Here is a 114356-nt window from a genome sequence, read left to right on the forward strand (position 1 = left end):
TGCCGGTGGGGGCGCGTTTTGGGTATCGAGCTTATCCGGTTGATGGGGGGCTGCTGCTGGCCCCTTCCGCCCTTACGGCGGGTCACTTTTTTTCTTGGAAAAAAGTAACCAAAAACCGCTTGCTCCTGCATCCGGCCCTTCGCTGCGCTACGGGTTCCCTCACTCCGGTCTTGCTCCCGCGAGGACCGGGCTGTACGGGCCAGGAAGGCCCGTACAGCCCGGTCCTCGCGGGAGCAAGGCCGGAGTGAGGGAACCCGTAGCGCAGCGAAGGGCCGGATGTAGGAGCAAGCGGTTTTTGGTTACTTTTTTCCAAGAAAAAAAGTGACCCGCCGTAAGGGCGGAAGGGGCCGGCAGCCTCGCCACAACGAACGGATATGCTCACCAACCCCAGCCCCCCCCCAAAAAAACCCGACTCATCAGCAACCACCCCGACCAACGCACCTACTTGAGGACTTCGACCTCCATCCCCAAGGCAATCTCCCCACTCCCATCCACCGCCAGGTTCTGCCCAAACAACACATCCCCGTCCCGCTCACGAAACGTCTTCAACGTCGCCAAAGGCTCCCGATCAGCACTGCGCTCACCGGTCCGCGGATCCAGGGTCGTAAGAATGCAGCGCACACTAGGCTTGAGCACCCTGAACGTCATCTCACCAATGCGAATCCGCTTCCAGCCATCCTCGGCGAACGGCTCAGCCCCGTGCACCACCAGGTTCGGCCTGAACCGCAACATCTCCAGCTCACGACCCACCCGCCGATTCAGCTCATCCAGCGAACCCTGCCCAATCAGCAACAACGGAAACCCATCCGGAAACGCCGCCCGATCACTGTTCAAACCATACCCACTGGGCAGGTAACGCGCCCGCTGCTCAGGGCAATACACCAAGCGCACCGGCTTGCCGAGCAACTCGCTGAGCCACCCCGCCGCCTCATCGCCAGCGTCCGGCACCCGCAGCGTGTCACGCCAGATGGTCACACCGCGCAAATCTTCGTCATCAGCAGGCACCGCCACCTCGAGCGGCGTCTGCCCTGGCGCCTCCAGCAGCAGCCGCCCTGCCTCGCCCAGGCTCGCCTTGAGCTGGGTCAGCCGCGGCCAGGCGCGCTGGGTGAGGAAGCGCCCATTCGACGCCTCCACCACCAACCAGCGCCGATCACCGCGCAACCCCAACAGGTCCACAGCCGAAGCCTCCAGGCTTTGCGCCTGGCACGACTTCACCGGATACCGATACAACCCACTCAGAAACATCCCTGCCTCACCTGCCGCCAGCTGAAAACGCCTAGCTTATACCCGGCAGGCCAGGGGCAGGTATCACGCAGGCGCGTGGTCGAGCATCAAGCGCTGGCGCACCACGTCCACCAGGCGGTCCGGCTGGAACTTGGAGAGGAAGTTGTCGCACCCGACCTTCTTCACCATCGACTCGTTGAAGCTGCCCGACAACGAGGTATGCAGCACCACGTAGAGCCCGCGCAGGCGCGGATCGGAACGGATCTCGGTGGTCAGCCGGTAGCCGTCCATCTCGGGCATCTCGGCATCGGTGAAGATCATCAGCAGTTTTTCACACAGGTCCTCGCCGGCATCCGCCCAGCCCTTGAGCATGCGCAGGGCCTTGAGACCGTCGCTGGCGACATGCAGCTTGACCCCCAGCTGGGACAGCGTGTCGCGCAACTGCGCCAGGGCCACGCTGGAGTCATCCACCAGCAGCACCTCGCGGCCACGGGCACGGGCCAGGACCGGATCGGCGAGCTTGTCGTTGGAGACCTTGGCGTTGTACGGCACGATCTCGGCCAACACCTTCTCGACATCGATGATCTCCACCAACTGCTCCTCGACCTTGGTGATCGCGGTCAGGTAGTGCTGGCGGCCGGCGCTGGTCGGCGGCGGCATGATCGCCTCCCAGTTCATGTTGACGATGCGGTCGACCCCGCCGACCAGGAAGGCCTGCACCGAACGGTTGTACTCGGTGACGATGATGGTGCTGTCTGGGCCCGGCTGCAGCGGGCGCATGCCGATCGCCTGGGACAGGTCGATGACCGGCAGGGTCTGGCCGCGCAGGTTGACCACCCCACAGACAAAGGCGTGGCGCTGCGGCATCAGGGTCAGCTTGGGCAGCTGCAGGACTTCCTGGACCTTGAACACGTTGATCGCGAACAACTGGCGACCGGCCAGGCGGAACATCAGGATTTCCAGCCGGTTCTCACCTACCAGTTGCGTACGTTGGTCTACAGTGTCGAGAATACCAGCCATTGCAAAACCCCCAGGCATGAGTCGGGAAAAGTAGGATCATCCGTCCTGTATCGGCGGACAGTCGCCCAGCTTGACCCCTTCAGGAAAAAGCCTCGCGGGCAATTGATATCACTTTACCATCATGATTTACTGCTGCCACTTCCCCGCCTCGCAGCCCCTGCGACACCTGGCCGCAGCTGACGCGCCATCAGGGTTTCCCCTAGACGGCAATCGGGCACAACCTGATGTTCGCGCTATCCATTAGCCATTAATGTGACGCCATTCTCATTGCATGAACGGAGTCAGGCTTTTGCTAGCACGTGTCCCGGTGTGCCCCAGCCTTGCTGCCGTCCTGTGTGCAGGAGGGTCATGATGCAAAGCACCCCGCTGCCCCCCAGTGCGCTGCAGGACTTTCTGCTGGATGCCCAGGTTTCGCTGAGCCAGGCCCAGGAATGCCTGCAGCACCTGCAGATGATCGATAACGATCCCGATGCCTGCCTCTGCCTGGACGACACCCTGGGCAGCCTCGCCGTGCGCGCCGAAACCCTCGGCCTCGAGCAGGTGGCCGAGTACACGTCGGCCCTGCGCGACCTGCTCGCGCCCGCCTGCGGCGATCAGCACCTGCAGACCGCAGCGCTGCCGTCGGTGCAGGCGTGCCTCGACCTGCTCGCTTGGCAACTGGAGCTGCTCGATGCCCACACCGGACGCCTCGACCTCGACCCCAGCGAACAGCACCTGCTGCTCGTGCAACTGGCCAGTGCGCTCGATCAACCGCACGCGCAAACGTGTGCGTCAGGGAAGGCAAAGCACCCCGCACGCCATTCCGCCGATCCAGAAAAATAACAATTGTTACGTGTTCGCAACTAAGCGCATGTAAGCAAGCGTGTTCAAAAGTTGACTAAGTTACACAAGATATTCCCAAGCGCGCCGCTGCTTAGTTGCAGTCGGCACACCCCCCTGCAGCGCCATAATGGCATTCTGCTAGTTGACGGACTTCGCCAGACTGCCTCATCACCCCGCAAAACCGGAGGTTTCGCCGCATTGGGCAATCGCGACCAATCACACTTGAAGTGATACCATGCGCGCAAATGAATGCAGGCAGCGCCGATAGCCGTCAATTGAATACACGCTGGACGATTGATTGAAAGCAGGACGCCAAAGCCTCTGGTCAGACACGTGCACGGCCTCCAACAGCATTAACTCAGTGGCTTCCCTATCTATGCTTCCACGCTTGAAGATTCCCCTGCGTCGCTGCTCGCGCACCGCCGTGCTGCGCTGGGTCACCGCAGCGCTCTGTGTGGCATCACTGACCGCCAACCTGGCGCTGCACTACCAAACCTTGCCACTGCCACTCAGCGTGATCCTGCTGCAACTGGCCGCCGTGCTCGGCGTCGCCTGGCAACTGGGCCAATGGGCACGCTCGGTCAACCTGCGCCCGGCCGAGCTGGCTGATCGCATGCTCAAGGTCCAGGAGAGCGAGCGCCAACGCCTGAGCCGCGAACTGCACGACGACATCGGCCAACTGCTCACCGCCGCCAAGCTGCAACTCGACTGGCTGCAGCGGCGGATGCCGAGCGACCTGCACGGGCACTGCGCGACGTTGCGCAGCACCCTCGACGAGACCCTGGGCAACGTGCGCAACGTCTCCGCGCTGCTCAATCCGCGGCAACTGGCCAGCCTTGGCCTCGAGGCCAGCCTGCGCGCGCACCTGCTGCGCACCCTGGCCAACAGCGACCTGCAGTGGAGCCTGGAGTGCCAGCAACGGCTGGGCGGCATCAGTGACGCTGCCAGCATGGCCGCCTTTCGGATTACCCAGGAAGCCGTGACCAACGTGCTCCGCCACGCCCAGGCGCGCAACCTGAACATTCAGCTGCGGCGCGCCCCTGAAGGCCTGGCCCTGTCGATCCAGGACGACGGCCGCGGGTTCGTCCCGGCCGACAGCCCGGCCGAGGCAGGCCAGCGCGGCATGGCCGGCATGCATGAACGGGTCAGCGCATTGCAAGGACGCCTGACCGTCACCAGCCAGCCCGGCCAAGGCACGCGCATCGACGCGCTGTTCCCGTGGCCACCCCGTACTCATGAACGCGCCAGGACCCCCGCTACCCATGACCTGTAGATTATTGCTGGTGGATGACCACTCGCTCATCCGCGCCGGCGTTCGCGCCCTGGTTGCAGACATTCCTGGCTACACGGTGGTAGGCGAAGCCGACGACGGCGGGCAATTGCTGGAACTGGTCCGGCGACTCACCCCCGACATCGTCCTGCTGGACATTTCGATGCGTTCGACCAGTGGCCTGGACGCCCTCACCCACCTGCGCGCCCACGGCGATGCCTGCAAGGTCCTGATCCTGTCGATGCACACCGACCCGGAGCTGATCATGCGCGCGCTCGAAAGCGGCGCCCATGGCTACCTGCTCAAGGACACCACCGCCACCGAGCTGGAGCAGGCCCTGGCGGCGCTGCGCGCCGACGAACGCTACCTGAGCCCGGCGATCGCCCACACGGTGATCAACCAGGCGCTGCAGCAGGCACACAACGGCAAGCAGAGCACCAGCGAGCGGCACAACCTGACCGAGCGCCAGCTGGAAATCCTCCGGCTGATCGTGCGCGGCAAGTCCACGCGGGAAATCGCCCACGGCCTGGGGCTGTCGATCAAGACCGTGGAAAGCCACCGCTCGCAGGTCATGAAGCGCCTGCAAATCTACGACGTCGCCGGCCTGGTGCTGTTCGCGGTCCGCGAGAAGATCATCAGCCTGGACGACTGAGCAGCGCCGAGTGCGCCGGCAAATGCACGCGCAACGCCGCCGGCATCGCCTCGAAGCGCAGGCTGTCGGCCTGCAACGGCTCGCCGTCGAGGTTGATGTCCAAGCCCTGCGAGCTCTTGATCTCTACCCACGGCAGGCGCGCCCGGACGAACAAGCCCTCCCCCGCGAGCAGGTCACGCAACGCCCCGACCATTTCCTGCGGCGCCGGCAGGATGCCGATGTCGAGCAGGCCATCATCGGCCAGCGCCTCAGGGCAAAGCACGTGCCCGCCGCCGGCCTGGCGGCCGTTGCCGATACCCAGCGCCAACAGATCACCCTGCCAGTGGAAATCCGGCCCCTGCAGCTCGACCGAGGCGGCCTGCAGCTCACTGAAGCGCGACAGCCCGGTGAACAGGTAGGCGGCGGCGCCGATGACCTTTTTCAGGTCTTCCGAAGTGTTGGCCGTGACCTGGCTGCCGAAGCCACCGGTGGCCATGTTCAGGAACAGCTGATCACCCACCCGCCCGAGGTCGATCGGACACGGCGGCTGATCGAGCAGTGCCAGTGCCTCGGCCGGCTCCAGCGGCACGCCGGCGGCCTTGGCAAAATCATTCGCCGTGCCCAGCGGCAGCAGCACCAGGCTGGCCTCGGTGCGGGCGAAACCCATGGCCTCGGCGACATCGCGCAGGGTGCCGTCGCCGCCACCGGCGACGATATGGCTGTAGCCGGCCTGCAGCGCTTCGCCGACCAATCGCTGGGCATCGCCCGCCTCCCAGGTCAGCCGCACATCGAGGTGCCAACCGCGCTCGCGTACAGCAGTCACTGCCGCCCGCACGTCCTCATTCAAGGCCTGCTTGCCATGCAGGACCAACATTGCCTTGCGCTCGCCCATCACGTCCCCCTCCCAGAAAAGAATCCAACTTCAATCTCGACCATGGCCAAAGGCGAATTGCTGCACTCGCCGGACAATTGCCCGCGCAATGACCGAATCCGATTGAAAGCCGGGAGCCACAGGCGCATGATCGACAGATATTTGGCAAGCCGTGTGAGCGCGCTCAACGGATGGCCATTTTATTGACGCACATCTTCGCCAACCGCCTGACCCCGGTCTACACGACCTGCTTGGCGGTTGCACTGCAGGGCTGCGAGTGGCTGGGCGAAGCGCACCGCGTACGCTTTACTGATACCTATGGACGCGCCGCGACAGCCCACGCTGGCTGACAGTTCGCAGCTCGCCTTGCCATCCATTGCCCGGCCGCCCGCGAGGATTGGGACGATGCGCATACTGTGGACACTGCCCTACCTGCCCTGGCCTACCACCAGCGGCAGCAAGACGCGGCAATATCACCTGCTGCGCGAACTCGCCCAGCACGGCCACCGGATCACCTTGCTGGTGCAGTCCAAAGTCCCCCTCGGCGACAGCGCCCGCGAAGCCCTGGAGCCATTGGTAGAGCGCTTGATCGTGCTGCCCAGGCGGCCGTTGCACAGCCCACTCAACCTGCTCGCCTCGCCCATCATCGACTACCCCATGCGGGCGATCATTCACGGCCTGGCGCCTTGCCTGCGCCACCAGTTCGAACAGTTGCTGGACGAGCCCTGGGACGTGATCCAGATCGAGCACAGCTACAGCTTCCAGCCCTTCGAAAAGGCCCTGCAGGCGCGCGGCCTGCCGTACATGCTCAGCGAGCACACCCTCGAATCGGTGATGGGCGCCGCCTGCCACGACCGCCTGCCGCTGTGGCTCAGACCACTCAATGCATTCGACCGCTGGCGCTACCGGCGCTGGGAGCAACGGGTCCTGCGCCAACCCAGCGAAGTGGTGGCGGTCAGCGCCCATGATGCCGAACTGATCAGCCAGATCAGCGGCAGGCCGGTCAACGTCGTGGTCAATGGTGTGGATTGCGATCACTACCAGGACGTGCGCCCCGCCGCGCACAGCCAACGCCTGCTGTTCGTGGGCAATTTCGAGTACGGGGCCAACCTCGAGGCGATCGAGTGGGCGCTGGAAGAGATCCTGCCGCAGGTGTGGATGAGCAACCCGGCGGTACGCCTGGCGATCGCCGGGCATGCGCTGCCAGCGAGCTGGAAACTGCACTGGAACGACCCGCGTATCGAATGGATCGGCTACCGCCCCGACCTGCGTGAACTGCAGCGGCGCTCGGCGCTGTTCTTCGCCCCGCTACGCTACGCCGGGGGCTCCAAGGTGAAGATACTCGAGGCGATGGCCGCCGGCCTGCCGGTGATCAGCACCAGCAAGGGCGTCTCGGGGCTGGCCCTGAACAATGGCGAACATTACCTGGGCAGCGATGACAGCGGCCAGTTGGCCCTGCAGATCAACCAACTGCTCAACCAGCCGTGGCGCATGGCCCAACTGGGCGAAACCGGTCGCCAGTTCGTCCGCCAGCGGCACGACTGGAGCGTCGCCGCACAGCAACTGGAAACCGTGCACATGCGCCTGACCCAGGCGGCGCCGGCGCCCCAGCCAAGCGCCAGCGCAGTGTTGCTCGGGCGCTCAGCCAAGTAGCTCGCTGAGCGGAATGAACCACACCCGGTCACCTTGCTGCGGCGTGCTGCCTTCGCGCACCTCGACCAGGCCTTCGGCCCAGGCGGCGCTGCGCAGTACACCGGAGCTCTGGTTCTTGTAGATGCGCACCCGACCGTCTTCGATACGCGCCCGCAGGTACTCGCGACGGGTCCCGGCCTTGGGCCAGTCGAAGCCCGCCTCGACGCTGAAACGCAACGGCTCGACCTTGGCCACGCCTTGGCGGCGCAGCAGGTAGGGCCGCGTCAGCAAGCCGAAGGTGACCAGGGTCGAGGCCGGATTACCCGGCAGGCCGATCACCGGCACGCCGCGATAATGACCAAAGGTCAGCGGCTTGCCCGGTTTGATCGCCAGCTTCCACAGCGCCAGCTCCCCGGCTTCGCGCAGGGCGATGCCGAGGTAGTCGGCTTCACCCACCGATACCCCGCCGGTAGACAGGATCAGGTCGACATCGCCCAGGCCTGCCAGGCAGTCACGGGTACGTTGCAGGTCATCGGCAATGATTCCGACATCCACCACCTCGCAGCCCAGCCGCTGCAGCCAGCTGGCCAGCAGACGGCGGTTGCTGTTGTAGATCTGCCCAGGGCCCAGCGGCAGGCCGGGCTCGACCAGCTCGTCACCGGTCGACAACACCGCCACGCGGACCCTGCGCACCACCTCGAGACGGGCATGCCCGAGCGTGGCGGCCAGGCCCAGTTCGATCGGCCCCAGGCGTGTGCCGGCGCTCATCACCTGCTCGCCAACACGGGTTTCCTGGCCTTGCGGACGGACGTTCTGCTCGGGCCGCAGCGGCTCGAGGAAGCGCACCCGGCCATCGTCCAGCACCTCGGCGTTCTCCTGCATCTCGACGCAGTCGGCGCCCGCGGGCAACGGCGCGCCGGTGAAAATCCGCGCACAGGTGCCGGGCTGCAAGGCTGGCGGCGCATGGCCGGCGAAGATCCGCTGGCTCACCGGCAACGCGTCACCGTGCCAGTCGGCCAGGCGCAGGGCGTAGCCGTCCATGGCGCTGTTGGGCCACGGCGGCAGGTCGAGCTCGGCGACCAGGTCGACCGCCAGCACCCGGCCCTCGGCCTCGGCCAGGCTGACCGTCTCGGTGTCGCCGATCGGCGCCGATTCGGCCAGCGCCAGCAAACGTTGCAGGGCTTCTTCGACCGGCATCAACGGCCGCTGCTGCGCGCCTTCAACCACGGCTGGCACAGGCCGCTGCCTGCTTCAGGTGAGGAACGAAATTGCACGGCCGATGGCGGGCGTCGAGCTGCTCGGCGAGGATCCCGTCCCACCCGGTGCGCACCGCATTGGTCGAGCCCGGCAGGCAGCAGACCAGGGTGCCGTTGGCAAGCCCGGCCAGCGCGCGCGACTGCACGGTCGAGGTGCCGATATCGGCGACCGAGATCTGCCGGAACAGCTCACCAAAGCCGTCCACCTGTTTGTCCAGCAGGCAGGCAACGGCCTCCGGAGTGCTGTCACGACCGGTGAAGCCGGTGCCGCCGGTGATCAGCACCACCTGCACCTGCTCGTCGGCGATCCAGGTCGCGACCTGGGCGCGGATCTTGTAGAGGTCGTCCTTGAGCAGCACGCGGTCCGCCAACTGATGACCCGCGCCGGTGAGGCGGTCGACGAACAGCTGGCCGGAGGTGTCGGTGTCGAAGGTGCGGGTATCGCTGACCGTCAGCACGGCGATGTTCAGCGGCACGAAAGGGGTATCTGCCTTGGCTTTCATGGGGGTCCGTCACAGGGGAAGAGATGCCTGTGTTTATATCACAGGGTACCGCGGGCTCGAGCGCAGGCGTTGCTGTCGATCAATGCCTGGGCATTGGCGCTATGCTGCACTGTGCAAGGAACTTGGATGGACGCGCTGCGTCTTAATGTCATCAAGCACCCTCGACTGGAGAAACATGATGATTCAACGGACCCTTCCCGCCTTTCTGCTTGCCCTGGGCCTGGGCGCCCTCGCCGGCTGCGCATCGCCGGCCGTCATCACCTTGAACGATGGCCGTGAGATCCAGACGGTGGACTCGCCACAGTACGACGAAGACGCCGGCTTCTACGAATTCGAGCAACTCGATGGCAAGCGTACGCGCATCAACAAAGACCAGATCCGCACCGTGAAAGAGCTCTGATTCAGGCCGGTTTTTTGGCAAACAGTCTTTTTACAACAAGGGCTTGCGTCGAAAAATGGCTTGCAGTAGGATTTCGTTCATCGGAGTGTAGCGCAGCCAGGTAGCGCGTCTCGTTCGGGACGAGAAGGCCGCAGGTTCGAATCCTGTCTCTCCGACCAAATCCTGTTCACATCAAGCCCGCCCTGCGCGGGCTTTTTGTTGCCTGCGGGAAACCATCCCGCATCTGTGTCGCCCTTTTCGCGGGCAAGCCCGCTCCCACAGGGTCCGGGCAATTCATGCTATCTGTGATCAACACGAAAACCTGTGGGAGCGGGCTTGCCCGCGAAAAGGGCGACACCGATCCGCGGGTAAAAAAACGCCTCCCGAAGGAGGCGCCGTGATGCAAGCGACGGGTTACTGCGTAGCGGTCGCCTGGACCAGTGCCTGCTCAGCCTGCACCGGCACGTACAGCAGTTGCAGACGCTCACTGCTCCACTCGCGGGTGCTGTTGGTCAGCTCAAGGTCGTTGTTCAGCTTCTGGCCATAAGTCGGCACGATCTGCTTGAGCTTGGCCTGCCACTCGGGGCTCTTGACGCGGTCCTTGAAGGTCTTTTCCAGCACCGTCAGCATGATCGGCGCAGCGGTCGAGGCACCCGGCGATGCGCCCAGCAGCGCGGCAATGCTGCCGTCCTGGGAGGCCACCACTTCAGTACCGAACTGCAAGACGCCACCCAGTTGCGGGTCCTTCTTGATCACCTGCACGCGCTGGCCTGCCTGGAGCAGCTTCCAGTCTTCGTTCTTGGCGTTCGGGAAGTACTCGCGCAGGTTGTCCATGCGGTCGTCGAAGCTGAGCATCAGCTGGCCCATCAGGTAGGTGCTGAGGTCGATGTTGTCGATCCCGGCATGCACCATCGGGCTGATGTTGTGGCTGGTCAGCGAGGCGAACATGTCCAGCAGCGAGCCATTTTTCAGGTACTTGGTGGAGAAGGTCGCGAACGGGCCGAACAGCAGCACTTCCTTGCCATCGATCACCCGCGTGTCGAGGTGCGGCACGGACATCGGCGGCGCACCGACCGAGGCCTTGCCGTACAGCTTGGCTTTGTGGCGGGCAACGATGTCCGGGTTGTCGGTCATCAGGAACTGGCCACCGACCGGGAAGCCGGCATAGCCTTCGGCTTCCGGGATCGCCGATTTCTGCAGCAGCTTGAGCGCGCCACCCCCGGCACCGATGAAGACGAACTTGGCGTTGACGCTGGTTTCCTTGCCGCCGTTGGCGAGGTCGGCGACCACGACATTCCAGCTGCCGTTTTCAGCGCGAACGATGTCCCGCACTTCGTGGCGCAGGTGCAGCTGGACATTCGGGTTGCGGCTCATCGAGGCGAACAGCTGACGGGTGATCTCGCCGAAGTTGACGTCGGTACCGATCGCCATGCGGGTGGCCGCGACCTTCTGCTCAGGCGCCCGGCCTTCCATCACCAGCGGCACCCACTGGCGGATCTGCTCGTGGTCTTCGCTGATCTCCATGCCGCGGAACAGCGAGCTGTGCTGCAGCGCAGCGACGCGCTTGTGGAGGAAGGCGATGTTCTCCTCACCCCAGACAAAGCTCATGTGCGGCACGTTGTTGATGAACGACTTCGGGTTGCTCAGCACGCCCTGCTCGACCTGGTAGGCCCAGAACTGCTTGGAGATCTCGAACTGCTCGTTGACCCCGACCGCCTTGCTGATGTCGATCGTGCCGTCCTTGCCTTCGCTGGTGTAGTTCAGCTCACAGAAGGCCGAGTGGCCGGTACCGGCGTTGTTCCAGGCGTTGGAGCTTTCTTCGGCAACCTGGTCCATGCGCTCGTAGACGTCGACCTTCCAGTCCGGTTGCAGCTCGGTGAGGTAGGTCCCCAGGCTGGCGCTCATGATGCCGCCGCCGATCAGCAGGACGTCGACGGATTTCTGCGGCTCGCTGGGCTTGGAGCAGCCGATGACGCTCAGGCAGAGGAGCGTCAGCAGTATTTTTTTCATTGTTCAATCCAATTGAGGTGAAGTGACTGGCAGACCGCTCCCCCCGCATATGCACGCCCGGATTGTTGTTCTGGCCGGGCTGATCCTGGTGTCAGCCATGGCCTGGGGTATCGATGAATCGGAGACGACCGCCGTGGGCCCCTTAAGCAGGGTCCGTGCCAGATTCATCAAGACCAATGGCTAATGGCTGGGGCGCTTCGTCGCACCCCAGACTGAGCAGTTTGCATGGCGACAATCCGCCACACCCAAGCGCCAAACAGCCGCGATGTGGCGGATTTCCCCACCGCGCTTTCGACGCGGCGTGGCGCACTCAGGCGGTCAGCCGCGAGGTGACTTCACCCAGTTGCCCAGACAACCCGTGCAGGCGCTGCCCTGCTTGCTCGGTGTGCTCCACGGCCTGCTGGTTGGCGGTGGCGATGCGGGTGATCTCGATCAGGTTGCGGGAAATGTCCTCGGCCACGCTGGTCTGCTCCTCGGCCGCCGTGGCGATCTGCCGGTTCATGTCGCGAATCGCCTCGACCGCCGTGGTGATCCGTTGCAGCATCTGGCCCGCCTGCTGCACCTGCTCGCCGCCCTCCTCGCTGCGCTGCTGGCCGCTCTCGATGGCCTTGACCGCTTCCAGCGCGCCGGACTGCACCGCCTCGATGATCTGATGAATCTCGGCGATCGACGCCGCCGTGCGCTGGGCCAGGCTGCGCACTTCGTCGGCGACCACGGCAAAGCCGCGCCCGGCCTCGCCAGCGCGGGCGGCTTCGATCGCCGCATTGAGCGCCAGCAGGTTGGTCTGCTCGGCAATCCCGCGGATCACTTCGAGGACCTTGCCGATCCGCGTGCTGTCGTGCTCCAGGTCACGGATCACCGCGGCCGTGCCGGCGATCTCGCGGTTGACGTTGGCAATGGTGGCGATGGTCGCCTGCATCACCTGCTCGCCCGCCTGGGCACTGTGATCGGCGTCGTCGGCCGCGCGTGCGGCTTCGGCGGCATGGCGCGCCACCTCCTGGGCGGTCGCCGACATCTGGTGCATCGCCGTGGCCACCTGATCGGTGCGCTGGAACTGATCCTGTGTACCCCGCGCCATGTCGCCGGCCAAGCTACGCAACTGACCACTGGCGCCCTCCAGTTCGTCGGCGTTGTCCTTGAGCCGGCCGATGGTCTCGGCGAGAAAATCGCGCAGGGTGTTGGCCGCCCGCGCCAAGCGGCCCAGTTCGTCCTCGCGGCGCGCATCGACGTGCGCGGCAAAGCGCCCTTGGCTGAGCTGCGCGACATAGTCGATGAGCTGGCGGATCGGTTCGATCAGGCTGCGGTTGACTCGCCACAGGCTGAACAAGCCCACCAGCAGCGCCGAGCCGAGCATCACCAGCAGGCCAATCCAGACCGTGCGCTGGGCGCTGTCATTGATCTCGGCGGCGCGTTCGCGGGCCGCGCCGCGCAACTGCTCGACCAGCGCACTCATCTGCTCGCTGGCCGCGCGGTCGACGCCCTTGACGGCCTGATCGCCGACCACCGGATCGCCGCCCGCGGCAAGAAACGCCTGGCGCCCCTGCGCATAGGCCTGGCCCAACTGCTGGTGGCTGTCACGCAGCTGCTGCACAGACGCCCTGAGGCCGCCCTCGCTGCTCTCGGTCAACTGCCCCAGCAACTGCTGCACCTGCTGTTCACGGCCCTGGAACTGCTGCCAGTACTTGTCCAGCTCGGCCGGCTGACGACCGCGCAGGAGCACGTTTTTCCATTCCTGCACCTGGACCTTGAACTGCAGGTTCGCTTCGTCGATCAGTTGCGAGGCGCGCAGCGGGCCATCGACCAGCTCGGCGTAGCCATGCACGCTGGATGAGAGGAACTGGAAGCACACCAGGGCGATCAGCAACATCGCCGCCAGGCTGCCACCGAGCAGCGAAAGAATTTGCACGCGGAGGGATTTACGCAACATTGCGGATCTCGGGAACAAGGAGGGAAGAAAACGACGCCGACTCGCAGCGCCGCGACAGACATCCATGTCCTCGTTCGCAGGGCAAAAAAAAGCTGCCATCGGGTGATAGCAGCCAAATCGAGCACACATAACAGCTGAGCCAGATACTCTCAGGCCATTGCTACAAAAATGTTACAGAGGCGTGTCAGGCACGCCGCCTGCAGCCCTTCAGATGGAGGTGAATTGCAGCTCGGCGAGCCGCGCATACAGCGGGCTTTGTTCGATCAGCTGCCGGTGGCTGCCCACGGCGACGATGCGCCCCTTGTCGATCACGGCGATCCGCTCGGCATGCTGCACGGTGGCCAGGCGGTGGGCGATCACCAGCGTCGTGCGCCCCGCCATCAGGCTCGGCAGGGCCTGCTGGATGAGGTGTTCGCTCTGCGCATCGAGGGCGCTGGTGGCCTCGTCGAGGAGCAGGATCGGCGCATCCACCAGCAACGCCCGGGCGATCGCCAGGCGCTGGCGCTGACCGCCGGACAGGCCGATCCCGCCCTCGCCGAGCAACGTTTGATACCCCTGCGGCAACTGCTGGATGAACTCATGCGCATGCGCACCGCGCGCGGCCGCCTCGACCTCGGCGAAGCTGGCCTCGGGGCGGCCATACCCGATGTTGGCCGCCACCGTGCCACGAAACAACGCGGGGTTCTGCGCGACCAGGGCGAACTGACGGCGCAAGGCAACCGGGTCGAGCGCGGTGAGCGGCTGACCGTCGAGCAGGATGGCGCCCTGCTGAGGGTCGTAGAAGCGCAGCAACAGGTCGAACAGGGTCGACTTGCCCGCCCCGGATGGCCCCACCAAGGCCAGCGTCTGGCCCGGCTCGACCAACAGGCTCAAGCCGTCCAGCGCGGCAACCGTGGGCCGCGACGGGTAGGCAAAGCGCACCTCGCGTAGCTCGATGCGGCCACCGGCGCGTTGCCCGGCCAGCTCGAGCGTGTCGGCCGGCGCAAGGATCGCGCTTTGCGCGGCGAGCAATTCGGCAACCCGCTCTGCGGCGCCCGCAGCACGCTGCAACTCACCGATCACCTCGCTGAGGGTGCCAAAGGCGCTGCCGACGATCAGGCTGTAGAAGACGAACGCGGCCAGCTCACCGCTGGAAATGCGCCCGGCGATCACGTCCATGCCACCGACCCAGAGCATCACGCCGACGGCGCCCAGCACCAGCACGATCACCAGGGTGATCAACCAGGACCGCTGGGCGATCCGCCGCACGGCGACGCTGAACGCCGCCTCGACCGTCTCGGCAAAGCGTTCGCGGTCCAGCGCCTGGTGGTTGTAGGCCTGCACGGTCTTGATCTGCCCCAGCGTCTCGGCCACGTAGCTGCCGACATCGGCGACCCGGTCCTGGCTCTGGCGTGACAGGCTGCGCACGCGCCGGCCGAACAGCAGAATCGGCGCCAGCACCAGGGGCAGCGCCAGCACCACGATGCTGGTGAGCTTGGGGTTGGTGATGAACAGCAGCACCACGCCGCCGATCACCATCAATGCGTTGCGCAGGAACATCGACAGCGACGAGCCGATCACCGACTGCAGCAAGGTGGTGTCGGCGGTCAGCCGCGACTGGATCTCGGAGCTGCGGTTGTCCTCGAAAAAGCCTGGGTGCAGGCCGATCAGGTGGTCGAACACCGCGCGGCGGATATCGGCCACGCAACGCTCGCCAATCCACGACACCAGGTAGAAGCGGCTGAAGGTGCCGATCGCCAGGGCCAGCACCAGCCCCATGAACAGCCCGAGGGTCTGGTTGAGCTGGTGGGCGGAGCCGGTCATGAAGCCTTGGTCGACCAACAGGCGGATGCCTTGGCCCATCGACAGGGTAATGCCGGCGGTGAGCACCAGGGCGAGCAAGGCCAGCAGGGTCTGTTTGCGGTAGGGCCGCAGGAACTGCCAGCCCAGACGCAGGGCGCGACGCTGGCGGGGGGAAACCGGATCGGGCATGACTCAGATCATTCTGCCGAGGGAGGGCCCAGCCTACCATTCATCCGCCTAGGCGGAACCTTGCGATCGTTCGGCGGATCGCACCCAGGGAGCGGACACGTCCTGCGGCGGGCTTGCCCCAGTGCCTATAGCTTATCGTTCTAAACGGGGTCTGGAGCTTTGCCGCCGTTTCTGATGGACTGTCATTGCCGTGATGCCCGTGCAGCTGTCACCGGCCAGTCACGGCAAGGGGATACCCTGGGCTTGAACCTGATGAGGAGACAGGATATGAGCTTGCAGCACACCAGCGATACGCCGAAGACCACGAACCCGGCGCACAGCCACGACTGCGGTTCGATCATCGATGCCAAGGGCCACGAGGTGCCGATCACCGATGAGATGATCAAGAAGGCTTGTGAAGACCTGGAAAAAAGCCGGGTTGAGCGGGTAAAAAAAGACTGATCCACCGAATTGACTCAACCCGGCCCTTGCGCCGGGTTTTTATTGGGGGTTGGCCTGGTGGATCGAGCCTCAGACCACCACACCGCCCAAGGCACTGACCATCTGCGCCAGTTGCGCCGACTCGCCGCGCACCCGCACCGCCAGCCCCTCGATCTCGCGCCGCTGTGGGTAGTGCTTGCGCAGCAGGTCGAAGGTCGCCCGTTGTGCGACCGGATCCTCACTCAGGCTGCGCCGAAAATCCGCATCGTCACGCCGCGGGTCGTACACCGCCCGGCACACCGTGGCCAGCGCCCAGGCAGGGTCGCTGCTGGCGTTCAAGTCGATCTGCGCCAACGCCGGCCCCGGCAGCAGGTCAGCCAGCTGCACCTGCGCCTCCTCACCCCGCCAGTCGCAGAACGCCTGGTAGATCTGCGCGGTACCGCGCTGCTTGCCGTCCAGGCTGTAACCGGCGATATGCGGCGTCGCCAGGGTGCACAGGTCGGCCAGTTCGAGGTCCACCTCCGGCTCGCGCTCCCAGACATCCAGCACCGCATGCACATCCTGACGCGCCAGCAGCAGGTCACGCAGGGCCAGGTTGTCCACCACCGGCCCACGGCTGGCATTGATCAGCCAGGCGCCGGGGCGCAACCGCGCCAGTTGCTCGCTGCCGAGCAGGTGCCAGGTCGCGTGCGCGCCCTGACGCTGCAACGGGGTGTGCAGGCTGATCACGTCGCACTGTTCGAGCAGCGTCTCGAGGCTGACGAAGTCACCGCCTTCGGCGGCCTGGCGCGGCGGGTCGCAGACCAGCACCTTCCAGCCCAGGCCATGCAGCACGCGCACCAGGCGCTCACCGACCTGCCCCGCGCCGACCACGCCATAGACCCGCTCGGCGAGGTTCTCGCCGTCCAGCTCGGCCAGGGTCAGCAGGCTGCCCAGCACATAGTCGACCACCCCACGGGCATTGCAGCCCGGGGCGCTGCTCCAGTGGATGCCGGCTTCGGCGAAGTAGTCCAGGGCCAGGTGATCGGTGCCGATGGTGCAGGTGCCGACGAAGCGCACCCGGCTGCCTTCGAGCAGCTGGCGGTCGACCTGAGTCACCGAGCGCACCAGCAGGACGTCGGCATCCTTGACGCACTCAGCATCGATGCTGCGGCCAGGATAGCGGCGGATCTCGCCGAATCCGGCAAAGAAGGCATCGAGCAGCGGGATATTCTCGTCGGCAACTATCAGCATGGCGCTCTCCTCTCAGGGGAGCGCAGTGTAGGCGCTACGACGGGCTCGATCCAGCGCGGCTCAGTCGGCCTTCTTGCGGATCCAGTACAGGTAGGTGCCCGCCTGCTCCTGTTGCTCGACCAGTTCATGGCCGAGAAACGTGCAGAACTTGGGGATGTCACGGCGGGTCGACGGGTCGGTGGCGATGACCTTGAGCAGGCCGCCGGCGGCCAGGTTGCGCACCTGTTGGTGCAGCATCATTACCGGTTCCGGGCAGTTCAGGCCAGTGGCGTCGAGGACGGCGTCAGGGGTGAATTCGGTCATGGGTTCCTCCGCGAATGGGCGCTTATTGTCGCTCAAGCGCGAACCGAGAGCCATCCTCACCGGCATGCGCCTCACTGCGCCGAGCGCGCCGGCACCTGCAGCCACACCCGCAAGCCATCGCTGCGGCTGTCGAAGCGCAAGCTCCCCGCGCAGCGCTGGACGATCGCCTGGACGATCGCCAGGCCCAAGCCGCAGCCACCACTCTGGCCATTGCGCCAGAAGCGCTCGGTCAGGTGCTGCAGGTCGCCTTCACTGATCCCCGGCCCATGGTCGCGGACCATGAAGCCGACCTGGCCGTCGGCCATCTGCAGCTCCAGCTCCACCGCCGCGTCGCCGCCATGGCGCAGGGCGTTGTCGAGCAGGTTGCGCAGCGCCGCCACCGCCAGGGGTGCGGGCATGCCCAGGTAGATCCGCGTGGCATCCTCGGGCAGGCGCACGAGGATGCGGCGTTTGTCGCCGCCCCCGGCATCCTCCACCGCCTGGCGCGCGACCTGCTCGGCGCTGCACTGCACGCCGTCGTCGAACGACAGGCTGCCCTCCACCCGGGCCAGCAACAGCAACTGCTCGAGCGTGCGGTGCATGCGGTCGGTGCCCTGCTCGGCATGCGCCAGGGACTGCTCGCGCACGGCGCCGTCGGTCATCCGCGCCACCTGCAGGTGGGTCTTGATCGCGGTCAGCGGGCTGCGCAGTTCATGCGCGGCGTCGTCGGTCAGGCGGCGTTCACGCTCCAGAGTCTGGGCGATCCGCAGGAACAGCTGGTTCTGGGTCTCGAGCAAGGGCTGCAGTTCGCTCGGCATGCCGGCCACCTGCAGCGGCTCGACACTGTCGGCGCGGCGCCTGCGCAACGCGTCGCGCATCCGGTTGAGCGGCTCCAGGCCCTTGCCCAGGCCAATCCACAGCAACCCCAGGCTGCCGAGCAGGGCCATCAGCACCGGCGCCGAGGCGGCCAGCAGGATCGACTGGTTGAGCGCCTCGCGCTCCTGGTGGCGGTCGGCGGTGGTGATGCGGATATCACCATGGTTGTAGGTAAACGTGCGCCAGCGCGCATCGTCGATGGTCTGGTCGCGAAAGCCGCTGCGCTGGTCGTCCATCGCGCCATCGTGCTTGTGGTTGCTGGCGAGGATCTCGCCGCGCAACGAACTCACCTGGCAGGCCATGCCATCCGGCACACTCAGTTGATCGGCAGAAAAATGCGCATCCTCGCCCTTGGCCGCCAGCGGTTGCGGCAACTGGTCGACCAGCCCGGCGACCATGCGCGCCGAGGCCACCAGGCGCTGATCGAGGGAGAACATCATCTGCTGGCGCAGGTCGCGCAGCATCCAGGCGGCGGCCAGCGCCCAGATGACGATGAAGGCGCTGCCGAGAATCAACGACAGCCGGACGCGCAGGCTCATGGTGCGATCTCTTCGGGGGCCTGCGCCGGGCCGAGGCGATAACCCAGGCCGCGCACGGTCTCGACGATACCGTTGCCGAGCTTGCGCCGCAGGTGATGGATATGGACGTTGAGGGCGTTGCTTTCGACTTCGTCGCTGAAGCCGTACACGCAGTCCTTGAGTTGCTCGCTGGAGAGCACTCGCCCGGGGTTTTGCAACAAGGCCTGGAGCAGCGCCTGCTCGCGCCGCGACAGGTCCACCGGCTGGTCGGCCAGGAATGCCTCGCAACTGCTCGGGTCGTAGCGCAATGGCCCGTGCTCGATGAGGTTGACCGCGCGCCCGGCCATGCGCCGCAGCAACGTGTGCAACCGCGCCGCCAGCTCGCGCAGGTCGAACGGCTTGAGCAGGTAATCGTCGGCCCCGGCCTCGAGCCCCGCGACCCGGTCGGTGATCGCATCACGCGCGGTCAGCACCAGCACCGGCAGGCTTTCGCCTTGCTGGCGCAGGCGCCGCAGCAGCTTCAGGCCGTCTTCGTCGGGCAGGCCGAGGTCGAGGATCATCACGTCGAACTGCGCGGCCTGGAGCAGCGCCCGCGCGGCCGAAGCGCTGGCCACTCGATCCACGGTCAGGCCCTGGGCGGTGAGGCCGGCGCAGATGCCGCTGGCGATCAGGTCGTCGTCCTCGCAGAGCAGTACGTGCATGAGATGGGTCTCCAGTGGGGAGTGGATATTGCGACAGGCGATGATTAAGTGAGGATTATGTACTACCCCCTCGAATGATGTAGTCCTGTTCCCGATTCGCCGGGTTAACTTTCGGTTAATCAAGTCAGGCCAGCATGGCCACTCACCTGCATTGCCAAGGCCCAGACATGCGCGTTTTCCTGATCTTGTTGACCCTCTTCCTGGCTGGCCCGCTCCAGGCCAACCCGTTTGCGGTCAAACCAGACTTCCTGCCCGTCAATCAGGCCTTCGTGCTCAGCCACGACCGCCTGGCGTCGGGCGAAACGCGCGTGCATTTCCAGATAAAAGACGGCTACTACCTCTATCAGAAGCGCCTGAAGTTCGACGGCCTGACGCCGGCGCAGCAGCCCGCCCTGCCCGCCGCCCTCAACCACCACGACGAATTTTTCGGTGACAGTGCAATCTACCGCGGCGAGCTTGAACTGTTGCTGCCGGCTGACGCCAGCGGGCAACTGCGCCTGGGCTGGCAAGGCTGCGCCGATGCCGGCCTGTGCTACCCGCCACAAACCAGCGTCATCGACCTCGGCGGCAACCCCGCGGGCAGCACCGAGCAAGCCAGTGACCAGGCGCTGGCCAGTGACCTGCAACAGGCCAACCTGGCCTGGGGCCTGCTGGCCTTCTTCGGCCTCGGCCTGCTGCTGGCCTTCACCCCGTGCTCGCTGCCGATGCTGCCGATCCTCGCCGGGCTGGTGCTGGGCAACGGCGCCAGTGCCCGGCGCGGCTGGCTGCTGGCGGGCGTCTACGTGCTGAGCATGGCCCTGGTGTATGCGGGGCTGGGCGTGGTCGCCGCGCTGCTCGGCGCCAGCCTGCAGGCCTGGTTGCAACAACCCTGGCTGCTGGGCAGCCTGGCCGCGCTGTTCGTGCTGCTGGCGCTGCCAATGTTCGGCGCCTTCGAACTGCAACTGCCGATGGCCCTGCGCGACCGGCTCGACCGCGCCGGCCAAGCTACCCGCGGCGGCAACCTGTATGGTGCGGCGCTGCTCGGGGCGTTGTCCGGCCTGCTGATGGGCCCGTGCATGACCGCGCCGCTGGCCGGCGCGCTGCTGTACATCGCCCAGAGCGGCGATGTGCTGCATGGCGCGCTGGTGCTGTTCAGCCTGGGCCTGGGCATGGGCGTGCCGCTGCTGTTGCTGGTGACCCTGGGCAACCGCTACCTGCCACGCCCAGGCGCGTGGATGAACCGGGTCAAGGGCCTGTTCGGCTTCGTCTTCCTGGCCATGGCCTTGTATACCGTGCGCGGCCTGCTGCCCGCGCCGCTGCTGCTGGCCCTCAGCGGCAGCTGGCTGATTGCCCTGGCGTGGGCGGCCTGGCCGGCCCTGCAACGCGTGCCCGCCCTGCGCGCGGTGCCGCTGCTCGGGGCGCTGTGGGGCGGCCTGCTGCTGGTCGGCGCCGCCGCCGGCAGCGCCGACCTGTGGCAACCCCTGCACCCCTTCACCGGGCCCAGGCCGGCCGCAGCCTTGGCGGCCCATGCCGACGATTCGTTCACCACGGTCAAGCGCCCCGAAGACCTGCAACATGAGCTGCAAGCGGCCAAGGCGCGGGGTCAATGGGTGCTGGTCGACTACTATGCCGACTGGTGCGTGTCGTGCAAGGTGATGGAAGCCAAGGTGTTTGCCCGCAGCGACGTGCAGGCCAGCCTGGCGGGTGTGCACCTGTTGCGCCTGGACGTCACCGCCGACTCGGCGGCCAGCCGTGAGCTGCTGCAGCGCTACCAGGTCCCCGGCCCGCCCAGCCTGATCTGGATCGGCCCGGAGGGCGAAGAACGCCGCGCCCGGCGCATCACCGGTGAAGTGGATGCGGCGCAATTCCTCCAACACTGGGCACAGACCAGGAGCCAAGGCTGATGCTGACCGTGACCCTCGGCCCCCTGACCATGGCCCTCAACCACCTGCTGTTGCTCGCCGCACTGGGCATTGCCTGCGGGGTGGGCTGGTGGGTCGCAAGGCGCGGAGGTGAAAGCCCGGAGTCGGCCTTGTTCAACCTGTTCCTGCTGGGTGTGCTGGGTGCCCGCCTGGGCTTCGTCCTGGCCTACTGGCCGATGTACCGCGACGAGCCGCTGCAGATCATCGACATCCGAGATGGCGGCTTTCTGCTCTGGGGCGGCCTGCTGGCGATCGTGCTGGGCACGCTGTGGCAGGGCTGGCGTCAGCCCGGGCTGCGGCGGCCGCTGGGTTGGGCGTTGGCCAGTGGCGCGCTGTTCTGGATCCTCGCCAGCCTGGGCAGCCACCTGTACAGCAAGGGCACCGAGCTGCCGGACCTGACCCTGCGCACCGCCAGCGGTCAATCCATGGCCCTGCACGACTACCGGGGCAAACCGCTGGTGATCAATATCTGGGCGACCTGGTGCCCGCCGTGCCGCCGCGAGATGCCGGTGCTGCAACAGGCGCAGCACGACTATCCCCACGTCACCTTCCTGTTCGTCAACCAGGGCGAGACCCCGGAGAACGTCAGCACCTTTCTCGCCACCACCGGCCTGAGCCTGACCCACGTGCTGTTCGACGGCGCAGGCCAACTGGCCCAGCGGGTCGGCTCCATGGCGCTACCCACCACCCTGTTCTACAACGCCGAGGGGCGCCTGGTCGGCAGCCACCTGGGCGAACTGTCGCGCGCCAGCCTGCGCCACGCCCTGGAACCCTTCGATCGGGCAGCCGCGCCCGCCTCCGCCGCACAAGGAAACTGACATGCGCTTGAATGCACTCGTGCCCCTGACCCTTGCCCTGCTGGCCGCTCCCCCGCTGCAGGCAGAAACGCTGCCCAAGGCGATCCAGCAGCTGCAAGCCAAAGGTGCTGTGATCAAGGGTAGTTTCGATGCCCCCAACGGCCTGCGCGGCTATGCCGCCGAGTACCAGAACAACGGCCTCGCCCTGTACCTGACCGCCGATGGCAAGCATGTGCTGGTCGGCAGCCTGTTCGACGAACAGGGCCAGGACCTCAGCGCCGAGCCATTGGAGAAGCTGGTGTATGCGCCGATGAGCAAAGCGGTCTGGGCGAAGCTCGACAACAGCGCGTTCATCAGCGACGGCAAGGCCGACGCCCCGCGCACGCTGTACGTGTTCAGCGACCCCAACTGCCCGTACTGCAACCTGTTCTGGCAGCAGGCGCGGCCGTGGGTCGAGTCGGGCAAGGTGCAGTTGCGCCATATCATGGTCGGCATCATTCGCGAGGACAGCCCCGGCAAATCCGCCGCCCTGCTCGCCGCCAAGGACCCAGCCAAGGCCCTCCAGCAACACGAGCAGGCGGGCAAGGCGAGCACGCTCAAGGCGCTCGACACGATCCCTGCGCAGGTCCAGCAAAAGCTCGACAGCAACATGGCGCTGATGGAGGAACTGGGCCTGGCGGCGACGCCGGCGATCTTCTACCTGGACGAGCAAGGCCGCCTGCAGAACCAGCAAGGCGCGCCGCAGCCCGAAATGCTCGGCAAGATTCTCGGCAAGCGCTGACGGCACCTGGGCTGCCGGGCAGCCCCGTCCAGGCTCAGCCGTTACGCGGCTTGAGGTCCAGCCGGCGCAGGTGGCAGGTCACTTCCTCACGGTCGTGGTAGAGCTGCTTGCAGGCAATCGACACCTTGATCTTGCGCGCCTTGAACCCGGCCTCGATGCGGTCGAGCAGACGGCGCACTTCGGCGTAGCGCTGCTTCATCGGCAACTTCAGGTTGACCACCGCCTCGCGGCACAGGCCTTCGCCCAGCCAGGTCTCGATCAGCGCCGCACTGCGCGCCGGCTTCTCGACGATGTCGCAGACCATCCAGTCGACGGTCTGTTTCGGCTGCCAGGTAAAGCCATCGGCCATCAGGTGCTGGACCAGGCCGGTGTCCATCAGGCTTTCGGCCATCGGGCCGTTGTCGATGGCGGTGACCAGCATGCCGCGCTTGACCAGCTGGTAGGTCCAGCCGCCCGGCGATGCACCGAGGTCGACGCCGGTCATGTCGTCGTGCAGGCGCTGCTCCCATTGATCACGCGGGATGAACTGGTGCCAGGCTTCTTCCAGCTTGAGGGTCGAACGGCTCGGCGCCTCACGGGGGAATTTCAGGCGCGGAATGCCCATCGGCCACAACGCCGAGTTGTGCGCCTCGGCGAAGCCGACAAACACCCGCCGGCCACTGATGAAGCTCAGCAGCAGGCGCGGCCGAGTGGCGTCCTCGACCAGCCGCCCGGCCTTTTCCAGGGCCTTGCGCAGGGGCACTTCGAACTTGCGGCAAAAAGTCGAGAGCTCCTTGCCGTCGTTGCTGTCGAGCACTTCCAGCCAGAGGCTGCCCGCCACCGGGGCATCGGCCAGGTAGTCGAGCAGCACGCTGATGCGGTCTGTCTCCGGCAGTTCGACATAGGCCCCGCGCGCCCATTGGCGCGGGAAGATCAACTGGGCGAAGCGCAGTTCACGCATCAGGCGCGCGGCACCGTCCGGCTCACTGCAGACGAATTCGGCGCTGGCGCTCTGCGGCTTGCCTTTGGCGTAGCCGGCAACATTCAGGCGGGCGGCGTGTTCGCTGATTTCGGCGCAGACCTCGCCCTCGAAACCGGGCCGGCAATGCATGAACAGGGTATTCATTGTTTACTCCACATCGCTGGCGCGGACCGCCAGCCTTGATCCAGCGCACGTCACGCGCCGGCAGGGCGGGGATGATAAAGGAAGATCGGAACCAGCGACACGCCCCGCCTGTCCAGTACTGGGTCAGGGCCGGCAAATCGGTTCTAACCTGACCACTCAGCCAAGGTCCGTACCGTGCGGACCCCACAGAGCGGTGACACCGGCATTCACGAGAGGCCGGGCACCGGCGCAGAAGGAGTTGGCAATGCCCTCGCTCGATAGCCTGAAGACCCTCAAGACGCTGCACGTGGCCGACCGCGTCTACCACTATTACAGCCTGACCGAGGCCGCCCGCCAGTTGGGTGACCTGCAGCGCCTGCCGATGTCGCTCAAGGTGCTGCTAGAAAACCTCCTGCGCTGGGAGGATGGCAAGACCGTCACCGGCGATGACCTGCGCGCGCTGGCCCAGTGGCTCGAGGACCGCCGCTCCGATCGCGAGATCCAGTACCGCCCGGCGCGGGTCTTGATGCAAGACTTTACCGGGGTGCCCGCCGTGGTCGACCTGGCGGCCATGCGTGCGGCCATGGCCAAGGCCGGCGGTGACCCGCAGCGGATCAACCCGCTGTCGCCGGTGGACCTGGTGATCGACCATTCGGTGATGGTCGACCGCTACGCCAGCGCCGCTGCGTTCGCCGAGAACGTCGACATCGAGATGCAGCGCAACGGTGAGCGCTATGCCTTCCTGCGCTGGGGCCAGAGCGCCTTCGACAACTTCAGCGTGGTGCCGCCGGGCACCGGCATCTGCCACCAGGTCAACCTCGAATACCTCGGCCGCACCGTCTGGACCCGCGAAGAAGACGGCCGCACCTATGCCTTCCCGGACACCCTGGTCGGCACCGATTCGCACACCACCATGATCAACGGCCTCGGCGTGCTCGGCTGGGGCGTGGGCGGCATCGAGGCGGAGGCCGCCATGCTCGGCCAGCCGGTGTCGATGCTGATCCCCGAAGTGATCGGCTTCAAGCTCACCGGCAAGCTCGGCGAAGGCATCACCGCCACCGACCTGGTGCTCACCGTCACGCAGATGCTGCGCAAGAAGGGCGTGGTCGGCAAGTTCGTCGAGTTCTACGGCGACGGCCTCGCCGAGCTGCCGCTGGCCGACCGCGCCACGCTGGCCAACATGGCCCCGGAATACGGCGCCACCTGTGGCTTCTTCCCGGTCGACCAGGTGACCCTGGACTACCTGCGCCTGACGGGCCGCCCGCAAGCGACCGTGGACCTGGTCGAAGCCTACTGCAAGGCACAAGGCCTGTGGCGCCTGCCCGGCCAGGAGCCGCTGTTCAGCGACAGCCTGGCGCTGGACATGCACGAAGTCGAAGCCAGCCTGGCCGGGCCCAAGCGCCCGCAGGACCGGGTCGCCCTGTCTGCGGTCAGCCAGGCCTTCAACGGCTTCATCGAGCTGCAGCCCAAGCCGCAAGCCAAGGAAGTCGGTCGCCTGGAAAGCGAGGGCGGCGGTGGCGTGGCCGTGGGCAATGCCGACCAGGCGGGCGAAATCGACTACAGCTACGACGGCCAGACCCATACCTTGCGCGATGGCGCGGTGGTGATCGCCGCGATCACGTCCTGCACCAACACCTCCAACCCCAGCGTGATGATGGCCGCCGGGCTGGTGGCGAAAAAGGCCGTGGAAAAGGGCCTGAGCCGCAAACCCTGGGTCAAGACGTCGCTGGCGCCCGGGTCCAAGGTGGTCACCGATTACTACAACGCGGCGGGCCTCACGCCCTACCTGAACCAGCTCGGCTTTGACCTGGTCGGCTATGGCTGCACCACCTGCATCGGCAACTCCGGGCCACTGGATGAAGCGATCGAGCAGGCGATCGGCACGGCCGACCTCACCGTCGCCTCGGTGCTCTCCGGTAACCGCAACTTCGAGGGCCGGGTCCACCCGCTGGTGAAGACCAACTGGCTGGCGTCACCGCCGCTGGTAGTCGCCTACGCCCTGGCCGGCAGCGTGCGCGTCGACCTCACCCGCGAACCGCTGGGTACCGGCAAAGACGGCGCGCCGGTGTACCTGCGCGACATCTGGCCGAGCCAGCAGGAAATCGCCGACGCCGTGGCCAAGGTCGATACGGCGATGTTCCACAAGGAATACGCCGAGGTGTTCGCCGGTGACGCACAGTGGCAAGCCATCGAGGTGCCCCAGGCGGCCACCTATGTCTGGCAGGACGATTCGACCTACATCCAGCACCCGCCGTTCTTCGACGATATCGGCGGCCCGCTGCCGCAGATCGCCGACATCCACGGCGCGCGGGTGCTGGCCCTGCTCGGCGACTCGGTGACCACCGACCACATCTCCCCGGCCGGCAACATCAAGGCCGACAGCCCCGCCGGGCGCTACCTGCGTGGCAAGGGCGTGGAGCCACGCGACTTCAACTCCTACGGCTCACGGCGCGGTAACCATGAGGTGATGATGCGCGGCACCTTTGCCAACATCCGCATCCGCAACGAGATGCTCGGCGGCGAGGAAGGCGGCAACACCGTGCATGTGCCCAGCGGCGAGAAGCTGTCGATCTACGACGCGGCGATGCGCTACCAGGCCGAGGGCACGCCGCTGGTGGTGATCGCCGGCCAGGAATACGGCACCGGCTCCAGCCGCGACTGGGCGGCCAAGGGCACCAACCTGCTTGGGGTCAAGGCGGTGCTGGCGGAAAGTTTCGAGCGTATTCACCGCTCTAACCTGATCGGCATGGGCGTGCTGGCGCTGCAGTTCAAGCCCGGTGACAGCCGCAAGCACCTGGGCCTGACCGGCAAGGAACGGATCGATGTGCTGGGCTTGAGCGACGCGCAGATCCGCCCCGGCATGAGCCTGACGCTGCGCATCACCGCTGAAGATGGCCAGCAGCAACAGATCGAGGTGCTGTGCCGGATCGACACGCTCAACGAAGTCGAGTACTTCAAGTCCGGGGGCATTCTGCACTATGTGTTGCGCCAGCTGATTGCCGGCTGATCATCAGCCGATAGCCCTGGTGTCCTGCGCCTTGCGGGATGAGTCCAAGCCTGCATCGGATTCATCCTGCACAGGTTTACCATGTTCAAGCACCGCTGGACCCTTCTCCTCGCCGCCGGCTATTGCCTGGCCCTGGCCTATGGCAAGCTCACCCTGCCGGCACTGCCGACCTTTATCGCGCTGGGCGGCGCGGCGCTGCTGGCAACCCGGATCAAGCGCTGGCAGCGCATCAGCGGCCATTTGCTGTTCGCCCTCCTGGCCGTGCCTCTGGCGTCGCACTGGCTGCCTGGGTTCCACAACGCCAAGGTGATCGAGCAGGCGGTGTTCAGCGCAGGCGCCCTGCCCTTCACGATGTCACTGAACCTGGACAAACCGCTGATCGGCTTCTGGCTGCTGGGGGCCTGCCCGTGGATCATTGCCCAGCGCAGCGCCAAGCGCGCCTCGCTGCTGCTGCTGATCGTGCCGTTGACCCTGGCGACCTGCCTCGGCGGCGCCTGGTCGCTGGGCCTGATCGGCTGGGCGGCGAAATGGCCAGAGCAGGCCTGGCTGTGGCTGGCCAACAACCTGCTGCTGGTGAGCCTGACCGAAGAGCTGCTGTTCCGTGGTTACCTGCAGGGCGGCCTGCAGCGGCTGTTCGGCCATGACAGCCTGGCCCTGCTGGGCGCCGCGCTGCTGTTCGGCCTGGCGCACCTGGGTGGCGGCTGGCAGTGGGCGCTAGTGGCCGGCCTGGCCGGGATTGGCTACGGCCTGGCTTACCGGTACGGCGGGCTGGGGGCGGCGGTGTCGTGCCATTTCGGGATCAACCTGGTGCATTTTGCCGGCTTCAGCTACCCGATGCTGGCTGTCACCTGAACAATCCGTCATGATCCGACTCGTGCGTCACTTAACGGTAATTAAACGGAAACATTGCTGCCATCTGCGGCGAAACGCCGGGCCCACTAGCCTAATTGAGTCGGGCCAGCCTTGCCCCCGATCAAGCAACTTAAATAATCATTCAATATAACCAGAGGCTTGCCGATACCCATCGAAAGCCTTGCGGATCTGACGAGCCATGCGTAACAACCAACCGATTACCCAGAGAGAACGGACTTTCCCTGCACAACAGCGGTTGATCTCCACCACCAACGCCAAGGGTGTGATCACTTACTGCAACGATGCGTTCATCGAAATCAGTGGTTTCTCGCGCGAGGAACTGACGGGCGTCGCGCACAACCTGGTGCGTCACCCCGATGTGCCGCCTGCGGTGTTCGCCCACATGTGGCAGACCCTCAAGCAAGGCCTGCCATGGATGGGCATCGTCAAGAACCGTTGCAAGAACGGCGATCACTACTGGGTCAACGCCTATGTAACGCCGGTCTTCGATAACAATCAGGTGGTGGGCTACGAGTCGGTGCGGGTCAAGCCGACCGCCGAGCAGATCCGCCGCGCCGAAGCCTTGTACCAGCGCCTCAACCAGGGCAAGACGGCCGTGCCGCGTCGCGACCAGTGGCTGCCGGTGCTGCAGGACTGGCTGCCGTTCATCCTGATCAGCCAGGTGGGTTTCCTGATCGGCAACTGGCTGGGCCATTCGTGGGGCTTCGCCTTGGCTGCGGGCCTGTCGGTGCCGCTTGGCCTGCTCGGCCTGAGCTGGCAGCAGCGCGGGCTCAAGCGCCTGCTGCGCCTGGCTGAACAGACCACCTCCGACCCGTTGATCGCGCAGATGTACACCGACAGCCGGGGTGTCCAGGCGCGCCTGGAAATGGCCATGCTCAGCCAGGACGCGCGGATGAAGACCTGCCTGACGCGCCTGCAGGACAGCGCCGAACACCTCAGTGACCAGGCGCGTCAGTCCGACACCCTGGCCCACCAGAGCTCTTCGGGCCTGGAGCGTCAGCGGGTGGAGACCGAACAGGTGGCTGCGGCCGTCAACCAGATGGCCGCCACCACCCAGGAAGTCGCCAACCACGTGCAGCGCACCGCCGATGCCACCCAGGAAGCCAACCGCCTGACCAGCCAGGGGCGGCAGATCGCCGGTGAAACCCGCGATGCCATCGCGCGCCTGTCGACGGCGGTGGGTGAGACGGGCCTGACCGTGACCCAATTGGCCAAGGACAGTGACGAGATCGGTGGTGTGGTCGATGTGATCAAGGGGATCGCCGACCAGACCAACCTGCTGGCGCTGAACGCCGCGATCGAGGCGGCCCGCGCGGGTGAGATGGGCCGTGGTTTCGCGGTGGTGGCCGATGAAGTGCGGCAGTTGGCCCAGCGCACTGCCGAGTCGACGGGGCAGATCCACACGCTGATCGCCAAGCTGCAGCAAACCGCGAGCAATGCCGTGCTGACCATGGAGAGTGGCCGGCGCCAGGCTCAGGAAGGTGTCGAGCGGGTCATGGAGGCCGACCAGGCGTTGGTGGGGATCAGCGAAGCGGTGGCCAACATCACCGACATGACCACGCAGATCGCGGCGGCCACTGAAGAGCAGACAGCGGTGGCGGACGAGATCAGCCGTAACATCAGTACCATCGCCGATTTGGCGGATCAGACGGCGGAGCAGGCGCAACATTCGGCGTTGCTCAGCGAGGAGCTGACGAGTACGGCTGGGACGCAATATGCGTTGGTTGAGCGGTTTAACCGCTGAAGCTGAAACGGCGCCCTTCGAGGCGCCGTTTTTTTTGGGCTTGGGCTTGGGCTTGCAGATCGTGGGCTTATCCATTGGATGCAGTGGCGCTAATGGCCCCTTCCGCCCTTACGGCGGGTCACTTTTTTTCTTGGAAAAAAGTAACCAAAAACCGCCGGCTCCCACATACGGCCCTCCGCTGCGCTGCGGGTTCCCTCACTCCGGCCTTGCTCCCGCGTGGACCGGGCTGCAGGGGCCTTCCTGGCCCGCAGCCCTTGCCGGCCTTCCTGGCCGTCACCCCGCTCCGCAAGACCTCCGTTCGGCCTCCTGAGGTCGCCAAGTTACGGGTGGCGCCTGGGCTGGCGTTATCTTCGACAGTGGCAATTGTGGTGGATAGCTTGGCCTCTTCGCGGGTAAACCCGCTCCCACAGGGACCGCAGTGGCCTTACAGTCAGCAGAGAACCTGTGGGAGCGGGTTTACCCGCGAAGAGGCCGGAACTGCCAATGCACATTCTGGCGCTGACGCGCTGTACCGCCCTTATAAAGCAGCGAGAGCGCAGCGATTCGCCAGCCGTTGACCTGGCCCTTGATCTGGCCGTTGATCTTGATCTGGCTTGTGATCTTGATCTACTGCGACTTCAGGAGGCCGAACGGAGGTCTTGCGGAGTGAGGTGACGGCCATGGATGGCCGGCAAGCGCCGCGGGCCAGGAAGGCCCGTCCGGCGCGGTCCTCACGGGAGCAAGACCGGAGTGAGGGAACCCGTAGCGAAGCGAAGGGCCGGATGCAGGAGCCAAGACCTTTTGGTTACTTTTGGCTGGGCCGGCACACCGGGCGTTTGCCAAAAGTGACCCGTCGTAAGGGCGGAAGGGGCCAGTGGCCACACCACACCCAACGGATAAGCCCAACAATCGAAACGACACAAACTAAGCGAGCTTGCTCCCCGAAGGCGCCAGCACAGACATTCGACGATGTCTAAAGCCGCAACTCCCCAGGAGTAAACCCGAACAGCTGCTTGAACGCCGCAATATAGGCCGAGGTGGAATCATAGCCACAGCCCAATGCCGCCTCGGTCACATTCTCCCCCGCCTCGAGTAACGCCAGCGACGACAACAGGCGCATGCGTTGTCGCCAGCTGCGAAAACTCAAACCCGTCTCACGCTGAAACAAGCGCATCAGGGTCTTCTCCGAACACCCCAGTTGCAGCGCCCATTGCTGCAGGGTCTGCACCTGATCGGGGGCGACTATCAGGCTGTTGCACAGCCGCAACAACCCAGGATGACGCGGCAACGGCAGCGAAAACGCCACCTCCGGCAGTGCCCGCAACTGATCGAGCAACACCGCCACCAGCCGCGCCTCGGCGGTGTCGCCCTGCGCGTACTCCACCGGCAGCAGGCAGAACTGCTTGATCAGCTCGCGCGCGAGCGGTGTGACTTCCAGCACCCGGCACTGGTCCGCCGCCCACGGGCAGGCGTCGCGACGCACATACAGGCTGCGCATCTCGGCGCGCATCGAACTGGCGACGTCGTGCTCGAGGTCAGCGGGGATCCACACGCCCCATTGCGGCGGGGCGAAGTAGCTGCCATCACTGGTGTAGACGCTGAGTACACCGCTGATGGCGTAGGAGAACTGCACCCAGTCATGCCGATGGCGGGTGGTCCAGGAGCCGGCGCCGAGGCTTTCGGCGCGGGCGTAGAGGGGCCTGGGCAGGTGGTCCAGCGCTGGGATGGCGCGGGGCGCAGAAAGGTGTCCGATGCTCGCCATGGTCTGATCTTGTAGTTCTGGTCAGACCAGCCTAACAGGTTTGCTCAGCGCTCAACGATCACCGTCACCCCCTGCCCGCCCGCCGCGCAAATCGAGATCAACCCGCGTCCCTTGCCGGCTGTGGCCAACAGCTTGGCCATGTTGGCCAGCACCCGCCCACCGGTCGCGGCAAACGGATGCCCCGCCGCCAGCGAGCTGCCCTTCACATTCAGCTTGGTCCGGTCGATCGCCCCCAGCGGTGCCTCCAGCCCCAAGCGGGTGCGGCAGTAGTCGGCATCCTCCCAGGCCTTGAGCGTGCACAGCACTTGGGCGGCGAACGCCTCGTGGATCTCGTAGTAGTCGAAGTCCTGCAAGCTCAGGCCATTGCGCGCCAGCAAACGCGGCACGGCATACACCGGGGCCATCAATAGCCCCTCCTGGCCGTTGACGAAGTCGACCGCCGCCGTCTCGCCATCGACCAGGTACGCCAGCACCGACAGGCCCTGCGCCTGGGCCCAGGCTTCACTGCCCAGCAACACCACCGAGGCACCATCGGTCAATGGGGTCGAATTGCCCGCAGTCAGGGTGCCCAGGCCACTGCGGTCGAACGCCGGCTTGAGCTTGGCCAACTGCTCCAGGGTGAGGTCAGGGCGCAGGTTGTTATCGCGGTTCAGGCCCAGGTAAGGCGTCAGCAAGTCGTCATGCCAGCCCTCGCTGAACGCTTGTGTCAGGTGCCGATGGCTAAGCAGGGCCAACTCATCCTGGGCTGCGCGTTCGATCTGCCAGGTCTGCGCCATACGCTCGCAATGCTCGCCCATCGACAGCCCGGTACGCGGCTCACCGTTGCGCGGCAGTTCCGGCTTGAGATGGCCAGGGCGCAGCTTCAGCAGCGGTTTGAGCCGTTCACCGAGGGTCTTGCCGCGATTGACCTCGAGCAAGATCCGCCGCAAGCCCTCGCTGACCCCAATGGGGGCATCCGAGGTGGTGTCGACGCCACCGGCAATGGCACTGTCGATCTGCCCCAGGGCGATCTTGTTGGCCACCAGCAAGGCCGCTTCCAGGCCGGTGCCGCAGGCCTGCTGGATGTCGTACGCCGGGGTTTGCGCCGACAGCCGCGAGCCGAGCACGCACTCGCGGGTCAGGTTCATGTCCCGCGAGTGCTTGAGCACCGCCCCGGCCACCACCTCTCCCAAGCGCAGGCCATGCAGGCGATGGCGCTCGATCAGGCCTTCTAGGGCGGCGGTAAGCATCGCCTGGTTGCTGGCGTTGGCGTAGGCACCGTTGGAACGGGCAAAGGGGATTCGGTTGCCACCCAGGATCGCGACCCGGCGAGTTGAAGGCATGCGTTATTTCCTCCTGAAACAATTTGATCCGTACAGCCTAGGTGTTTTTCGCCCATTCGAACGACCACCCGGCAAAGTTGGTCCACACTTCATTGCTTGCCTTCAGGGAGACCCGCACATGAGTGATCGCTACCTCGGCTTCGCCAACTCCAACCTCGGCCGCCGCCTGGTGGACGCCTTCGGCCTGCCCAGCCCGGCACCGCTGGAGCGCTGGCAGGCCGGGCGTCTGCGCCCGGTCGAAGGTGCCCTGGTGCTGGGTGGCGGGCCCTTGGCGAACCAGGTCGAGGCGATTGCCGCGCGGCTCACCGACGAACTTTACAGCTTCGCCGGCACTGACCTGCAGGCGCCGGCGTGGGTGGCCGGCCTTGGACCCAAGCTCAAGGCCGTGGTGTTCGATGCCAGCCACCTGTCCGACAGCGACCAGCTCAGCCAGTTGCGTGAATTCTTCCAACCTTTGGTGCGCAGCCTGGCGCCGAGTGCCCATGTGGTGATCCTCGGCCGCCCGCCAGAAGCCCTCGACGCGCCACTGGCCAGCGTCGCCCAGCGCGCCCTCGAAGGCTTCAGCCGCTCGCTCGGCAAGGAGCTGCGCAACGGCGCCACCGCCCAACTGCTGTATGTCGCTGAAGACGCCCACGATCAGCTCGAAGGGGCCCTGCGCTTCTTCCTCTCGCCGAAAAGCGCGTTCATCTCCGGCCAGGTGCTGCGCCTCCAAGCGTGCGCCAGCCAGGTGCAGGACTGGACCCGGCCGCTGGCCGGGCGCCGCGCGCTGGTGACCGGCGCCGCCCGTGGCATCGGCGCGGCGATCGCCGAAACCCTGGCCCGGGACGGCGCCGAGGTGGTGCTGCTCGACGTGCCACAGGCGCAGCAGGACCTCGACGCCCTCGCCGGCCGGCTGGGTGGCCGCGCGCTGGCGCTGGACATCTGCGCCAATGATGCCGCCGCCAAGCTGCTCGAAGGCTTGCCTGAGGGCATCGATATCGTCGTGCACAACGCTGGCATCACCCGCGACAAGACCCTCGCCAACATGACCCCGGAGTACTGGGACGCGGTCATGGCGGTCAACCTCAAGGCGCCGCAGGTACTCACCCAGGCGCTGTTCGACGCCGGCGCGCTCGGCGCCGACGCACGCATTACCTTGCTGGCGTCGGTCAGCGGCATCGCCGGCAACCGCGGCCAGGCCAACTACGCCGCCAGCAAGGCCGGCCTGATCGGCCTGGCCCAGGCCTGGGCGCCGACACTGGCCGAGCGCGGCGGCAGTATCAACGCAGTCGCCCCGGGCTTTATCGAAACCCACATGACCGCCGCCATGCCCATGGCCCTGCGCGAGGCCGGCCGGCGCCTGAGTTCGCTGGGCCAGGGTGGCCAGCCACAAGATGTCGCCGAGGCCGTGGCATGGCTCAGCCAGCCCGGCTCCGGGGCGGTCAACGGCCAGGCCCTGCGGGTCTGCGGCCAGGCGTTGATGGGGGCATGAGCATGAACCGCCAATGGCACGACCTGCACAGCCCCGATTCCAGCGCCAGCCTGTACCTGCGTGCGCTGGGCAAACGCAAGATCAGCGGCGATCGCTTGCCCGAGGCCGGCCTGCGCTGCCTGCTCCGGGTCCAGCCCGAGCACCTTGCCGCCTACCGCCGGCTGTGCCACTTCGCCGACGACGGCCGCCTGCCCGGCACCTACCCGCATGTGATGGCGTTCACCTTGCAACTGCAGTTGCTGACGGCGCCAGACTTCCCCTTTCCGCTGCTCGGTCTGGTCCACCTGCACAACAGCATTCAAGTCCTGCGGCCACTGGGCGGCATCGGCGGGCTGCGCTTTGCGGTGTACGCCGACAACCTGCAGGCGCATGCCAAGGGCGGCACGTTCGATCTGATCAGCGAAGCCGAGGACGGCCTGGGCCTGCTCTGGCGCGAAACCAGCCGCATGCTGGTGCGCGGCCTCAAGCTCGCAACGCAGGGCACTGAACAGGCAGAGGTCGAGCCCGGCGCGCTGGCCGAAGCCACACGCTGGTACGCCGACAGCGATATCGGCCGGCGTTATGCCAAGGTCTGTGGCGACTACAACCCGATTCACCTGAGTGCGCCGACGGCGCGGCTGTTCGGCTTCCCCAGGGCGATCGCCCACGGCATGTGGAGCAAGGCCATGAGCCTGGCCGCGCTGGGCGGCCACCTGCCTGCGGCAGGCTTCGAGTTTGCCGTGGATTTCCGCAAGCCGGTGCGTTTGCCGTCGGAGGTCGTCCTCAGTGCCAGTGCGGCAGGCCCGGCAGGTGAACTGCGACTGGACGGCCACGGTGACCTGCTGCACATGGTCGGGCGCTGGCAGACCTTGTGATCGCCCCCGACGACGCTTGCTTTACATCAGGGCTAGCCGGAAGCTATGCGCCATAGGAGAGCCCTGATGAACCTGCAAGAACTGACCGAACGCCTGCACCAGATCCGCGACAACAACGATTGGCGCGGATTTCACAGCCCGAAGAACCTGGCCATGGCCGCCAGCGTCGAGATGTCCGAGCTGGTGGAAATCTTCCAGTGGCTAACTGAAGACCAGTCGCGCCAACTGCCCCCCGAGCAACTCGCCCACGCCGGCCAGGAAGTCGGCGACATCGTCCTCTACCTGCTGCTGTTGTGCAGCGAGCTGGGCCTGGACATGGACCAGGTGGTACGGGCCAAACTGGCCGACAGCGAAAGGCGCTTCGCCCGATGAACGACCGTCACTTCGACCAACTGGCCACCCGCTTCGCCGAGAAGATCTACGGCGGGGCCAAGGGTGCGATTCGCCTTGCGGTGCTCCAGGCCGACCTGGCCGAGGCCCTGCCCGATCGCCCGCTGCGCATCCTCGACATCGGTGCTGGCCTGGGCCACATGGCCTTGTGGCTGGCCCAGCGGGGGCATCAGGTGACCCTCGCCGAGCCGGCCGCGCCGATGCTCGACGGGGCCAAGGCACGCTTCGCCGAAGCCGGCCAGAGCGCCACGTTCATCCAGGCGCCCTGGCAGGACCTGCTCGGCCAACTCACTGAACCGTACGACCTGGTGCTGTGCCACGCCGTGCTGGAATGGCTCGCCGAACCCGAGAGCATCCTGCCCGTGCTGCACCAGCTGACTGCCGCTGACGGCTGGTTGTCGCTGGCGTTCTACAACCGTGATGCGCTGGTGTACCGCAACCTGCTCAAGGGTCATTTCCGCAAGTTGCGCAGTAATCACCTGGCCGGCGAGAAGCAGAGCCTGACCCCGCAAAAACCGCTTGATCCGCGTGAGCTGCGGGCGCAACTTGAACCGATCTGGGCGGTCGAAAGCGAGAGTGGTGTGCGGGTGTTCCACGACTATATGCCCAGGGAGTTCCAGGCCAAGGCCGAGTTGCTCGACCTGCTGGAAATGGAGCTGGCCCACCGCCGTCATCCAAGCTTCGCCGGGCTGGGCCGCTACCTGCACTGGATCTGCCGACCGCGTTGACCCCACCCGCCGGGAGAACCGCATGCCCTACCGTCTGCTGTGCCTGGCCCTGCTGCCGTTGGCGTTGGCCGCCTGCCAGGGCAGCAACCCCTACGTCGCGGCGGGTTCGATCCCGCCCGCACCAGCCCAGGCTGCAAACACCTTCGACGCCAGCGCCTACCCGGCGCCGCCGCGCGACTATGGCCGCTACCGCAGCTGGAGCTGGCGTAACGGCCAGTTGCCCAGTGGCAGCGCCAGTGCCGACCCGGCGCAGTTGGCCGATGCGGTCAGCGGCGCCCTCGACCAACATGGCCTGCGGCCGGCCCGCGCGGGCAACGCCGACCTGCTGGTAAGCGCCGACCTGCGCCTGGAGCGGCGCCTGCGCCAGGTGCGTGATTACGATTACGACCCTTACTACGGCGGTGGCTACCCCTATGGCGGTGTCGGTTATGGCGGCTACCGCAATGGCTATGGCGGTTACGCCAGCGTGCCGATCGTACGCACCTACGAGGTCGAGGTGATGGTGGTGCGCATCGACCTGTTCGACGCCCGCAACGGCCAGCCGGTGTGGAGCGCCAGCGCCGAAAGCGGCAGTGGCAAGGACTCGCCCCGGGATCGCGAGAGTGCCCTACGCGACTCCATAGACAAGGCACTCAGCGGCTATCCTCCCAGTTAACGCTTAACGGAGAATCATCATGTTGCGTCGTCTCGTTGTGCTGTCCATCGTGCTGTTGCTGGGCGCCTGCTCGAGCAACAACGTCCAGCAGGATTTCGACGCCAGTCGTGATTTTGCCGGTTACCGCAGCTGGGCCTGGCAGGACCCCGGCTTGCAGTACCGCCCGGACGATCCGCGGATCAAGAGTGACCTGACCGAACAGCGTATCCGCCAGGCGATCGCCGACCAGCTCGACCAGCGCGGCCTGCGCCCGGTGCAAGGCGCTGCACAGGCAGACCTGAAGGTGCGCAGCTACCTGATCGTGGAACAGCGCCAGCAGCAGATCACCACCAATTATGGCGGTGGCTGGGGAGGCTATTGGGGCGGCTACTGGGGTGGGCCGATGTACAACGAAACCCGCAGCGTCGACTACAAGGTGGCGACCATCCAGGTCGACCTGTTCGATGGCCGCGACGGCAAGCTGGTCTGGCGTGGCAGTGCCGAGCAGATCATGAACAACTACCCGCCCAGCCCGCAGGAGCGCAATGCCGCGATCCAGAAGACCGTGGCGCAGGTGTTGAGCCAGTACCCGCCGCATTGAGCCACGCGGCCGGCAGAGCAGGCAACTTGCCATTAGCTTGACTACACTCCAGGCACCGCCGCCACGCTGCATGGCTAATGGTCGGCAAAGGAGTGCCCGTGGTTACCCGTTCCGCTGTGCGCCAACGGGGTGCGATCGGCTTGATGGCCGCGATCACCCTTGGCCTGGCCCTGCTGTTCATGCTGTTGGTGGTCGACAGCGGCAGGCTCTACCTGGAACAACGCAAGCTCCAGCGCATCGCCGACATGGCGGCGCTGGAAGCCGCCGGGCAATATGCCGTATGTACCGGCACCGGCCCGCAGGCCACCGCCATCGCCCGCACGGCGGCCACGCGCAACGGCCATCTACCGGGCGACCCGCTGCAAGCCAGCTGCGGCTACATGCAGACGGGCGCCAACAGCACACGGGCGTTTACCAGCGACAACGCGCGCAACGAAGTGATCAAGGTCGATGTGCGCCACACCGTGGCCACCAGTGTTGCAGCCGGCGTGTTTGCCCTGGTGCAGAACGGCAACCTGCCATTGACCACGACCCTTCATGCCAGCGCGGCAGCCGCGCTGCCGCTGCCGCCGCAGGCCATGCTGCGCATCCGCACGACCCTGGCCAGCGTCAATACGCAACAGTCGGTTCTCCTCGACGCGCTGCTCGGTGCCCTGGGCAGCAGCACCAAACTGGAGCTGCTCGGCTGGCAGGGCATCGCTTCTGCGGACATCAACCTGCTCAAGTACCTCGATCAACTGGCCATCGACCTGGGCGTGAAGGTCGGTGACTACGACAAGGTGCTCAGCGCCGATGCCACCATCAGTAAGCTGCTCGACGCGGCGGTCAAGGTGCTGCAACAGAGCGGTGCGTTCGCCGATGCGGCGACCAGCCTGGGCAAGCTGAGCCTGGGCACTGCCAATGGCACGGTTTTGCACCTGGGTGAGTTGCTCGATATCCAGAACGGCACCGCACAGGCCGGGCTGGACACCAGTATCCAGCTGCTGCAGCTGGTGCAAGGTGTGATCCAGCTGGCGGCCAGTGAGAGCGCGGCCACCGCCGACCTGCCAATCAGCGTGCTGGGCCTGGTCAATGGCCGGGTGCGGATCAAGGTCATCGAGCCGCAGCAGATCTCGGCGGTGGGCGACCCGAGCAAGGACACCCTCGAAGTGCATACGGCGCAGATCCGGGCGATGATCTCACTCGACCTGCCGCTGCTGACGCTGCTGGGCAACCTGCTCAACGATGTACTCGCGCTGGCAGCGCCATTGACCAACATCGTCAATAACCTGCTCAGCCTGAATCTGGGCGCCACGCTGAATTCAGTGGTATGCCTGCTGGGCGTACCTTGCGACGTCATCAGCATCAAGTTGCTGGATACCCAGGTACGCATCGACATCGGGCTGGAGGCCGCCGAAGCGACTACCCGACTCGACCCGGCGGCGTCAGACACGTTCAGCTGCTCGCCGAAAAGCATCAAGGCGCTGACACGCAAATCGGCGGTAAAACTGGCCGTGGGCAAGTTCGACTCGCCAGATGCGTTCTTCACCCAAGGCACGACCGCGGTCAAGGCCGTGCCCTTGATAGATATCGGCACCCAGCGCTGCAGCAAACTTCTGGGCCTGGGCGGCAGCACGTCGTGCGCCGCCCGCATACCCTATGCAGCGGGGGGTATCGGCATACGGGTAGACAGCAAGGTACTGGGCAGCGGTCCAGTGGACCTCGGATTACTGTTCAACGGCACCAGCGCCCCTCCCAACATCGGCCTTCCTGCGGCGTACTTGCCGATGGCCGATACACTGGTGGTGTCGAGCCTCGGCGACACCTTGATGGGCGTTCATCTCGAAGCCTACAAACCCACCGTCAATAGCGGCCTCGGGCAGATAATGGTGCTCACTGCCGGCCTGCTCGACATCGTCAAGAACACCCTCCAACCGATCATCAAGGGCCTGCTCAGCAACTTGCTGGACCCGCTGATCAACACCCTGCTCAAGGTCCTGGGCATCGACCTGAACAACGCTGAAGTCGGCGCCAACCTGACCTGCTCCGGGAGCCGTGCTCAGTTGATCATGTGAGCCGGCAGGCTGATACAGAAGCACGCGCCGTCGCCCCGGTTCTCGACCCACAGGCTGCCGCCCATGGCGACCACGATGCCGTGGCTCACCGACAGCCCCAGCCCGGTGCCGACGCCGGCCGGCTTGGTGGTGAAGAACGGCTCGAAGATCCGCTCCAGCAACAGCGGATCGATCCCCCCGCCGTTGTCTTCCACCCACAGCATCACCTGGCCCGGCGCGAGGCTCTGGTGCACGCAGATCCGCGCCGCCGGGCGGGCCTGTTGCAGCAGCGCGTCGCGGGCATTGACCAGCAGATTGATCAACACCTGTTCGAGCTGGTCCTGATGGCCGAGTACCTGGGCAAGCTGGCGCGGGGCCTCGACCTGCAAGGTGACGCCCTTGCCGCGCAACCCCTCGTCGAGCAACGCCACCGCGCCCACCACCGCGGCCCAGGCCGGGAACGCTGCACGCTCCACCTCGGAACGCCGGCCAAACACCCGCATGTGCTCCACCAGCCGCGCCGCGCGCTCCACCTGGGCCTCGATGCGCTGCAGTTTTTCCAGCAGGTAAGTCGGCTCCGCGGTGCCGTTCTCGAGCCGTTTCATGGCATTGACGGTGGCCATGCGCATGACATTGAGTGGCTGGTTGAGCTCGTGCATCAGGCCGGTGGCCAGCTCACCCAGGGTCGCCATCTTGGCCCCTTGCAGCAGTTGCTGCTGGCTGCGCCGCACCTCGGTGTTGTCGCGCCCGACCGCCTGGATTTCCAGCAGCCGGCCCTGCGCGTCGAACAGGCCGCGATCGGCCCAGATCCACCAGGCGTGCTCGCGCCCAGGCAGTTGCAGGCAGATCTCGGCACTGCTCATCGGTTGCTCCGGGGTCAACGCCTGCAGGCGCTGCACAAACGCCTCGCGCTGGCCGGGCGATAGCCACTGATCGAGGTTCATGCCGACCAGCTGTTGGGGCGTGCAATGCAGGTAATCGGCCAGCGGCCGGTTGCCGAACACCAGGCTCAGGTCCGGCCGGTAGCGGCAGATCATCGCCGGCGAGTCCTCCACCAGCACCCGGTAACGTTCCTCACTCTGACGGACCCGTTCGGCCGCCTCGGTGGCCTCGCTGACATCCAGCCACAGCCCTACCACTTCCAGCGGCTGACCGAGGTCGTCGCGCAGCAGCCGTGCCTCGTCGAGGATCCAGTGATAGCCGCCGCGGCTGTCGCGCAAGCGCAAGCGACAGCGCACCTGACCCTCGCGCAGCAGGCTGCGGGTCCGTTCCAGCCACAGCGGCTGGTCATCCGGATGCACCGCCAGGCCAGGCTGGCGGGCCTGCTCGCTGTCGCTGGTCCACCCCAGTAACGGCGTCAGGCTGGCGCTGAAGAATTCGCTGTGCAGGGCGCCGTCGACGCAGCGCTGCACGTAGATGACCGCCGGTGAGCTGGCGATCAGGTTTTCCAGCCGCGCACGCGCCGCACCGGTCTGTTGTTCTTGCGCCTTGAGGGCGCTGATGTCGAGCAGAAAGCCGCGCAGGCGGCGCCCCTGCAACTGGCCGGCCCAATGCAACCAGCGCTGCCCATCGGCGTCAGGCACACGCAGCGCCAGGCTCAGCTCACGGCCGGCCCAGGCCTGCTCCAGGGCCAGTTGCAGCGGCTCGCGGTCGGCCGGGTGGAGACGCGCCAACCACTGTTCCAAACTGATCTGGCGCGGCAGGCCAAGGCTCGCGGCAAGCGCCGGATCCAGCTGCAGGTCACCCTCCAGCGGCCACTCCCACCAGCCTGCGCCGAGTTGCGCCTGCAGCTCGTCGAGGTGGCGCGCCTGGTGCAGGCTGCGGGCATGGTGCAGCCGGCTGAGCAACGGTTGGCCCAAGGCCTCGACCAGCCCCTGGGCACCGTGTGGCGTAGTCGCGCCGCCCGCGCAGAGTAACCAGGCCTGCACGTCCGAGGCTTGCCGATAGGGCACCAGGCTCAGCGTGCCGCCCGCGCACAGTGCCAGCAGTTCCGCCGGCAGCTGGGTGTCAGACAACGCCTGTGGCGGCAGTTGGCTCAGCCACGGCTGCAACCTGGCATCGTCTGGCCAGGGCCACTGCTCATCGCTGCTGGCGTAACTGTGCCAGTGGCCGTCCTCCTCGACCATCAAACGCAGCGAAGCCGCCTGCCAGTGCCGCGCGAGGCCCTGCAACTGTTCGCTCACCGCCTCGCACAGGTGCGCTTCACCACACTCGCGCAGGGCACGGCTCATCTGCGTGGCCAGCACCTGCTCGGCCTGTTGCTGACCGTTGCTGGCGCGTTCGTGGAGCAGGTCACCGACGTCGAACAGCTGCAACATCCACGCCTCGCCCTGGCGCAGCAGCCAACCGCGGGTGTGCAGTGGATGGCCCAGCACGCCCTGGAAGTCCAGGTCCAGCGGCTGCCCCTGCCAGTCTGCCGGGTCACCTTCGAGGACCACCCAGCTGTGCCGCTGCACGTAGTCGTGCAGCCGGCGCTGGCCCGGTGCGGGCAAGGCCAGCAGGGTGCGCAGCGGCCCCGCCAGGCGCAGCACCCGGGCCTGGTCGTCGAGCCAGACCTGCAAGCCCATTGCCGCCGGCTGCTCGGCCTCGGCCGACGGCAACGGCGCCGCGCGCCAACGATCGAACAGGCCGCTCACAGCTGCAGGCTCGCTTCGGCCTTCAACTGCGCAGGCAGCCGCGGCACCTCACCGATCAACGGCAAGCGCAAGAACGGCACCACGTTGTTCAGGCGCGCACTCGGGTAGTCGATCGTCACGGTCAGCAGCTTGTTGGCAAGCACCACGCGGGCATCCGTGGCGGACCGGAAGCCCAGGGCCGCGGGCATCCAGCTCAACTGCTGGTCGATCACCTGGCGGGCCAGGATCTGCACGTCATTGGCGTACGTGGCACTGGTCGGGTCGAGCGCTACACAGCGGCGCACCGCCTCGCTGCTGGCCTGGTTGAACGACTGCAGCATGAGCATCGGCAGCGCATAGCTGACCACACCGTAGAACACCGCGAAAAAGATCATGAATACCGCGACAAACTCGATGGCTGCTGCGCCTTTTTGCCGTCCTGCCGGGCTTGCTTGCATGTTCGCGTCTACCCTGACTATGAAACCCAGACTTAACCAACCTGAGTGACAGCATAGAACCGTTCAACGAATAGGGATGGCGATTTGCCAATGCACAGCATTGTTCTCTTGATGTGGCTTGCCTTGTGTACTGAACAGGATGTCCGTGAACGGCAGATTTCCAACACCCTGACCCTGGGTGTGGCCGCCTGTGCCCTGGCCTGGATGTTCGCCACCGGCCACAGCTGGATCGGCGCCGACGCCAGCGATGCCGGCTGGGCGCTGGCGATCGTCATGCTGCTGACCCTGCCCGGCTACATGCTCGGGCGCTTTGGCGCGGGGGACGTCAAGCTGATGGCCGCGCTGGCCTTGGCCACCAGCCATCAATACGTGCTCGGCACCTTTATCGGGGCGGGTATTGCCGTGCTGCTGTGGCTGCTCAGCCGGCGCCGCCTGTGGACCCTGCTCAACCCCAAAGTGAAGAAGCGCCTGCAGGCCCTGGCCGAGCAGGTGGGCGACAAACAGCCGTTCGCACCCTACGTACTCGTGGGCTTTTTATTGACCTCCGTATGGATCCAATGAATGACCAGACGGTCGGATAACTTGTACAGCCCTTGTACATAACCGCAAAGTGAGACTACTTTCTAAAGCGTCAGTGTGTCTGGCACGGGAGCGGGCGAATCAAACAGGGAGTTGAACGTGAACAGATCGGTGAGTGAGGTAAAGATCCTGGTAGTCGACGACCAGGCAGTGATCGTCGAAGAACTCTGCGAATTTCTCGAGAGCCAGGGCTATGCCTGTGTCCCTGCCCACTCGACGGCCCAGGCGCTCCAGCGCTACCAGGCCGACGAGGCGATCGGCCTGGTGCTGTGCGACCTGCACATGCCCGAGCGCGATGGCATCGAGCTGGTCCGCGCGCTCAAGGAGAGCACCGGCCGCCAGCGCATGTTCGAGGCGATCATGCTCACCGGCCGTGCCGACAAGCAGGATGTGATCCGCGCCCTTCGCGAAGGGTTTGCCGACTACTACCAAAAGCCCATGAACCTCGATGAACTGCTCGAAGGCGTACGCCGCCAGGAGCAGGCATTGCTCGATCGGCGGCGCAACTTCCGCGAGCTGGGCAGCCTCAACCAGCGCCTGCAATACCTCGCGGAGTCCATCGACGACCTCTACCAGGACCTGGAAAAAGCCCGCGGCCAAGGCACCCACCGACGTGCCGGCGATGCCGAGGAAGGCGAAGCCGAGCTGCCGGCCGTGTTCGAAAAACTCTCGCCGCGCCAGCTCGAAGTCGCCAAGCTGGTCAGCAAGGGCAAGACCAACTACCAGATCGCCTGCGAGCTGGGCATCACCGAGAACACCGTCAAACTCTACGTGTCGCAGGTGCTGCGCCTGACCCACATGCACAACCGCACGCAGCTGGCGCTGGCCCTGACCCCACGCTCGTCACCCATCCACCAGCGCTTCGCCACCCACTAGTTATCCTCCGAGCCGCTCTTCACCCAGCGGAAGAAGTCCGGGATCTGGTACTTGTAGGTCTCCAGCCAGCGATGCATGGATTGGTCGCGCTCGCTGGCGGTCTGCACTTGCAGCCGGGGCGAGGCCTGCTGGTTGCTCGATTGCACCCGGAGCAGGGCTTCGGTGGCAGTTTCGGGGGGTGACGGGTATGCCAGCTCGACGGCCATGGCAGCCATGGAGCCTGAGAGACTGGCCAGCAGGATCATGTGCTTCAGCATCGTTTCGCCCTCCCGAGCATTGAACTGGGGTCGCACCCGAAGTTCGGGTTTTCAACTGAATCATTCAACTGAGGGGCAGCCCACCGCGCCCACTCGACTTCAACTGCTTGGCCCGCGCCTGCGCCTCGGCAAACTGCTGCGGTTTGAGGCGCAGGCGGGTGACCAGGTCGGCCGCCTGCTGCCAGTTGTCCTGTACCAGCGACAAGGTCACCAGGTTGACCGCGGGCAAGGGGTTGTCATCCTTCAGCTCGATCGCCGTGAGAAATTCGAAGCGCGCCTGCTCATGGCGGCCCAGGTTCATCAGCACCACACCGAGGTCGTTGCGCACCTTCTCGTCGGTCGGCGCCAGCTTCACCGCACGCTGCAGGTTGAGCAGGGCCTGCACGTCATCGCCACGCGCCGAGGCGATCTGCCCCAGGCCGTGTTCACCTTCCGCGGCCAGGCAGCCGCCGAGCAGGCTGCGATAGAGCGGCTCGGCCTCGCTGCGACCGAGCAGGCGGAGCACCTTGGCCTTGCGCAGGCGGACCTGGTCCATGCTCTCGGGGAGTTCCTGCAAGTGCGCCAGGCTGGCGTGCGGGCGGCCCTCCTTGAGCATTTCATCCGACAGGTTCAGCGCCAGCTGCTGGTCGCTGTCCGGCTTGGCACAACTGCCGCCAGCGAGCAGGTGGGCAAACCCCGAAGGCGTCTGGCCGGCACAACCGGTCAGCGCCAACAGCCCCGTCAACAGCCATATCGCTTTCATCGCAACGCTCCCCTCATGACCCCAATGCCCGCGCCAACGCGGTCAGGCCCGGACCCGCCAGAACAATCAGCAGGGCCGGGAACAGAAACACCATCATCACCGCCGACATCTTGGCCGACATCTTCGACACCCGCTCCTGCAGCCGGGTCAGGCGCCGGTCGTCGAGCAGGGTCTTCAAGCCCTGCAACGACTTCATCGCGCCGCTGCCCTGCACCAGCAACTGGCGCAGGATCACGCAGGTGTCGACCAGTTCGTCCACGGCCAGCAGACCGGCGGTTTTTTCCAGTTCGCTGGCCAGGGCCATGCCCGAGTCGACCCGCTGCAGCACCAGACGCAGCTCTTCGCTGATCTCAGGCAGCAGCGTGCGGCCTTCCTGGCTCAGCACCCGCAGCGCCTGCTCGACGGTGAGCCCGGTCTCGAAAAGGATGCGCAACAAGGGGATCAGCAGGCTCACCTCTTGGGCGATGCGCTGCTGACGACGCGCCGCCGCCACCGCCAGAAACCGCTTGGGCAGCAAGTAGCCAACACCCAGTGCGCACATCGGCAGCACCAGCCAGTGGCCGACCCAGGCACCGATCAGCCCGTGCTGAAACACCAGCGCCAGGCCCACCGCCAGCAGTGGCAGGCCGAGCTGGAACGCAGCGAACAGCGCCCGCTGACGACTGCGCCGCCAACCGACGCGGTCGAGCAGCGCCTGGGTTTCGCCATCCAGCCGTTGCAGGCGCAGGCCCAGCTTGCTGCTGCCCAGCCAGTGCAACCAGTCCCCCAGGCGCTCTTCGCGGGCCAGCTGGCCCTGCAGCCGACGGGCGATCAACAGCCGCGTGCGCAACTGGCGCAGCATCTGCGCACCCAACAGGGCGAAGCCGGCCAACAGACACACGGCACACAGTAGCCAGGCCATCGTCACAGGCTCCTCATCATGCGCCACAGCACCAGGCAACCCAGGGCCTGGAAGGCGAAGGCCAGCAACAGCAGGATCTGCCCCTGGCTGTCGCGCCACATGCTCAGCAGGTAGGTGGGGTTACCGAGCAGGAAATAGCCCACCATGCACAGCGGCAACAGGCCGAGAATCCACGCGGTGACTCGGGTTTCGCCGGTCATTGCCTTGAGCTGCCGAGCGCCGTGCTCGCGTTCGCGGATCAGCTTGATCAGGTTTTCCAACAGCTCGCTGGCGTTGCCGCCGTACTGCTGGTTGATGCGCAGGCCCAGGGCGAGCAGGCGCAACTCGTCCTGGTCGTAGAGCTCGGCCAGCTCGCTCAAGGCAGCGTCCAGCGCCACGCCGAGACGCACGCTGCGGCGCACCCGCTCCATGGTCGAGCGCAACGGCTCACGGCTACCGTCGATGCCACCCAGCACCGCATCGTTCAGGGTGCGTCCGGCCTTCAGGCTGCGCACGCTGTAGTCGAGCAGGTTGGGCAGTTGCTCGATGATCAGGCGCAGGCGCCGGCGATAGCGCCAGCTCAGGTACAGGCGGCCGAGCAACGGCACGCCGAGCACCAGCAGCAGTGCGCCAGGCCAGCCCGCCGCCAGTTGCCCCAGCAGGATCAGGCCGACCCAACCGAGCAGCCATGGCTGGGGATTGAACTGGGTGGTGTCCAGCCCCGCGCGCAGCAGCAGCGGGTCGAACCAGTCGCGGCGCGCCTTGCCCGCGCGCACCGCGCGGTAGGCGCGGCCCAGGCGCTGGAGGATGCGCTCTTCGCCACGCTTGTACAGGCCCAGGCGAAACAGCAGCAGCGAGACGCCCAGCAACAAGGGCGACAGCGCCAGCAGCAGCGCGCCGCTCACAGCACACCTTCGTTGCGCAGCTTGGCCCCGGCCGGGTTCGGCGCCTCCCGCAGGAATACATCGCCGCCACGCCGGTCGAGGCGGAACAGGGTATTGGTGACGTACACGTCGTCGCGCACGCCGACCACTTCGAGCACTTCGCTGACGCAGCGCCGGCCATCCGGCAGGCGCGTCAGCTGGATGACCACGTCGAGCGCCGCGCAGATCATCTGGCGCAAGGTCTTCTCGGCGATCTGCCGGCCACTCAGGCCGACCAGCGTCTCCAGGCGCAACAAGGCGTCCTGGGCGGTGTTGGCGTGCACCGTGCTCATCGAGCCGTCATGCCCGGTGTTCATCGCGGTGAGCACGTCGAGCACCTCGGCGCCACGGATCTCACCGAGCAGGATGCGGTCGGGGCGCATCCGCAGGGCGTTGCGGATCAGGTCGCTGGACTTGATCTCGCCATGCCCCTCGACGTTTGGCGGGCGCGTCTCAAGGCGCACCACATGGGGGTGATTGAGCTGCAGCTCGGCGACGTCCTCGATGGTCACCAGGCGCTCATGCGCGGCGATCATCTGGCTGAGGATATTGAGCAGGGTGGTCTTGCCGGTGCCGGTACCACCGCTGACCAGGATGTTGCAGCGCCGCCCCACCGCACGCTCGAGAAAGTCGAAGATGTTCTGGTCGATGGCGCGGGTCGCGAGCAGGTCGGCACTCTTCAGCATGTCGCTGCGAAACTTGCGGATCGACAGGCACGGCCCGTCCAGCGCCACCGGCGGGATGATCGCGTTGACCCGGCTGCCGTCGGGCATGCGCGCATCGACCATCGGCGACGATTCGTCCAGGCGCCGGCCCAGTGGCGCGAGGATGCGCTGCATGACCCGCTCGACGTGGTGCGCGTCGATGAAACGCAGGTCGCTCAGTTGCAACAGCCCGGCGCGTTCGACGAACACCCGGTACGGGCCGTTGACCAGGATCTCGGTGACGCTGGGGTCGCGCAGCAGCACCTCCAGTGGGCCATAGCCGGTCAGTTCGTCGACCAGCTCCTCGGCCATGCGCTCCATTTCGTAGCGCGACAGCGCCAGGCGCAGGCGCGCCACATAGTCGCCGACCTGCTCGAAGACGAACTGGGTCAGCGCCGGCCGCGCCCCTTCGAGCAGGTTGCGCCCGCTGTCCTCGATGGTGTCGATGACATGCCGGTGCAAGGCGCGCTTCAGCGCCTGCGGCTCGGCTGCCGCATGGCGCGGCCCGCCGAACGGCTCGTCGCCGCTCACTTGCTGCCCCACAGCCGACGCAGCCAGGTGACGTTCGGCGCCGCCAGGCTTTCCGAGCGCCGCGCCAGGCGCTCACCCAGGGTTTGCAGGGCCTGGGTGAGGGTTTCCCGCGGGGCCACTTCGAACAGGCTCAGGCCTTGGTTCTTGGCACTCAGACGCACCTCCGGGCTGTACGGCAGGGTCTTCAGCAACGGCAAGCCGTAGCGCTTGGCCAAGGCATCCGGGTCGGGCGCGACGTTGCGCAGGTAACGGTCGACCAGCAGGCTGGCGTGGTCCAGCTTCATCCCACGGTCGCGCCACTGCTCGAGCACATGCAGGTTGCGCCGGCAGTCGATGATGTTCTGGTCGGTGTAGAAGATCAGCTTGTCGCAGTGGGCCACGATGGTCCGCAGGGCTTCACTGTCGGCCTGCCCGGTGAGGTTCACGACAATGTGCTTGAAGTGCTGGCGCAGGGCACTGAGGAGCATGTACAGCTCGGCCGGGCTGGTCTTGCGCAACAGCTCGTCGGGTTCGGCGTAGGCCAGGATGCGCAGGCCGCTGTTGTCGCGGGCAAAGGCACTGTCGATCAGCGTCGCATCCAGCCGCCGCAGATGGCGCAGGGCGTCGCCGAAGAAGAACGAGGCTTCCAGGCCGAGCAGCGCCAGGCTGTCGCCGCGCGGCAGGCCGAGGTCGAGCAGCAGGGTCTGCTGGCCGCTGTTCTGCACCACCCGCGCCAGGTGGGTGGTCAGCAGCGCGCCATCGGCGCCGCGCTGGGCGCCATACAGCACGGTCAGGCCGCCCAGGCTGGGGTTGCTGGTGACCGTTGGCAGGCGCTTGCTCAGGCGCCGCACCAGCCCGGCCACTTCGCTGGCCCGCGAGCCATAGGCAACGAAATCGCGGGCGCCGGCGCGCATGGCGTGCAGCACCAGCTGGTTGTCCAGGCCATCGCCGAGGGCGACGATCGCCAGCATCGGCTTGGCTTCCAGCACCCCTTCGATCAGCGCGCACTGGTTGACCAGTTGCTCACGGTCCAGGCCAATGAACACCAGGTTGCTGAAGGTCACGTCGACCAGCGCCAGCAGCTCGTCGAGGCTGCCACCGCTGGCGCCGATCACCTGCCCGTGGGACGCCAGGGCGCCCTGCAGCCAGCTGAGGTCCTCTTCGTTGCGGGTAATCGCCAGGCAGGTCTGGTTCAGGTGCTCGCTCATCGTGATAACCCGCTACGGCCGTCGAAGTTGCCGTTTTCCAGGAAGAACAGCTGGCCCCAGCTCGGGTCGTAGGTGCGCAGGCTTTCGCCCGGCAGCTCCGGCAGGCGGGCGTTGGCCGCCAGCGGCTGGACCAGGTGGGGGGTGACGATCATCAGCAGCTCGGTGTCTTCACGGTTGAGGGCCGACTGGCGGAAGAGCGCACCGATGATCGGCAAGCTACCCAACCCAGGCAGCCTGTCGACCGCCGAGCGGGTGTTGGCGCTGACCAGGCCACTGATGATGAAACTTTCACCGTCGGCCAGGGAGATGCTGGTATCCGTGCGTCGTACGCTCAGGCCAGGCACCAGGGTGCCGGCAATGTTGACGGGGTTGGTGTAGTCCAGTTCGCTGACTTCGGGCGCCACCTTGAGAATGATGCGGTCTCGGCTGATCACCGTCGGCGTCAAGGCCAGGCGCACGCCAAACTCCTTGTATTCGATCGAGACGTTATCGCTACCCGAACTGGGGACCGGAATCGGAATTTCACCACCGGCCAGGAAACTTGCGGTCAGACCACTGAGCACGGTCAAGCTTGGCCGCGCCATGGTGTAGGCGAACCCGCTGTTTTCCAGGGCGTTGATCATTGCCAGAAAGCGGCTGCTGCCACCGCCCCAGACGATGTTGAAGACATTGTCGTCGAGCGGAATCACAGGCCGTATGCCCGAGGCGCCGCCCGGGCTGACGGTGGTGCCCGGGACGGTCCCGGGCGAGCCGATCAGGCTGTTGTTCGAGCCGCTGAAAAACAACCGCGCGCCGGCTTCCTTGTACTTGCTGCGCCGCACCTCGACGAAGCGGATGTCGGCCTGCACCTGGCTCGGCAGCTGGCTGTCCTGCGACGGCAACAGCGCCCCCGCGGCCATGTCGACGGAGGCCTGGCCCTTGACGAACAGCATCGCCCGATGCGGCGTCGGCGCGCAGGCGGTCCACAGCATGACGCTGGTACTGCCCGGCGCCACGGCGGTCAGCAGCACCGCTCGCTCGCCGCTGGCCTGCACGTCGGCGACCTTGGGCTCGCCCACCGCCACCCGGCTGATCGCCACCGGCAGGCGCAGCTCCTGCTGCAGACCCTGGTCCATCTCGATCACCGAGGGCAGCTCGGCAAACGCCGCGCAGCCTTTGCTCGCCGCTTCGGCCAATGGCCAGGCGAGCAACAAAGGCAGGGCGAGGCACAACGGTGTGAACATCCGCGCGGAACTACGCATGGCGGCATCCTTGCTGGGTCAGGGTGTCTTGGTCGAATCGTTGGCCTGGGCGCCGCGAATGATCTGCATGCCAGGTGCCGCTCCAGTGGTGGCCGCCTTGGCGATCGGCACCTGGGACAACTGACTGAAACGGAACAGCTCGCGGTTGGCCTCGGCCACCTGCGGCTTGGCCTGCGGGTTGGCCCAGTAGCCGGCCAGCAATTGCTCGTCGGCACTGCGCACGGCCAGGCGCAAGGTGCCGGCCTGGGCCGCGAGCATCAGCCGGCTGGCCAGTGCCTCGGGCACGGCCAGGGCCACGGTGCGGGTGCCATTGCCCATGGGCTGGCGGGCTTTCTGTTCTTCGGCGGTCTGGGCCGGGTGGCCGTCATTGGCCAGGCCCGTCTGCTCGCCGACGCTGAGCACCCGCAGCGCTGGCAGGACGATCTGCGCGGACGACTGCGGGTTGTTGTTTTCCTCGCGCAAGAACAGCAGCACGTCGACATAGTCGCCGGGGCGCAATTGCCCCGCCGCGCCGATCACTTCATCGACCGCCAGCGCCACCGCGCGCTCGTGGCGGCGGATCATCCGCGCCAGCGGGCCGCCCGCCTGAAAGCTGTTCTCGTCGAGCCACGCGCCCTGGGTCAGGGGCCGCGCACTGCTGCGCCCAAGCACTTGCTCAAGCTGGCTGAAGGCGCCTGCGGGGACCACCTGCAGGCGCTCGAGCAAGACATCCTCTTCGCTCAGCGGGGTGTTGGCCGCCACGTCCCGACGCAGCACGACGATGGGCGAACGGCGCGGCTCATCGACCTGGACCGGCGCGGGTACTGCCACCGGCTGCGCAGCGGCCTCGGCGGTGGGTGGCGCAGCGACCGGCGCGGGCGGACGACTCAGGGTCAGCCCCCAGTAGCCCGCGAGCAAGGCTGCAAACAGAAACACACCGGCAAGGATCATGGTCAAGCGACTGCTCATTACCGCTCTCCCGTCCTGGAAGCATGATGGCAAAAAGTAACTATTTCGCTATTGGACGGTAGTCCAGAGCAGCTATTTCGCCATGAAGCACGTCAGCAATTTCGAGTCACGAATTTGACAGTGATACAAAACAGGAACTTAGCGCGACTGAGCCGAACCCGTACTTTATGACTAACTCATTGATACATTTGCGCGCCGGCGCAGGAAGGCGATGATTTGATGGCAAAGGGGTATCACTGCAGTACCCCGACCCGCGCCGAACCGCGCAAGGAGATGTGCCATGCTGCTGCTCAAACTCTATGTTCACTGCAAAACTTTTCTGCAAAGCAAAGAAGGGGCTTCGGGTATCGAATACGCGGTGATTGCGGCGATGGTCGCGGTAGCGTTGGCGGCGTTCGTGACGCCTATTTCGACTCAAGTAACCAATTTGATGCAGACCATCCAAGACGCGATCACTACTCCTTAAAAGCAGCACCTTCTCGTCGCTGTACGTTAATGTTCGGACCTAGGAGCCGCCAATGCCCAACTCTTCCTTGCGTCAGCAACTACTGTTAGTCGACGACGAGGAAGAGGCATTGCAGGAGCTGGCCGAACTGCTGGAAAACGAAGGTTTCCTGTGCCACACCGCGACCTCGGTGAAAGTCGCCTTGCAGCAACTCACCCAGCACCCGGACATCGGCCTGGTCATCACCGACCTGCGCATGCCTGAAGAAAACGGTATCGCCCTGATCAAGCGCCTGCGCGACCACACGGCCCGGCAACACCTGCCGGTGATCGTCATGTCCGGGCACGCCGACATGGAAGACGTCAGCGACCTGCTGCGCCTGCACGTGCTGGACCTGTTCCGCAAACCGATCTACCACGCCCGCCTGCTGGAAACCCTGGAAAACCTGTTCCCCACCCCCAGGATGCAAATGGTCAGGCAGTGATTGTTGCCGCGTCGTTGACGTCCTCATCGCGGGGGCATGCACCAGCGCCCTTCATAACTGATAGCTAAAGCTCAACGTCACCCGCGGACGCCGGTTGAGGCTGTCCAGGGCGATGTCCGACATTGGCTTGGCCACTTCCACCGCGATGTTGTAATAGTGCGCGTCGCCAAAGCGCATGCCCAGCGCGGCGGACGACAGTTTCGACTGCTGCACCTCGAGTTCGTTGAACCAGGCCCGCGCGGCATCCACTGCCACGTAGGGCTGCAGTACCTTCACCCAGTTGCCGTCACGCTTGAAGCTGTAGTTCAGCTCGTAGGCCAGCCCCCAGCCCTTGTCGCCGGAGGCCTGGTCGCTGGGGTAGCCACGGCCGAAGTTCTGCCCGCCGAAGACCGCCCGTTCACTGTCGGGCAAGCTGTCGCCGCTCCAGTACAGCGCCGCCGAAGCCACGCCTTGCCAGTTCTGCAGAAACTGATCGCTCTGCAGGGCCGACAGGCGCAGACGGAGGAAATCCAGGTCGTAGTCGGCGTTGCTGCGCGCACCGAGGTAGTCCAGGCCCTGGTACACCCCGGCACTGACGATCCGCAGACGCTGCGCCTCGGCCTTGCGCCAGTCGCCCTCGAACGACAGCGCGCGGAGGTCGGTCTCGCTGTCCAGTTGCAGGGGGAAACCCACCACCTGATAGTCGATGCGGTCATTGACCGCGTAAAAGCGCCCGACCACCTCCAGCCACTCGGTGGGCGAGGCGATCAGCGCCTGGCTGATCCCGATCGAATAGCGCTCGTTTTCGCGGTGCTGGGTCAGGTCGATACCGTTGTCGAGGCGGATGAGCGCCTTGGGATCGCTGCGATAGCGCGAGGCCGAGAGCAGCACCTTGCTGCCTTCGCTGTCCAGGTACTGGCTGTAATCCAGACGCCAGTAGCGCGCGTTGTCCTCACCCGGTGGCACCAGCACGCTGGCCGAGAGCTGCTCGGCGAAGCGGGTCTGGCCATTGCTGGTGACGCCGATCAACGCCTGCAGGTCGTCGCGGCTGCTCTCGCTCAGGCTCAGGGTGCTGGTGAAGGGCTTGCGCGAGGCCTGGGCGATCATCCGCGCGCCGCCATCGGTGGTGCCCGGCGGCGGCACCTGGGCTTGGAAGGTCACGCCGGGGATCCGGCTGATAAGGCTGGTGTAGCGCTCGAAGGTCTTGCGCGTCAGCGGCCGCTCGGCCTTGAGCTTGGTCATCAGTTCATCCAGGTAGGCGGCGCTGGCGCCGATATCGCCCTGGAGCTGGTAATCGCGGATATAGCCCTCGACCAGTACCACCCGCACCCGACCGTCGGCGAAATCCTGCGGAGGCAAGTAGGCGTACGACAGCAGATAACCATCCTGCTGGTAGCGCTGGGTCAAGCGGCGGGTGACGTCGATCAGCTCTGCCAGGCTGACCTGGCGGCCGATCAGCGGGCGGTAATGCTCGCGCAGGTCATTCAGCGGGTAGACGGTCCCGCCCTCGAACCGCACCTTGCGTACCTGCACCTGGGTGTTCATCTGCAAGGGCGGCGGCTGCGCGCTGCCGTTGCTCGGCAACTGCGCACCGGAGGGGGTGGGGCGATACGCGTCGGCGGGCAGGTTGGGAATCGGCAAGCGGCGATCGGTGTCGTTGCTGTTGAGAAAACTTGGCAGGGGTTCGGCATGGGCCAGACTGGCCCAGGAAACGATCAGCAGGGGCATGACCAGAGCACGCATTCGGATACTCCATGATCCGCAGGATGTTCACATGCAGCGCCGCCTCCAGCGCGGTACAAGCTCGCGATAGAGGCGGACAGTGACAGCGTAGCCTGCTCTCAGCGTTGGCCACCTCCCAACGCACCAGTCACGCCACTGAGTACACCACCGAGCCCGCCCTGGGCTGTCCCGCCGTTGACCAGCGTACCGGCCTCGGCCACCGTGCTGCCGAGCGCCCCCACCGTGGCGCCGACCTGGCTGACCACCGGGTTGGCGTTGCCCAGTTGCGTACCGACATCGCTCACCGCGCCGCCCACCTGGTTCAGCACACCGGCCAGCGGCGCACCGACGCCCGTGCTGGTGCCGACCTGCTGGGTGACGCTGGCGACACCGCTGACCACTGGGGTCAGGCCCGTACCCACTTGCTGGGTGACCGCCGCCAGCGGTGCACCCGCCGCGGTGTTGGTGACGCCGTTGCCGCCCACCACCGTGCCCAGCGACGCCACGGTATTGCCGACCTGCGCGGTGGTCGCCCCGGCGACGCTGACCACGGGGTTGCCGCTACCCGCATCCAGCCCGCTGCCAACCCCGGCGACCACGCCGCCGACGGTTTCCAGCAGGCCTGTACGAGGATCCCCGGTGGTCGGTGCCAGGCCGCTGGTGGTGCTGACCGCACCGCCGAGATTGCTCACCAGTTGGCCGACCGTATCACCCAGCGGGTTGCCCGCATCCGCGCCGGCAATCTGCTGCCCGGCCTGGTCGAGGGTGCTGCCGACCTGGTTCAGGGTCTGATTCAGCGGGCCGGCCAGGCCGGTCTGCTGGGTCAGGTTGGCCGTCGTGTTCTCGACCAGCGACACCACCGGCACCAGCGCATCGCTGAGGCCTTGGGTGGCACCGGCCAACGGACCCGTGGTGCCAACCGGTGTCAGGGTATTGCCGAGCATGGTCACCACCTGGCCGACCTGATCGACGCCCTGCCCGGCCACCGCGACCACCTGATTGACCACCGGCACCTGCTCGACCGCCGTGCTTTGCGCCAGGCCTTGCAGCCCCTGCCCCAGGCCCGAGACCCCGGTGCCGACTTCGGCGGTGGCGCTGCCCACCACACCCAGCGTGGTGCCCACGGCGTTGCCGCCGGTGCCCAGTTGCCCGAGCCCTTCGCTCAAGCCAGTGCCAACGTTGTTGAGGGCATCGCCGGTCGACGACACCAGCGAGCCGACGCCACCGGTCAACGAGGTGTCGCCCGCGATCGGCAGTGAGCCGATCTGGTCACCCAGGTTGCTGACGCCGGTACCAATGCCCGAGACGGTGCCGCCGACTTGATCGACCACCTGACCGGTGACGGTCACTACGGGTGTGCTGCCACCGCCAGTACCGCCATCACCGCCGCCTGGGGTACCGCCGCCCGGTGTGCTTCCGCCACCGCCGGTACCGCCGCCGACCGTGCCACCACCGGTGCCGCCTGTACCACCCGTACCGCCTGTACCACCGCCGGTACCCCCTGTCCCCCCCGTACCGCCACCGGTACCGCCGCCTGTACCCCCCGTACCGCCCCCGGTGCCGCCCGTACCGCCGGTGCCATCCGTGCCACCGTCGCCACCGCCACCCGTGCCAGCGCCGGCATCCGGGCTCGCCGAAGAGCCGTCGACATCGCTATGACTGCCACCACCGCCACTGCTGCAGCCGGCCAGGCCCAACGACATGACCAGCGCCAGGGCTGTTGTTGCTTTGATCAACGCTTGAGTATTCATGGGCGACTCCGCGACTGCTTGTTGGTGAACACGCGATCTGCCCTTCCGTGGGTCGCGTATTGCTTCAGTCAGCAGTGAAACGCCGCCGGTTCGTGGTCAGCAGCCCACAAGTTGGTATTAACGCCACGGTATGAGCGCCGAACCCCTGAAAAACCACCGGATAATCAATGAGCTGCAGATAGCCATCGGCCACCGACGCGAAGGTGCTAACACCATTCGACTATCACCTGTGGCTCACTCGCTGACCTGAAACTCCACCCGCGCGGTCTCGCCGCTCTCGTCCAGTGCGCTGAGTTCGATCCGCCCGGCCTGCTCGAAACGCACCAGCAGGCTGTCCTGGCCGCGGGTCTCGCCCACCGGCTGGCCATTCAGGAACCACCAGCGCTGGCCGCCTCCGCCCAGGGCCGAGACATACAGCTGCAAGGGCTCGCGACTGGTGGCGGGGCGGCGCAGGTTATCCCCGCCACGCACCCCGACGATCGACAGCGGCGGCGCGCTGGCGGGCACCTGCGGCGGGCAGCTCGGGTCGATCGCCGGCAGGCGTGCGGCGCGGCGCTCCACGCGCGCCAGCCAGGGTTCCAGCGGCGCCGGCCAGAGGACGATGTCGCGGGGCTTGGCGCCGGCGCAGCTGGCATCGACCCGCAGCCCCTGCGGATTGACCCAGACCGTGTCGCGCAGGCCCATACCCAGCGGCTGATCGGCCGCCTGCAAGGTCGGCGGGGTGGTGCCGTCGAGGGTCCAGGCAAATCGCTGGCGCCGGCAGTTGGGGTCCTGGCGGTTCATCGGCTGGCCCAACGGCCAGCAGACTGCGGCCACGCCCACCGAGGCCGGCACCTGCTCGACCGGCGCACTGATGCCGCGCTGGCTGTCGCGGTTACTGAGCAGGTCGTGCACCTGCAGCATCAGCGGCGCCGCCGACGCCAGGCCGAACTGGCCGGGCACCGGCGTGCCATCGGGGCGGCCGATCCACACGCCGATCAGGTAGCGCGGGCCGACGCCAACCGACCAGGCGTCACGAAAGCCATAGCTGGTGCCGGTCTTCCAGGCCAACTGCGGGCGCTGCACCAGTTCGGCGTGGGGGTCGCGGTCCGGGCGCGCCTGGCCGCTGAGAATCCGCCGGATGATCCAGGCCGAGCCGGGCGACAACAGCCGTCGCTCGACCAGTGGGTCCTGCGGTTGCAGGCGGATACGCGCACTGTGGCCACTGCGCGCCAGGGCCGCATAACCACCGACCAGATCCTCCAGACGACTGCCTGCGCCACCGAGGATCAGCGACAGGTTGGGTTCGGCCAGCGGCGGCAGCACCAGCGGCATGCCGCCCATGCGCATCTGCGCGGCGAAGCGCTTGGGGCCGTAGGCTTCGAGCAACTGCACCGCCGGCAGGTTGAGCGACAAGGCCAGTGCGGCGCTGGCCGAGACCGGGCCGCTGAAGCCCATGGAGAAGTTGCCCGGGCGGTAGTCGCCATAGCGTCGCGGCACATCCTGCAGCAGCGACTCGGAGTGGATCAGGCCATCGTCCAGGGCCATCGCATACAGGAACGGCTTCAGGGTAGAGCCGGGCGAGCGCAGCGCGTGGACCATGTCGACATGCCCGAAGCGGCGCGCGTCGCCCAGCTCGATCGAGCCGAGGTAGGCGCGCACGGCCATGGTCTGCGCATCGACCACCAGGATCGCCGCCGAGGTGCGCTCGGGCAGGCGCGCACGCCAGCCCAGCAGCAGGTCCTCGAGGCGCCGCTGCAACGCGGCATCCAGCGTGGTGCGGATCAGCGGCGGGCTGTTCGCGGTGTTCAGCCGCCGGGCCAGCAAAGGCGCCAGCGCCGGCTCCTGGCGCGGGGCCAGCAGCAAGGCTTCCTCACGCGCCTCGCGCACCCGCTGCTCCGGCCATACCTGGTAATCGGCGAGGCGTTGCAGGACTTTGTCGCGGGCCCGCTGGGCACGCTGGGGATGGCGGTCCGGGCGCAGCCGGCTGGGGGCTTGCGGCAGCACCGCGAGCAACGCAGCCTCGCCCGGTGTGAGGTGTCTGGGCGACTTGCCAAGGTACGCCCAGCTGGCCGCAGCGACGCCCTGCAGGGTGCCGCCGAACGGCGCGCGGTTGAGGTAGAGCTGGAGGATCTCGCGCTTGGACAGGTGCCATTCCAGCTGCAGCGTGCGCCACAACTGGCGCGACTTGCCGGCCAGGGTGCGGTCGTGCGGCTCGAGCAGGCGCGCCACCTGCATCGACAAGGTGCTGCCACCCGACACCACGCGGCCACCGCGCAGGTTCAGCCAGGCGGCCCGCGCCAGCGCCAGCGGGTTGACCCCTGGATGGGTGTAGAACCAACGGTCTTCGTAGGTCAGCAACGCCTCGAGATACAGCGGTGAAACTTCATCGGGGCTGACCGGATAGCGCCACACGCCATCGGCATCGGCGAAGCGCCACAGCGGTGTGCCGTCCTCGGCCAGCACCACCCGCGCCAGGTCGTCGGCCGGCATCGGCAGCGGCCACAGGCGATCGGCCAGCCACAGCAGGGCGATCGCCAGCAGACTGCCCGCGACGATTGCGCGCAACACGCGCCCCGCACGGCTGCGTGGGCGTATTAAGCTTGGCATGGGGAACCGACCTGGCCAGGTGATGGCCAAAGCCTAGGATTGATCATCAGGAAGCGACTATGCATGTAGAAGGTTTTTTCGATTGGCTGGGCCAGGCACTGGGGTCGTTGATCCGCATCATCGTCGACGCCTTGAGCGGGTTGTTCAACCTGCTGGCCAATGCCGGCGGCAACTTCATTGATGGCCTGGCGCGCACCCTGGGGATGGACACTTCGCTGGTCAGCATCCTGGCGTTGATCGTCGGCCTGATGTTGCTGTACTCGGCGATCCGCGCCTTCATGCGCGCCTCGATCATCCTCGGGATCATCTGGCTGGTGCTGGGGTTGTGGGTGCTGAGCTGGATCATTCACTGAATCGACTGCCCGTAGCGTCAAATTCGAGCGACTGATTCTGCTCCAGCATCCCTGGGGGCGCGTTGCGCCCCTTTCGCGACACAAGGCCGCTCCCACAGGGCTAGCGCGCCTTGACCACCATCTCCCCTTGGCTCTCACCCACCGCCTGCAGGTTCGGTCGGTACATCGACTCCACCTGCGGTGGCGGTATCCGGTAGGTCCCCGGCGTCACCGCGCGGGCCAGGTAGAGCAGGTGGGTGGTGCCATAGCTGTCGAGCTTGAGCGCCGCCACGTAGCGGTCATCGCGGTATTCCTGGTGCACCACGCTGGCGTTCTGCATCGACTCGCGCCATTGCTTCACCGCGCTGCTGGCGTTGTCCAGGCTGGCCGCGCTTTGCGCCAGGTTCTGGTTCTCCAGCTCCAGGCCGGCGGGTAGCAGGTCGACCACCAACGCATCCGGCACCTGGCTCTGCGCCTTGAGCGCCAGGTGCACCAGTACCAGATCGCCGCTGCGCAGGTTGCGCAGGTCCAGGTTCTGGCCGTTCATGCCGAGGAACTCACGGCGAATCTCCAGGCCATTGCCACTCGGCGCTGGCGCCTGGCGCGGATACCCCGAGAGCGTCAGCTGCTGGTAGAGCGTCTCGCTGCCTTCGTTGTGCACGGTCAGTGGCGAGGCCAGCAACGGCCCTTCGAGCTTCATGCCCGACTCGGCATTATTGAACTCACGCACCTCACCGGCACTGTCCAGGCGCGCCTGCCATTTGCCTTCCGGCTTGCCCAGCAGGCCGCGACCGGCGAGGAACAGCGCATTGCGCTCCTGGGTCGACAGCCAGCGGTTGGCCGCCAGCTCGTCAGACAGGGCGAACAGGCGCTGATCGACCTGATTGCCGGCCAGGTTGTTCTCCTGCAGCAGCGCCAGGATCAGCGCCTGGTCACGCACGGCACTGCCATAGTCGGCCATCCAGCCATTGCTGCGGCTGATGCCCAAGCCAGCCTGCAACGCCTGTTGCGAGCGCGGCTTGTCACCCATCTTGTCCAGCGCCACCGCCAGTTGCACCAGCGGCAGGCCCGAGCGGGCGTCGCTGCGCCGTTCGAACAGGGCACGCAGGGCACCCAGCGGCGCCTGCTGACTGCGCGCCAGCACCAGGGCGGCGTAGGCCTGCACGGCAAAGCGGGTGTGCTCGGCGTTCTGGCTGTAATCGACCTCGATCAGGTTTCGCTCCTGCAGGTACCGCAGCAGGCGCTCGTTGGCCTTTTTCAGCGCCTCGGCCGGCACGCCATAGCCCTGCTCGCGGGCGCGCAGGAGGAAGTCGGTGACATAGGCGGTCAGCCAGTACTCTTCCTCGCTGTCGGCGCTCCACAGGCCAAAGCCGCCGTTGTAGCGCTGCATGCCCAGCAGGTGCTCGATGCCCATCTCGATCTTGCGCTTGCGCACCTCGGCGGGCTCGCCCTTGATGCCGAGGCGCTTGAGGCTTTCGGCATCGGCGTAGAGCGACGGGTAGAGGCCGCTGGTGGTCTGCTCCAGGCAGCCGTACGGGTAGGCTTCAAGGGCACGAATCTGCTCGGCAAGGTTCAGTGGCGGGCGGCTCGACAGGGCCAGGCTGGCTTCGAGGCCAGCGGGTTCGAACTCGGCCAGGTCGCTTTCCGGCAAGGTCCAGGGTTGATCCTTGAGCGCCACGCGGTAGTGCTTGAGCATCGCCGGGTAGGCCGGGCGGATGCCCAACGTCCATTCACGTTCGAAGGCAGTCGCGGCCTCGCCCGGCAGCTGCAGGCCGTTGACCCGCACATGCACCTTGCCCTGGCCGAGGCCACCTTGGGCCTGGACCGGGATCAGCAGGGTGCTGCGCTGGCCTTCGGCCAAGGTCACACGCTGCTGGTTGGCCGCGGCCAGGTCCAGTTGGCCTTCGGTGCTCACGTCGACGGTCAGTTGCTGGGCCCGCCCGGACAGGTTGGCCAGGTCCAGCGCCAGGTTGGTGCGGTCGCCACCGGCGAGGAAGCGCGGTGCCGACAGCTCGGCAATCAGCGGTGCGGCGACCACGGTCTTGCCCTCGGCCATGCCGAAGTGCTCGTCGCTCCACGCCTGCGCCATCAGGCGCAGCTCACCGTTGAAGTCGGGGATGTCGACGCTGGCCTCACCCTCGCCCTTGTCGTCGAGGGTCACCGGCAGGCTCTGCTGGGCAACGATGGTGACGGTGGTGTTGGGGCGCTTGCCGCCTTTGGCCATCGCCGCATCACCACCGAACGCCAGGCTTGCCAAGCGACCCTGGCCGGCTTCGATCAGCTGGCCGTAGATATCCAGCTGGTCGGCGCCGTAGGCCTTGCGCCCAAACAGGCTGGCGAACGGATCAGGCGTCTTGAAATCGGTGATGTTGAGGATGCCCACGTCCACCGCGGACAGCAGCACATGCACCTGCTTGGGCACGCTGCCATCGGCGTTGACGGCCTTGAACTTGACCGTCAGCGGTTGCTTGGGGCGCATCTTGTCGGCGGCCTGCAGGGTCAGCGCGAGCTTGCGCTCGGCACGGTCTAGCGGCAGGTGCAGCACACCGACGGCGCGTTTGGGCGTGGCGTTGGCCTTGCGTTCACCCGGGCGAATCACCAGGGCACTGATGTACAGGTCGTGGCGCGCCCATTTCTTGTCCAGCTGCACATCGAAGGTCTTGCCCTCGGCAGGCACCTCGATCTCCTGCCACCACAGCGGGCCATCGCTGGACTCGACCATCAGGTAGCCGCTGCCTGCGGCAGGCGGGGTAACGGTGACCTTGGCGGTGGCGCCATCGCCATACGACGGTTTGTCCAGCGCCAGCTTGACCTGGTCCGGGCGCACGGCACCGCCTTCGGCGTTGTCCTGGGCGCGGTAGCCGGCCCAGAAGCGCGCGCTGGAAACCAGCCCGGTCTGCGGGTCTTCGACCTCGACCCGGTACGGGCCCCACTCGACCTGGAAGTTGAGCTTGGCCGTGGAGCCGGCCTTGACGCTGACGGTCTCCTCGGTCTGGGTCAGGTACTTCTCGTTGTAGTTGTAGCTCCAGCCGTCACTCTGCGAGTAGTTCCAGTAATAGTCGCGGCGCTCACGCACCAGGCGCACCTTGAGGTTGTCGGCGGCGAGCTTCTTGCCGTTACGGTCGGCCACCAGCACTTCGAATTCAACCGGGCCATCGCCGTCGGTTTCCTCGCCATCGAACAGCCCACGCAGGCCTGGCAGGCGCTCGGCGGGCCAGATCGGTTGCTCGAGGCGGCGGGTGATCGGCCGGCCACCGGACTCCTGCAGGCTGGCCTGGACGGTCAGCTGCAGCGGCGAGCGGGCTTCGGCCCAGCGGCTCTCGATGTCGATGCTGGCCTTGCCGGCCTGGTCGAGGGTGACCTCGTCCAGCTCCAGGTCCTGGTTGAGTTCGGTCTCGGTGATCGAGCCGAACTGGTACCCCGGCAACGCTGGCACCGCTTCGCGCAGCGGCCGCACATAGGCCTGGCCGCTGAGGCGGTTGCCGGCCGCCGGCGCGCCGTACAGGTAGCGGCCGTTGACGGCGATGGTGGCGGTTTCATCCGGGCTCAGCGGCGTGTCGCTGCCCTTCAGTTCAAGGGCCAGGCGCTCGGGCAGGAAGTCTTCGACGAGGAATTCGTAGACCTGCTTGCGCCCACCGCCGAGGTCGAGCAGCAGCTGCCAGCGACCGGTTGGCGCTTCAGTGGCCAGTTGCAGCTGGTATTGGTAGAGGCCATTGGCGTCGGCCTCCCAGACAAACTTGCGGCTGACCTGCTCATCCGGCCGACGCACTTCCACGTTCACCGGCTGGGCTTTCAGCGGCTTGCCGTCCTGGTCGCGCAGCAGGCCGTTGAGCAGCACCGTCTCACCCGGGCGGTAGAGGTCGCGCGGGCCGAAGATGAAGAACTGCAGCGGATTGGCCTGCGGCCCGGTGATGTCGAACTCGGCCAGGTCCAGCGCCGCGGTGTTCAGGCGCAGCAAGGTGGTGTGCACGCCTTGGGTGGCGATCAGGGTGTCGGCCTTGGCGGTGATCGGCAACTGGGCATGGCCATCGCTGTCGGTCTTGGCCTGGGCCAACAGCTTGCCCTTGTCGTCGTGCAGCTCGAGGTTGACGCCGTTGAGCGCCTTGCCGCCTTCCAGGGCCTGGGCGAACACGTCCAGGCGATCACGGTAGCGGTGTGCCGAGACGCCGATGTCACTGAGGGTGAACAAGGTCGCTGGCTGCGAGTAGTCGTAGGTGCCGGAGGCGCGCATGACCGCCAGGTACACGCCGGGGTCCTGCAGCGGCTTGATCCCGGCGATCGGCAGGAGCACGGTCTCGCGGGTGTTGCGCGCTGGGTTGAGGTCGAAGCGGCCGCTGTAGACCAGTTCGGCCATGTCCAGGGTTTCCTTGGACTGGTAGTAGTACAGGCTGCTGTTGCGGCCCCAGTTGACCAGGAAGGTCGAGAGCATCTCCGGCTTGACGCGGAAGAATTCGACATCGACCTTGGCGACGTTGAGGGCGATCACCGGCAGGCCCTCGGCAAGCCGCGTGGGCAGCAGCGAACCGCGGCTGGCGAAGCCGATGGTGGGTTGCATGTCGCGGGTTTCCAGGCGGCTGACCGACTCGCTTTGCAGCGCGTTGCCGTTGACTGCCAGCAGGCCCTTGTCGAGGGTCAGCACCAGCTTGCGCTGCGGCTCGAGGTGGCGCAGGCGCAGTTCCATCTGGTTGTCGGAGAGTTCCCAGGCGCCGTCGACCTTGCCTTTGACGGTGTCGACCAGGTGCACCTTGCTGGCGAAGTCCTGGTTGGCGTCCAGCGGCGCGGAGAAGCTGATCGACAGGGCGCTGGCACCGTCGAGCTGGGCCTCGGAGACATCCAGCACGGTCAGCTCGCGGCCTTCGTAGCGCTTGGCGAGGACGGCTGGGTCCTCGCGTTTGGCCGGCTTGGCTTCGACGGGCGCGGTGGCGGGCGGTTTTTCTGCGGGTGCCGGTGTGTCCTTGGAAGAGGAATCACAGGCACTGAGCAGGGCCAGCGCGCAGGCCAGCAACAATCCTTTGTTGAACATGGAGAGGGAACTCTTCGGCAGCGTGTTCTTGAGGGCACAGACTATAGCGCAACGGCGGGCGGCTTACCTGGCGCTGCGCGGCAAGTGAGACCGTGTTCGCGCAGAAGGGTTGCCGGGCCGGTAGAATGCGCCACCCAATAGCAGTCATCTGTGCCGGCCTCTTCGCGGGTAAACCCGCTCCCACAGGGTTGCGCGCCATCCTGTGGGAGCGGGTTTACCCGCGAAGAGGCCGACACAGGCGCCATATGGAGTCACCATGCCCGCTCTGTCCGCCGACTGGCGCGATCGCCCTACCCACCGCAAGGTCTGGGGCCTTGCCGCACCGATGATCCTGTCCAACATCTCCGTGCCGCTGGTGGCCCTGGTCGACAGCACGGTGATCGGCCATCTGCCGCACGCCCACCAACTGGGCGCGGTGGCCGTGGGCGCGACCCTGTTCACCTTTATGGTCGGCCTGATGGGTTTCCTGCGCATGGGCTCGACCGGCTTTGCCGCCCAGGCCGCCGGCCGTGCCGACGGCGCAGCACTGCGTCAGGTGCTGGTGCAAGGGCTGTTGCTGGCCGTGGCCTTCGCGGTACTGATCGGCCTGCTCGCCCTGCCCTTCAGCCAGCTGGCCTTGCAGGCGATGGCGCCCAGTGCCGAGCTGCAGCAGTCCACTGAAGCCTTCTTCCACACGCGCCTGCTGGGCTTGCCGGCGGCGCTGGCCAGCTACGCGCTGGTCGGCTGGTTCCTGGGCACCCAGAACGCCCGCGCGCCGCTGGCCATCCTGCTGACCACCAACCTGCTCAACATCGTGCTCAACCTGTGGTTCGTACTGGGCCTGGACTGGGGCGTGATCGGCTCGGCGCGGGCGTCGGTGATTGCCGAGTGGAGTGCCGCGCTGCTCGGCCTGGCCCTGACCCGCCCGGCGTTGCGCGCCCATCCCGGGCAGATCGCCTGGGCCGCCTTGCACCGCTGGCAGGCCTGGCGACCGCTGCTGTCGGTCAACCGCGATATCTTCCTGCGCAGCCTCGCCTTGCAGTTGGTGTTCCTGCTGCTGACCGTGCAGGGCGCGCGGCTCGGCGAAGCCACCGTGGCGGCCAATGCCTTGCTGCTCAACGGCCTGCTGCTCACCGCCTATGCGCTGGATGGCCTGGCGCATGCGGTCGAGGCCTTGTGCGGCCACGCCATCGGCGCGCGCGACCGCGACACCCTGCGCCGTTCGCTGGTGGTGGCGGGAGGCTGGTCGTTGCTGACCAGTGTCGGTTTTGCGGGGGTGTTCCTGCTGGGCGGGCACCTGTTCATCGACCTGCAGACCGATATCCCCAGTGTGCGCGAGGCGGCCTATCCGTACCTGCCGTACCTGGCGGTGTTGCCGCTGATTGCGGTCTGGAGCTACCTGCTCGACGGGCTGTTCATCGGTGCGACACGGGCACGAGAGATGCGCAATGCGATGTTGCTCAGCGTGGTCCTGGCGTTGCCGGTCGCCTGGATGGCGAGCGGGCTCGGCAACCATGGGCTGTGGCTGGCGTTTCTCGGATTCATGGGATTGCGCGCGGTGACGCTGGGATGGGTGGGCTGGCGGATGCAGCAGAAAGACGAGTGGATGCGGCGATGAAACCTGGGGCCGCTTGGCGTCCCCAGGGTTTCAAGAGAGCACTTACGACGACAAGTACGAAGACCGGGTCAGCCCCAGGCGCAGCGCGTCCAGGTACTGGGTGCGCTCGCGGGCGCTGATCTTGGCGCTGGCGACCTTGTCACGGTAGTGGGTCATCAACTCCTCCGGCGACAGGTGCACATAACGCAGCATGTCTTCGATGGTGTCGTGGGTCTCGATCCCGGCGTGGTACACGCTGCCGTCGGCGTTCTGGTAGATGTTCACCGAGTCGGTGTCACCGAACAGGTTGTGCATGTCGCCCAGGATCTCTTGATACGCACCCACCAGGAAGATCCCCAGCAGGTAGTCCTCCCCCTCGTTGATGCCATGCACCGGCAGGCTGGTCTCGATGCTCTGCTCGTCGACGTACTGGTTGATCTTGCCGTCGGAGTCGCAGGTCAGGTCCTGCAGCACCGCACGGCGCAGCGGCTCTTCGTCGAGGCGGTGCAGCGGCAGGATCGGCAGCACCTGGCCAATGGCCCAGGTGTCCGGCAGGCTCTGGAACACCGAGAAGTTGCAGATGTACTTGTCGGCCAGCTTGTCGTTGAGCTCGTCGAGGACCTGGCGGTGCGAGCGCTGGCGGGCCTTGAGCGAGTTGTGCAGGCGTCGGCAGACGGCAAAGTAGCACTGCTCGGCGAGGGCCTTTTCAGCCAGGGTGAGCTTGCCGTCGGCGTACTGCGCGGCCACGTCGCCCATGTAGTGGGTGGCGCGCCAGTAGGTCTCGGTGACCATCTCGATATCGGTCGGGCCGAGCAGGTCGACCAGCCACTGCACGGTCTCGGGCAGGCTTTCCTTGTTCTCGATCAGCGGCACTTCGTCGTTGTGCTTCTCGACGTCGGTCACCTGCACCACCAGCATCGCGTGGTGCGCGGTCAAGGCGCGGCCGCTCTCCGAGAAGATGTGCGGGTGCGGCAGGCCCTGGGCGTCACAGAACTCCTTGAGCATGCCGACCACGACCGCAGCGTAATCGTCGATGTCGTAGTTGATCGAGCTGGCGTTGCGCGAGTGGGTGCCGTCGTAGTCGACCCCCAGGCCACCGCCGACGTCGATGTGATCGACCGGCAGGCCCAGCGCGCGCAGCTCGCCGTAGTAACGGATGGCTTCCTTGAAGCCGTGCTGGTAGTCGGCCAGGTTGGCGATCTGCGAGCCCATGTGGAAGTGCAGCAGGCGGATGCCCTGGTCCAGGCCGGCCGCGCGGAAGCGCTCGACCACCGAGATCAACTGCGCAGCAGACAAGCCGAACTTGGACTTCTCGCCACCGGTGTCGGCCCACTTGCTCGAGGCCAGCGACGACAGGCGCACGCGCAGGCCAACCTGGGGCTTGACCTTGAGGTCGGCGGCCTCTTCGATCACCAGGGCGACCTCGGATTCCTTCTCGATGACGATGAACACGTTGTGGCCAAGCTTCTGGCCCATCAGCGCCAGGCGAATGAACTCACGGTCCTTGTAGCCGTTGCAGACGATGGTGCCGCCCTTCGGCGCCAGCGCCAGTACCGCCAGCAGCTCGGGCTTGGAGCCGGCTTCGAGGCCGATCGAAACGTTCTGGGTGGCGATGATGTTCTCCACCACCGCTTCCTGCTGGTTGACCTTGATCGGGTACAGCGCGGTGTACTCGCTCTGGTACTCGAGACGCGCGATGTTGGCGTCGAAGGCACCGGTCAGCTGGCGCACGCGGTCCTGCAGGATGTCCGGGAAGCGCACCAGCAGGGGCAGCGACAGGCCGCTCTGGCGCAGCTCGTCGACCTGCTCGAAGAGGTCGATCGGGGCACTTTGCGGGCCGTTGGGGCGCACTTCGACGCGCCCGGCTTCATTGATGGCGAAATAACCAGCGCCCCAATGGCGGATGCCATAAACACTGCGGCTGTCGGCCACGGTCCACTGGCTACCATCGTCTTTGCGTGTGCGTCGTACGGACATTCAAGTCCCCTGTAGAAGTCGAAGACACTGCCCCGGCAAGGGCCGCTGGCAGTGTAGAAACGGAAGATGACGGTTCGTCCATGCCCACGGGTAGACCCTGGCCACGCAGACGAGTTTAGAAAGCCCTGGGCAAAAAATCCCCGAGCGGCATCAACCGCCGGATTTTTTTGCCTTGAAGCCCTGCTTGGTCAGCTCGGCGAGCAGCAGCTCGACGTGATCGCCCTGAATCTCGATGACGCCGTCTTTCAAGGCGCCGCCGGTACCGCAACGGCGCTTGAGCGTGGCGGCCAGCTCCTTGAGCGGCTCGAGCGCCAATGGCACGCCACTGACAGTGGTCACGGTCTTGCCGCCGCGGCCTTTGCTTTCGCGGCGCACACGGGCAATACCATCACCTTCGGGGATGACCTGCTGCTTGCAGATGCAGGCGTCAGCCGGTTTGCCGCACTCGGGGCAATGGCGACCTGCATCGGTGGAATACACGAGACCGCCCAAGGCGGAGAAGGAAGAAGCTTTCTTGGCCACTTTTGTTCCTCTTGCTGAGGACAAAAACTGGTCGACGCCCTTGGCTGGGGCCGACCGCGAAGCCCCACTCTGGCAGGGGCGGCGCTACTGGCGCAGATCCTGCGACAGCCCGAAAAGGGCGCGCAGTGTAACGATAAATGCGCCGATTGCTAAGTACCGGAATGCGCCATTTTACGCGTCTTTTGCGACCCTTTGCGGCTAGCGGGCCTGAGTCGCCTGGTAGCGTTGCAACGCAGCCAGCGAATCCGGGCAGTACGCCAGGGTGCGGCACTCGGTTTCAACCTGTCCCAGGCTGACAAAGCGCGCCTCGATGACCTCCTCCGGCTGCAGCCGCAGCGGGCCATCCCAGACGGCCGAGAACACCGCGCACCAGAGCCGGTTGCCGGGCTGGTCGAAGAAGAACTTCTCGTGGAAGCGCAGCGCGACGCCACTGACCCCGAGTTCTTCTTCAAGCTCACGCGCCGCCGACTCGGCGTAGCTTTCGTCGGCCGCGACCATGCCGCCGGCCGCCACGTCCCAATACCCCGGGTACACCGCCTTGCTCAACGAGCGCCGGTTGATGCACAACTCGCCGGCACCGTTGAACAGCAGGATGAAGGTGCCGCGGCCAATCAGCCCAGCCTCGCGCAACTGCGCACGGGGCAGGGCCCCGAGCAGTTCATCGGCCTCATCGGCCCAGGCAATCAGTTCAAGGTCGGAGGCCGCGCGGTGCGCGGCCTCGGCGGGGCTGATGGTCATCTTCAGCCCTGCGACAGCAGCTGACGCAGGTCGATCACCGCGGCGTTGGCCCGGGAGATATAGTTGGCCATCACCAGCGAGTGGTTGGCCCACATGCCAAAGCCACTGCCGTTCAGCACCATCGGGCTCCACAGCGCTTCCTGCGAGGCTTCCAGCTCACGGATGATCTGCCGCACGCTGACCGTAGCGTTCTTCTTGGCCAGCACGTCGGCGAAGTCCACTTCGATCGCACGCAGCAGGTGCGACAGCGCCCAGGCCTGACCACGCGCTTCGTAGAAGACGTTGTCGATCTGCATCCACGGCGTTTCCACCAGCTCTTCGTCGAGCTGCGGCGCCTGGCCGGCCACCACGGTCTCGGTCTTCAGCGTGCTGTTCAGCTTGACCCGGCCGACACTCGCCGACAGGCGCTGGGACAACGACCCCAGGCGCGTGGCGACATCGCCCAGCCAGTTGTTGAGGTTGTCGGCACGGGTGTAGAAGATCGCGCCCTGGTCACCAGCGGCCAGGCGCGCCTGGTAGCGGTTCAGCGACTTGATGCCCTCTTCGAACTCGGACTCGCTCGACGGCAGGATCCAGCTCTTGTTGTCGAAGTTGAAGCGCGGCTCGGCCTTGGCCAGGTCGGCATCTTCGGTCGACTGCGACTGCGAACGGGCGAAGTCCTTGCGCAGGGCCCGCGACAGGTCACGCACCTGCACCAGCACGCCGTATTCCCAGCTCGGCATGTTGTCCATCCACAGGCCCGGCGGGAAGCGGTCGTTGGAAATATACCCACCCGGCTTGTCGAGCAGCGTGCCGGCGACGGTCTTCAGCGTTTCAATGGTGGTGTAGCCGATCACCATCTTGTGCCCCGTGCGCTCGGAAGCGGCTTGGGCGCTCTGCTGCACCGGGAACAGCTCGGGCTCCTGGCTCCAGTACCAGCCGAGGCCGATACAGACCAGCAGGTACAGCCCGATCAGGGTCCCCAGGGCGCGGCTCCAGAGGCCGCCTAGGTAGCTACGGGTAGCGGCGCCACGGGTGTCGACCCGCTCGCGGGGCTCGGCTTTGGCCTCGCGGTTTTTCCAGTCCAGCATGGCATTGTCCTTAATCAGTCACGACGGTTCAGGGCTTTGGACCTCAGGTCTCGGCCAGGGTGCCACGGCCAGCCCATGTCCCTGCACTATAAAGCAGACACCGCCTTACGCATAAGCGACCAGGCGGTCAGCAACTGAATAGGCGTCCTCGATCGCATTGTTGACATGAGGCACACGTTTGCCCCAGAAGTGGTGCTAGCATAGAGCCATCATCGCACCTGCACCCTCCCTCACCAATGTAGTCAGGACATGACCCAGCCAGCCGAGCCGAGCCACCAGCGCCTCAAGCAGCACTTCGCCCAGCGGGTCATCCATCAGGCCCGGCAGATTCTCGAGATCTGGCAGCGCCTGCAACGCGGCGAGTGGTCAGCCAGCGACCTCGGCGAACTGAGCGAGGCCAACCTGCGCCTGCTGCGCTATGCCGAGCGCTTCGAACAGCCCGAGCACGGCGACTTGTCGCTGGCGATCGGCCAGACCCTGCGCGCCATCGAAGCCAACAGCGCCCGGCTCAACTCCGACCTGATCGGCGAACTCAACCGGCTCATGCAGCGGTTGTCGCGGACCGGCCTGCGCAAGGGCGACCAGCTCGACGACGTGCCGCTGCCGCCCGTGCGCAAGCCGGTGTATATCGTGCTGCAGGACCACGAACGCGCCGAGCGCCTGGCCCAGCAACTGGAGTTCTTTGGCCTGGGGGTGCAGGCGTTGTTCAGCGCCGAGGCGTTCTGCGCGTCGATGAGCGAGCGGCTGCCGTCGGCGATCGTCATGGACGTCGACTTCAGTGGCCCCGGCTGCGGCCTGCAGTTGGCGGCGCAGGCCCAGCAAGGCCTGCAGCAACACATCCCGCTGCTGTTCTTCAGCCTGCACGAAACCGACACGCCGACCCGCCTGGCCGCCGTGCGCGCCGGCGGTCAGGAGTTCCTGACCGGCACCCTGGAAGCCTCCAGCCTGCTGGAGAAGGTCGAACTGCACACCAGCGCTACCCAGTACGACCCGTTCCGGGTGCTGGTCATCGACGACTCACGCGCCCAGGCCATGCACACCGAACGCCTGCTGAACAATGCCGGGATGATCACCCGCACCCTCACCGAGCCGATCCGCACCATGGCCGAGCTGGCCGACTTCCAGCCCGACCTGGTGATCCTCGACCTGTACATGCCCGACTGCACCGGCCCGGAACTGGCCAAGGTGATCCGCCACAACGACCGCTATGTCAGCGTGCCGATCATCTACCTGTCGGCAGAGGACGACCTGGACAAGCAGCTCGATGCCATGAGCGAGGGCGGTGACGACTTCCTGACCAAGCCCATCCGCTCGCGTCACCTGGTGACCACCGTGCGCAACCGCGCCGCCCGTGCCCGCCACCTCAAGGCACGCATGGTGCGCGACAGCCTGACCGGCCTGTACAACCACACCCACATCCTCCAGTTGCTCGAAGATTGCAGCTTCCGTGCGCGCCGCGAGGGGCAGCCGTTGAGCTTCGCCATGCTCGACATCGATCACTTCAAGAAGATCAACGACCGCCACGGTCACCCCATGGGCGACCGGGTGATCAAGAGCCTGGCGCTGTTTCTCAAGCAGCGCTTGCGCAAGAGCGACTACATCGGCCGCTACGGCGGCGAAGAGTTCGCCATCGTCATGCCCAACACCCCGCTGGCCGCGGCGCACAAGGTGCTCGACGAGATCCGTCGGCGCTTCTCGGAGATTCTCTACCCGGCGCAGCCGCACGACCTGCATTGCACGTTCAGCGGCGGCGTGGTGCAGCTCGATGAAGCCCATGACGCGCTGACCATGGCCAGTGCGGCTGACGAGGCGCTGTACCGGGCCAAACACGCCGGGCGCAATTGCGTGGTGCGGGTCGAGCCGTAGCGCCGCCGCCATACCGGCAAAACGCCATGTTTTTTCTGACGCCAAGCCGCCGTCGTCATCACCACGTCACAAAACCGCAATAACTTCAGGCACCTATCTCCCCACTCCCGCCGGAAGTTCGCGCCATGCGCCTGAAGTGGCTGACCAATTTCAACACCCTGTTGCTGGTAACCGTGTGCCTCGCCCTGGGCGCCACCTTGTGGTGGTCGCAGCGTGCCCTTGAGCGCCCCTATCAACTGATGGAGCGCTACCTGGGCCTGTCCCAGCAGTTCCAGAACAGCGCCGCACGCAACACCCAGGCCTACCTGGCCAGCGGTGACGCCCTGCGCCACGCCGCAGCCATGGAAGCCAGCACCCAGCTGCAAGCGGCCCTGGCCGAGTGGCCAGCGCCGTTGGCCGACCAGCTGCGGCCGAGCCTGGACGACCTGCAGGCCTTCAGCGCCAATGAGCTGCTCGCCGCCGGCAAGCTGGCCGGCGACCCGCAAGCACTGCTGCTGCAGGCCGAACGTGAACTGGGGGCCAACCTCGAGCAACTGGCCGGGTACGCCCGCGACAGTGGCAACAGCGACGCCCCGCGCTACCTGGCGCCACTGCTGGACGCCTCGGTGCACCTCGGCCGGCTGTCGCTGGCCCGCGACAAACTGGTCAGCAGTGGCCGGGCGGAGCTGGCCGACGAGGTCGAGCGCGAACTGCAACTGATCCGCGCCCAGGCCGACCTCGTCGACACCCTGCCGCTGCTCGGGATCACCCGCGCCAACGACTCCAACGCCGATGACTTCGCCGCACTGATGGGCCTGCAAAGCGAGGCCAGCGCGCAACAGGAAGACGTCGCCGTCGGCCTCAAGCGCGAACTGCAGAGCCTGCTCGCGCGCTACCCTGCCGAGCTGCAGCGCACCCGCGAGCAGATCCAGCGCCGCACCGCCCTGGCCACCAGCACTGGCGAACGGCTCGACGCCGTGCAACAGGCGATCGCTGCGCTGGAGCCGGAAGTCCGCGCGCAGCATGGCAAGATTGCCGCCGAGGTGCGCATCATCCAGGGCCTGATGATCGGCCTGATCCTGCTGATCGCGCTGCTCATCGACACCCTCCAGCGCCGCCTGACGCGCACCCTCACCAGCCTGGCGCCAGCCTTGTCGCGCTGGGCCGAGGGCGACTTCGCCGAGTCGATCACGCTGGGCAAGACCAACCGCGAGCTGCACGACATCGAAGCGTCGCTCAACCGCCTGCGCCAGTACCTGGTGCAACTGGTCGGCACCCTGCGGGCCAATGCCGAGCAGGTAGCCGGGAGCAGCCACGCCCTGGCCGGCATGAGCAGCGCCTTGCACGATGGCGCCGAACGCCAGGCCGGCGACACCGCGCAGATCCGCGACGCCCTCGGCGAGCTGGAGGCGACCATCCAGCAGGTCGCTGGCGATGCCAGCTCGGCGGCGGACGCCAGCCACGACGCCGGTCGCGCGGTCGAACACGGCCAGGCGGTGATCGGCCAAAGCCTTTCCGGGCTGCGCGCGCTGGTCGACGAAGTACAGGGCAACGCGCAGATGATCGAACAGCTGGCCGAGGAGTCGGCGACCATTGGCGGTGTGCTGACGGTGATTCGCTCGATTGCCGAGCAGACCAATTTGCTGGCCCTGAACGCCGCCATCGAAGCGGCCCGGGCCGGCGAAATGGGCCGTGGTTTTGCCGTGGTGGCTGATGAAGTGCGCTCGCTGGCGCAGCGCACGACCGGTGCCACCGGCGAGATCCAGGCCTTGATCGACCGCCTGCAACTGGCCGCCCGCGACTCGGTGCAAGGCATGCGCACGCAGCTGGAGCACGCCGAAGCCACCGCCAGCCAGGCACAGGCAGCCGACGGCGCGCTGGATGAGATCGTCAGTGCGATCCAGACCATTGCCCTGACGGCGGTACGCATCGCCGATGTAACGGCGCAGCAGACCGGGGCGGTGAGTGAGATCCGCGATCACAGTGAGCGGATTCACCAGTTGGGTGAAGACAACCTGCAGCGCATCGGCGAGGGGCGCGAACAGGGCGAGCAGTTGCTCAAGCTGGGCGGCGAGCTGAACACCGCCGTGGGTGCGTTCAGGCTTTGAGTCGGCGCTAACCGGGGCGGCTTGGTAACCCTTCGCGGCCCCAATGCAATCCAACTCCGTTATCATGCCCGCACGTTCTACCTCGCGAGTCCGCCATGCGCCGCCTGTTTTTCCTGCTGTTTCTGCTGCTGGCCAGCCCGGCTTTCGCCAGCGGCCTGCTCGACAACCGCCCCAGCGCCACCCTCGGCGCGTCCTCGCTGAGCAACAGCGCCGACTTCCTGCCGGTGCACGAGGCCTTCAAGCTCAGCCTGGTCAGTGCCGACGCGCACAGCATCAAAGTGCGCTTCGTCGCCACCGACGGCTACTACCTGTACCGCCACCGCTTCCAGTTCCGCAGCGAGCCGGCCGACATTGCCCTGGGCAGCGCACGGATCCCACCCGGCGAAGCCAAGCACGACGAGTTCTTCGGTGATGTCGAGGTGTACCACGGTGTCCTCGACATCGACATCCCGCGCCCAGCCGGCGACACCCGCGCCTTCACCCTGCTGGTCGGTTACCAGGGCTGCGCCGACAAAGGCCTGTGCTATCCGCCAGAAACCGCCCGCCTGGCTATCGATGGCGACGCCGGCGCAGTGCCCGCCAGCGGCGCCATCGATGGCCAACCGGGCTGGAACTGGAAGTCGCTGCTGCTGTTCTTCCTCGCCGGCGTTGGCCTGACCTTCACACCGTGCGTGCTGCCGATGCTGCCGATCCTTTCCGGGGTGGTCCTGCGCGGCCAGGTCGGCGGCTGGCGCGGCTTGAGCCTGTCGCTGGCCTACGTGTTGCCGATGGCCGCCTGCTTCGCCCTGCTCGGCGCCTTGATGGGCGTGTTCGGCGCCGGCCTGAACCTGCAGGCACGGCTGCAATCGGCCTGGGTGCTGGTGCCGTTCGCGTTGTTCTTCGTGCTGTTCGCGCTGGCCATGTTCGGCCTGTTCGAGTTGAAGCTGCCGCAGGCCTTGAGCGACCGCCTGGCCGGCGTCGCCAATCGCACCAAGGGCGGCTCGCTGGTGGGCGCGGCGGTGCTCGGTGTGCTCTCCAGCCTGCTGGTCTCGCCGTGCGTATCGGCGCCGCTGGCAGGCGCCTTGCTGTATATCAGCGCCAGTGGCGACGCCCTGGGCGGCGCCCTCAAGCTGTTTGCCCTGGGCCTGGGCATGGGCGCCCCGCTGCTGCTGATCGCCACCGGTGGCGCGGCCTGGCTGCCGAAAAGCGGTGCCTGGATGAACACCGTCAAGAACGCCATCGGCGTGCTCCTGCTGGGCCTGGCGATCGGCCTGCTCAGCCGGGTCCTGCCAGGGCCTGTGACCCTGCTGTTGATCGGCCTGCTGGCCGCCGGCGTGGCGTTGTTCCTCGGCGCGCTGGAGCTGGTGGTGAAGACGCCGCGTGAGCGCCTGGCGCAGCTGCTCGGCCTGGCGCTGCTGGTGTACGCGCTGGCCTGCTGGTATGGCGCCTTGAGTGGCCAGGGCGACCCGCTGCGCCCGCTGCCAGCGCCCGCCCAGACCAGCAGCAACCCCGCTGCAGCCAAGGCCGATGCCTGGCAGACCCTCACCACCCCTGCGGCACTCGACGCGGCCCTGGCCGAGGCCAAGGCCGGCGGCCAGCCGGTGCTGCTCGACTGGTACGCCGACTGGTGCATCAGTTGCAAGGTGATCGAGCACGACGTGTTGTCTGCGCCCGCCGTACAGGCACAGTTGGGCGCGTTCAAACTGCTGCGCTTCGACATCACCGAGAGCAACGCCGAGCAACGCGGCCTGCTCGACCGCTACCAGCTGTTCGGCCCGCCGGCGCTGCTTTTCTTTGCGGCGAACGGTGGCGAACTGCGCGACGATCGGGTGGTTGGTGAAATAAACGCCGGCGATTTTGCAGCGGTCATGACGCGCGTGCGCGGCAAACTCGGTCTATAACTTCCCGCTGGCGGGGTTATTTCTCTGCATAGGTGACCAGAGTTAATAATCCGGTCACATACTTTGCGCGAATCTCGGACATCGTGCTGGCTATTGCAGGGAACTGGACACTCGTGGTCGCTTTGCGGCATAGTCGCCGCGCATGTCGAATTGCCCTACAAGACCAAGGAAACCGCAGATGGCTACCCTACTGGTGCTGCACGGCCCCAACCTGAACCTGCTCGGCACCCGCGAGCCAGGCCACTATGGTGCCGCCACCCTCGCCCAGATCAACCAGGACCTGGAGCAGCGTGCCCGCGCCGCAGGCCACCATCTGCAGTACCTGCAGAGCAATGCCGAATACGAACTGATCGACCGTATCCACGCCGCGCGCAACGAAGGCGTCGACTTCATCCTGATCAATCCGGCTGCTTTCACCCACACCAGCGTCGCATTACGTGACGCATTGCTGGCGGTGAGCATCCCATTCATCGAAGTGCACCTGTCAAACGTGCACAAGCGTGAACCGTTCCGGCACCACTCCTACTTTTCCGATGTCGCCGTAGGGGTGATCTGCGGCCTGGGCGCCACCGGCTACCGGTTGGCCCTGGAGTCTGCGCTGGAACACCTGGCTGGCAACGCACAGCCCTGATGAAACAAGGCCTTGGCCCCTTCGGGCCGAGGTCATAGAGAAACGTTTTCGACACGTTTTCAAATTACGTCCCCGACCGAATCTTGGGAGTTGCTGATTAATGGATATCCGTAAAGTCAAAAAGCTGATCGAACTGCTGGAAGAGTCCGGCATCGACGAACTGGAGATCAAGGAAGGCGAAGAGTCCGTTCGCATCAGCCGTCACAGCAAGACCCCAGCAGCCCAGCAATACTTCGCGCCACAACCGATGGCCGCAGCCCCTGTCGCTGCCGCGCCGGTTGCCGCTGCTGCACCTGCCGCCGAAGCCGCTCCAGTACTCAAGGGTACTGTGGTCCGCTCGCCAATGGTCGGCACCTTCTACCGCAAGCCGTCGCCGACCTCGCCGAACTACGCTGAAGTCGGTCAGACGATCAAGAAGGGCGACACCCTGTGCATCGTCGAAGCGATGAAGATGATGAACCACATCGAAGCCGAAATCAGCGGTGTCATCGACGCCATCCTGGTAGAAGACGGTCAGCCGGTTGAGTTTGACCAGCCGCTGTTCACCGTCGTTTGACCCTCGGAGAGCCAACGATGTCTGCGAAGCTGGAAAAAGTCCTGATCGCCAACCGTGGGGAAATTGCCCTGCGGATCCTGCGTGCCTGCAAAGAGCTAGGCATCAAGACCGTCGCCGTGCACTCCACGGCTGACCGCGAGCTGATGCACCTGGGCCTGGCAGACGAGTCGGTCTGCATCGGTCCTGCTTCGTCGAAAGAGTCCTACCTGCACATCCCGGCGATCATTGCCGCGGCCGAAGTGACTGGCGCTACCGCCATTCACCCGGGCTACGGCTTCCTGGCGGAAAACGCCGATTTCGCCGAGCAGGTCGAGAAATCCGGTTTTGCCTTCATCGGCCCGAACGCCGCCACCATTCGCCTGATGGGCGACAAGGTGTCGGCCAAGGCGGCGATGATCAAAGCCGGCGTGCCGACCGTACCGGGCTCCGACGGCCCGCTGCCGGAAGACGAAGAAGAAGCCCTGCGCATCGGCCGTGAAGTCGGCTACCCGGTGATCATCAAGGCCGCCGGTGGCGGTGGTGGTCGCGGCATGCGCGTGGTGCACAAGGAAGAAGACCTGATCGAATCGGCCAAGCTGACCCGCACCGAAGCCGGTGCTGCGTTCGGCAACCCGATGGTCTACCTCGAGAAGTTCCTGACCAACCCACGTCACGTGGAAGTTCAGGTCCTGTCCGACGGCCAGGGTCACGCCATCCACCTGGGCGACCGCGACTGCTCGCTGCAGCGTCGTCACCAGAAGGTTCTGGAAGAAGCGCCGGCCCCAGGCATCGACGAGCAAGCCCGCCAGGAAGTCTTCGCCCGCTGCGTCAAGGCGTGCATCGACATCGGCTACCGGGGTGCGGGTACGTTCGAGTTCCTCTACGAGAACGGCCGGTTCTACTTCATCGAAATGAACACCCGTGTTCAGGTCGAGCACCCGGTTTCGGAGATGGTCACTGGTATCGACATCCTCAAGGAGATGCTCAGCATCGCCGCGGGCAACCCGCTGTCGTTCACCCAGGATGACGTGGTGATTCGTGGTCACTCGCTGGAGTGCCGGATCAACGCCGAAGACCCGCGCAAGTTCATTCCGAGCCCGGGTACCGTCAAGCACTTCCATGCCCCGGGCGGCAATGGCGTGCGGGTCGATTCGCACCTGTACAGCGGCTATTCGGTGCCACCGAACTATGACTCGCTGATCGGCAAGCTGATCACCTACGGCAAGGACCGCGACGAAGCCATGGCGCGCATGCGCAATGCCCTGGACGAGATCGTCGTCGACGGCATCAAGACCAACATCCCGCTGCACCGCGACCTGGTGCGTGATGAAGGTTTCTGCAAAGGTGGCGTCAACATCCATTACCTCGAGCACAAACTGGCTAACCAGGATTGAGCGTGAGTTGATGCGGTTGTGAACAACCCCGGCCCTGTGCCGGGGTTTTTTATTGCCCGCTCACCTGCCTGCCCACCGCGACGTTGGCGCATGCAGAAAACCCCGCACTGCAGTAAACTCCCCCCCTTCGCGCAGCCCAGCGCTGCCCTCAACCCGATTCATCAAAGGTACCCGCCATGCCCTGGCTGCAAGTACGCCTGGCCATCAGCCCAGAACAAGCCGAAACCTACGAAGACGCCCTGCTGGAAGTGGGCGCTGTCTCGGTGACCTTCATGGACGCCGAAGACCAGCCGATCTTCGAGCCGGACCTCAACACCACCCCGCTGTGGTCGCACACCCACCTGCTGGCGCTGTTCGAAGCCGATACCCAGCCCGACCAGGTGTTCGCCCACCTGCAACTGCTGACCAACGCCGAACTGCCCGAGCACCAGGCCGAGGTCATCGAAGACCAGGACTGGGAGCGCAGCTGGATGGACAACTTCCAGCCGATGCGCTTCGGCCGTCGCCTGTGGATCGTGCCGAGCTGGCATGAGGCGCCCGAGAAAGACGCGGTCAACCTGCTGCTCGACCCGGGCCTGGCGTTTGGCACCGGCACCCACCCGACCACCGCCCTGTGCCTGGAATGGCTCGACGGCCAACAGCTCGAAGGCACCCAGGTGCTCGACTTCGGCTGCGGCTCGGGGATCCTCGCCATCGCTGCGCTGCTGCTCGGCGCGCGGGAAGCGGTCGGTACCGACATCGACGTGCAGGCCCTGGAAGCCTCGCGCGACAATGCCGGGCGCAATGGCATCGAAGACCACCTGTTCGCGCTGTACCTGCCCGAGCAGATGCCGGCCATGCAGGCCGACGTGCTGGTCGCCAACATCCTCGCCGGACCGCTGGTTTCGCTGGCGCCGCAACTGTCCGGGCTGGTTCGCCCCGGTGGCCTGCTGGCGCTCTCGGGTATCCTTGCCGAGCAAGGCGAAGAAGTCGCCGCCGCCTACGCCGCGGACTTCGCGCTGGATCCGATCGTCGTACGCGACGGCTGGGTACGCATCAGTGGTCGCCGTCGCTCGGCAGGCCTAGAATAATCTCCTGCACAGCCCCCCGGATCGCCGCATGACCGACAGTTTCGTCACCCAGTGCCCGCATTGCCAGACCAGCTTTCGCGTCACGCACCACCAGTTGAGCGTGGCCCGCGGGGTGGTGCGGTGTGGCCAGTGCCTGCAGGTATTCAACGCCGCCAAGCAGCTGCTCGAGCAGAACCGGGCAAACCTTGCCCAGCCTGCACCCGCGGCGCCCGCCGAGGTGCCGCCGGTCGCGGCGCCGCTCATTGCTGTCGAGCCGGTCAGCGTGCCTGCAGCACCGCTGGCGCCACTGCCGAGCGAGCCTTTGGCACCCGCCCAGGACAGCTGGGCGAGCACCTCGCAGGCGCTGGATGAGCTCGACCTGGACCAGGCCCTGGCTCACCTGGAACGCCGTGGCCAGCCCACCGAGGGCCAGGCCGAGGCGCGCGACGATGCGCTGCAGGCCCGGCGCGAAGATCACGGCCCGGATGCCCACGCCGACCTGCCGTTCGGCAACGCCACCGACGAGCCCCTGCACACCGAGCCAGAACTCCTCGAGCCCCAGCCACCGCTGGTCGAACCGGTGCTGGAGCCGGAACCCGAGCCGGAGCCGCTGACGCTTGAGCCGATTCCGGGCGAGCGCACCGAACCCACCTTGAGCCTGGACCTCGAAGCGGACGACGAAGCGCTGCGCCAGCCGCCCACCTTTGACCTCGATGCGCCTGAGCCGGCGCTGCGCGAACAGGACCGGCTGGCCGCCAGCGACGACCATGAGCCCACCGAACGCGGCCTCAGCGCACTGGACGACGAGGCACGCGGCGAGCGGCTCTCGGCGCGCGATGACGATGATGGCGACGAACTGCCCGAGGGGCGCATCGAACCCGGCCTGAACAGCCGCACCGCCCGGCGCAAGGAACCGTTGATCGACGTGGTCGACGACCCGCTGCGGCTGGACTGGCAAAAGCCCAAGGTGAACTGGGGCAAACGCCTGCTGTGGGGCGCGCTGACCCTGTTCGCGGCCGGCCTGCTGGCGTTCCAGTACCTCTGGTACCACTTCGACGAAATGGCCCGCCAGGACCAGTACCGCCCGTGGTTCCAGCAACTCTGCCCGATGCTCGGCTGCAAGGTGCCGACCCGGGTCGACATCGGCCGGATCAAGAGCAGCAACCTGGTGGTGCGCAGCCATCCTGACTTCAAGGGTGCGTTGATCGTCGACGCGATCATCTACAACCGCGCGCCCTTCGCCCAGCCCTTCCCCCTGCTCGAGCTGCGCTTCGCCGACCTCAACGGCCAACTGATCGCCAGCCGTCGCTTCAAACCGAGCGAGTACCTCTCGGGCGAGCTGGCCGGGCGCGGCGAGATGCCGAGCCAGACGCCGATCCATATCGCCCTGGATATCCTCGACCCGGGCCCCAAGGCCGTGAACTACAGCCTCAGCTTCCGCTCACCGGAGTGACAGGCCCGTCCGGACGCCGGTTTACCGGCGCCGGAAGGCTGCCCAGAACCCAGAGGCATAAGCCTGCAACTGTTCAGATTTTATCCAAATTGATCTTTATCCGGTCATCGAGAGCGGGTATTATGCCCACCCTTTTTCGAACTCCAATGATTCGGCCCCACAACAGGGAACACCTATGTCGGCGGTACGCATCGGCCCATATACACTACGAAACAACCTGATCCTTGCGCCCATGGCCGGGGTTACGGACCAACCTTTCCGTACGCTTTGCCAACGCCTGGGTGCTGGCATGGTGGTCTCGGAAATGGTCAGCAGCGACATGAGCCTGTGGGACAGCCGCAAGTCGCGTCTGCGCCGCATCCACGAAGGTGATCCCGAGCCGCGCTCGGTACAGATCGCCGGTGGCGATGCGCAGATGATGGCGGCGGCGGCCCGGGCCAATGTCGAGGCAGGCGCCCAGATCATCGATATCAACATGGGCTGCCCGGCAAAAAAAGTCTGCAACAAGGCCGCAGGCTCTGCTTTATTGAGAGATGAAGCCTTGGTCAGCGAGATCCTCGAGGCCGTGATCGGCGCCGTGCAGGTGCCCGTGACCCTGAAGATCCGCACCGGCTGGGACCGGGCGAACAAGAACGGCCTGAACGTGGCGAAGATCGCCGAACAGGCCGGCATTCAGGCGCTGGCGGTGCATGGCCGCACACGCGCCGACCTGTATACCGGCGAAGCCGAGTACGACACCATCGCTGCGATCAAGCAGGCGGTGTCGATCCCGGTGTTTGCCAACGGCGACATCACCTCGCCAGAAAAGGCCCGGGCGGTGCTGGATGCCACCGGCGTCGACGGCCTGCTGATCGGCCGTGCCGCCCAAGGGCGGCCGTGGATCTTCCGCGAGATCGAGCATTACCTGCGGACCGGCCAACACCTGCCAACCCCCGGGCTGGACGAAGTTGAACGCATTCTGCTGGAGCACCTTGCCGCGCTGCATGCCTTCTATGGCGATGTGATGGGCGTACGTATCGCCCGCAAGCACGTTGGCTGGTACCTGGCGACACGACCCGGCGGCAAGGAGTTTCGCTCCCGGTTCAACGCTTTGGATGAGACACACGCGCAGTGCGCCAACGTTCGCGAGTTTTTCCGCGAATGTCGACAGAGCCTTGAAACAAAGGACGAACAAGGGGTGGCCGCATGACGATGATGACCGAGACTTTAGTGAGTGGAACAACGCCCGTGAGCGACAACGCCAACCTCAAACAGCACCTCAATACGCCGAGCGAGGAGGGTCAGACCCTTCGCGACAGCGTCGAGAAGGCGCTGCACAACTACTTCGCCCACCTCGAAGGCGCCTCCGTCACGGACGTGTACAACCTGGTGCTCTCGGAGGTCGAGGCGCCGCTGCTCGAAAGTGTGATGAACTACGTCAAGGGCAACCAGACCAAGGCCAGTGAGATGCTCGGGCTCAACCGAGGCACCCTGCGCAAGAAGCTCAAGCAGTACGACTTGCTGTAAAGCCAGAATCCCAATCAGAAAAGGCGACTCCGAAAAGAGGCGCCTTTTTTGCTGACTCCACCGCGTTATGGAATCCGAAATGACCGACCAGACTACCCGCCTGCCGATCCGCCGCGCCCTGATCAGCGTCTCCGACAAGACCGGGATCCTCGAATTCGCTCGTGAGCTGCAACAGCTCGGTGTCGAGATCCTGTCCACCGGTGGCACCTACAAGCTGCTCAAGGACAACGGCGTCGACGCGGTGGAAGTGGCCGACTACACCGGCTTCGCCGAAATGATGGACGGCCGGGTGAAGACCCTGCACCCGAAAATCCACGGCGGTATCCTCGGTCGTCGCGGCACCGACGACGCGATCATGAACGAGCACGGCATCAAGCCGATCGACCTGGTTGCGGTCAACCTGTACCCGTTCGAAGCGACCATCGCCAAGCCAGGCTGCGACCTGCCGACCGCGATCGAGAACATCGACATCGGCGGCCCGACCATGGTCCGTTCGGCTGCCAAGAACCACAAGGACGTGGCGATCGTGGTCAACGCCGGCGACTACGCCCAGGTCCTCGAGAGCCTCAAGGCCGGTGGCCTGACCTACGCCCAGCGCTTCGACCTGATGCTCAAGGCGTTCGAGCACACCGCCGCCTACGACGGCATGATCGCCAACTACATGGGCACTGTCGACCAGGCCGCCGAGACCCTCAGCACCGAAGGCCGCAGCCTGTTCCCGCGCACCTTCAACAGCCAGTTCGTCAAGGCCCAGGAAATGCGCTACGGCGAGAACCCGCACCAGAACGCGGCGTTCTACGTTGAAGCGAACAAGGGCGAGGCGAGCATCTCCACCGCCACCCAGCTGCAGGGCAAAGAGCTGTCGTTCAACAACGTGGCCGACACCGACGCCGCGCTGGAGTGCGTGAAGAGCTTCGTCAAGCCGGCCTGCGTGATCGTCAAGCACGCCAACCCGTGCGGCGTTGCCGTGGTCCCGGAAAACGAAGGCGGCATCCGCCAGGCCTACGAGCTGGCCTACGCCACCGACACCGAGTCGGCCTTCGGCGGCATCATCGCCTTCAACCGCGAGCTGGACGGCGAGACGGCCAAGGCCATCGTCGAGCGTCAGTTCGTCGAAGTCATCATCGCGCCGAAGATCTCCCAGGCTGCCCGTGACGTGGTCGCGGCCAAGCACAACGTGCGCCTGCTCGAGTGCGGCGAGTGGCCTGCCGAGCGTGCCGCCGGTTGGGACTTCAAGCGCGTCAACGGTGGCCTGCTGGTGCAGAGCCGCGATATCGGCATGATCGGTGCCGACGACCTGAAGATCGTCACCCAGCGCGCGCCGAGCGAGCAAGAGATCCATGACCTGATCTTCGCCTGGAAAGTGGCCAAGTTCGTCAAGTCCAACGCCATCGTCTACGCCAAGCAGCGCCAGACCATCGGTGTCGGCGCCGGCCAGATGAGCCGCGTCAACTCCGCGCGTATTGCTGCAATCAAAGCCGAGCATGCTGGCTTGCAGGTACAGGGCGCGGTGATGGCCTCGGACGCGTTCTTCCCGTTCCGTGACGGCATCGACAATGCGGCTAAAGTGGGTATCACTGCAGTGATCCAGCCTGGTGGTTCGATGCGTGACGCCGAAGTGATCGCAGCAGCCGACGAAGCCGGCATCGCGATGGTATTCACCGGCATGCGCCACTTCCGCCACTAATTTAGCTGGAAGACTGACCGCTAATTCCTGTGGGAGCGGGTTTACCCGCGAATACGATGGTGAAGCCACCGCCGCCTTCGCGGGTGAACCCGCTCCCACAGGGTATGAGGTCGCCCCACAGAATTCAGCGTCATCGAGGTTTTTGACATGAAAGTTTTGATCATCGGCAACGGCGGCCGTGAGCACGCCCTGGCCTGGAAAGTCGCCCAGGATCCACGCGTCGAGAAAGTCTTCGTCGCCCCGGGCAACGCTGGCACCGCCACTGAAGCCAAGTGCGAGAACGTCGACATCCAGGTCAACGCCCTGGAGCAACTGGCCGATTTCGCCGAACAGAACGTCCAGCTGACCATCGTCGGCCCTGAGGCACCACTGGTCGCCGGTGTCGTCGACCTGTTCCGCAGCCGCAACTTGGCGTGCTTCGGCCCGACCAAGGGCGCTGCCCAGCTGGAAGGCTCGAAGGCGTTCACCAAGGACTTCCTGGCCCGCCACCAGATCCCCACCGCCGACTACCAGAACTTCACCGAGATCGAGCCGGCCCTCGCCTACCTGCAAAAGGTCGGCGCGCCGATCGTCATCAAGGCCGACGGCCTGGCTGCGGGCAAGGGCGTGATCGTCGCCATGACCCTGCAGGAAGCCGAAGACGCCGTACGCGACATGCTCGCCGGCAATGCCTTCGGTGAAGCCGGTTCGCGCGTGGTCATCGAAGAGTTCCTCGACGGCGAAGAAGCCAGCTTCATCGTCATGGTCGACGGCCACAACGTGCTGCCGATGGCCACCAGCCAGGACCACAAGCGCGTCGGCGACGCCGATACCGGCCCGAACACCGGCGGCATGGGCGCCTACTCGCCTGCCCCAGTGGTCACCGCCGAGGTCCATCAGCGGGTCATGGACCAGGTGATCTGGCCGACCGTGCGTGGCATGGCCGAGGAAGGCAACGTCTACACCGGTTTCCTGTATGCCGGCCTGATGATCGACAAGGCGGGCAACCCCAAGGTCATCGAGTTCAACTGCCGCTTCGGCGACCCGGAAACCCAACCGGTCATGCTGCGTCTGCAGTCGAGCCTGGTGCTGCTGATCGAAGCGGCCTTCGCCGAGGCCCTGAACAAGGTCGAAGCGCAATGGGACCCGCGTCCTAGCCTGGGCGTGGTGCTGGCTGCCGGCGGTTACCCGGCCGACTACGCCAAGGGCGCCGTGATCAACGGCCTGGACGCCGCTGCCAAGCTCGAAGGCAAGGTGTTCCATGCCGGTACCGCACTGCAGGACGGCCAGGTCGTGACCAGCGGCGGCCGCGTGCTCTGCGCCACCGCCCTGGGCCAGACCGTCGAGCAAGCGCAGCAGCAAGCCTACCGCCTGACCCAGGAAGTCAGCTGGGATGGCAGCTTCTACCGCACTGACATCGGCTACCGGGCGATTGCCCGCGAGCGCGGTGAGCACCAGTAACAGCGCACCCGCGAATGGCCGTGACGCCCCCGGCGCACGGCCTTCGGCTCGTCGACAGGGCCCCGATGGGCCTTGCCTTCGCCTTGGCGCGCCGCGCATAGTTGCGACTCGGCACATCAGCTAAGAAGGGATTTCGTCTTGCGTCGGCTTCGGATTGCCATTGCCCTGACTGTCAGCTTGCTGACCTTGCTCTGCCTGTTCCCGGTTTCGGCCGAGCAAGGCGGTGGCTGGTCCGTGCTGCTCGATGAACAGGCCAACCTGCAACTGAGCGACGTGCGCTCCGAGCGCTACCGCAACCAATTCAGCCCCCTGCAGCTCAATGAGCTGGAGGCCGCCTCGGCCGATCAAGCGCTGTGGCTGCACTATCGCCTCGAACCCGGCGAGCAGGAACGCCTGCTGCGGGTGTTCGCCCCCGACCTGTCACGCCTGGACCTGTACGCACTGGACGGCCAGAAGCTGCTGCGCCAACTGCACCACGGCCCGCAGGCGAGCGACGCCAGCCCGACCCTGCGTGGCAGCGACCACGTGTTGCCACTGCCCAACAGCAACCAGCCGCTGGACATCTACCTGCACCTGGTCTCGGAGCATCAACTGCGCCCGGCGATCAGCCTGGAGACCGCCGCCGCCGCCGACCAGACCCGGCCGTTGCTGTTCGGCCTGTTGTTTGGCGGCCTGGTGATGCTGATCCTGCACAACCTGATCCGCTTCTTCTACTCGCGCTCCAGCACCACCCTGATCCTGGCCCTCTACCACGGCCTGATGCTGCTCAGCGCGCTGATCCTGCTCAACTTCAGCGGGCCCTGGTGGCACCTGTGGCACAGCGCCCAGACCCCCGCCGCCTACCTGACCCTGGTCATGGCCGGCCTCGCCGGCCTGTACTTCACCCAGCACTTCTTCAGCCCGTGCCACGCGCCGCGGCTGAACCGCCTGCTGCAGGGCGAGATGCTGGTGGCGGCGGTGAGTGGCCTGGTGCTGCTGTTCGTCGACACCCTGCCGCTGAACCTGATGACCTACGCCCTGCTCGCCCTGGGCAGCGTCAGCATGCTGCTGGTCAGCAGCTATCACTGGTACAAGGGCTACGCCCCGGCGCGCCTGTTCGCCCTGGCGATGCTGGTCTACAACCTCGGTGGCCTGGTGCTGTTGCCGGCCCTGCTGGGGCTGACCCACACGTCGACGCCGTGGCTGCTGTGCATCCTCATGGGCCTGACGGTCACCAGCGGCCTGCTGCTCAACCTGGCCGTCAGCGAGCGCCTGCGCAGGATCAACGAAGAGCGCTTCCGCGCCAGCCGGGCACTGGCCGCCAGCGACGCCGAAATCAATGCCAAGGCCGAGTTCCTGGCGAAGATCAGCCACGAGATCCGCACCCCGATGAATGGCGTACTGGGCATGACCGAGCTGCTGCTCGGCACCCCGCTGTCGGTCAAGCAGCGCGACTATGTGCAGACCATTCACAGCGCCGGCAACGAGCTGCTGACCCTGATCAACGAGATTCTCGACATCTCCAAGCTGGAGTCGCGGCAGATCGAGCTGGACGACGTGCAGTTCGACCTCAACGCGCTGATCGAAGACTGCCTGAACATCTTCCGGGCCAAGGCCGAGCAGCAGAACATCGAGCTGATCAGCTTTACCCAGCCGCAGGTCCCACGGGTCATCAGCGGCGACCCGACGCGGCTGCGCCAGGCGCTTTCGAGCCTGCTGGAAAACGCCCTGAAAAACACCGAGCAAGGCGAAATCCTGCTGGTGGTCGCGCTCGACCAGCGCGGCGACCTGCCGCGCCTGCGCATCGCCGTGCAGGACAGCGGCACCGCCATGCCCCAGGCCGAGCGCGAAGCCTTGTTGCAGGCCGAGCTGCACAGCCATCAGTTCCTCTCCAGCAACAAGCTTGGCGGTCACCTCGGGTTGGTCATCGCCAAGCAGTTGATCGGCCTGATGCAGGGCGAGTTCGGCATCAAGAGCAGCAGCAACCTGGGCAACACCCTGTGGCTGACCCTGCCGCTCGACCCGTCACGGCTGGAGCAGCCGCCGGCCGACCTCGACGGCCCGTTGCGCGATGCGCGGGTGCTGGTGGTCGATGACAACGACACCTGCCGCAAGGTCCTGGTGCAGCAGTGCAGCGCCTGGGGCATGAACGTCAGCGCCGTGCCCTCGGGCAAGGAGGCCCTGGCCCTGCTGCGGACCAAGGCGCACCTGCGCGACTACTTCGATGCGGTGCTGCTCGACCAGAACATGCCTGGCATGACCGGCATGCAGCTGGCGGCGAAGATCAAGGAAGACCCGAGCCTGAACCACGACATCCTGGTGGTGATGCTCACCGGCATCAGCAATGCGCCGAGCAAGGTCATTGCGCGCAACGCCGGGGTCAAGCGAATCCTCGCCAAGCCGGTGGCCGGCTACACGCTGAAGACCACCCTGGCCGAAGAGCTGGCCCAGCGCGGCCGCGAACAGACCCTGCCTCTGGCGTCTTCGGGCGTGCCGGCACCGGCCCTCGAGCTGCCGAGCGACTTCCAGGTGCTGGTCGCCGAAGACAACAGTATTTCGACCAAGGTCATCCGCGGCATGCTCGGCAAGCTCAACCTCGAGCCGGATACCGCGAGCAATGGCGAAGAGGCCCTGCGTGCCATGCAGGCGCGGCGCTACGACCTGGTGTTGATGGACTGCGAGATGCCGGTGCTCGACGGTTTCTCGGCGACTCAGCAGCTGCGCGCCTGGGAAGCCGAACATCAACGTCCGCGCACGCCGGTGGTGGCCCTGACCGCGCATATCCTCACCGAGCACAAGGAGCGCGCGCGCCTGGCCGGGATGGACGGGCACATGGCCAAGCCGGTCGAGCTGTCGCAACTGCGCGAGCTGGTCCAGTACTGGGCCGGCCAGCGTGAGGCCAAGTCGGATACTGTGCACACCTCCTGATACACTCCCCGCCACCCTCCCCCGCCACGGACCCCGGCCATGCTCCATGAGTTGTTCAGCGTCTACCTGAAAATGCTCGTGCTCTACAGCCCGTTCTTCGTGCTGTCCTGCTTCATCAGCCTGACCCGTGGCTACTCCAGCAAGGAGCGCAAGCAACTGGCCTGGCGGGTGGCAATCGCCGTGCTGATCGCCAGCGTGCTGCTCTACCTGTTCGGGCGGGTGATCTTCGGCGTGTTTGGCATCACCGCCGACGCCTTCCGCATCGGCGCCGGCAGCGTGCTGTTCATCTCGGCGCTGGGCATGGCCCAGGGCAAGCCAGCAGTGCAGAGCGACAACGTCCAGCAGGACGTGACCATCGTGCCGCTGACCATCCCACTGACCGTCGGCCCCGGCACCATCGGCGCCCTGCTGGTGATGGGCGTCAGCCAGCCGCACTGGGACGACAAGCTGCTGGCCATCGTCAGCATCGCCCTGGCCAGCTTTACCGTGGGCCTGGTGCTGTACCTCTCGCACCGTATCGAGCGGATCCTCGGTGACCAGGGCCTGCAGATCGTCAGCCGCTTGATGGGGCTGTTCGTCTGTGCCCTGGCTGCGCAGATCATCTTTACCGGGATCAAGGGTTACTTGTTGAACTAGATCTGCGCGGCATGTATTTCTTCAAGCGATATCTTTTCTGTCGCACGCAACACCTTGCTTCGGTGCTCCTGGTCAAACAGGCGCGTATTGAAGCGAACCAGCTCTGCGTAGACGTGGCTATTGCTGCGCTGACGGAACAGGAAACCCGCCGTGAGGTGCGAACCACTGCCTGCTTCGTGATAGATAACCATGTCCACCGAGTTGGCACCCATGGGCGCGCAGGACAACAGCTTGAATGCCCCATGCTCTCGACTACGCAACTCGAAATGCAGCAATGCGAGGCCACCCTTGCGCAAGGCCTGGAACGCCAGCGCCATGCTGTTCGAATGACGCTCACCCGCCAGCGCGTCTATCTTGCGCAGCGCCTGGTCGACAATCGCCGGACGCTGCGGGTCTGGCCAGTGCACCTCCTCGGCTGATGTCGCATCCCAACCCAGGTACTTCAGCTGACGCCGATAGTAGTGATACTGCTCCGCAGCGGGTTTGCCAGCCATCGCTCGTACAGTCGTGCTCTCGGCCCATAATGCCGCCAGCTTGACGGCCTGACGCTGGGCCAAGGTGACACCGGGAATGAAAGACACCAGGCTTGCGCCAACCACTGTAGCTTCAGGACTTTGCATGCTCTCTCCTTGCATCCAGACCGCCCAGGCTTCGGATGTGCACGGCGAGGTGCTTGGACTCAAGCAGGCCGTGCACTTGCTGCTGAACTGCTTCAGTCAGATGCTCGCTCAGGACTGCATCACTCTCTCGCAGGTCAATCCCGTCCTCGCTGCATGCCAGGCCACTCAGCGCCAATGAACAGTCGGGCAAGACCACGCCCAGTTCGTGCACCGCGACGCTCGCCTGATCGATGCCTGCCAGGTTGAATGACCGTAAGTGCTGCTGTGCATCCTCCAGCATCAGCCTGGCCGAGGCCGCTCCGAGCAGCCCAGACAGGGCAGGATGACGGGCCAACAACCCGCTGTGCGAAGTGAACTCAGGTGTCGGTGGGCGCCCTTCGCTTCGGGCCTCATGATCGCTATTGCTGCGCGTGACGATCCAGCCACGCTCCTCCAGCGCCCTGCGGTACTCGCTGTACCAACGGCCGTAGTTGGGGAAACGCGGGCCCACCCGTTTTACCGCGCGTAGCTGGGCGTACAGTATGGAGTCGAGGACGTACTGCCGGGGTCCAGCCACCTCATTCGCCACCAACAATGCCGCGCCCCCTACGAGCCACAATGACCAATCAGCCGTCTTCATCGAGGTGCCTCATTTTCATCCGCCAACATGGGTGTACGGGGCCTGTAGGCCCCGTACGTGGGTCAGATCTCGAATTCGCTGGGAGCCTTGACCGCTTTGTCGATCAGCTTTTTCTCGATTGAGGCGCGCACCGCGTCGGTGTACACGATGTCGTTCAAGTTGAGGATTGCAGAGGCGCTGTAACGCTCTTTGCTCGAACTGTTCCATTCGAACAAGACGGTATCCAGATCATTCTCCGAAGGAGCGCAACTGAACGCCGTTACCAGCATGAACACTTCGCCTTCCGGCGTCTGGATACACGTACCCAGCCCGGTAGTCGAAACCGGCCGCCCTTTCATGTTCAGTTTGAAGACTTGCTGGGCTTCCGTGATTTCACCCAGCCCGCTAAACATCTTGCTGGCAAGCTTACCCATTGCCTCGGCAACGGGACCGCCCAGCAGCGCCTCGCCCGCCGCCTTGGCGACCTTGAACGCAACCGGCCCCAAGGTCAGGGAGCAGGTGGTGTCGTAGTCACGCTCATAGGAGCGCTGGCCGACTACCCAACCGCAAGACCTCATCACTTCGAGGAACTTGTTGAACCAGTCTTCCGACTCTCCATCCCGGTCATGGGCTTTGCTCGCAACCAGCGTTGCGAATTGAAAGACGGTCTTGGCGTCACGGCGGGCTTGCGCAGTCATGCCTGCACTGAGCCCGAGGAGAGACTGTTCGACAACAGCAAGGCTATCGCCAGTAACGCTGCGCGCTTCGGTCATCAGGGGTAATTCCTGTAAAGGCCCCGACGGGTATCGCCGAGGGGCCTTTACGTTATCCGGCCGTTGAGCGAGCGGGCGGCGTGAACTACTTCCCGCTGTGCATTACCTGTCAGCCGGATACCAACGCGGGGTGTAGACCCAGTTGCCGCCCGAATCGCGCGGGAACACACAGGTGGTCGAAGAGCCGACCAGGACCATCGTGCGCATATCGACCATGTCTGGCAGCAGCTCGGCCAAAGTGACTACCTTCAGCGTCTGCCCCGGCCTACCGATGTCACGGCCAAGGACTACAGGGGTGTGGCCATCGCGGTGCTGGCGGACGATCTCCAGGGCGCGGCCGAGCTGCCAGGGCCTGGCCTTGGAGATCGGGTTGTAGAACGCCAGCACCAGGTCGGCCTGGGCGGCGAGGTCGAGGCGCTGCTCGATGATCGACCAGGGCTTGAGGTTGTCGGACAGCGACATCACGCAGAAGTCATGGCCCAACGGCGCACCGGCCTGGGCGGCAGTGGCCAGCGACGCCGAGACCCCCGGGAGGATTTCCAGGTCGACCCGATGCCAGGCCGGATCGCTGGACTCGTGCAGCGCTTCGAGCACCGCAGCGGCCATGGCGAACACACCCGGATCGCCCGACGACACCACCACCACCGAACGCCCCTGGGCGGCCAGTTCGAAGGCGTGCCGGGCGCGCTGCATCTCTTCGCGGTTATCGGTGTTGTGCAGGACCTGGTCATCGCGGAACGGGCCGGCCATGCGCACATAGGTTTCGTAGCCGAGCACGTCCTCGGCACGCGCCAACTCGGCCTTGACCGCAGGCACCATCAGTTCGGCGGCACCAGGGCCCAGGCCGATGACTGCCAGGCGACCACGGGCACGCCCCACCTGGGCAACGTCGAGCGGCGCTTCGGCGACTGCGATGAGCAACCCCGACTGTTCGCTCAGGCGTGCCTGAGGCAACGTCTGCCCAGCCATGCCGAGCAGGTTGTCCGCGTGCGGCGCAAAGCGCAGCGCCACGCCGAGCGCAGCGGCCGCCTGGTGCAAGGCCGGCTCGGCCATCTGCTGCTCGCTTGCCAGCAGGCAGGCCAACGACGCCTGGGCGATGTTCGCCTCCGCCAACGCTGCGGTTACTCGCTGGGCCAGGTCGGGCACGCTGGCATCGACCGCCACCAGCACCGAGCGGGCATGGATCAGCAACTCATCGTGACGGGCCGGGCGCAGCTCGCAACCCACATGGATGGTGCGCTGCGCGCCCGCATCGGCAGGCAGTTGCGCCTCGGCCAGCCACGGCGCGTCGCCTTCGATGCGCACGCTTTGCCCCGCCAGCAGATCGGAGACGAAGCGCTTGCCTTGCTCCAGGTCCGCCAGCGCGTAACCCTGCGGCGGGTTGAGCAGGCAGGTACCAAAGCGCAGTTCGCCGCTGGTGGTGATCGCTGCCGCCACGCCCAGCGCTTCGGCGATCTCGCGGGCCATGACGTTGACCCCGCCGAGGCCGCCGAGCAGCGGCACCACGGCGCTGCCGTCTTCGGCCACGGCCAGCACCGGCGGCTCGACGTCCTTGTCGCTGAGCAGGCTGGCCAGGCTGCGGATGACGATGCCGGCCGCGCACAGGGCGATGATCGGCGTGTCCTCCTGGTACAGGCCACGCAGGGTCTGGCCAAACGAGTCATAGACGCTGTCGGCGCCCTCGACCCGGCCGCTCAGGCCATGGATGGTCGCCGCAGGGTAGCGCTGCTGGATGCGCTGCGCGGTGGCCAGGCTGCCGGCGCCGAGAATGACGATCGCCGGGGCGTTGCGGGTGTTCATCCCTGCCATTTTTCACCCGGCACGATGATCAGCGAAAAGTACGGCGACGACTGGGGGTCGACCGCGTCGAGAGCAACGATCTTCTGGTTGGCCATGGTCGCGCGTTCGACGTACAGCGCGCGGCCATCCATGCCCAGTTCGCCGAGCACCTGGCGAACCTTGGGGAAGTTGCGCCCCAGCTTCATGATCACCGCCGCATCGGCGTCGGCCAGGCGCCGCTTGAGCTCCTCGGCCGGCAACACCCCGGAAAGCACGGTGAGGGTCTGGTTACGGTAGACCAGCGGTGCGCCAAGCACCGAAGCGCCGCCGAGCATCGAGCACACGCCGGGGATCACTTCGGCCTCGTAGCGCTGGGCCAGGCGGTCATGCAGGTACATGTAGGAGCCGTAGAAGAACGGGTCACCTTCGCAGATCACCGCCACGTCACGCCCTGCGTCCAGGTGCGCGGCCACCTGCTCGCCGGCCTGGTCGTAGAAATCGCTGATCACCTGCTCGTACGACAAGGGTGCCGGCAGCACCTCGGTGGTCACCGGGTACACCAGGGGCAGCAAGGTCTGCTCTGCCTGCAGGTGCGCTTCGATGATGCCGAACGCGTTGCCGCGCTTGCCCTTGGCGACGAAGTACGCCACCACTGGCGCCTCGCGCAGCAGGCGCAAGGCCTTGACGGTGATCAGCTCAGGATCGCCAGGGCCAACGCCCAGGCCGAGCAGACGTCCACGTGGGCTCATCATTCGACCTCCGTGGCCAGCGCGTTGACCGCGGCGGCGGCCATCGCGCTGCCACCCAGGCGGCCCTGCATGATCACGAACGGCACGCCACGGCTGTCGGCGGCGAGCATCGCCTTGGACTCGGCGGCGCCGACGAAGCCCACCGGGAAGCCAAGGATCAGCGCCGGTTTAGGGGCGCCAGCATCGATCATCTCGAGCAGGTAGAACAGCGCGGTCGGCGCGTTGCCGATCACCACCACGGCGCCCTCCAGGTGTGGCCTCCAGAGTTCCAGGGCGAGCGCCGAACGGGTGTTGCCGGCGGCCTTGGCCATGTCCGGCACGCTCGGGTCGCGCAGGGTGCAGATCACCGGGTTGTTGGCCGGCAGGCGGGCGCGGGTGATGCCTTCGGCGACCATGTGCGCATCGCAGAGGATCGGCGCACCGTTGGCCAGCGCCTCGCGCCCGGCCGTACCGGCACCGGCGGAAAACTGCAGGCCGTCGATCGCTTCGACCATGCCGCAGGCATGGATCACCCGCACGGCGAGTTTTTCCAGGTCGGCGGGGATCCGCTCGAGCCGGGCTTCCTCGCGGATGATCCGGAAGGAATTGCGATAGATCTCCTGACCATCGCGAATGTAGTCAATCATCAAGGTGCTCCGTAGGCAGGTCGAGCAGGGCGCCTGCTTCTTTCAAGGTAAGGTCGCTGGCGCGCAGGGCACCGAAGCCCGGCAGGCGCGCATCGCGCGAATAAAGGTCATAGCGGCCCGGCGAGCGGGCCAGCAGGGTGGCCGGGGCCACGTGGGCCACGGCGCAGGATCGGGGGCAGCCGGACAGGTGCACGCTGGCAAGCGCGCCCGGCGGTAACAGGGCCGACAGCGTCACGGCGTCGCCCTTGGTCTCGGCCTGGGCCTTGGCGCATCCGCTGGAGCCGGTGCAGGCGGTGATACGTGCCAACGGCTCGTCGGCGTGGCAGAGCAGGCCGAGTGCGCGCAGCTCGGCCTGGGCGGCGCCGGCGCGAGCGGGGTCGATGTTGCTCAGCACCAGGCTCTGCCAGGGGCTCAGGCGCAGTTGGCCATCGCCCAGCTCACGCGCTACGCGGGCCACGCCGCGGAGCATCGCGGGCGTCAGTCGGCCCAGCGGCGGCGCGACACCCAAGGCCATGCCCTGCTGCTGGGCAAGGGTGCCCAACCAGCTGACGCTAGCTTTGCCGCGCTGCCAGTCGAGCACTGCAGCGTCACGGCGAAGGGTCAACCCAAGGCCATCGATGAAGTGCTCGACAGAGCAGCTTTCGAGCAACTGACGCATGCGTGACTGCTCAGGCGTGGCCAGGTCGAGGAAACGCTCCAGCACCGCGCGGGTCAGCGCCAGCCCTTGTTCCACGGGCACCGCACCCAGCGCTCGGTTCGCGCCGGGGCAGCCGGCCAGGCCAAACGCCAACCAACTGCGCTGCTCCAGCTCGATGGCCGAGAGCCACAGGTCATGTTGATGGTCGAGCATGCTCAGGCCTTCGCCGCCATCGAGCTGGACGGCGAACTTGGCCGACAGCTGATGCAGGCGCGGGGTGCTTTCGAGCATCTCGAGGATCTGCGCGGCGAGCGGGCGGGTGTCCAGCAACATCGCTGGATCCAGGCCCGCCAGCGGGCTCAGCATCAGGTTGCGGACATCGTCGCCAGCGGCCTCGCGCGGGCCCAGGCCGGCCGCGAGCAAGAGCTCGATCAAGGCTTGATGCTGCGCGCCGATGCCACGAATCTGCAGGTTGGCGCGGTTGGTCGCCTCGATCACCCCTGCGGCGAAGCGCTCGGCGGCGTCGGCCACGGCCTCGGCCTGGTCGGCCAGCAGCAGGCCACCGGGCAGCTTGATCCGACAGATGCCGCCGTCGCGGGCGGCAACAATGCGCCACAACCCCGGGCAAGCCGAGGGGCGGGGCGAAATATCGGGGGTCAGGGACGGGTTCAAGGGGGCATCCGGCAATCGTGAAAGTGCGCTTGAGTGTAGAAGGCGCGGTATTATGCCTGCTTTGTCCGACGGCATGAAAAACCGGCGGTCGAGTCTGATTGATCTGCGGCCGTTTTGCGGCCCGAACGTGATGGAAGCGAAAACCCATGGCCCCCTGGCTGACAGTAGTAGGTATCGGTGAAGACGGCTTCAGCGGCCTTGGCAAGCCGGCCCGGCGTGCCTTGCTGGCGGCCTCGCGGATCTTCGGCAGCCCTCGCCAGTTGGCCCTGCTGCCGCGCTGCATCGTCGGTGAACGGCTGCAGTGGCCGAGCCCGTTTTCCCTGGCGCCGGTGCTGGCCCTGCAAGGCGAGGCCGTGTGCGTACTGGCCAGCGGCGACCCGATGTTCTACGGCGTCGGCGCCAGCCTGGCGCGGCAGCTGCCCGCCGAACAGATGCAGGTGCTCTCCAGCCCGTCGTCCTGCGCCCTGGCGGCCGCCCGCCTCGGCTGGCCGCTGCAGGATGTCCAGGTGCTGTCGATCGTCGCCAGGCCGCTGGCCGCGCTCAATGCGCACCTGTATAGCGGCGTGCGCCTGCTGGTGCTGAGCAACGACGGCGACAGCCCGGCGCAGATCGCCGCGCTGCTGTGCGAACGGGGCTTCGGCCCGAGCCGCATGCACCTGCTCGAGCACCTCGGTGGGCCTGACGAGCGCCAGCACAGCGGCACGGCCGAAGACTGGCCGCCGCGCCCGGCGGCTGCCCTCAACCTGGTCGCCATCGAGTGCCTCGCCGCCGCCGACACGCCACGCCTGTCGCCGGCCGCTGGCCTGCCGGACGGCGCGTTTCGTCACGACGGCCAGCTGACCAAGCGGGACGTGCGTGCCATCACCCTCGCGCGCCTGGCACCACAACCCGGCGAACTGCTCTGGGATGTCGGCGCCGGCAGCGGCTCGATCGGCATCGAATGGATGCGCGCGCATCCGAGCTGCCGGACCCTGGCCATCGAGGCCGATGAGGGCCGCCAGGCCTTTATCGAACACAACCGCGATGCCCTCGGCGTCCCCGGCCTGCAGCTGGTGCGTGGCAAGGCGCCGGACGCCCTGGCCGACCTCGAGCAGCCGGATGCAATCTTCATCGGCGGCGGCGTCACCCGTGAAGGTGTGTTGCCACTGTGCTGGCAACGGCTGCGCCCCGGTGGACGCCTGGTGGCCAACGCCGTGACCCTGCAGAGCGAACTGGCGCTGGCGCATTTTCGCGAACAGCACGGCGGTGAACTGACCCGCATCCATGTCGCCCAGGCGCAGCCGCTGGGCGCCTTTGACACCTGGCGCCAGGCCCTGCCGATCACCCTGCTCGAGGTGGTGAAACCTGTCGATGCGTGAAGAGACCCGCGAACAACCTGCGCCCCTGCGCAGCGGCCTGACCACCGGCAGCTGCGCCACCGCCACCAGCCTGGCGGCAGCGCGCTTGCTGTTGACCGGCGAGCGTGACGATGCGGTGCGCATCACCCTGCCCAAGGGCAAGGAGGTGCAGATGCGCCTGGAGTTCTGCCGCCTGACGGGTGACCGCGCCGAAGCCGGGACCTTGAAGGATGCCGGCGACGACCCCGATGTCACCCACGGCGCCTTGCTGTATAGCCAGGTGCGCTTGCTCGATACCCCGGGCATCCGCTTCGTCGCGGGTGTGGGCGTAGGCACGGTGACCCGCCCGGGCCTGGTGCTGGCGGTGGGTGAGCCGGCGATCAACCCGGTGCCACGGCGGATGATCAGCGAACACCTGCAACAGTTGGCCAGCGACTGTGGCTATGGCGGCGGCTTCGAAGTCACGGTCAACGTCCGCGACGGCGAACAGTTGGCGCTGAAGACCATGAATCCACGCCTGGGTATTCTCGGCGGCCTGTCGATCCTCGGCACCAGCGGCATCGTCCGGCCGTTCTCCTGTGCGGCCTATATCGCCTCGATTCACCAGGGCATCGATGTCGCCCACACCAATGGCTACAGCCATATCGCCGCGTGCACCGGCAATGCCAGCGAAGACACCATGCGCCGGATCTACGACCTGCCGGAAATCGCCCTGATCGAGATGGGCGACTTCGTCGGCGCGGTGCTCAAGCACCTGCGCAAGGTGCCGGTGGCGCGCCTGAGCCTGTGCGGCGGCTTCGGCAAGATCAGCAAATTGGCCGCCGGCCACATGGACCTGCACAGCCGCCACTCGAGCATCGACCTGGTGCAACTCGCCGGCTGGGCCAGGGACATCGGCGCGGAGCCTGCCCTGCAGGAGGCGATCATCGCCGCCAATACCAGCCAGCAGGCCCTGGCCCTGGCCCACGCAGCCGGTGTCGCCTTGGGCGATGCGGTGTGCGCGCATGCCCTGGCGTTCGCCTGCAGCGTGGTCCCGGCGCAGGTGCAGGTCGAGGTGTTCGCCATCGACCGCGAGGGCGGCATCGTTGGCCAGGCGGGGGTGCAATGAGCGCCCGTATCCTGCTGCTCGGCGGCGTCACCGAGGCGCTGGCGATTGCCCGGCGACTGGGGCCGGAGCATGTCTACAGCCTGGCCGGCATCGGCCGCGTGCCGCAGGACCTCGACTGTCAGGTGCGGGTCGGCGGCTATGGCGGCGCCGAAGGGTTGGCGAATTACCTGCGCGAGGCAGGCATCGACCTGTTGATCGACGCCACCCACCCGTATGCCGCGCAGATCAGCCGCAATGCCGCGCAGGCGGCGCGCAGCGCGGGTGTGACGTGCTGGGCGTTGCGCCGGCCGGCGTGGCAGGCCCAGGCCGGGGATGACTGGCGCGAGGTGGCGGACTGGGCTGGGTTGATCGAAGCGCTGAAGCCGTTTGCCCGGCCGCTGTTTACCCTGGGTCGGGAGCCGCTGCAGCACCTGGACGAAATCCCTTCGCATCAGTTCTGGACCCTGCGCGCGCTCGAGGCGTGCCCGGGGAATGAGCGCTGTGAAGTGATCGGTGCCCGCGGGCCGTTCGACATCGATGCTGAGCGCGCGCTGTTCGCGCGGCGGCGGGTGGATGTGCTGGTCAGCAAGAACAGCGGCAGTGTGGCGACAGAGCCGAAGCTTGAGGTGGCGCGGGAGCTGGGGGTGCCGGTGCTGGTGTTGAGGCGGCCGGAGTTGCCGGCGGTGGATCGGGAGTTTTTTGCGGTTGATGCGCTGCTGGCGGCGTTGTTTTTGTAGGGGAACCTGAAGGAAACCGCGTGGCTCCCTGTGCATGTCACAGGCTCTTGTGGCGTCCTTCAGATCGAGCGCGCCCGCGCGGCGCATCGCGGAGTGCTAGCCACAGGCTTTTGCAGCGCCCTTCAGATCGAGCGCCGCCCGCGCGGCGCATCGCGGAGTGCTAGCCACAGGCTTTTGCAGCGCCCTTCAGATCGAGCGCCGCCCGCGCGGCGCATCGCGGGCAAGCCCGCTCCTACATTTTTTGCAACGCGCCATGGCCTGTCAGGCCATGGTTGTCAGCCTTGGTGCAAGGCGAAAGGTGGCAGGGAGGCCTTCATGCTCGACTCAACATCTTCGTCGTACCAACAAGGCTAAGACTCCAATCCATCAGGCCATGGTGCGTTGCAACAAATGTGGGAGCGGGCTTGCCCCGCGAAGCGCCGCGCGGGCGGCGCTCGATAGTGAGGGCGCTAGAGAAGCCCGTGGCTAGCACCTCGCGATGCGCCACCGGGGCGGCGCTTGATCTCAAGGACGCCCGAGAAGCCAATGACTAGCACTTAGTCGCCATCATGCGATTACTACTACGCCCATTCCTACACCATCATCAGCCCTTTCCCATCACACATTCACAGTTGCCCAAGTGGCCCTCAGCCCGCCCAGTGCCGTAAACTCGCCCCTCCCCCCTGGAAGGCCCACCCATATGGAAATGCAATGGTGGATCTGGCTCGTCTTCGGCGTCGCCCTGATCCTGCTTGAACTGGTCCTGCCGACCTTCTTCATTCTCTGGTTCGGCATCGGTGCCGTGCTGGTCGCCTTGATCGCCCTCGCCGCACCGACCCTGCAACTGGATATGCAGGTCCTGCTCTGGGTGCTGTTCTCATCGGCCACCACCGTGCTGTGGTTCAAGCTGTTCCGCCGCAAGAAAGCCGACGTGCGCTGGACCGCCGACAGCGTGCTCGGCGAAGTCGGCCTGCTGACCGCCAGCGTGTCGGAGTTCCAGAAGGGCCGCGTGCGCTTCCAGAAGCCGATCCTCGGCAACGAAGAGTGGACCTGCATCGCCGACAGCGACATCCCCGCCGGCGAGCGTGTGCGCCTGGCCGCCATCGAAGGCAATACCGCCCGGGTCACCCGGGCCTGATCCGCACTAAAAGGAAGTTTCCCCCATGACCAGTCTTATCGTCGTCGCCTGCCTTGCCTTGTTTGTCCTGATCACCGTGTTCAAAGGGGTGCGTATCGTGCCCCAGGGCGAAGAATGGATCGTCGAGCGCCTCGGTCGCTACCACAGCACCCTCAAGCCCGGCCTGAACATCCTCATCCCGTACATGGACGTGGTCGCCTACCGCCTGCCGACCAAGGACATCATCCTCGACGTGCAGCAGCAGGAGATCATCACCAAGGACAACGCGGTGATCGTTGCCAATGCCCTGTGCTTCGCCAAGGTGGTCGACCCGCAGAAAGCCTCCTACGGCGTGCAGAACTTCTCCTTCGCCGTGACCAGCCTGACCATGACCTCGCTGCGCGCCATCGTCGGCGCGATGGACCTGGACGAAGCGCTGTCCAGCCGTGAGCAGATCAAGGCGCGCCTGCGCGAGGCGATGTCCGAACAGACCGAAGACTGGGGCGTGACCGTGCGCTCGGTCGAGATCCAGGACATCAAGCCGTCGGAGAACATGCAGCTGGCCATGGAGCGCCAGGCCGCTGCCGAGCGTGAGCGTAAAGCCGACGTGACCCGGGCCGAAGGGGCCAAGCAGGCGGCGATTCTCGAAGCTGAAGCACGCCTGCAGTCGGCCAAGCTGGACGCCGAAGCGCAGATCAACCTGGCCGAGGCATCCGCCCGGGCGATCTCGCTGGTGCGCGAGGCGGTGGGTACCGAGACCACGTCGGCCATGTACCTGCTGGGCGAGCGCTACATCGGCGCGATGGAGAACCTGGCCGCCAGCGACAATGCCAAGGTCGTGGTGCTGCCGGCAGACCTGCAAGAGACCGTACGCGGGCTGCTTGGGCGCAAGGCCTGACACCGTTGGGGGCGCATTGCGCCCCTTTCGCTTGCGAACGCCTCGCACCTGCGTCACTTCACCGCACCCCAGCTTTTTTACCTATACTCCGCCGTACAATAGCCACCACGATTCCTGACCGGATCTCTCCATGCCCCCACGTCGGCACATCGCCTGGATAGCCTGCTTGGCAGTGCTGTTCAACCTGCTGGCCATGCCGCTGTCTTCCGCTGCGCCCAAAGGCCCGGCCGAGCAGCTGCTGTGGGGGGCCTTCTGTTCGACCATGGGTGGCAAGGCCAAGGTCGATGTCCAGGCCCTGGCCAAGATCGACCTGGGCGACGGAGGCGACAGCCAAGCCAGCATGCAACACTGCTGGTGCTGCTCTGGCGCGGCGCCGCTGCTGGCCTTGCCGGGCCATCCGCCACAGTTGCGCGGCCCGCCCCAGCTGCGTCTCGGGCAACCGCCCGCACTTGCCAGGTACCAGCCCACGCCGCGCCAGCTCTGGCCGGCGCTCAACCCCCGTGCCTCTCCCCTGGCCTGAGTTCACGCCGCTGTCGCCCTGAACCTGTACAGATCGGAGACTCAACCCATGCTCAAGCAAGCCCTCGTCCTGGCCGCCCTGCTGTTGCCCGGCGCGTTCGCCAACGCCCATGAATACACCCAGGGCGACCTGCACATCGCCCACCCGTGGTCACTGGAACTGCCGCCCAACGCCCCCAACGTCGCGGCGTATTTCGTCATCCACAACAACGGCAAGCAGGACGACCGCCTGCTCGGCGTCGACAGCCCGATCAGTGCCGACGCCCAGTTGCACGAGCACGCGAAAACCGCCGAGGGCCTGATGAAAATGCAACAGGTGCCCAGTGTCACGGTACCCGCCGGCAAGGACCTGGTGTTTGCCCCCAGCGCCTACCACGTGATGCTCATGCAACCCAAGGACCGCAGCCTGCTCAGCGAGGGCAAGCGCTTCCCGCTCACCCTGCACTTCGAGAAGGCCGGCGACGTCACCGTCGAGGTGGCCGTGCAGAAGCAGCCGCCCAGCGACCAGCAAGAGCACATGCACACGCACTGACCGCTGACAGGCACTGGCCATGAGCGTGCTGCGCCACCGGATCGCCCGCCGTACCACCCGCCCTGATCGCAGGCGCGCCGGTGGCGGCTGGCTGAGCCTGTTCGCCATGTGGATGATCTTTATCGGCCCGCTGGTTTCCCAGTCGATGCCGATGGACCACCACGCCGGCATGAACATGCCGATGGACATGCCGATGTCCGCCGGCCACGCGCATGCCGATGCCGGGCACCACGACCACGGCGACCACGGCGAGCTGCACGCGCTGTGGGAAAAATGCGGTTATTGCAGCCTGCTGTTCAACTGCCCGGCGCTGCCGCAAAGCTTCACCCCGCTCAATGCCAGCCGCGTTCCTCCCGCCCTACCCCTGCTCGCCGCCACCCGCCAGGGCCATGCCCGCCAGGCGGTGTTCCCCGGTTCGCGCAGCCGCGCGCCGCCGTCCCCGTCGATCCACGTCTGACCCCACTGACCGCACGGAGCCACGAGGCTTCGCGCTCACTCATGACTGATCGACTGGAATCATTATGTCCGGCTGCATCCCTGTTTCTGCCTTGTCCCTGCGCGGCACGCTCGCCGTGCTCTGCGGCTCGCTGCTCGCGCCCATGGCGCTGGCGGCGGAACCCGGCCACGAAGGCCACGACCACGACCTCGCCGAGCTCAGCCCGACGGTGATCACTGCCGTTGCGCCGAGCTCGCCGCTGACCGTGGTCACCAACCCCAAGGACCCGCGCCAGCCCGTGCCGGCCAGCGACGGTGCCGACTACCTGAAGACCATCCCCGGTTTTTCGGCGATCCGCTCAGGCGGCACCAATGGCGACCCGGTGTTGCGCGGCATGTTCGGCTCGCGCCTGAACATCCTCACCAATGGCGGCCTGATGCTCGGCGCCTGCCCCAACCGGATGGACGCGCCAACGTCCTACATCTCGCCAGAAACCTACGACCGCCTGACCGTGATCAAAGGCCCGCAAAGCGTGATCTGGGGCCCAGGCGGCTCGGCCGGCACCATCCTCTTCGAACGCGAGCCGGAAACCTTCGGCACCCTTGGCAGCCGGGTAAACGCCAGCCTGCTGGCCGGCTCCAACGGCCGCTTCGACAAGGTCCTCGACGCGGCGGCCGGTAACAGCAAGGCCTATGCGCGGTTCGTCGGCAACCAGTCGCGCGCCGACGACTATGACGATGGCAACGGCGACACGGTGCCGTCGCGCTGGGACAAGTGGAACGGCGACGTCAGCCTCGGCTGGACACCGGATGCCGACACCCTGCTCGAGCTCACCGCCGGCAAGGGCGATGGCGAGGCGCGTTACGCCGGGCGCGGCATGGACGGCTCGCAGTTCAAGCGCGAAAGCCTTGGCCTGCGCTTCGAAAAATCCAACCTCGGCGAGGTGCTCGACAAGTTCGAAGCGCAGGTCTACTACAACTACGCCGACCACGTGATGGACAACTACAGCCTGCGCACGCCCTCGGGCAGCGGCATGATGGGCATGCCAATGGTCAGCAACGTCGACCGCCGCACCCTTGGCGCGCGGATCAAAGCCACGTGGCGCTGGGCCGACGTGCAGTTGATCAGCGGCCTCGACGCGCAGACCAACGAGCACCGCAAGCGCGGCGGCATGGGCGTCGATGCGCACAAGGGCCAGGCCTGGACCAAGGACGCCGACTTCCACAACTACGGCGTGTTCAGCGAGCTGACCTGGTACGCCAGCGGTGCAGACCGTCTGATCACCGGCGCCCGCCTCGACCGCGCCTCGGCCCGCGATTTCCGCGACAGCAGTGCTACCGGCGGCGATACCCGCGCGGATACCCTGCCCAGCGGCTTCGTGCGCTATGAACACGACCTGGCGGCGCTCTCCGCGACCAGCTACATCGGCCTCGGCCATGCCCAGCGCTTCCCCGACTACTGGGAGCTGTTCTCGCCCAGCCAGGGACCGGCTGGCTCGGCCAACGCCTTCGACGGCATCAAGCCGGAGAAGACCACCCAGCTCGACTTCGGCATCCAGTACCGCGGCGAGCGCCTGGAAGCCTGGGCCTCGGGCTATGTCGGGCAGATCCGCGACTACATCCTGTTCGACTACCGCACCGGCATGATGGGCATGAGCACCTCGCAGGCGCAGAACATCGACGCGCGCATCATGGGCGGCGAACTCGGCACGGCCTACAAACTGTCGGAAAACTGGAAAGCCGATGCGACCCTGGCCTACGCTTGGGGCAAGAACAGCAGTGATGGCAAAGCGCTGCCACAGATGCCGCCCCTGGAGAGCCGCCTCGGCCTGACCTACAGCCAGGACAACTGGAGCACGGGCGCCTTGTGGCGACTGGTGACGGCGCAGCAGCGCATCGCCGAGAACCAGGGCAACGTGGTCGGCAAGGACTACGAGAAAAGTGCCGGCTTTGGCGTGTTCTCGCTCAACGGTGCGTACAAGGTGAACAACAACCTCAAGCTCAGCGCTGGCGTCGACAATCTCTTCGACAAAGCCTACGCCGAGCACCTGAACCTGGCCGGGAACGCCGGGTTCGGCTACCCGGCGACGGACCCGCAACCCGTCGGGGAGCCCGGCAGGACCTTCTGGACCAAGGTCGACATCAGTTTCTGAACCCTACAACGGGCGCGGCCATGACTGCGCCCCACACCTTGCCTGATGGGAGGGTCCATGAGCGGACCACGCATTTCCTTCTACAACCTGGCCTGGCGCTGGCATTTCTATGCCGGGCTGTTTGTCGCCCCTTTCATGATCCTGCTGGCGATCACCGGGATCATCTACCTGTTCAAGCCGCAGCTCGATCCGTTGATGTACCGCGAGCTGATGGTGGTCGAGGCCAGCCATCACCGGCAGTCCGCCGACAGCCTGCTGGCCGAGGTGCAGCAGGCCTATCCGCAGGGCCACGTGGGCCAGTACCTGCCGCCGCTGAACGCTGAACGCAGTGCCCAGTTCGTGGTGCATGAGGGCGGTCGCGAGCTGAACGTGTTCGTCGACCCCTACAGCGGCAAGGTCCTCGGTAAGCAGGACGCCAAGGACAACCTGCAGGCAGTGGCGCGGGCCCTGCACGGCGAGCTGATGGTCGGCACGGTCGGCGATCGGCTGGTCGAGCTGGCCGCCGGCTGGGGCATTGTGCTGGTGGTCTCGGGCCTGTACCTGTGGTGGCCGCGCGGGCGCAACAGCGCTGGCGTGTTGTGGCCACGGCTGTCGGCACGCGGCCGCTTGCTGTGGCGTGACCTGCATGCGGTGAGTGGTTTCTGGGGGTCGGCGCTGTTGCTGCTGATGCTGCTCAGCGGCATGACCTGGACCGGCCTGTGGGGCAAGCAGTACGCCGACCTGTGGAACCGCTTTCCGGCGGCCATGTGGAATGACGTGCCGAAGTCGGATCAAGAGGCGCGGGTACTCAATCATGCGCACCGCCAGACCGTGCCGTGGGCCATGGAAAACACGCCCATGCCGCAGTCCGGCGCACACGCCGAGCATGCCGGCCAGCACAGCATGTCGAGCACGCCGGCGGCGCCGCAGGTGAGCCTGCAGCAGGTCGAGGACATCGCCACCAGCCGCCGGGTCGAGCCCGGCTACAGCATTACCTTGCCGACCACCGCCGACGGCGTGTTCACCCTTGCGGTGTTCGCCGACGACCCGCGCAACGACGCCACCCTGCACGTCGACCAGTACACCGGCAAGGTGCTGGCCGATGTGCGCTGGCAGGACTACAGCCCGGTCGCCCGCGCCACCGAAGTCGGGGTGATGCTGCACGAGGGCAAGATGTTTGGCGTGTTCAACCAGATCATCATCCTGCTGGTGTGCCTGATGATTCTGCTGGGCTCGGTCAGTGGCCTGGTGATGTGGTGGAAACGCCGACCTGCCGGTGGGCTCGGGGTGCCGCCGCTGCGCCATGACCTGCCGCGCTGGAAGACCGCGACGGTGGTGATGCTGGTGCTGGGGCTGGCGTTTCCGCTGGTGGGCGTTTCGATGCTGGTGATGTGGGTGGTGGACAGCGTGGTGGTGCGCCGCCGAGTGATGGCCAGGGCCTGAGCTATAACCTGCACCGACCTCTTCGCGGGTGAACCCGCTCCCACAGGGACCGCGCTGCCCTCAGGCCTGTCGCAAAACCTGTGGGAGCGGGTTTACCCGCGAAGAGGCCGGTGCAGGAAAAAACTGCTCCTCCAAAGTCGTGTCGATCTGTCGCGCTCCATTTTGGGACGCTCGTGTTAGCCTACTCGGCTCGCACAAAAAGACTGACCCTCAATGGAATGCAGCCAATGACCCGGACCTCCACCCCTGCGCCAGATGACCAACATCTGCAACGTAACCTGACCAACCGCCACATCCAGCTCATCGCCATCGGCGGCGCCATCGGCACCGGCCTGTTCATGGGCTCGGGCAAGACCATCAGCCTCGCCGGCCCGTCGATCATCTTTGTCTACATGATCATCGGCTTCATGCTGTTCTTCGTCATGCGGGCGATGGGCGAGCTGCTGCTGTCGAACCTCAACTACAAGTCGTTCATCGACTTCTCGGCCGACCTGCTCGGGCCCTGGGCCGGGTACTTCACCGGCTGGACCTACTGGTTCTGCTGGGTGGTCACCGGCATCGCCGACGTGGTGGCGATCGCCGCCTATTCACAGTTCTGGTTCCCCGACCTGCCGCAATGGATACCGGCGCTCAGCTGCGTCGCGCTGCTGCTGTCGCTGAACCTGGTCACCGTGAAGATGTTCGGCGAGCTCGAGTTCTGGTTCGCCCTGATCAAGATCGTCGCCATTCTCGGCCTGGTCGTCACCGGCCTGTACATGGTCATCAGCGGCTTCGAGTCGCCGAGCGGGCGCACCGCCGACCTGGCCAACCTGTGGAATGACGGCGGGATGTTCCCGCATGGCCTGATGGGCTTCTTCGCCGGCTTCCAGATCGCCGTGTTCGCCTTTGTCGGCATCGAGCTGGTGGGCACCACCGCCGCCGAAGCCAAGGACCCGCAGCGCACCCTGCCGCGGGCGATCAACTCGATCCCGATCCGCATCATCGTGTTCTACGTGCTGGCGCTGATCGCCATCATGGCCGTGACCCCATGGCGCGACGTGGTGCCGGGCAAGAGCCCGTTCGTTGAGCTGTTCGTCCTCGCCGGCCTGCCGGCCGCGGCGAGCATCATCAACTTCGTGGTGCTGACCTCGGCAGCCTCCTCGGCCAACAGTGGCGTGTTCTCGACCAGCCGCATGCTGTTCGGCCTGGCCCAGGAAGGCGACGCACCGAAAGCCTTCGAGAAACTCTCGCGGCGCGCCGTGCCGGCCAACGGGCTGTTGTTCTCGTGCACCTGCCTGCTGCTCGGCGCCGTGCTGATCTACGTGATCCCCGACGTGGTCGAGGCGTTCACCCTGGTTACCACGGTGTCGGCGCTGCTGTTCATGTTCGTCTGGACGATGATCCTGCTGTCGTACCTGAAGTACCGCGTGCAGCGCGCGGCGCTGCACCAGGCGTCGAGCTACAAGATGCCCGGCGGGCGGTTCATGTGCTACGTGTGCCTGGTGTTCTTCGCCGGCATCCTGGTGCTCCTGGCCCTGGAAGACGACACGCGCAAGGCGTTGATCGTGACACCGCTGTGGTTCGTGATCCTCGCGGTGACCTACCAGTTCGTGCGCAGCAAGCGCCAGCTGCGCGGCACCGTGCGTAGCGTGCAAGACTGACAATGCATCGGGGCTGCACGCGCAGCCCCGATGACTCAAACCTGTGCACGTGCTCACGCCGAGCACCAAGCTGGGTCTCCCCTCCCGCAAGAAATCCCCGAAAACCCCGCAAAACCGCCCTCCCGCCACTTGTACACAAGTCGGCACACCACTTGCAAAAGCCCTCTCCGGGTTGCCAACAGCAAAAAAAACTCAACGGAGAGAGCACATGAAGCGTCGCAGTCTGATCAAGGCCTTTACCCTCAGCGCATCGATTGCGGCCATGGGCCTGAGCTGGAGCATCCAGGCCGCCGAGACCATCAAGGTCGGCATCCTGCATTCGCTGTCGGGGACCATGGCGATTTCCGAGACGTCGCTCAAGGACATGGCCTTGATGACCATCGAACAGATCAACGCCAAGGGTGGGGTCAACGGCAAGCTGCTTGAGCCGGTGGTGGTCGACCCGGCGTCCAACTGGCCGCTGTTCGCCGAAAAGAGCCGCCAGCTGCTGACCCAGGACAAGGTCGCGGTGGTGTTCGGCTGCTGGACCTCGGTGTCGCGCAAGTCGGTGCTGCCGGTGTTCGAAGAGCTCAACGGCCTGCTGTTCTACCCGGTGCAATATGAAGGCGAAGAGATGTCGCCAAACGTCTTCTACACCGGCGCCGCGCCCAACCAGCAGGCGATTCCGGCGGTGGAATACGTGATGAGCGAAGACGGCGGCAGCGCCAAGCGCTTCTTCCTGCTGGGTACCGACTACGTCTACCCGCGCACCACCAACAAGATCCTGCGGGCCTTCCTGCACAGCAAGGGCGTGGCCGACAAGGACATCGAAGAGGTCTACACGCCGTTCGGCCACAGCGATTACCAGACCATCGTCGCCAACATCAAGAAGTTCTCCGCAGGCGGCAAGACCGCTGTCATCTCCACCGTCAACGGCGACTCCAACGTGCCGTTCTACAAGGAGCTGGCCAACCAGGGCCTGAAAGCCACCGATGTACCGGTGGTGGCGTTCTCGGTGGGCGAAGAAGAACTGCGCGGCATCGACACCAAGCCGCTGGTGGGCCACCTGGCGGCCTGGAACTACTTCGAGTCGGTGGATAACCCGGTCAACCAGAAGTTCGTCGCCGACTGGAAGGCCTACGCCAAGGCGAAGAACCTGCCAGGCGCCGACAAGGCCGTGACCAACGACCCGATGGAGGCCACCTATGTCGGCATCCACATGTGGGCGCAGGCGGCCGAGAAGGCCAAGTCGACCGACGTCGACAAGGTCCGTGAGGCGCTGGCCGGGCAGACCTTCAAGGCACCGTCGGGCTACACCCTGACCATGGACAAGACCAACCACCACCTGCACAAGCCGGTGATGATCGGCGAGATCCAGGATGACGGGCAGTTCAGCGTCGTCTGGGAGACCGAGCAGCCACTGCGTGCGCAGCCTTGGAGCCCGTTTATCCCAGGCAACGACAAGCGGCCTGACGTTGCGGTGAAAGGTAACTAAGCGCACGGGGCCGCGTTGCGGCCCATTCGCGACACAAGGCCGCTCCCACAGGTCCAGCAGCGCTGCCGAAGCCTGTGGGAGCGGGTTTACCCGCGAAGAAGTCTCCCCTTCTTTCAGGAATACCCAATGTTCAGATTCCTGCTCGCCCTGCTCCTGCTGTTGCCCCTGGCAACCCAGGCCAGCGAAGGCGAATTGTTCTACAGCGCCAAGCCCGCCGACCAGGCGCGCCTGCTCCAGGAGTGGGCGGCGCAGCCCGAGCCGAGCCGCCTGGCCTTGCTCAGCGAACTCAAACAAGGCCGCGTCGCAGCTGACGACAGCCGCAAGATCCGCCTGAACAACCGCCTGCGCGGCCTGATCGACAACGCCCTGGCCAGCCATCAGCTGTTCAGCGACGAGGCCGGCGTGCGCCTGGCCGCCGCCAGCGAGCTGCAACGCAGCGCGCAGCCGGCGCAGATGGCCTTCCTCGACCGGCGCTTCGCCAGCGAACCGGACGCCGCCGTGCACGCCGCGCTGGGCCTGGCCCTGGCCAACCTGCAACTGGACGCCAGCGAGCCGTCGGTGCGCCTGGCTGCGGTGCGCCTGCTCGGCGAAACCGGCGACCCGCTGGCGCGCACCCGCCTCGAAGCGCTGCTGCAACCCGGCGCCGAGACCGACGCCGGGGTGCGCACCGCCGCCGAAACCAGCCTGGCCCAGGTCAAACGCAAACTGCTCATCGGCGAACTGCTCGGCCAGGCCTTCAGCGGCCTGTCGCTGGGCTCGATCCTGCTGCTCGCGGCGCTCGGCCTGGCGATCACCTTTGGCCTGCTCGGGGTGATCAACATGGCCCACGGCGAGATGCTCATGCTCGGTGCCTACAGCACCTACATGGTCCAGGTACTGCTGCAGCGCTACCTGCCCGGGGCGATCGAGTTCTACCCGCTGATCGCCCTGCCGGTGGCCTTCGCGGTCAGCGCGGGAGTCGGCATGGCCCTGGAGCGCACGGTGATCCGCCACCTGTATGGCCGCCCGCTGGAAACCCTGCTGGCGACCTGGGGCATCAGCCTGATGCTGATCCAGGCGATCCGCCTGCTGTTCGGCGCGCAGAACGTCGAAGTGGCCAACCCGGCCTGGCTGTCGGGCGGCATCCAGGTGCTGCCCAACCTGGTGCTGCCGTACAACCGCCTGGTGATCATCGGTTTTGCCCTCGCGGTGGTACTGCTGACCTGGCTGCTGCTCAACCGCACCCGGCTCGGCCTGAACGTGCGCGCGGTGACCCAGAACCGCAACATGGCCGCCTGCTGCGGGGTCTCCACCGGGCGTGTCGACATGCTCGCCTTCGGCCTCGGTTCCGGCATCGCCGGGCTTGGCGGCGTGGCCCTGAGCCAGGTTGGCAACGTCGGCCCGGACCTCGGCCAGAGCTACATCATCGACTCGTTCCTGGTGGTGGTGCTCGGCGGCGTCGGCCAGCTCGCCGGCAGCCTCTGGGCGGCCTTTGGCTTAGGGATAGCCAACAAGCTGCTGGAGCCGCAGATCGGTGCGGTGCTCGGCAAGATCCTCATCCTTGCGCTGATCATCCTGTTCATTCAGAAGCGTCCGCAAGGCTTGTTCGCCCTCAAGGGACGGGTAATCGACTGATGAACCAGCCACTGCTTGTCACTGCCACGCAAAAAGCCGGGCCGCGTCTGTCGCTGGCCATTGGCGCCATCGTCGTCCTCGTCCTGCTGGCCCTGCCGCTGCTCTCGCTGCTGCCCGAAGGGCACGCGCTGCAGGTCTCGGCCTACACCCTCACGCTAGTCGGCAAGATCCTCTGCTACGCCATCGTTGCCCTGGCCCTGGACCTGGTGTGGGGCTATGCCGGCCTGTTGTCGCTGGGCCACGGCCTGTTCTTCGCCCTGGGTGGCTATGCGATGGGCATGTACCTGATGCGCCAGGCCGCCGGCGATGGCCTGCCGGGCTTCATGACCTTTCTGTCGTGGACCGAGCTGCCCTGGTACTGGGCCGGCACCCAGCACTTCGCCTGGGCCCTGTGCCTGGTGGTGCTGGCGCCGGGCTTGCTGGCGCTGGTGTTCGGCTGGTTCGCCTTCCGTTCGCGGATCAAGGGCGTGTACTTCTCGATCATGACCCAGGCGCTGACCTTCGCCGGCATGCTGCTGTTCTTCCGCAACGAGACCGGTTTTGGCGGCAACAACGGCTTTACCAGCTTCAAGACCATCCTCGGCTTCGACATTGCCGCGCAAGGCACCCGGGCGGTGTTGTTCCTGCTTACCGTCGGCCTGCTACTGGCCAGCCTGTACCTGTGCTGGCGGCTGACCCAGAGCAAGTTCGGCCGGCTGCTCACGGCCCTGCGTGACGCAGAAAACCGGCTGATGTTCTGCGGCTACGACCCGCGCGGCTTCAAGCTGCTGGTGTGGGTGCTCAGCGCCGTGCTGTGCGGCCTGGCTGGTGCGCTCTACGTGCCACAGGTGGGCATCATCAACCCCAGCGAGATGTCGCCGACCAACTCCATCGAGGCCGCCGTGTGGGTCGCCCTTGGCGGGCGTGGCACGCTGATCGGCCCGCTGCTCGGTGCCGGCCTGGTCAACGGCATGAAGAGCTGGTTCACCGTGGCCTTCCCGGAGTTCTGGCTGTTCTTCCTTGGCGCGCTGTTCATCATCGTCACCCTGTACCTGCCCAAGGGCGTGGTCGGCCTGTTGAAGAAAAGGAGCCAGCCATGAGAGGCCTGCCCCCGGTACACCCCGAATTCATGCTCGAACCGGTGTTCGACCAGCTGGGCAGCGGCCGCGAGGCGATCGGCCTCGGCCAGCGCCGCGGCAAGGGCCTGGACGTGCGCCACGGCACGGTGCTGAGCCTGGAGGACATCAGCGTCAGCTTCGATGGCTTCAAGGCGCTGAACGCGCTGAACCTGTACATCGGGGTCGGCGAGCTGCGCTGCATCATCGGCCCCAACGGCGCCGGCAAGACCACTCTGATGGACGTGATCACCGGCAAGACCCGGCCGGATACCGGCACGGCGTTTTTCGGCGACACCCTCGACCTGACGCGCATGAGCGAATACCAGATCGCCCAGGCCGGGATTGGCCGCAAGTTCCAGAAGCCGACGGTGTTCGAGGCGCTGAGCGTGTACGAAAACCTCGAGCTGGCACTCAAGGCCGACAAGTCGGTGTGGGCCAGCCTGGCGGCGCGGCTGTCGGGCGAGCAGCGCGAGCGCATCGACCAGGTGCTCGGCACCTTGCGCCTGTTGCCGCTGGCCCAGCGCCCAGCCGGGCTGCTGTCGCACGGGCAGAAGCAGTTTCTCGAGATCGGCATGCTGCTGGTGCAGGAGCCGCAGCTGCTGCTGCTCGATGAGCCGGTGGCGGGCATGACCGACGCAGAAACCGAATTTACCGCCGAGCTGTTCAAGGGCCTGGCGGGCAGCCATTCGCTGATGGTGGTCGAGCATGACATGGGCTTTGTCGGCAGCATCGCCGACCACGTCACCGTGCTGCACCAGGGCAGTGTGCTGGCCGAGGGGTCGCTGGAACAGGTGCAGGCGGATGAGCGGGTGATCGAGGTCTATCTCGGCCGCTGATCCTGGCTGACCTCATCGCGGGCAAGCCCGCTCCTACAGAAATAGCGTAAGCCATGTAGGAGCGGGCTTGCCCGCGATGAGGCCGGTTCAGGCAATGAACATCTCAAAGGACTAGTCATGCTGAAAATCGACACCCTGCACCAGTACTACGGCGGTAGCCACATCCTGCGCGGCCTGTCCTTCGAGGCCAAGGTCGGTGAAGTCACCTGCCTGCTCGGCCGCAACGGGGTCGGCAAGACCACCCTGCTGCGCTGCCTGATGGGCCTGGTCGCCGCGCGCGAAGGCAGCGTGCAGTGGGAAGGCAAGCCGATCACCACGCTGAAGCCGCAACAACGGGTTCACGCCGGCATCGCCTATGTGCCGCAAGGCCGGGAGATCTTCCCGCGGCTGACCGTCGAAGAAAACCTGCTGATGGGCCTGTCGCGCTTCCCCGCACGCGAAGCCCGCGAGGTGCCAGCGTTCATCTACGAGCTGTTTCCGGTGCTCGAACAGATGAAACAGCGCCGTGGCGGCGACCTGTCCGGCGGCCAGCAACAGCAGCTGGCGATCGGCCGCGCCCTGGCCAGCCGGCCACGTCTGCTGATCCTCGACGAGCCCACCGAAGGCATCCAGCCCTCGGTGATCAAGGAAATCGGCGCCGTCATCCGCAAGCTCGCCGACCGCGGCGACATGGCCATCCTGCTGGTCGAGCAGTTCTACGACTTTGCCGAGGCGCTGGCCGACCAGTACCTGGTCATGGCCCGCGGCGAGATCATCCAGCAGGGGCGTGGTGAAAACATGCAGGCCGAAGGTGTACGCGGGCTGGTAACCATTTAATCTGCAGGCAAATCCCCCTGCGAGACGCTTGTCATGAGTTACGAGATCCGCGAGGCCCTGGCCGCTGATGTACCGGGCATCCTCGACATCTACAACGACGCCGTGCGCAACACCACGGCGATCTGGAACGAAACCCCGGTGGACCTGGCCAACCGCCAAGCCTGGTTCGCCGCCCGCGCGCAACAGGGCTACCCGATCCTGGTGGCGGTGGATGGCAGTGGCGTGCTCGGTTATGCCTCGTTTGGCGACTGGCGGCCGTTCGAAGGCTTTCGGCATACCGTCGAGCATTCGGTGTATGTGCGCGACGATCAGCGCGGCAAGGGCCTGGGACCGTTGTTGATGCAGGCGCTGGTGGAGCGCGCGCGAGCCTGTGGCAAGCATGTGATGGTGGCGGCGATCGAGAGCGGCAATGCGCCGTCGGTGCGCCTGCATGAACGGCTGGGGTTCGTGGTGAGCGGGCAGATGCCGCAGGTCGGGGTGAAGTTCGGCCGTTGGCTGGACCTGACCTTCATGCAGCTGGTGTTGAACCCGGGAGCTGAGCCGTCGGCCTGATTATCGGCTGGCTGGCCTGGCCTCTTCGCGGGGAAACCCGCTCCCACAGGATTTTGTAACGCCAAAAGCCTGTGGGTGAGCCGCTTCATCAGCCCTACATCTGGGTAAAGCGCCCCAGGCGCTGGCGCAGCATGCTGTTCTCGCTGCGCAGCTGGTGCACTTCCTCCAGCAACTCCAGGGCCAGGGCCACCCCTTCCCATTCCAGCGCCAGCTCCTGATGCAGCTTGACCGCGCGCTTGAGGGTACTCGGCGCGCGGTCATCGAACAGCCAGTCCTCCGGCGTTCGCCCGGAAGGTTCAACAATGCCGTGCTCGACGATTTCGATCACGCAGTCGGCCGTGAGGTCGGCTTCCTGGCAGAGGGTTCGCATGTCCAGTTGAACGATCAGGGTGCTGCTCATGATCAACTACTCCATTGTGTCCTCGGATTGAACGCGGCCTGCTCGGAGAGCTTGGTCCACAATTCGCGGGTCTGCTCGTTCGATTGGGTCGGCATCACCACCTTGAGCTGCGCATACAGATCACCGCGCTCACCCTGCTTGTTCAACAGGCCCATGCCCTTGACCCGCAGGCGCTGACCGCTCTGGCTGTCGGGGCGGATGGTCAGGTTGATCTTGCCGGTCAGGGTCGGCACCGCCACCTTGGTGCCCAACGCCGCCTCCCAGGGCGCCAGCGGCACGGTGATGATCAGGTCATGACCTTCGACATCGAACAGCGGGTGCGGTGCCATGCGAATGGTCAGGAACAGGTCGCCATTCGCCCCACCGCCCAGGCCCGGCGCACCCTGCCCCTTGAGGCGGATGCGCTCGCCGTCGGTCACCCCGGCGGGGATCTTGACGTTGAGGGTCTTGGTGGTGAACCCGGTACGCTGGCCGGCGCCGTTGGTCTGCGGCACCTGGAAGCTGATCTGCTTGGACTCCTTGTTGAGGGT

The 114356-nt window shown here is 66.1% G+C and carries 98 protein-coding genes, 1 tRNA gene and 1 pseudogene (1 of these 100 running past the window's edge); 57 read left to right on the top strand and 43 right to left on the bottom strand.

Features of this window, described 5'->3' with window-relative positions; translation table 11 throughout:
• Positions 1-441: 441 nt before the first annotated feature.
• Together CCOS865_RS25350 and CCOS865_RS25355 are read right to left on the bottom strand one after the other, a co-directional pair.
• The gene (locus CCOS865_RS25350) at positions 442-1245 is read right to left on the bottom strand and encodes an MOSC domain-containing protein (protein WP_119146054.1); all 804 of its coding nucleotides are present in this window, start codon (positions 1243-1245) and stop codon (positions 442-444) included.
• 63 nt (positions 1246-1308) lie between these two features.
• Positions 1309-2244 carry a chemotaxis protein CheV gene (locus CCOS865_RS25355; protein WP_119146056.1) on the bottom strand — a complete coding sequence of 312 codons (936 nt, stop codon included), beginning with the start codon at positions 2242-2244 and terminating at the stop codon, positions 1309-1311.
• 351 nt (positions 2245-2595) lie between these two features.
• On the opposite strand from CCOS865_RS25355, the gene CCOS865_RS25360 reads away from it, so the two are divergent.
• The 3 genes from CCOS865_RS25360 to CCOS865_RS25370 all read left to right on the top strand — a co-directional run bounded on the left by CCOS865_RS25360 (position 2596) and on the right by CCOS865_RS25370 (position 4988).
• A complete protein-coding gene (locus CCOS865_RS25360; RefSeq protein WP_119146402.1) occupies positions 2596-3066 on the top strand; it encodes a histidine kinase in 471 nt (156 codons plus the stop codon).
• A 376-nt stretch (positions 3067-3442) separates the two neighbouring features.
• Positions 3443-4339, top strand: coding sequence for a sensor histidine kinase (locus CCOS865_RS25365; protein WP_119146058.1), 897 nt, complete (start codon positions 3443-3445; stop codon positions 4337-4339).
• A complete protein-coding gene (locus CCOS865_RS25370) occupies positions 4329-4988 on the top strand; it encodes a response regulator (protein ID WP_119146060.1) in 660 nt (219 codons plus the stop codon). The genes CCOS865_RS25365 and CCOS865_RS25370 overlap by 11 nt, the downstream gene beginning before the upstream one ends.
• Here CCOS865_RS25370 and yegS read toward each other — a convergent pair.
• Positions 4972-5859, bottom strand: a complete 888-nt coding sequence (yegS, locus tag CCOS865_RS25375) for a lipid kinase YegS (RefSeq protein WP_119146062.1) — start codon at positions 5857-5859, stop codon at positions 4972-4974. The two genes, CCOS865_RS25370 and yegS, sit on opposite strands and share 17 nt — an antisense overlap.
• Before the next feature lie 384 nt (positions 5860-6243).
• Between yegS and CCOS865_RS25380 the strand changes: the two genes are divergently transcribed.
• The gene (locus CCOS865_RS25380) at positions 6244-7491 is read left to right on the top strand and encodes a glycosyltransferase family 4 protein (RefSeq protein WP_119146064.1); all 1248 of its coding nucleotides are present in this window, start codon (positions 6244-6246) and stop codon (positions 7489-7491) included.
• On the opposite strand, the gene CCOS865_RS25385 is transcribed toward CCOS865_RS25380, so the two are convergent.
• Positions 7480-8667: a molybdopterin molybdotransferase MoeA gene (locus CCOS865_RS25385; RefSeq protein WP_119146404.1), complete on the bottom strand. Its 1188-nt coding sequence runs from the start codon at positions 8665-8667 to the stop codon at positions 7480-7482. The genes CCOS865_RS25380 and CCOS865_RS25385 overlap by 12 nt on opposite strands.
• A gap of 22 nt (positions 8668-8689) precedes the next feature.
• Entirely contained in the window at positions 8690-9229 is a 540-nt protein-coding gene (gene moaB / locus CCOS865_RS25390) for a molybdenum cofactor biosynthesis protein B (protein WP_119146066.1), read from the bottom strand.
• Between the two features lie 178 nt (positions 9230-9407).
• On the opposite strand from moaB, the gene CCOS865_RS25395 reads away from it, so the two are divergent.
• A complete protein-coding gene (locus tag CCOS865_RS25395) occupies positions 9408-9629 on the top strand; it encodes a YgdI/YgdR family lipoprotein (RefSeq protein WP_119146068.1) in 222 nt (73 codons plus the stop codon).
• Positions 9630-9710: 81 nt separating this feature from the next.
• Positions 9711-9787: transfer RNA gene (locus tag CCOS865_RS25400), tRNA-Pro, on the top strand.
• Positions 9788-10022: 235 nt separating this feature from the next.
• On the opposite strand, the gene mqo is transcribed toward CCOS865_RS25400, so the two are convergent.
• The 4 genes and pseudogenes from mqo to CCOS865_RS25415 all read right to left on the bottom strand — a co-directional run bounded on the left by mqo (position 10023) and on the right by CCOS865_RS25415 (position 15516).
• Positions 10023-11618: a malate dehydrogenase (quinone) gene (gene mqo, locus CCOS865_RS25405; RefSeq protein WP_119146070.1), complete on the bottom strand. Its 1596-nt coding sequence runs from the start codon at positions 11616-11618 to the stop codon at positions 10023-10025.
• A 310-nt stretch (positions 11619-11928) separates the two neighbouring features.
• Positions 11929-12696, bottom strand: a complete 768-nt coding sequence (locus CCOS865_RS28860; protein WP_415842710.1) for a methyl-accepting chemotaxis protein — start codon at positions 12694-12696, stop codon at positions 11929-11931.
• A 165-nt stretch (positions 12697-12861) separates the two neighbouring features.
• A pseudogene (locus CCOS865_RS28865) lies at positions 12862-13674 on the bottom strand (methyl-accepting chemotaxis protein); the annotation flags it as partial.
• A gap of 78 nt (positions 13675-13752) precedes the next feature.
• Entirely contained in the window at positions 13753-15516 is a 1764-nt protein-coding gene (locus CCOS865_RS25415; protein WP_119146074.1) for an ABC transporter transmembrane domain-containing protein, read from the bottom strand.
• A gap of 267 nt (positions 15517-15783) precedes the next feature.
• Here CCOS865_RS25415 and CCOS865_RS28255 point away from each other — a divergent pair, with 267 nt between their 5' ends.
• On the top strand, positions 15784-15957 hold the full coding sequence (locus CCOS865_RS28255) for a PA1571 family protein (RefSeq protein ID WP_167469108.1): 174 nt from the start codon (positions 15784-15786) through the stop codon (positions 15955-15957).
• Positions 15958-16026: 69 nt separating this feature from the next.
• On the opposite strand, the gene pdxB is transcribed toward CCOS865_RS28255, so the two are convergent.
• The 4 genes from pdxB to CCOS865_RS25435 all read right to left on the bottom strand — a co-directional run bounded on the left by pdxB (position 16027) and on the right by CCOS865_RS25435 (position 19546).
• Positions 16027-17169: a 4-phosphoerythronate dehydrogenase PdxB gene (pdxB, locus tag CCOS865_RS25420; RefSeq protein ID WP_119146076.1), complete on the bottom strand. Its 1143-nt coding sequence runs from the start codon at positions 17167-17169 to the stop codon at positions 16027-16029.
• 60 nt (positions 17170-17229) lie between these two features.
• Positions 17230-17472: a sulfurtransferase TusA gene (tusA, locus tag CCOS865_RS25425; RefSeq protein ID WP_119146078.1), complete on the bottom strand. Its 243-nt coding sequence runs from the start codon at positions 17470-17472 to the stop codon at positions 17230-17232.
• A gap of 71 nt (positions 17473-17543) precedes the next feature.
• Complete coding sequence (locus CCOS865_RS25430; protein WP_119146080.1) at positions 17544-18866, bottom strand: ATP-binding protein; 1323 nt, start codon at positions 18864-18866, stop codon at positions 17544-17546.
• Positions 18863-19546, bottom strand: coding sequence for a response regulator (locus CCOS865_RS25435; RefSeq protein WP_119146082.1), 684 nt, complete (start codon positions 19544-19546; stop codon positions 18863-18865). The genes CCOS865_RS25430 and CCOS865_RS25435 overlap by 4 nt, the downstream gene beginning before the upstream one ends.
• A 167-nt stretch (positions 19547-19713) precedes the next feature.
• On the opposite strand from CCOS865_RS25435, the gene dsbD reads away from it, so the two are divergent.
• From dsbD to dsbG, 3 genes are read left to right on the top strand one after another with little or no spacing between them, the layout of a single operon-like run.
• Positions 19714-21429 (top strand): protein-disulfide reductase DsbD, encoded by a 1716-nt coding sequence (gene dsbD / locus CCOS865_RS25440; protein WP_119146084.1) that lies wholly within the window; start codon positions 19714-19716, stop codon positions 21427-21429.
• Positions 21429-22265 carry a TlpA disulfide reductase family protein gene (locus tag CCOS865_RS25445; RefSeq protein ID WP_119146086.1) on the top strand — a complete coding sequence of 279 codons (837 nt, stop codon included), beginning with the start codon at positions 21429-21431 and terminating at the stop codon, positions 22263-22265. Before dsbD ends, CCOS865_RS25445 begins: the two co-directional genes overlap by 1 nt.
• Before the next feature lies 1 nt (position 22266).
• Entirely contained in the window at positions 22267-23025 is a 759-nt protein-coding gene (gene dsbG / locus CCOS865_RS25450) for a thiol:disulfide interchange protein DsbG (protein WP_119146088.1), read from the top strand.
• A gap of 34 nt (positions 23026-23059) precedes the next feature.
• Here the strand turns inward: dsbG and rlmM are convergent, their stop codons facing one another.
• Complete coding sequence (gene rlmM / locus CCOS865_RS25455; protein WP_119146090.1) at positions 23060-24130, bottom strand: 23S rRNA (cytidine(2498)-2'-O)-methyltransferase RlmM; 1071 nt, start codon at positions 24128-24130, stop codon at positions 23060-23062.
• Positions 24131-24374: 244 nt separating this feature from the next.
• Here rlmM and acnA point away from each other — a divergent pair, with 244 nt between their 5' ends.
• The 3 genes from acnA to CCOS865_RS25470 all read left to right on the top strand — a co-directional run bounded on the left by acnA (position 24375) and on the right by CCOS865_RS25470 (position 29733).
• Entirely contained in the window at positions 24375-27116 is a 2742-nt protein-coding gene (gene acnA, locus CCOS865_RS25460; RefSeq protein WP_119146092.1) for an aconitate hydratase AcnA, read from the top strand.
• 81 nt (positions 27117-27197) lie between these two features.
• On the top strand, positions 27198-27968 hold the full coding sequence (locus CCOS865_RS25465) for a CPBP family intramembrane glutamic endopeptidase (RefSeq protein WP_119146094.1): 771 nt from the start codon (positions 27198-27200) through the stop codon (positions 27966-27968).
• A 199-nt stretch (positions 27969-28167) separates the two neighbouring features.
• Complete coding sequence (locus CCOS865_RS25470; RefSeq protein WP_119146096.1) at positions 28168-29733, top strand: methyl-accepting chemotaxis protein; 1566 nt, start codon at positions 28168-28170, stop codon at positions 29731-29733.
• A 952-nt stretch (positions 29734-30685) separates the two neighbouring features.
• On the opposite strand, the gene CCOS865_RS25475 is transcribed toward CCOS865_RS25470, so the two are convergent.
• Entirely contained in the window at positions 30686-31474 is a 789-nt protein-coding gene (locus tag CCOS865_RS25475; RefSeq protein ID WP_119146098.1) for an AraC family transcriptional regulator, read from the bottom strand.
• 44 nt (positions 31475-31518) lie between these two features.
• Positions 31519-32796 carry an acetyl-CoA C-acetyltransferase gene (locus CCOS865_RS25480; protein WP_119146100.1) on the bottom strand — a complete coding sequence of 426 codons (1278 nt, stop codon included), beginning with the start codon at positions 32794-32796 and terminating at the stop codon, positions 31519-31521.
• Between the two features lie 118 nt (positions 32797-32914).
• Between CCOS865_RS25480 and CCOS865_RS25485 the strand changes: the two genes are divergently transcribed.
• The 7 genes from CCOS865_RS25485 (at position 32915) to CCOS865_RS25515 (ending at position 39528) form a co-directional block, all read left to right on the top strand.
• Positions 32915-34267: a 3-oxoacyl-ACP reductase gene (locus CCOS865_RS25485; RefSeq protein WP_119146102.1), complete on the top strand. Its 1353-nt coding sequence runs from the start codon at positions 32915-32917 to the stop codon at positions 34265-34267.
• A 2-nt stretch (positions 34268-34269) separates the two neighbouring features.
• Complete coding sequence (locus CCOS865_RS25490; RefSeq protein WP_119146104.1) at positions 34270-35121, top strand: MaoC family dehydratase; 852 nt, start codon at positions 34270-34272, stop codon at positions 35119-35121.
• A gap of 66 nt (positions 35122-35187) precedes the next feature.
• Entirely contained in the window at positions 35188-35493 is a 306-nt protein-coding gene (locus tag CCOS865_RS25495) for a MazG-like family protein (RefSeq protein ID WP_119146106.1), read from the top strand.
• Positions 35490-36239 (top strand): methyltransferase domain-containing protein, encoded by a 750-nt coding sequence (locus CCOS865_RS25500; protein ID WP_119146108.1) that lies wholly within the window; start codon positions 35490-35492, stop codon positions 36237-36239. The genes CCOS865_RS25495 and CCOS865_RS25500 overlap by 4 nt, the downstream gene beginning before the upstream one ends.
• A gap of 22 nt (positions 36240-36261) precedes the next feature.
• A complete protein-coding gene (locus CCOS865_RS25505; protein WP_119146110.1) occupies positions 36262-36894 on the top strand; it encodes a DUF4136 domain-containing protein in 633 nt (210 codons plus the stop codon).
• A 19-nt stretch (positions 36895-36913) separates the two neighbouring features.
• Positions 36914-37474 (top strand): DUF4136 domain-containing protein, encoded by a 561-nt coding sequence (locus tag CCOS865_RS25510; RefSeq protein WP_119146112.1) that lies wholly within the window; start codon positions 36914-36916, stop codon positions 37472-37474.
• A gap of 98 nt (positions 37475-37572) precedes the next feature.
• A complete protein-coding gene (locus CCOS865_RS25515; RefSeq protein WP_244216178.1) occupies positions 37573-39528 on the top strand; it encodes a pilus assembly protein TadG-related protein in 1956 nt (651 codons plus the stop codon).
• Here the strand turns inward: CCOS865_RS25515 and CCOS865_RS25520 are convergent.
• Positions 39513-42074, bottom strand: coding sequence for an ATP-binding protein (locus CCOS865_RS25520; RefSeq protein WP_119146406.1), 2562 nt, complete (start codon positions 42072-42074; stop codon positions 39513-39515). The two genes, CCOS865_RS25515 and CCOS865_RS25520, sit on opposite strands and share 16 nt — an antisense overlap.
• Positions 42075-42139: 65 nt before the next feature.
• Entirely contained in the window at positions 42140-42580 is a 441-nt protein-coding gene (locus CCOS865_RS25525) for a TadE/TadG family type IV pilus assembly protein (protein WP_119146114.1), read from the bottom strand.
• 90 nt (positions 42581-42670) lie between these two features.
• Here CCOS865_RS25525 and CCOS865_RS25530 point away from each other — a divergent pair, with 90 nt between their 5' ends.
• Both CCOS865_RS25530 and CCOS865_RS25535 read left to right on the top strand, forming a co-directional pair.
• Entirely contained in the window at positions 42671-43141 is a 471-nt protein-coding gene (locus CCOS865_RS25530) for an A24 family peptidase (RefSeq protein ID WP_119146116.1), read from the top strand.
• Positions 43142-43252: 111 nt separating this feature from the next.
• The gene (locus CCOS865_RS25535) at positions 43253-44035 is read left to right on the top strand and encodes a response regulator transcription factor (RefSeq protein ID WP_415842716.1); all 783 of its coding nucleotides are present in this window, start codon (positions 43253-43255) and stop codon (positions 44033-44035) included.
• On the opposite strand, the gene CCOS865_RS25540 is transcribed toward CCOS865_RS25535, so the two are convergent.
• The 8 genes from CCOS865_RS25540 to cpaB form a co-directional block, all read right to left on the bottom strand.
• Positions 44032-44292, bottom strand: coding sequence for a DUF3613 domain-containing protein (locus CCOS865_RS25540; RefSeq protein ID WP_119146120.1), 261 nt, complete (start codon positions 44290-44292; stop codon positions 44032-44034). The two genes, CCOS865_RS25535 and CCOS865_RS25540, sit on opposite strands and share 4 nt — an antisense overlap.
• A gap of 64 nt (positions 44293-44356) precedes the next feature.
• Complete coding sequence (locus CCOS865_RS25545) at positions 44357-45034, bottom strand: tetratricopeptide repeat protein (protein WP_119146122.1); 678 nt, start codon at positions 45032-45034, stop codon at positions 44357-44359.
• 13 nt (positions 45035-45047) lie between these two features.
• Positions 45048-45935: a type II secretion system F family protein gene (locus tag CCOS865_RS25550; RefSeq protein ID WP_119146124.1), complete on the bottom strand. Its 888-nt coding sequence runs from the start codon at positions 45933-45935 to the stop codon at positions 45048-45050.
• 2 nt (positions 45936-45937) lie between these two features.
• Positions 45938-46819, bottom strand: coding sequence for a type II secretion system F family protein (locus CCOS865_RS25555; protein ID WP_119146126.1), 882 nt, complete (start codon positions 46817-46819; stop codon positions 45938-45940).
• Complete coding sequence (locus tag CCOS865_RS25560; protein WP_119146409.1) at positions 46816-48072, bottom strand: TadA family conjugal transfer-associated ATPase; 1257 nt, start codon at positions 48070-48072, stop codon at positions 46816-46818. Before CCOS865_RS25560 ends, CCOS865_RS25555 begins: the two co-directional genes overlap by 4 nt.
• A complete protein-coding gene (locus tag CCOS865_RS25565; protein WP_119146128.1) occupies positions 48069-49259 on the bottom strand; it encodes a CpaE/TadZ family protein in 1191 nt (396 codons plus the stop codon). Before CCOS865_RS25565 ends, CCOS865_RS25560 begins: the two co-directional genes overlap by 4 nt.
• Entirely contained in the window at positions 49256-50500 is a 1245-nt protein-coding gene (locus CCOS865_RS25570) for a type II and III secretion system protein family protein (RefSeq protein WP_119146130.1), read from the bottom strand. Before CCOS865_RS25570 ends, CCOS865_RS25565 begins: the two co-directional genes overlap by 4 nt.
• Before the next feature lie 18 nt (positions 50501-50518).
• On the bottom strand, positions 50519-51448 hold the full coding sequence (gene cpaB, locus CCOS865_RS25575; RefSeq protein ID WP_119146132.1) for a Flp pilus assembly protein CpaB: 930 nt from the start codon (positions 51446-51448) through the stop codon (positions 50519-50521).
• A gap of 280 nt (positions 51449-51728) precedes the next feature.
• Between cpaB and CCOS865_RS25580 the strand changes: the two genes are divergently transcribed.
• On the top strand, positions 51729-51914 hold the full coding sequence (locus CCOS865_RS25580; protein ID WP_119146134.1) for a Flp family type IVb pilin: 186 nt from the start codon (positions 51729-51731) through the stop codon (positions 51912-51914).
• 52 nt (positions 51915-51966) lie between these two features.
• Positions 51967-52377, top strand: a complete 411-nt coding sequence (locus CCOS865_RS25585) for a response regulator (RefSeq protein WP_119146136.1) — start codon at positions 51967-51969, stop codon at positions 52375-52377.
• 51 nt (positions 52378-52428) lie between these two features.
• Here the strand turns inward: CCOS865_RS25585 and CCOS865_RS25590 are convergent, their stop codons facing one another.
• From CCOS865_RS25590 to pbpC, 3 genes are all read right to left on the bottom strand, one after another.
• Positions 52429-54099: a ShlB/FhaC/HecB family hemolysin secretion/activation protein gene (locus CCOS865_RS25590; RefSeq protein ID WP_119146138.1), complete on the bottom strand. Its 1671-nt coding sequence runs from the start codon at positions 54097-54099 to the stop codon at positions 52429-52431.
• Positions 54100-54197: 98 nt separating this feature from the next.
• Positions 54198-55829 (bottom strand): collagen-like triple helix repeat-containing protein, encoded by a 1632-nt coding sequence (locus CCOS865_RS25595; protein WP_119146140.1) that lies wholly within the window; start codon positions 55827-55829, stop codon positions 54198-54200.
• A 234-nt stretch (positions 55830-56063) separates the two neighbouring features.
• Entirely contained in the window at positions 56064-58418 is a 2355-nt protein-coding gene (pbpC, locus tag CCOS865_RS25600; protein ID WP_119146142.1) for a peptidoglycan glycosyltransferase PbpC, read from the bottom strand.
• A 59-nt stretch (positions 58419-58477) separates the two neighbouring features.
• On the opposite strand from pbpC, the gene CCOS865_RS25605 reads away from it, so the two are divergent.
• Positions 58478-58771: a hypothetical protein gene (locus CCOS865_RS25605; protein ID WP_119146144.1), complete on the top strand. Its 294-nt coding sequence runs from the start codon at positions 58478-58480 to the stop codon at positions 58769-58771.
• Positions 58772-58871: 100 nt separating this feature from the next.
• Here the strand turns inward: CCOS865_RS25605 and CCOS865_RS25610 are convergent, their stop codons facing one another.
• Entirely contained in the window at positions 58872-63773 is a 4902-nt protein-coding gene (locus CCOS865_RS25610) for an alpha-2-macroglobulin family protein (protein WP_119146146.1), read from the bottom strand.
• A gap of 256 nt (positions 63774-64029) precedes the next feature.
• On the opposite strand from CCOS865_RS25610, the gene CCOS865_RS25620 reads away from it, so the two are divergent.
• Entirely contained in the window at positions 64030-65370 is a 1341-nt protein-coding gene (locus CCOS865_RS25620) for an MATE family efflux transporter (protein ID WP_119146148.1), read from the top strand.
• A 42-nt stretch (positions 65371-65412) separates the two neighbouring features.
• On the opposite strand, the gene speA is transcribed toward CCOS865_RS25620, so the two are convergent.
• From speA to CCOS865_RS25640, 4 genes are all read right to left on the bottom strand, one after another.
• A complete protein-coding gene (gene speA / locus CCOS865_RS25625; RefSeq protein ID WP_119146150.1) occupies positions 65413-67326 on the bottom strand; it encodes an arginine decarboxylase in 1914 nt (637 codons plus the stop codon).
• A 150-nt stretch (positions 67327-67476) separates the two neighbouring features.
• Entirely contained in the window at positions 67477-67848 is a 372-nt protein-coding gene (locus tag CCOS865_RS25630; RefSeq protein ID WP_119146152.1) for a translation initiation factor Sui1, read from the bottom strand.
• A gap of 198 nt (positions 67849-68046) precedes the next feature.
• Positions 68047-68586 carry an NUDIX hydrolase gene (locus CCOS865_RS25635; protein ID WP_119146154.1) on the bottom strand — a complete coding sequence of 180 codons (540 nt, stop codon included), beginning with the start codon at positions 68584-68586 and terminating at the stop codon, positions 68047-68049.
• Between the two features lie 2 nt (positions 68587-68588).
• Positions 68589-69656, bottom strand: a complete 1068-nt coding sequence (locus CCOS865_RS25640; protein WP_119146156.1) for a DUF2333 family protein — start codon at positions 69654-69656, stop codon at positions 68589-68591.
• 249 nt (positions 69657-69905) lie between these two features.
• Between CCOS865_RS25640 and CCOS865_RS25645 the strand changes: the two genes are divergently transcribed.
• The 14 genes from CCOS865_RS25645 to CCOS865_RS25710 all read left to right on the top strand — a co-directional run bounded on the left by CCOS865_RS25645 (position 69906) and on the right by CCOS865_RS25710 (position 88727).
• Positions 69906-71522 carry a diguanylate cyclase gene (locus CCOS865_RS25645; RefSeq protein WP_119146158.1) on the top strand — a complete coding sequence of 539 codons (1617 nt, stop codon included), beginning with the start codon at positions 69906-69908 and terminating at the stop codon, positions 71520-71522.
• A gap of 125 nt (positions 71523-71647) precedes the next feature.
• Positions 71648-73609 (top strand): methyl-accepting chemotaxis protein, encoded by a 1962-nt coding sequence (locus tag CCOS865_RS25650; RefSeq protein ID WP_119146160.1) that lies wholly within the window; start codon positions 71648-71650, stop codon positions 73607-73609.
• Positions 73610-73704: 95 nt separating this feature from the next.
• Positions 73705-75489 carry a protein-disulfide reductase DsbD gene (locus tag CCOS865_RS25655; RefSeq protein WP_119146162.1) on the top strand — a complete coding sequence of 595 codons (1785 nt, stop codon included), beginning with the start codon at positions 73705-73707 and terminating at the stop codon, positions 75487-75489.
• Between the two features lie 178 nt (positions 75490-75667).
• Entirely contained in the window at positions 75668-76120 is a 453-nt protein-coding gene (gene aroQ, locus CCOS865_RS25660) for a type II 3-dehydroquinate dehydratase (RefSeq protein ID WP_119146164.1), read from the top strand.
• Between the two features lie 100 nt (positions 76121-76220).
• Entirely contained in the window at positions 76221-76676 is a 456-nt protein-coding gene (gene accB / locus CCOS865_RS25665; protein WP_119146166.1) for an acetyl-CoA carboxylase biotin carboxyl carrier protein, read from the top strand.
• Positions 76677-76693: 17 nt separating this feature from the next.
• Entirely contained in the window at positions 76694-78049 is a 1356-nt protein-coding gene (accC, locus tag CCOS865_RS25670) for an acetyl-CoA carboxylase biotin carboxylase subunit (protein WP_119146168.1), read from the top strand.
• Between the two features lie 176 nt (positions 78050-78225).
• Positions 78226-79119 (top strand): 50S ribosomal protein L11 methyltransferase, encoded by an 894-nt coding sequence (gene prmA, locus CCOS865_RS25675; protein ID WP_119146170.1) that lies wholly within the window; start codon positions 78226-78228, stop codon positions 79117-79119.
• A gap of 28 nt (positions 79120-79147) precedes the next feature.
• Positions 79148-80551, top strand: coding sequence for a DUF3426 domain-containing protein (locus tag CCOS865_RS25680; RefSeq protein ID WP_119146172.1), 1404 nt, complete (start codon positions 79148-79150; stop codon positions 80549-80551).
• 175 nt (positions 80552-80726) lie between these two features.
• Positions 80727-81740, top strand: a complete 1014-nt coding sequence (gene dusB / locus CCOS865_RS25685) for a tRNA dihydrouridine synthase DusB (protein ID WP_119146174.1) — start codon at positions 80727-80729, stop codon at positions 81738-81740.
• The gene (gene fis / locus CCOS865_RS25690; RefSeq protein ID WP_101316071.1) at positions 81737-82057 is read left to right on the top strand and encodes a DNA-binding transcriptional regulator Fis; all 321 of its coding nucleotides are present in this window, start codon (positions 81737-81739) and stop codon (positions 82055-82057) included. Before dusB ends, fis begins: the two co-directional genes overlap by 4 nt.
• 79 nt (positions 82058-82136) lie before the next feature.
• The gene (purH, locus tag CCOS865_RS25695; protein WP_119146176.1) at positions 82137-83744 is read left to right on the top strand and encodes a bifunctional phosphoribosylaminoimidazolecarboxamide formyltransferase/IMP cyclohydrolase; all 1608 of its coding nucleotides are present in this window, start codon (positions 82137-82139) and stop codon (positions 83742-83744) included.
• Positions 83745-83891: 147 nt separating this feature from the next.
• On the top strand, positions 83892-85184 hold the full coding sequence (gene purD / locus CCOS865_RS25700; protein ID WP_119146178.1) for a phosphoribosylamine--glycine ligase: 1293 nt from the start codon (positions 83892-83894) through the stop codon (positions 85182-85184).
• A 138-nt stretch (positions 85185-85322) separates the two neighbouring features.
• A complete protein-coding gene (locus CCOS865_RS25705; protein WP_119146180.1) occupies positions 85323-88091 on the top strand; it encodes a hybrid sensor histidine kinase/response regulator in 2769 nt (922 codons plus the stop codon).
• Between the two features lie 39 nt (positions 88092-88130).
• Complete coding sequence (locus CCOS865_RS25710; RefSeq protein WP_119146182.1) at positions 88131-88727, top strand: MarC family protein; 597 nt, start codon at positions 88131-88133, stop codon at positions 88725-88727.
• On the opposite strand, the gene CCOS865_RS25715 is transcribed toward CCOS865_RS25710, so the two are convergent.
• The 7 genes from CCOS865_RS25715 to cobG form a co-directional block, all read right to left on the bottom strand.
• Complete coding sequence (locus tag CCOS865_RS25715; RefSeq protein WP_119146184.1) at positions 88724-89347, bottom strand: hypothetical protein; 624 nt, start codon at positions 89345-89347, stop codon at positions 88724-88726. The genes CCOS865_RS25710 and CCOS865_RS25715 overlap by 4 nt on opposite strands.
• The gene (locus tag CCOS865_RS25720; protein ID WP_119146186.1) at positions 89334-89966 is read right to left on the bottom strand and encodes a hypothetical protein; all 633 of its coding nucleotides are present in this window, start codon (positions 89964-89966) and stop codon (positions 89334-89336) included. Before CCOS865_RS25720 ends, CCOS865_RS25715 begins: the two co-directional genes overlap by 14 nt.
• A 62-nt stretch (positions 89967-90028) precedes the next feature.
• The gene (locus tag CCOS865_RS25725; RefSeq protein WP_119146188.1) at positions 90029-90718 is read right to left on the bottom strand and encodes a hypothetical protein; all 690 of its coding nucleotides are present in this window, start codon (positions 90716-90718) and stop codon (positions 90029-90031) included.
• A gap of 102 nt (positions 90719-90820) precedes the next feature.
• A complete protein-coding gene (gene cobJ, locus CCOS865_RS25730) occupies positions 90821-92527 on the bottom strand; it encodes a precorrin-3B C(17)-methyltransferase (RefSeq protein WP_119146190.1) in 1707 nt (568 codons plus the stop codon).
• Positions 92515-93249: a precorrin-2 C(20)-methyltransferase gene (locus CCOS865_RS25735; protein WP_119146192.1), complete on the bottom strand. Its 735-nt coding sequence runs from the start codon at positions 93247-93249 to the stop codon at positions 92515-92517. Before CCOS865_RS25735 ends, cobJ begins: the two co-directional genes overlap by 13 nt.
• Complete coding sequence (locus tag CCOS865_RS25740; RefSeq protein WP_119146194.1) at positions 93246-93872, bottom strand: precorrin-8X methylmutase; 627 nt, start codon at positions 93870-93872, stop codon at positions 93246-93248. Before CCOS865_RS25740 ends, CCOS865_RS25735 begins: the two co-directional genes overlap by 4 nt.
• Positions 93865-95196 carry a precorrin-3B synthase gene (gene cobG / locus CCOS865_RS25745; protein WP_244216180.1) on the bottom strand — a complete coding sequence of 444 codons (1332 nt, stop codon included), beginning with the start codon at positions 95194-95196 and terminating at the stop codon, positions 93865-93867. Before cobG ends, CCOS865_RS25740 begins: the two co-directional genes overlap by 8 nt.
• Positions 95197-95327: 131 nt before the next feature.
• Between cobG and cbiE the strand changes: the two genes are divergently transcribed.
• From cbiE to CCOS865_RS25835, 17 genes are all read left to right on the top strand, one after another.
• Positions 95328-96539, top strand: a complete 1212-nt coding sequence (cbiE, locus tag CCOS865_RS25750; RefSeq protein ID WP_119146198.1) for a precorrin-6y C5,15-methyltransferase (decarboxylating) subunit CbiE — start codon at positions 95328-95330, stop codon at positions 96537-96539.
• Positions 96532-97626: a cobalt-precorrin-5B (C(1))-methyltransferase gene (locus tag CCOS865_RS25755; RefSeq protein WP_119146200.1), complete on the top strand. Its 1095-nt coding sequence runs from the start codon at positions 96532-96534 to the stop codon at positions 97624-97626. The genes cbiE and CCOS865_RS25755 overlap by 8 nt, the downstream gene beginning before the upstream one ends.
• Positions 97623-98342, top strand: coding sequence for a cobalt-precorrin-6A reductase (locus CCOS865_RS25760; RefSeq protein ID WP_119146202.1), 720 nt, complete (start codon positions 97623-97625; stop codon positions 98340-98342). The genes CCOS865_RS25755 and CCOS865_RS25760 overlap by 4 nt, the downstream gene beginning before the upstream one ends.
• Positions 98343-99021: 679 nt before the next feature.
• Entirely contained in the window at positions 99022-99459 is a 438-nt protein-coding gene (locus CCOS865_RS25765; protein WP_119146204.1) for an NfeD family protein, read from the top strand.
• Between the two features lie 25 nt (positions 99460-99484).
• Positions 99485-100336 (top strand): SPFH domain-containing protein, encoded by an 852-nt coding sequence (locus CCOS865_RS25770; protein WP_119146206.1) that lies wholly within the window; start codon positions 99485-99487, stop codon positions 100334-100336.
• Positions 100337-100466: 130 nt separating this feature from the next.
• Entirely contained in the window at positions 100467-100856 is a 390-nt protein-coding gene (locus CCOS865_RS25775; RefSeq protein WP_119146208.1) for a DUF2946 domain-containing protein, read from the top strand.
• Positions 100857-100904: 48 nt separating this feature from the next.
• Positions 100905-101387: a copper chaperone PCu(A)C gene (locus CCOS865_RS25780; protein ID WP_119146210.1), complete on the top strand. Its 483-nt coding sequence runs from the start codon at positions 100905-100907 to the stop codon at positions 101385-101387.
• 19 nt (positions 101388-101406) lie between these two features.
• Entirely contained in the window at positions 101407-101844 is a 438-nt protein-coding gene (locus CCOS865_RS25785) for a DUF2946 domain-containing protein (RefSeq protein WP_119146212.1), read from the top strand.
• Positions 101845-101908: 64 nt separating this feature from the next.
• Complete coding sequence (locus tag CCOS865_RS25790) at positions 101909-103975, top strand: TonB-dependent copper receptor (protein WP_119146214.1); 2067 nt, start codon at positions 101909-101911, stop codon at positions 103973-103975.
• A 57-nt stretch (positions 103976-104032) separates the two neighbouring features.
• Positions 104033-105397: a PepSY-associated TM helix domain-containing protein gene (locus CCOS865_RS25795; protein ID WP_119146216.1), complete on the top strand. Its 1365-nt coding sequence runs from the start codon at positions 104033-104035 to the stop codon at positions 105395-105397.
• Between the two features lie 227 nt (positions 105398-105624).
• Positions 105625-107037, top strand: a complete 1413-nt coding sequence (cycA, locus tag CCOS865_RS25805) for a D-serine/D-alanine/glycine transporter (RefSeq protein WP_119146220.1) — start codon at positions 105625-105627, stop codon at positions 107035-107037.
• A 208-nt stretch (positions 107038-107245) separates the two neighbouring features.
• The gene (gene urtA / locus CCOS865_RS25810; RefSeq protein ID WP_119146222.1) at positions 107246-108511 is read left to right on the top strand and encodes an urea ABC transporter substrate-binding protein; all 1266 of its coding nucleotides are present in this window, start codon (positions 107246-107248) and stop codon (positions 108509-108511) included.
• Positions 108512-108637: 126 nt separating this feature from the next.
• Positions 108638-110125 (top strand): urea ABC transporter permease subunit UrtB, encoded by a 1488-nt coding sequence (gene urtB / locus CCOS865_RS25815; protein ID WP_119146224.1) that lies wholly within the window; start codon positions 108638-108640, stop codon positions 110123-110125.
• The gene (urtC, locus tag CCOS865_RS25820; protein ID WP_119146226.1) at positions 110125-111204 is read left to right on the top strand and encodes an urea ABC transporter permease subunit UrtC; all 1080 of its coding nucleotides are present in this window, start codon (positions 110125-110127) and stop codon (positions 111202-111204) included. Before urtB ends, urtC begins: the two co-directional genes overlap by 1 nt.
• Positions 111201-112058, top strand: coding sequence for an urea ABC transporter ATP-binding protein UrtD (urtD, locus tag CCOS865_RS25825; RefSeq protein ID WP_208644567.1), 858 nt, complete (start codon positions 111201-111203; stop codon positions 112056-112058). The genes urtC and urtD overlap by 4 nt, the downstream gene beginning before the upstream one ends.
• A 117-nt stretch (positions 112059-112175) precedes the next feature.
• Positions 112176-112874 (top strand): urea ABC transporter ATP-binding subunit UrtE, encoded by a 699-nt coding sequence (gene urtE / locus CCOS865_RS25830; RefSeq protein ID WP_119146228.1) that lies wholly within the window; start codon positions 112176-112178, stop codon positions 112872-112874.
• A 33-nt stretch (positions 112875-112907) separates the two neighbouring features.
• Positions 112908-113426 carry a GNAT family N-acetyltransferase gene (locus CCOS865_RS25835; protein ID WP_119146230.1) on the top strand — a complete coding sequence of 173 codons (519 nt, stop codon included), beginning with the start codon at positions 112908-112910 and terminating at the stop codon, positions 113424-113426.
• A 94-nt stretch (positions 113427-113520) separates the two neighbouring features.
• Here CCOS865_RS25835 and CCOS865_RS25840 read toward each other — a convergent pair whose 3' ends face one another.
• Together CCOS865_RS25840 and cbpA are read right to left on the bottom strand one after the other, a co-directional pair.
• On the bottom strand, positions 113521-113826 hold the full coding sequence (locus CCOS865_RS25840) for a chaperone modulator CbpM (protein ID WP_119146232.1): 306 nt from the start codon (positions 113824-113826) through the stop codon (positions 113521-113523).
• Between the two features lie 2 nt (positions 113827-113828).
• Positions 113829-114356, bottom strand: the 3' portion of a protein-coding gene (gene cbpA, locus CCOS865_RS25845) for a curved DNA-binding protein (RefSeq protein ID WP_119146234.1). The gene runs 441 nt beyond the window's last position; the window shows 528 of its 969 coding nt (coding positions 442-969); its start codon lies beyond the right edge, outside the window; its stop codon occupies positions 113829-113831.

Origin of the sequence: Pseudomonas reidholzensis (genome assembly GCF_900536025.1) — a bacterium.
Taxonomy (GTDB): Bacteria; Pseudomonadota; Gammaproteobacteria; order Pseudomonadales; family Pseudomonadaceae; genus Aquipseudomonas; species Aquipseudomonas reidholzensis.

Excerpts from the sequence above, each read along its gene's own strand:
- acnA (WP_119146092.1), top strand. The coding sequence starts at position 24,375 with ATGCCCTCGCTCGATAGCCTGAAGACCCTCAAGACGCTGCACGTGGCC.
- CCOS865_RS25655 (WP_119146162.1), top strand. The coding sequence starts at position 73,705 with ATGCGCCGCCTGTTTTTCCTGCTGTTTCTGCTGCTGGCCAGCCCGGCT.
- dsbG (WP_119146088.1), top strand. The coding sequence starts at position 22,267 with ATGCGCTTGAATGCACTCGTGCCCCTGACCCTTGCCCTGCTGGCCGCT.
- CCOS865_RS25490 (WP_119146104.1), top strand. The coding sequence starts at position 34,270 with ATGAACCGCCAATGGCACGACCTGCACAGCCCCGATTCCAGCGCCAGC.
- CCOS865_RS25595 (WP_119146140.1), bottom strand. The coding sequence starts at position 55,829 with ATGAATACTCAAGCGTTGATCAAAGCAACAACAGCCCTGGCGCTGGTC.
- CCOS865_RS25395 (WP_119146068.1), top strand. The coding sequence starts at position 9,408 with ATGATTCAACGGACCCTTCCCGCCTTTCTGCTTGCCCTGGGCCTGGGC.
- CCOS865_RS25795 (WP_119146216.1), top strand. The coding sequence starts at position 104,033 with ATGAGCGGACCACGCATTTCCTTCTACAACCTGGCCTGGCGCTGGCAT.
- urtA (WP_119146222.1), top strand. The coding sequence starts at position 107,246 with ATGAAGCGTCGCAGTCTGATCAAGGCCTTTACCCTCAGCGCATCGATT.
- moaB (WP_119146066.1), bottom strand. The coding sequence starts at position 9,229 with ATGAAAGCCAAGGCAGATACCCCTTTCGTGCCGCTGAACATCGCCGTG.
- CCOS865_RS25585 (WP_119146136.1), top strand. The coding sequence starts at position 51,967 with ATGCCCAACTCTTCCTTGCGTCAGCAACTACTGTTAGTCGACGACGAG.
- purD (WP_119146178.1), top strand. The coding sequence starts at position 83,892 with ATGAAAGTTTTGATCATCGGCAACGGCGGCCGTGAGCACGCCCTGGCC.
- CCOS865_RS25470 (WP_119146096.1), top strand. The coding sequence starts at position 28,168 with ATGCGTAACAACCAACCGATTACCCAGAGAGAACGGACTTTCCCTGCA.
- CCOS865_RS25415 (WP_119146074.1), bottom strand. The coding sequence starts at position 15,516 with ATGCCCGATCCGGTTTCCCCCCGCCAGCGTCGCGCCCTGCGTCTGGGC.
- CCOS865_RS25520 (WP_119146406.1), bottom strand. The coding sequence starts at position 42,074 with ATGGGCTTGCAGGTCTGGCTCGACGACCAGGCCCGGGTGCTGCGCCTG.
- CCOS865_RS25430 (WP_119146080.1), bottom strand. The coding sequence starts at position 18,866 with ATGAGCCTGCGCGTCCGGCTGTCGTTGATTCTCGGCAGCGCCTTCATC.
- CCOS865_RS25530 (WP_119146116.1), top strand. The coding sequence starts at position 42,671 with ATGCACAGCATTGTTCTCTTGATGTGGCTTGCCTTGTGTACTGAACAG.
- CCOS865_RS28255 (WP_167469108.1), top strand. The coding sequence starts at position 15,784 with ATGAGCTTGCAGCACACCAGCGATACGCCGAAGACCACGAACCCGGCG.
- CCOS865_RS25495 (WP_119146106.1), top strand. The coding sequence starts at position 35,188 with ATGAACCTGCAAGAACTGACCGAACGCCTGCACCAGATCCGCGACAAC.
- dusB (WP_119146174.1), top strand. The coding sequence starts at position 80,727 with ATGTCGGCGGTACGCATCGGCCCATATACACTACGAAACAACCTGATC.
- CCOS865_RS25485 (WP_119146102.1), top strand. The coding sequence starts at position 32,915 with ATGAGTGATCGCTACCTCGGCTTCGCCAACTCCAACCTCGGCCGCCGC.
- tusA (WP_119146078.1), bottom strand. The coding sequence starts at position 17,472 with ATGACCGAATTCACCCCTGACGCCGTCCTCGACGCCACTGGCCTGAAC.
- CCOS865_RS25775 (WP_119146208.1), top strand. The coding sequence starts at position 100,467 with ATGCCCCCACGTCGGCACATCGCCTGGATAGCCTGCTTGGCAGTGCTG.
- CCOS865_RS25765 (WP_119146204.1), top strand. The coding sequence starts at position 99,022 with ATGGAAATGCAATGGTGGATCTGGCTCGTCTTCGGCGTCGCCCTGATC.
- fis (WP_101316071.1), top strand. The coding sequence starts at position 81,737 with ATGACGATGATGACCGAGACTTTAGTGAGTGGAACAACGCCCGTGAGC.
- CCOS865_RS25715 (WP_119146184.1), bottom strand. The coding sequence starts at position 89,347 with ATGCAAAGTCCTGAAGCTACAGTGGTTGGCGCAAGCCTGGTGTCTTTC.
- pbpC (WP_119146142.1), bottom strand. The coding sequence starts at position 58,418 with ATGCCAAGCTTAATACGCCCACGCAGCCGTGCGGGGCGCGTGTTGCGC.
- CCOS865_RS25835 (WP_119146230.1), top strand. The coding sequence starts at position 112,908 with ATGAGTTACGAGATCCGCGAGGCCCTGGCCGCTGATGTACCGGGCATC.
- CCOS865_RS25740 (WP_119146194.1), bottom strand. The coding sequence starts at position 93,872 with ATGATTGACTACATTCGCGATGGTCAGGAGATCTATCGCAATTCCTTC.
- prmA (WP_119146170.1), top strand. The coding sequence starts at position 78,226 with ATGCCCTGGCTGCAAGTACGCCTGGCCATCAGCCCAGAACAAGCCGAA.
- CCOS865_RS25480 (WP_119146100.1), bottom strand. The coding sequence starts at position 32,796 with ATGCCTTCAACTCGCCGGGTCGCGATCCTGGGTGGCAACCGAATCCCC.
- CCOS865_RS25510 (WP_119146112.1), top strand. The coding sequence starts at position 36,914 with ATGTTGCGTCGTCTCGTTGTGCTGTCCATCGTGCTGTTGCTGGGCGCC.
- CCOS865_RS25770 (WP_119146206.1), top strand. The coding sequence starts at position 99,485 with ATGACCAGTCTTATCGTCGTCGCCTGCCTTGCCTTGTTTGTCCTGATC.
- CCOS865_RS25780 (WP_119146210.1), top strand. The coding sequence starts at position 100,905 with ATGCTCAAGCAAGCCCTCGTCCTGGCCGCCCTGCTGTTGCCCGGCGCG.
- CCOS865_RS25505 (WP_119146110.1), top strand. The coding sequence starts at position 36,262 with ATGCCCTACCGTCTGCTGTGCCTGGCCCTGCTGCCGTTGGCGTTGGCC.
- CCOS865_RS25755 (WP_119146200.1), top strand. The coding sequence starts at position 96,532 with ATGCGTGAAGAGACCCGCGAACAACCTGCGCCCCTGCGCAGCGGCCTG.
- CCOS865_RS25710 (WP_119146182.1), top strand. The coding sequence starts at position 88,131 with ATGCTCCATGAGTTGTTCAGCGTCTACCTGAAAATGCTCGTGCTCTAC.
- CCOS865_RS25540 (WP_119146120.1), bottom strand. The coding sequence starts at position 44,292 with ATGCTGAAGCACATGATCCTGCTGGCCAGTCTCTCAGGCTCCATGGCT.
- cycA (WP_119146220.1), top strand. The coding sequence starts at position 105,625 with ATGACCCGGACCTCCACCCCTGCGCCAGATGACCAACATCTGCAACGT.
- CCOS865_RS25610 (WP_119146146.1), bottom strand. The coding sequence starts at position 63,773 with ATGTTCAACAAAGGATTGTTGCTGGCCTGCGCGCTGGCCCTGCTCAGT.
- CCOS865_RS25590 (WP_119146138.1), bottom strand. The coding sequence starts at position 54,099 with ATGCGTGCTCTGGTCATGCCCCTGCTGATCGTTTCCTGGGCCAGTCTG.
- CCOS865_RS25790 (WP_119146214.1), top strand. The coding sequence starts at position 101,909 with ATGTCCGGCTGCATCCCTGTTTCTGCCTTGTCCCTGCGCGGCACGCTC.
- CCOS865_RS25445 (WP_119146086.1), top strand. The coding sequence starts at position 21,429 with ATGCTGACCGTGACCCTCGGCCCCCTGACCATGGCCCTCAACCACCTG.
- CCOS865_RS25680 (WP_119146172.1), top strand. The coding sequence starts at position 79,148 with ATGACCGACAGTTTCGTCACCCAGTGCCCGCATTGCCAGACCAGCTTT.
- aroQ (WP_119146164.1), top strand. The coding sequence starts at position 75,668 with ATGGCTACCCTACTGGTGCTGCACGGCCCCAACCTGAACCTGCTCGGC.
- CCOS865_RS25370 (WP_119146060.1), top strand. The coding sequence starts at position 4,329 with ATGACCTGTAGATTATTGCTGGTGGATGACCACTCGCTCATCCGCGCC.
- accC (WP_119146168.1), top strand. The coding sequence starts at position 76,694 with ATGTCTGCGAAGCTGGAAAAAGTCCTGATCGCCAACCGTGGGGAAATT.
- purH (WP_119146176.1), top strand. The coding sequence starts at position 82,137 with ATGACCGACCAGACTACCCGCCTGCCGATCCGCCGCGCCCTGATCAGC.
- CCOS865_RS25720 (WP_119146186.1), bottom strand. The coding sequence starts at position 89,966 with ATGAAGACGGCTGATTGGTCATTGTGGCTCGTAGGGGGCGCGGCATTG.
- CCOS865_RS25355 (WP_119146056.1), bottom strand. The coding sequence starts at position 2,244 with ATGGCTGGTATTCTCGACACTGTAGACCAACGTACGCAACTGGTAGGT.
- CCOS865_RS25645 (WP_119146158.1), top strand. The coding sequence starts at position 69,906 with ATGACCCAGCCAGCCGAGCCGAGCCACCAGCGCCTCAAGCAGCACTTC.
- cpaB (WP_119146132.1), bottom strand. The coding sequence starts at position 51,448 with ATGAGCAGTCGCTTGACCATGATCCTTGCCGGTGTGTTTCTGTTTGCA.
- CCOS865_RS25550 (WP_119146124.1), bottom strand. The coding sequence starts at position 45,935 with ATGGCCTGGCTACTGTGTGCCGTGTGTCTGTTGGCCGGCTTCGCCCTG.
- CCOS865_RS25760 (WP_119146202.1), top strand. The coding sequence starts at position 97,623 with ATGAGCGCCCGTATCCTGCTGCTCGGCGGCGTCACCGAGGCGCTGGCG.
- CCOS865_RS25525 (WP_119146114.1), bottom strand. The coding sequence starts at position 42,580 with ATGCAAGCAAGCCCGGCAGGACGGCAAAAAGGCGCAGCAGCCATCGAG.
- CCOS865_RS25735 (WP_119146192.1), bottom strand. The coding sequence starts at position 93,249 with ATGATGAGCCCACGTGGACGTCTGCTCGGCCTGGGCGTTGGCCCTGGC.
- speA (WP_119146150.1), bottom strand. The coding sequence starts at position 67,326 with ATGTCCGTACGACGCACACGCAAAGACGATGGTAGCCAGTGGACCGTG.
- CCOS865_RS25635 (WP_119146154.1), bottom strand. The coding sequence starts at position 68,586 with ATGACCATCAGCCCCGCCGAGGCCGCGCACCGCGCGGCCTCCGACCTT.
- CCOS865_RS25640 (WP_119146156.1), bottom strand. The coding sequence starts at position 69,656 with ATGCTGGACTGGAAAAACCGCGAGGCCAAAGCCGAGCCCCGCGAGCGG.
- CCOS865_RS25605 (WP_119146144.1), top strand. The coding sequence starts at position 58,478 with ATGCATGTAGAAGGTTTTTTCGATTGGCTGGGCCAGGCACTGGGGTCG.
- CCOS865_RS25840 (WP_119146232.1), bottom strand. The coding sequence starts at position 113,826 with ATGAGCAGCACCCTGATCGTTCAACTGGACATGCGAACCCTCTGCCAG.
- dsbD (WP_119146084.1), top strand. The coding sequence starts at position 19,714 with ATGCGCGTTTTCCTGATCTTGTTGACCCTCTTCCTGGCTGGCCCGCTC.
- rlmM (WP_119146090.1), bottom strand. The coding sequence starts at position 24,130 with ATGAATACCCTGTTCATGCATTGCCGGCCCGGTTTCGAGGGCGAGGTC.
- urtE (WP_119146228.1), top strand. The coding sequence starts at position 112,176 with ATGCTGAAAATCGACACCCTGCACCAGTACTACGGCGGTAGCCACATC.
- CCOS865_RS28860 (WP_415842710.1), bottom strand. The coding sequence starts at position 12,696 with ATGGCGCGGGGTACACAGGATCAGTTCCAGCGCACCGATCAGGTGGCC.
- CCOS865_RS25725 (WP_119146188.1), bottom strand. The coding sequence starts at position 90,718 with ATGACCGAAGCGCGCAGCGTTACTGGCGATAGCCTTGCTGTTGTCGAA.
- CCOS865_RS25565 (WP_119146128.1), bottom strand. The coding sequence starts at position 49,259 with ATGAGCGAGCACCTGAACCAGACCTGCCTGGCGATTACCCGCAACGAA.
- CCOS865_RS25380 (WP_119146064.1), top strand. The coding sequence starts at position 6,244 with ATGCGCATACTGTGGACACTGCCCTACCTGCCCTGGCCTACCACCAGC.
- CCOS865_RS25465 (WP_119146094.1), top strand. The coding sequence starts at position 27,198 with ATGTTCAAGCACCGCTGGACCCTTCTCCTCGCCGCCGGCTATTGCCTG.
- CCOS865_RS25580 (WP_119146134.1), top strand. The coding sequence starts at position 51,729 with ATGCTGCTGCTCAAACTCTATGTTCACTGCAAAACTTTTCTGCAAAGC.
- CCOS865_RS25500 (WP_119146108.1), top strand. The coding sequence starts at position 35,490 with ATGAACGACCGTCACTTCGACCAACTGGCCACCCGCTTCGCCGAGAAG.
- urtB (WP_119146224.1), top strand. The coding sequence starts at position 108,638 with ATGTTCAGATTCCTGCTCGCCCTGCTCCTGCTGTTGCCCCTGGCAACC.
- pdxB (WP_119146076.1), bottom strand. The coding sequence starts at position 17,169 with ATGCTGATAGTTGCCGACGAGAATATCCCGCTGCTCGATGCCTTCTTT.
- urtD (WP_208644567.1), top strand. The coding sequence starts at position 111,201 with ATGAGAGGCCTGCCCCCGGTACACCCCGAATTCATGCTCGAACCGGTG.
- accB (WP_119146166.1), top strand. The coding sequence starts at position 76,221 with ATGGATATCCGTAAAGTCAAAAAGCTGATCGAACTGCTGGAAGAGTCC.
- CCOS865_RS25620 (WP_119146148.1), top strand. The coding sequence starts at position 64,030 with ATGCCCGCTCTGTCCGCCGACTGGCGCGATCGCCCTACCCACCGCAAG.
- CCOS865_RS25350 (WP_119146054.1), bottom strand. The coding sequence starts at position 1,245 with ATGTTTCTGAGTGGGTTGTATCGGTATCCGGTGAAGTCGTGCCAGGCG.
- CCOS865_RS25435 (WP_119146082.1), bottom strand. The coding sequence starts at position 19,546 with ATGCACGTACTGCTCTGCGAGGACGACGACCTGATCGCCAGCGGCATC.
- CCOS865_RS25545 (WP_119146122.1), bottom strand. The coding sequence starts at position 45,034 with ATGAAAGCGATATGGCTGTTGACGGGGCTGTTGGCGCTGACCGGTTGT.
- mqo (WP_119146070.1), bottom strand. The coding sequence starts at position 11,618 with ATGAAAAAAATACTGCTGACGCTCCTCTGCCTGAGCGTCATCGGCTGC.
- urtC (WP_119146226.1), top strand. The coding sequence starts at position 110,125 with ATGAACCAGCCACTGCTTGTCACTGCCACGCAAAAAGCCGGGCCGCGT.
- cbiE (WP_119146198.1), top strand. The coding sequence starts at position 95,328 with ATGGCCCCCTGGCTGACAGTAGTAGGTATCGGTGAAGACGGCTTCAGC.
- cobJ (WP_119146190.1), bottom strand. The coding sequence starts at position 92,527 with ATGGCAGGGATGAACACCCGCAACGCCCCGGCGATCGTCATTCTCGGC.
- CCOS865_RS25650 (WP_119146160.1), top strand. The coding sequence starts at position 71,648 with ATGCGCCTGAAGTGGCTGACCAATTTCAACACCCTGTTGCTGGTAACC.
- CCOS865_RS25570 (WP_119146130.1), bottom strand. The coding sequence starts at position 50,500 with ATGCGTAGTTCCGCGCGGATGTTCACACCGTTGTGCCTCGCCCTGCCT.
- CCOS865_RS25360 (WP_119146402.1), top strand. The coding sequence starts at position 2,596 with ATGCAAAGCACCCCGCTGCCCCCCAGTGCGCTGCAGGACTTTCTGCTG.
- yegS (WP_119146062.1), bottom strand. The coding sequence starts at position 5,859 with ATGGGCGAGCGCAAGGCAATGTTGGTCCTGCATGGCAAGCAGGCCTTG.
- CCOS865_RS25365 (WP_119146058.1), top strand. The coding sequence starts at position 3,443 with ATGCTTCCACGCTTGAAGATTCCCCTGCGTCGCTGCTCGCGCACCGCC.
- CCOS865_RS25785 (WP_119146212.1), top strand. The coding sequence starts at position 101,407 with ATGAGCGTGCTGCGCCACCGGATCGCCCGCCGTACCACCCGCCCTGAT.
- CCOS865_RS25385 (WP_119146404.1), bottom strand. The coding sequence starts at position 8,667 with ATGCCGGTCGAAGAAGCCCTGCAACGTTTGCTGGCGCTGGCCGAATCG.
- CCOS865_RS25475 (WP_119146098.1), bottom strand. The coding sequence starts at position 31,474 with ATGGCGAGCATCGGACACCTTTCTGCGCCCCGCGCCATCCCAGCGCTG.